Origin of the sequence: Pseudoalteromonas luteoviolacea (assembly GCF_021654285.1) — a bacterium.
GTDB classification, from domain to species: Bacteria; Pseudomonadota; Gammaproteobacteria; order Enterobacterales; family Alteromonadaceae; genus Pseudoalteromonas; species Pseudoalteromonas luteoviolacea_J.
Genome location: NZ_JAKFZS010000016.1, coordinates 1 through 115,343, shown reverse-complemented (window position 1 = coordinate 115,343; position 115,343 = coordinate 1). Strand labels below are relative to the sequence as shown.

The 115,343-nt window shown below is 43.9% G+C and carries 103 protein-coding genes, 2 tRNA genes and 1 pseudogene; 63 read left to right on the top strand and 43 right to left on the bottom strand.

Annotated features, from left to right (window positions below; translation table 11 throughout):
• Positions 1–10: 10 nt before the first annotated feature.
• The 3 genes from L1077_RS16180 to cyaY are packed head-to-tail and all read right to left on the bottom strand — an operon-like array spanning position 11 to position 1,843.
• Positions 11–853: a DUF2914 domain-containing protein gene (locus L1077_RS16180; protein WP_237137958.1), complete on the bottom strand. Its 843-nt coding sequence runs from the start codon at positions 851–853 to the stop codon at positions 11–13.
• Between the two features lie 16 nt (positions 854–869).
• Complete coding sequence (locus L1077_RS16175; RefSeq protein WP_237137957.1) at positions 870–1,523, bottom strand: alpha/beta hydrolase; 654 nt, start codon at positions 1,521–1,523, stop codon at positions 870–872.
• On the bottom strand, positions 1,523–1,843 hold the full coding sequence (gene cyaY, locus L1077_RS16170) for an iron donor protein CyaY (RefSeq protein ID WP_063360892.1): 321 nt from the start codon (positions 1,841–1,843) through the stop codon (positions 1,523–1,525). The genes L1077_RS16175 and cyaY overlap by 1 nt, the downstream gene beginning before the upstream one ends.
• Positions 1,844–1,975: 132 nt before the next feature.
• Here cyaY and lptM point away from each other — a divergent pair, with 132 nt between their 5' ends.
• The 9 genes from lptM (at position 1,976) to L1077_RS16125 (ending at position 10,482) form a co-directional block, all read left to right on the top strand.
• On the top strand, positions 1,976–2,155 hold the full coding sequence (lptM, locus tag L1077_RS16165; protein ID WP_063360891.1) for an LPS translocon maturation chaperone LptM: 180 nt from the start codon (positions 1,976–1,978) through the stop codon (positions 2,153–2,155).
• Positions 2,156–3,412: a diaminopimelate decarboxylase gene (gene lysA / locus L1077_RS16160; RefSeq protein ID WP_237137956.1), complete on the top strand. Its 1,257-nt coding sequence runs from the start codon at positions 2,156–2,158 to the stop codon at positions 3,410–3,412.
• 46 nt (positions 3,413–3,458) lie between these two features.
• Positions 3,459–4,289: a diaminopimelate epimerase gene (dapF, locus tag L1077_RS16155; protein ID WP_237137955.1), complete on the top strand. Its 831-nt coding sequence runs from the start codon at positions 3,459–3,461 to the stop codon at positions 4,287–4,289.
• Complete coding sequence (locus tag L1077_RS16150; RefSeq protein WP_063360888.1) at positions 4,286–4,912, top strand: DUF484 family protein; 627 nt, start codon at positions 4,286–4,288, stop codon at positions 4,910–4,912. The genes dapF and L1077_RS16150 overlap by 4 nt, the downstream gene beginning before the upstream one ends.
• Positions 4,909–5,829 (top strand): tyrosine recombinase XerC, encoded by a 921-nt coding sequence (locus L1077_RS16145; protein ID WP_237137954.1) that lies wholly within the window; start codon positions 4,909–4,911, stop codon positions 5,827–5,829. The genes L1077_RS16150 and L1077_RS16145 overlap by 4 nt, the downstream gene beginning before the upstream one ends.
• Before the next feature lie 81 nt (positions 5,830–5,910).
• Complete coding sequence (locus tag L1077_RS16140) at positions 5,911–6,612, top strand: HAD-IA family hydrolase (RefSeq protein WP_237137952.1); 702 nt, start codon at positions 5,911–5,913, stop codon at positions 6,610–6,612.
• Positions 6,613–6,769: 157 nt separating this feature from the next.
• Positions 6,770–8,293, top strand: coding sequence for a peptide MFS transporter (locus L1077_RS16135; RefSeq protein ID WP_063360885.1), 1,524 nt, complete (start codon positions 6,770–6,772; stop codon positions 8,291–8,293).
• A 141-nt stretch (positions 8,294–8,434) separates the two neighbouring features.
• Complete coding sequence (locus tag L1077_RS16130) at positions 8,435–9,313, top strand: dTDP-4-dehydrorhamnose reductase family protein (protein WP_237137951.1); 879 nt, start codon at positions 8,435–8,437, stop codon at positions 9,311–9,313.
• 23 nt (positions 9,314–9,336) lie between these two features.
• Positions 9,337–10,482 (top strand): retropepsin-like aspartic protease family protein, encoded by a 1,146-nt coding sequence (locus L1077_RS16125; protein WP_237137948.1) that lies wholly within the window; start codon positions 9,337–9,339, stop codon positions 10,480–10,482.
• 25 nt (positions 10,483–10,507) lie between these two features.
• Here the strand turns inward: L1077_RS16125 and L1077_RS16120 are convergent, their stop codons facing one another.
• A complete protein-coding gene (locus L1077_RS16120) occupies positions 10,508–11,287 on the bottom strand; it encodes a hypothetical protein (protein ID WP_063360882.1) in 780 nt (259 codons plus the stop codon).
• Positions 11,288–11,477: 190 nt separating this feature from the next.
• Complete coding sequence (locus L1077_RS16115; RefSeq protein ID WP_237137946.1) at positions 11,478–11,783, bottom strand: DUF6482 family protein; 306 nt, start codon at positions 11,781–11,783, stop codon at positions 11,478–11,480.
• A gap of 113 nt (positions 11,784–11,896) precedes the next feature.
• On the opposite strand from L1077_RS16115, the gene L1077_RS16110 reads away from it, so the two are divergent.
• Positions 11,897–12,613, top strand: a complete 717-nt coding sequence (locus L1077_RS16110; protein ID WP_063360880.1) for a pseudouridine synthase — start codon at positions 11,897–11,899, stop codon at positions 12,611–12,613.
• 3 nt (positions 12,614–12,616) lie between these two features.
• On the opposite strand, the gene L1077_RS16105 is transcribed toward L1077_RS16110, so the two are convergent.
• A complete protein-coding gene (locus L1077_RS16105) occupies positions 12,617–13,000 on the bottom strand; it encodes an MAPEG family protein (protein ID WP_063360879.1) in 384 nt (127 codons plus the stop codon).
• A 300-nt stretch (positions 13,001–13,300) separates the two neighbouring features.
• Here L1077_RS16105 and L1077_RS16100 point away from each other — a divergent pair, with 300 nt between their 5' ends.
• Entirely contained in the window at positions 13,301–14,182 is an 882-nt protein-coding gene (locus tag L1077_RS16100; protein ID WP_237137945.1) for a DMT family transporter, read from the top strand.
• 110 nt (positions 14,183–14,292) lie between these two features.
• Positions 14,293–15,351: a GGDEF domain-containing protein gene (locus tag L1077_RS27620; protein ID WP_063360877.1), complete on the top strand. Its 1,059-nt coding sequence runs from the start codon at positions 14,293–14,295 to the stop codon at positions 15,349–15,351.
• A 24-nt stretch (positions 15,352–15,375) separates the two neighbouring features.
• On the opposite strand, the gene L1077_RS16090 is transcribed toward L1077_RS27620, so the two are convergent.
• Positions 15,376–17,673, bottom strand: coding sequence for a penicillin acylase family protein (locus tag L1077_RS16090; RefSeq protein WP_237137943.1), 2,298 nt, complete (start codon positions 17,671–17,673; stop codon positions 15,376–15,378).
• 217 nt (positions 17,674–17,890) lie between these two features.
• Here L1077_RS16090 and L1077_RS16085 point away from each other — a divergent pair, with 217 nt between their 5' ends.
• From L1077_RS16085 to folX, 6 genes are all read left to right on the top strand, one after another.
• Positions 17,891–21,220, top strand: a complete 3,330-nt coding sequence (locus tag L1077_RS16085) for an ATP-binding protein (protein WP_237137941.1) — start codon at positions 17,891–17,893, stop codon at positions 21,218–21,220.
• A 99-nt stretch (positions 21,221–21,319) separates the two neighbouring features.
• Positions 21,320–21,937, top strand: a complete 618-nt coding sequence (locus tag L1077_RS16080; protein ID WP_237137939.1) for a YceH family protein — start codon at positions 21,320–21,322, stop codon at positions 21,935–21,937.
• A 78-nt stretch (positions 21,938–22,015) separates the two neighbouring features.
• On the top strand, positions 22,016–22,855 hold the full coding sequence (nadE, locus tag L1077_RS16075) for an ammonia-dependent NAD(+) synthetase (protein ID WP_237137937.1): 840 nt from the start codon (positions 22,016–22,018) through the stop codon (positions 22,853–22,855).
• Between the two features lie 253 nt (positions 22,856–23,108).
• Complete coding sequence (gene folM, locus L1077_RS16070) at positions 23,109–23,816, top strand: dihydromonapterin reductase (RefSeq protein ID WP_237137935.1); 708 nt, start codon at positions 23,109–23,111, stop codon at positions 23,814–23,816.
• Positions 23,817–23,875: 59 nt separating this feature from the next.
• Positions 23,876–24,433 (top strand): GTP cyclohydrolase I FolE, encoded by a 558-nt coding sequence (gene folE / locus L1077_RS16065; RefSeq protein WP_237137933.1) that lies wholly within the window; start codon positions 23,876–23,878, stop codon positions 24,431–24,433.
• 19 nt (positions 24,434–24,452) lie between these two features.
• Positions 24,453–24,827, top strand: coding sequence for a dihydroneopterin triphosphate 2'-epimerase (gene folX, locus L1077_RS16060; RefSeq protein WP_237137996.1), 375 nt, complete (start codon positions 24,453–24,455; stop codon positions 24,825–24,827).
• 45 nt (positions 24,828–24,872) lie between these two features.
• Here folX and L1077_RS16055 read toward each other — a convergent pair whose 3' ends face one another.
• Positions 24,873–25,298 (bottom strand): YqaA family protein, encoded by a 426-nt coding sequence (locus tag L1077_RS16055; protein WP_237137932.1) that lies wholly within the window; start codon positions 25,296–25,298, stop codon positions 24,873–24,875.
• 101 nt (positions 25,299–25,399) lie between these two features.
• On the opposite strand from L1077_RS16055, the gene L1077_RS16050 reads away from it, so the two are divergent.
• Entirely contained in the window at positions 25,400–25,906 is a 507-nt protein-coding gene (locus L1077_RS16050) for a TlpA family protein disulfide reductase (protein ID WP_237137930.1), read from the top strand.
• A gap of 26 nt (positions 25,907–25,932) precedes the next feature.
• The gene (locus L1077_RS16045) at positions 25,933–26,364 is read left to right on the top strand and encodes a DUF2721 domain-containing protein (protein ID WP_237137993.1); all 432 of its coding nucleotides are present in this window, start codon (positions 25,933–25,935) and stop codon (positions 26,362–26,364) included.
• Positions 26,365–26,525: 161 nt separating this feature from the next.
• On the opposite strand, the gene L1077_RS16040 is transcribed toward L1077_RS16045, so the two are convergent.
• Positions 26,526–30,620: a S8 family serine peptidase gene (locus tag L1077_RS16040; RefSeq protein WP_237137929.1), complete on the bottom strand. Its 4,095-nt coding sequence runs from the start codon at positions 30,618–30,620 to the stop codon at positions 26,526–26,528.
• Positions 30,621–30,982: 362 nt separating this feature from the next.
• Between L1077_RS16040 and L1077_RS16035 the strand changes: the two genes are divergently transcribed.
• Positions 30,983–31,432 (top strand): c-type cytochrome, encoded by a 450-nt coding sequence (locus tag L1077_RS16035; protein WP_237137927.1) that lies wholly within the window; start codon positions 30,983–30,985, stop codon positions 31,430–31,432.
• 60 nt (positions 31,433–31,492) lie between these two features.
• On the opposite strand, the gene L1077_RS16030 is transcribed toward L1077_RS16035, so the two are convergent.
• Complete coding sequence (locus tag L1077_RS16030) at positions 31,493–31,675, bottom strand: PA3496 family putative envelope integrity protein (RefSeq protein ID WP_237137925.1); 183 nt, start codon at positions 31,673–31,675, stop codon at positions 31,493–31,495.
• Between the two features lie 340 nt (positions 31,676–32,015).
• On the opposite strand from L1077_RS16030, the gene L1077_RS16025 reads away from it, so the two are divergent.
• Entirely contained in the window at positions 32,016–32,804 is a 789-nt protein-coding gene (locus L1077_RS16025) for a DUF2884 family protein (protein WP_237137923.1), read from the top strand.
• Between the two features lie 28 nt (positions 32,805–32,832).
• Here L1077_RS16025 and L1077_RS16020 read toward each other — a convergent pair whose 3' ends face one another.
• Positions 32,833–34,263: an aminotransferase-like domain-containing protein gene (locus L1077_RS16020; protein WP_237137921.1), complete on the bottom strand. Its 1,431-nt coding sequence runs from the start codon at positions 34,261–34,263 to the stop codon at positions 32,833–32,835.
• 118 nt (positions 34,264–34,381) lie between these two features.
• Between L1077_RS16020 and L1077_RS16015 the strand changes: the two genes are divergently transcribed.
• A complete protein-coding gene (locus tag L1077_RS16015) occupies positions 34,382–35,305 on the top strand; it encodes a DMT family transporter (protein WP_237137919.1) in 924 nt (307 codons plus the stop codon).
• Here L1077_RS16015 and L1077_RS16010 read toward each other — a convergent pair.
• Positions 35,283–36,158, bottom strand: coding sequence for a diacylglycerol/lipid kinase family protein (locus tag L1077_RS16010; protein ID WP_275424227.1), 876 nt, complete (start codon positions 36,156–36,158; stop codon positions 35,283–35,285). The genes L1077_RS16015 and L1077_RS16010 overlap by 23 nt on opposite strands.
• A 600-nt stretch (positions 36,159–36,758) precedes the next feature.
• On the opposite strand from L1077_RS16010, the gene L1077_RS16005 reads away from it, so the two are divergent.
• The 3 genes from L1077_RS16005 (at position 36,759) to L1077_RS15995 (ending at position 37,865) form a co-directional block, all read left to right on the top strand.
• Positions 36,759–36,849, top strand: a tRNA-Ser gene (locus L1077_RS16005).
• Positions 36,850–36,867: 18 nt separating this feature from the next.
• A tRNA-Ser gene (locus tag L1077_RS16000) sits at positions 36,868–36,960 on the top strand.
• Positions 36,961–37,115: 155 nt separating this feature from the next.
• Positions 37,116–37,865, top strand: a complete 750-nt coding sequence (locus L1077_RS15995; protein WP_237137915.1) for an MBL fold metallo-hydrolase — start codon at positions 37,116–37,118, stop codon at positions 37,863–37,865.
• Positions 37,866–37,872: 7 nt separating this feature from the next.
• On the opposite strand, the gene L1077_RS15990 is transcribed toward L1077_RS15995, so the two are convergent.
• Together L1077_RS15990 and L1077_RS15985 are read right to left on the bottom strand one after the other, a co-directional pair.
• Complete coding sequence (locus tag L1077_RS15990; protein WP_237137913.1) at positions 37,873–38,982, bottom strand: aminotransferase class V-fold PLP-dependent enzyme; 1,110 nt, start codon at positions 38,980–38,982, stop codon at positions 37,873–37,875.
• Complete coding sequence (locus tag L1077_RS15985; RefSeq protein ID WP_237137911.1) at positions 38,969–40,165, bottom strand: PrnB family protein; 1,197 nt, start codon at positions 40,163–40,165, stop codon at positions 38,969–38,971. The genes L1077_RS15990 and L1077_RS15985 overlap by 14 nt, the downstream gene beginning before the upstream one ends.
• Positions 40,166–40,302: 137 nt before the next feature.
• On the opposite strand from L1077_RS15985, the gene L1077_RS15980 reads away from it, so the two are divergent.
• From L1077_RS15980 to L1077_RS15965, 4 genes are read left to right on the top strand one after another with little or no spacing between them, the layout of a single operon-like run.
• Entirely contained in the window at positions 40,303–40,764 is a 462-nt protein-coding gene (locus tag L1077_RS15980; RefSeq protein WP_063363363.1) for an Lrp/AsnC family transcriptional regulator, read from the top strand.
• A gap of 20 nt (positions 40,765–40,784) precedes the next feature.
• Positions 40,785–43,535: an ATP-binding protein gene (locus L1077_RS15975; protein ID WP_237137909.1), complete on the top strand. Its 2,751-nt coding sequence runs from the start codon at positions 40,785–40,787 to the stop codon at positions 43,533–43,535.
• A complete protein-coding gene (locus L1077_RS15970) occupies positions 43,487–44,788 on the top strand; it encodes an alpha/beta hydrolase (protein WP_237137907.1) in 1,302 nt (433 codons plus the stop codon). Before L1077_RS15975 ends, L1077_RS15970 begins: the two co-directional genes overlap by 49 nt.
• Positions 44,778–45,938 (top strand): GNAT family N-acetyltransferase, encoded by a 1,161-nt coding sequence (locus L1077_RS15965; protein WP_239033021.1) that lies wholly within the window; start codon positions 44,778–44,780, stop codon positions 45,936–45,938. Before L1077_RS15970 ends, L1077_RS15965 begins: the two co-directional genes overlap by 11 nt.
• Here the strand turns inward: L1077_RS15965 and L1077_RS15960 are convergent.
• Positions 45,915–46,505, bottom strand: a complete 591-nt coding sequence (locus L1077_RS15960) for a DUF938 domain-containing protein (RefSeq protein WP_237137905.1) — start codon at positions 46,503–46,505, stop codon at positions 45,915–45,917. The genes L1077_RS15965 and L1077_RS15960 overlap by 24 nt on opposite strands.
• A 198-nt stretch (positions 46,506–46,703) precedes the next feature.
• Between L1077_RS15960 and L1077_RS15955 the strand changes: the two genes are divergently transcribed.
• From L1077_RS15955 to L1077_RS15935, 5 genes are all read left to right on the top strand, one after another.
• Positions 46,704–46,874, top strand: coding sequence for a hypothetical protein (locus L1077_RS15955; protein WP_155731883.1), 171 nt, complete (start codon positions 46,704–46,706; stop codon positions 46,872–46,874).
• A gap of 95 nt (positions 46,875–46,969) precedes the next feature.
• Positions 46,970–47,341, top strand: a complete 372-nt coding sequence (locus L1077_RS15950; RefSeq protein WP_063363359.1) for a hypothetical protein — start codon at positions 46,970–46,972, stop codon at positions 47,339–47,341.
• Positions 47,342–47,349: 8 nt separating this feature from the next.
• Positions 47,350–48,726 (top strand): class II fumarate hydratase, encoded by a 1,377-nt coding sequence (locus L1077_RS15945; RefSeq protein WP_237137902.1) that lies wholly within the window; start codon positions 47,350–47,352, stop codon positions 48,724–48,726.
• A gap of 190 nt (positions 48,727–48,916) precedes the next feature.
• The gene (locus L1077_RS15940; protein ID WP_237137900.1) at positions 48,917–49,513 is read left to right on the top strand and encodes a hypothetical protein; all 597 of its coding nucleotides are present in this window, start codon (positions 48,917–48,919) and stop codon (positions 49,511–49,513) included.
• The gene (locus L1077_RS15935) at positions 49,510–49,893 is read left to right on the top strand and encodes a hypothetical protein (protein ID WP_237137898.1); all 384 of its coding nucleotides are present in this window, start codon (positions 49,510–49,512) and stop codon (positions 49,891–49,893) included. Before L1077_RS15940 ends, L1077_RS15935 begins: the two co-directional genes overlap by 4 nt.
• A 28-nt stretch (positions 49,894–49,921) precedes the next feature.
• Here L1077_RS15935 and L1077_RS15930 read toward each other — a convergent pair whose 3' ends face one another.
• Complete coding sequence (locus L1077_RS15930; RefSeq protein ID WP_063363356.1) at positions 49,922–50,110, bottom strand: hypothetical protein; 189 nt, start codon at positions 50,108–50,110, stop codon at positions 49,922–49,924.
• 98 nt (positions 50,111–50,208) lie between these two features.
• Entirely contained in the window at positions 50,209–51,201 is a 993-nt protein-coding gene (locus L1077_RS15925; protein WP_237137896.1) for a zinc-dependent alcohol dehydrogenase family protein, read from the bottom strand.
• Positions 51,202–51,300: 99 nt separating this feature from the next.
• On the opposite strand from L1077_RS15925, the gene L1077_RS15920 reads away from it, so the two are divergent.
• The gene (locus tag L1077_RS15920; RefSeq protein ID WP_237137895.1) at positions 51,301–52,191 is read left to right on the top strand and encodes a LysR family transcriptional regulator; all 891 of its coding nucleotides are present in this window, start codon (positions 51,301–51,303) and stop codon (positions 52,189–52,191) included.
• Here the strand turns inward: L1077_RS15920 and L1077_RS15915 are convergent.
• Together L1077_RS15915 and L1077_RS15910 are read right to left on the bottom strand one after the other, a co-directional pair.
• Positions 52,188–53,000: an SDR family NAD(P)-dependent oxidoreductase gene (locus L1077_RS15915; protein ID WP_237137893.1), complete on the bottom strand. Its 813-nt coding sequence runs from the start codon at positions 52,998–53,000 to the stop codon at positions 52,188–52,190. The two genes, L1077_RS15920 and L1077_RS15915, sit on opposite strands and share 4 nt — an antisense overlap.
• A 161-nt stretch (positions 53,001–53,161) precedes the next feature.
• Positions 53,162–53,875, bottom strand: a complete 714-nt coding sequence (locus L1077_RS15910) for a DUF2306 domain-containing protein (RefSeq protein ID WP_237137891.1) — start codon at positions 53,873–53,875, stop codon at positions 53,162–53,164.
• Between the two features lie 190 nt (positions 53,876–54,065).
• Between L1077_RS15910 and L1077_RS15905 the strand changes: the two genes are divergently transcribed.
• Complete coding sequence (locus L1077_RS15905) at positions 54,066–55,274, top strand: helix-turn-helix transcriptional regulator (protein ID WP_237137889.1); 1,209 nt, start codon at positions 54,066–54,068, stop codon at positions 55,272–55,274.
• A gap of 7 nt (positions 55,275–55,281) precedes the next feature.
• Here the strand turns inward: L1077_RS15905 and L1077_RS15900 are convergent, their stop codons facing one another.
• The 3 genes from L1077_RS15900 to L1077_RS15890 form a co-directional block, all read right to left on the bottom strand.
• Complete coding sequence (locus L1077_RS15900) at positions 55,282–55,500, bottom strand: TIGR02450 family Trp-rich protein (RefSeq protein ID WP_237137886.1); 219 nt, start codon at positions 55,498–55,500, stop codon at positions 55,282–55,284.
• Positions 55,501–55,598: 98 nt separating this feature from the next.
• Positions 55,599–57,617, bottom strand: a complete 2,019-nt coding sequence (locus tag L1077_RS15895; protein ID WP_237137884.1) for a methyl-accepting chemotaxis protein — start codon at positions 57,615–57,617, stop codon at positions 55,599–55,601.
• 251 nt (positions 57,618–57,868) lie between these two features.
• A complete protein-coding gene (locus tag L1077_RS15890) occupies positions 57,869–59,056 on the bottom strand; it encodes a cellulase family glycosylhydrolase (RefSeq protein WP_237137883.1) in 1,188 nt (395 codons plus the stop codon).
• A gap of 308 nt (positions 59,057–59,364) precedes the next feature.
• Here L1077_RS15890 and L1077_RS15885 point away from each other — a divergent pair, with 308 nt between their 5' ends.
• The 3 genes from L1077_RS15885 to L1077_RS15875 all read left to right on the top strand — a co-directional run bounded on the left by L1077_RS15885 (position 59,365) and on the right by L1077_RS15875 (position 61,154).
• Positions 59,365–59,970, top strand: a complete 606-nt coding sequence (locus tag L1077_RS15885) for a biliverdin-producing heme oxygenase (RefSeq protein ID WP_237137881.1) — start codon at positions 59,365–59,367, stop codon at positions 59,968–59,970.
• Positions 59,939–60,454, top strand: coding sequence for a YbaN family protein (locus L1077_RS15880; RefSeq protein ID WP_237137879.1), 516 nt, complete (start codon positions 59,939–59,941; stop codon positions 60,452–60,454). The genes L1077_RS15885 and L1077_RS15880 overlap by 32 nt, the downstream gene beginning before the upstream one ends.
• Positions 60,455–60,623: 169 nt before the next feature.
• Positions 60,624–61,154, top strand: coding sequence for a TlpA disulfide reductase family protein (locus L1077_RS15875; protein WP_237137877.1), 531 nt, complete (start codon positions 60,624–60,626; stop codon positions 61,152–61,154).
• A 433-nt stretch (positions 61,155–61,587) separates the two neighbouring features.
• On the opposite strand, the gene L1077_RS15870 is transcribed toward L1077_RS15875, so the two are convergent.
• The gene (locus L1077_RS15870) at positions 61,588–61,872 is read right to left on the bottom strand and encodes a helix-turn-helix transcriptional regulator (protein WP_237137875.1); all 285 of its coding nucleotides are present in this window, start codon (positions 61,870–61,872) and stop codon (positions 61,588–61,590) included.
• 636 nt (positions 61,873–62,508) lie between these two features.
• Here L1077_RS15870 and L1077_RS15865 point away from each other — a divergent pair.
• The 12 genes from L1077_RS15865 to L1077_RS27615 all read left to right on the top strand — a co-directional run bounded on the left by L1077_RS15865 (position 62,509) and on the right by L1077_RS27615 (position 78,497).
• Positions 62,509–63,012 (top strand): sigma-70 family RNA polymerase sigma factor, encoded by a 504-nt coding sequence (locus tag L1077_RS15865; protein ID WP_237137873.1) that lies wholly within the window; start codon positions 62,509–62,511, stop codon positions 63,010–63,012.
• 16 nt (positions 63,013–63,028) lie between these two features.
• On the top strand, positions 63,029–63,997 hold the full coding sequence (locus L1077_RS15860; protein ID WP_237137871.1) for a FecR family protein: 969 nt from the start codon (positions 63,029–63,031) through the stop codon (positions 63,995–63,997).
• 112 nt (positions 63,998–64,109) lie between these two features.
• Complete coding sequence (locus tag L1077_RS15855; RefSeq protein ID WP_237137870.1) at positions 64,110–66,617, top strand: TonB-dependent receptor; 2,508 nt, start codon at positions 64,110–64,112, stop codon at positions 66,615–66,617.
• Between the two features lie 21 nt (positions 66,618–66,638).
• Positions 66,639–68,534: a choice-of-anchor tandem repeat GloVer-containing protein gene (locus tag L1077_RS15850; RefSeq protein ID WP_237137868.1), complete on the top strand. Its 1,896-nt coding sequence runs from the start codon at positions 66,639–66,641 to the stop codon at positions 68,532–68,534.
• Positions 68,535–68,663: 129 nt separating this feature from the next.
• Positions 68,664–69,272, top strand: coding sequence for a heme acquisition protein HasA (locus L1077_RS15845; protein ID WP_237137865.1), 609 nt, complete (start codon positions 68,664–68,666; stop codon positions 69,270–69,272).
• Between the two features lie 56 nt (positions 69,273–69,328).
• Positions 69,329–71,218, top strand: a complete 1,890-nt coding sequence (locus tag L1077_RS15840) for a hypothetical protein (RefSeq protein ID WP_237137864.1) — start codon at positions 69,329–69,331, stop codon at positions 71,216–71,218.
• Positions 71,215–72,921, top strand: a complete 1,707-nt coding sequence (locus L1077_RS15835) for a type I secretion system permease/ATPase (RefSeq protein ID WP_237137862.1) — start codon at positions 71,215–71,217, stop codon at positions 72,919–72,921. Before L1077_RS15840 ends, L1077_RS15835 begins: the two co-directional genes overlap by 4 nt.
• A 1-nt stretch (position 72,922) precedes the next feature.
• The gene (locus L1077_RS15830; RefSeq protein WP_237137860.1) at positions 72,923–74,206 is read left to right on the top strand and encodes an HlyD family type I secretion periplasmic adaptor subunit; all 1,284 of its coding nucleotides are present in this window, start codon (positions 72,923–72,925) and stop codon (positions 74,204–74,206) included.
• A gap of 219 nt (positions 74,207–74,425) precedes the next feature.
• Positions 74,426–76,306 (top strand): hypothetical protein, encoded by a 1,881-nt coding sequence (locus L1077_RS15825; RefSeq protein WP_237137858.1) that lies wholly within the window; start codon positions 74,426–74,428, stop codon positions 76,304–76,306.
• Positions 76,307–76,534: 228 nt separating this feature from the next.
• Positions 76,535–77,224, top strand: coding sequence for a tonB-system energizer ExbB (gene exbB, locus L1077_RS15820; protein WP_237137856.1), 690 nt, complete (start codon positions 76,535–76,537; stop codon positions 77,222–77,224).
• Between the two features lies 1 nt (position 77,225).
• A complete protein-coding gene (locus L1077_RS15815) occupies positions 77,226–77,645 on the top strand; it encodes a biopolymer transporter ExbD (RefSeq protein ID WP_237137854.1) in 420 nt (139 codons plus the stop codon).
• Positions 77,646–78,497 (top strand): energy transducer TonB, encoded by an 852-nt coding sequence (locus tag L1077_RS27615; protein WP_237137852.1) that lies wholly within the window; start codon positions 77,646–77,648, stop codon positions 78,495–78,497.
• Positions 78,498–78,753: 256 nt separating this feature from the next.
• Here the strand turns inward: L1077_RS27615 and L1077_RS15805 are convergent, their stop codons facing one another.
• Positions 78,754–79,032, bottom strand: coding sequence for a helix-turn-helix domain-containing protein (locus L1077_RS15805; protein ID WP_237137849.1), 279 nt, complete (start codon positions 79,030–79,032; stop codon positions 78,754–78,756).
• Between the two features lie 283 nt (positions 79,033–79,315).
• Here L1077_RS15805 and L1077_RS15800 point away from each other — a divergent pair, with 283 nt between their 5' ends.
• Both L1077_RS15800 and L1077_RS15795 read left to right on the top strand, forming a co-directional pair.
• Positions 79,316–79,564 (top strand): helix-turn-helix domain-containing protein, encoded by a 249-nt coding sequence (locus L1077_RS15800; RefSeq protein WP_063363335.1) that lies wholly within the window; start codon positions 79,316–79,318, stop codon positions 79,562–79,564.
• 201 nt (positions 79,565–79,765) lie between these two features.
• Positions 79,766–80,350, top strand: coding sequence for a hypothetical protein (locus L1077_RS15795; RefSeq protein ID WP_063363334.1), 585 nt, complete (start codon positions 79,766–79,768; stop codon positions 80,348–80,350).
• 944 nt (positions 80,351–81,294) lie between these two features.
• Here the strand turns inward: L1077_RS15795 and L1077_RS15790 are convergent.
• Positions 81,295–81,498: pseudogene (locus L1077_RS15790) on the bottom strand (helix-turn-helix transcriptional regulator); the annotation flags it as partial.
• A gap of 389 nt (positions 81,499–81,887) precedes the next feature.
• Here L1077_RS15790 and L1077_RS15780 point away from each other — a divergent pair.
• Entirely contained in the window at positions 81,888–82,292 is a 405-nt protein-coding gene (locus L1077_RS15780) for a hypothetical protein (RefSeq protein ID WP_237137848.1), read from the top strand.
• A 455-nt stretch (positions 82,293–82,747) separates the two neighbouring features.
• On the opposite strand, the gene glmS is transcribed toward L1077_RS15780, so the two are convergent.
• Entirely contained in the window at positions 82,748–84,568 is a 1,821-nt protein-coding gene (gene glmS / locus L1077_RS15775) for a glutamine--fructose-6-phosphate transaminase (isomerizing) (protein WP_063363317.1), read from the bottom strand.
• A 30-nt stretch (positions 84,569–84,598) separates the two neighbouring features.
• A complete protein-coding gene (locus L1077_RS15770; RefSeq protein WP_063363316.1) occupies positions 84,599–85,375 on the bottom strand; it encodes a DeoR/GlpR family DNA-binding transcription regulator in 777 nt (258 codons plus the stop codon).
• A gap of 157 nt (positions 85,376–85,532) precedes the next feature.
• Here L1077_RS15770 and L1077_RS15765 point away from each other — a divergent pair, with 157 nt between their 5' ends.
• A complete protein-coding gene (locus L1077_RS15765) occupies positions 85,533–86,537 on the top strand; it encodes a pepsin/retropepsin-like aspartic protease family protein (protein WP_237137846.1) in 1,005 nt (334 codons plus the stop codon).
• A 37-nt stretch (positions 86,538–86,574) separates the two neighbouring features.
• On the opposite strand, the gene L1077_RS15760 is transcribed toward L1077_RS15765, so the two are convergent.
• From L1077_RS15760 to L1077_RS15750, 3 genes are read right to left on the bottom strand one after another with little or no spacing between them, the layout of a single operon-like run.
• Positions 86,575–88,986, bottom strand: a complete 2,412-nt coding sequence (locus tag L1077_RS15760) for an ABC transporter permease (RefSeq protein ID WP_237137844.1) — start codon at positions 88,984–88,986, stop codon at positions 86,575–86,577.
• 9 nt (positions 88,987–88,995) lie between these two features.
• Complete coding sequence (locus L1077_RS15755; RefSeq protein ID WP_063363314.1) at positions 88,996–89,697, bottom strand: ABC transporter ATP-binding protein; 702 nt, start codon at positions 89,695–89,697, stop codon at positions 88,996–88,998.
• A gap of 22 nt (positions 89,698–89,719) precedes the next feature.
• Positions 89,720–90,979 (bottom strand): efflux RND transporter periplasmic adaptor subunit, encoded by a 1,260-nt coding sequence (locus L1077_RS15750; protein WP_063363313.1) that lies wholly within the window; start codon positions 90,977–90,979, stop codon positions 89,720–89,722.
• 208 nt (positions 90,980–91,187) lie between these two features.
• On the opposite strand from L1077_RS15750, the gene L1077_RS15745 reads away from it, so the two are divergent.
• The 4 genes from L1077_RS15745 (at position 91,188) to L1077_RS15730 (ending at position 96,866) form a co-directional block, all read left to right on the top strand.
• Complete coding sequence (locus L1077_RS15745) at positions 91,188–92,573, top strand: sigma-54-dependent transcriptional regulator (protein WP_237137842.1); 1,386 nt, start codon at positions 91,188–91,190, stop codon at positions 92,571–92,573.
• Between the two features lie 9 nt (positions 92,574–92,582).
• Positions 92,583–93,881, top strand: coding sequence for a sensor histidine kinase (locus L1077_RS15740; RefSeq protein WP_237137840.1), 1,299 nt, complete (start codon positions 92,583–92,585; stop codon positions 93,879–93,881).
• Positions 93,882–93,965: 84 nt separating this feature from the next.
• Complete coding sequence (locus tag L1077_RS15735) at positions 93,966–94,718, top strand: LytR/AlgR family response regulator transcription factor (RefSeq protein ID WP_081216561.1); 753 nt, start codon at positions 93,966–93,968, stop codon at positions 94,716–94,718.
• A 159-nt stretch (positions 94,719–94,877) separates the two neighbouring features.
• Positions 94,878–96,866: a TonB-dependent receptor gene (locus L1077_RS15730; RefSeq protein WP_237137838.1), complete on the top strand. Its 1,989-nt coding sequence runs from the start codon at positions 94,878–94,880 to the stop codon at positions 96,864–96,866.
• A 26-nt stretch (positions 96,867–96,892) separates the two neighbouring features.
• Here the strand turns inward: L1077_RS15730 and L1077_RS15725 are convergent, their stop codons facing one another.
• Positions 96,893–97,189, bottom strand: a complete 297-nt coding sequence (locus L1077_RS15725) for a DUF6482 family protein (protein WP_237137836.1) — start codon at positions 97,187–97,189, stop codon at positions 96,893–96,895.
• A 175-nt stretch (positions 97,190–97,364) separates the two neighbouring features.
• Here L1077_RS15725 and L1077_RS15720 point away from each other — a divergent pair, with 175 nt between their 5' ends.
• From L1077_RS15720 to L1077_RS15710, 3 genes are read left to right on the top strand one after another with little or no spacing between them, the layout of a single operon-like run.
• Positions 97,365–98,651: a LysM peptidoglycan-binding domain-containing protein gene (locus L1077_RS15720; RefSeq protein ID WP_237137834.1), complete on the top strand. Its 1,287-nt coding sequence runs from the start codon at positions 97,365–97,367 to the stop codon at positions 98,649–98,651.
• Positions 98,652–98,672: 21 nt separating this feature from the next.
• Positions 98,673–99,380: a hypothetical protein gene (locus tag L1077_RS15715; protein ID WP_237137832.1), complete on the top strand. Its 708-nt coding sequence runs from the start codon at positions 98,673–98,675 to the stop codon at positions 99,378–99,380.
• Positions 99,359–100,009 (top strand): glycoside hydrolase family protein, encoded by a 651-nt coding sequence (locus L1077_RS15710; RefSeq protein ID WP_237137830.1) that lies wholly within the window; start codon positions 99,359–99,361, stop codon positions 100,007–100,009. The genes L1077_RS15715 and L1077_RS15710 overlap by 22 nt, the downstream gene beginning before the upstream one ends.
• On the opposite strand, the gene thpR is transcribed toward L1077_RS15710, so the two are convergent.
• The 12 genes from thpR to L1077_RS15650 form a co-directional block, all read right to left on the bottom strand.
• Positions 99,999–100,523, bottom strand: a complete 525-nt coding sequence (thpR, locus tag L1077_RS15705; protein ID WP_237137828.1) for an RNA 2',3'-cyclic phosphodiesterase — start codon at positions 100,521–100,523, stop codon at positions 99,999–100,001. The two genes, L1077_RS15710 and thpR, sit on opposite strands and share 11 nt — an antisense overlap.
• Positions 100,523–101,041 (bottom strand): hypothetical protein, encoded by a 519-nt coding sequence (locus L1077_RS15700; RefSeq protein ID WP_237137987.1) that lies wholly within the window; start codon positions 101,039–101,041, stop codon positions 100,523–100,525. The genes thpR and L1077_RS15700 overlap by 1 nt, the downstream gene beginning before the upstream one ends.
• A gap of 113 nt (positions 101,042–101,154) precedes the next feature.
• Positions 101,155–104,301, bottom strand: a complete 3,147-nt coding sequence (locus L1077_RS15695; protein WP_237137826.1) for a lantibiotic dehydratase — start codon at positions 104,299–104,301, stop codon at positions 101,155–101,157.
• A 10-nt stretch (positions 104,302–104,311) separates the two neighbouring features.
• The gene (locus L1077_RS15690; RefSeq protein WP_237137825.1) at positions 104,312–105,535 is read right to left on the bottom strand and encodes a lanthionine synthetase C family protein; all 1,224 of its coding nucleotides are present in this window, start codon (positions 105,533–105,535) and stop codon (positions 104,312–104,314) included.
• A 195-nt stretch (positions 105,536–105,730) separates the two neighbouring features.
• Complete coding sequence (locus tag L1077_RS15685; protein ID WP_237137823.1) at positions 105,731–107,860, bottom strand: peptidase domain-containing ABC transporter; 2,130 nt, start codon at positions 107,858–107,860, stop codon at positions 105,731–105,733.
• Between the two features lie 30 nt (positions 107,861–107,890).
• The gene (locus L1077_RS15680) at positions 107,891–109,135 is read right to left on the bottom strand and encodes an HlyD family secretion protein (RefSeq protein ID WP_237137821.1); all 1,245 of its coding nucleotides are present in this window, start codon (positions 109,133–109,135) and stop codon (positions 107,891–107,893) included.
• 134 nt (positions 109,136–109,269) lie between these two features.
• Positions 109,270–110,631: a bifunctional UDP-N-acetylglucosamine diphosphorylase/glucosamine-1-phosphate N-acetyltransferase GlmU gene (gene glmU / locus L1077_RS15675; RefSeq protein ID WP_237137819.1), complete on the bottom strand. Its 1,362-nt coding sequence runs from the start codon at positions 110,629–110,631 to the stop codon at positions 109,270–109,272.
• Positions 110,632–111,450: 819 nt separating this feature from the next.
• Entirely contained in the window at positions 111,451–111,615 is a 165-nt protein-coding gene (locus L1077_RS15670; RefSeq protein WP_237137818.1) for a hypothetical protein, read from the bottom strand.
• A 103-nt stretch (positions 111,616–111,718) separates the two neighbouring features.
• The gene (locus tag L1077_RS15665; protein ID WP_237137816.1) at positions 111,719–111,949 is read right to left on the bottom strand and encodes a hypothetical protein; all 231 of its coding nucleotides are present in this window, start codon (positions 111,947–111,949) and stop codon (positions 111,719–111,721) included.
• Positions 111,950–112,407: 458 nt separating this feature from the next.
• On the bottom strand, positions 112,408–113,349 hold the full coding sequence (locus tag L1077_RS15660; protein WP_237137814.1) for an ATP-grasp domain-containing protein: 942 nt from the start codon (positions 113,347–113,349) through the stop codon (positions 112,408–112,410).
• Positions 113,350–113,366: 17 nt separating this feature from the next.
• Positions 113,367–113,531, bottom strand: coding sequence for a hypothetical protein (locus tag L1077_RS15655; RefSeq protein ID WP_237137812.1), 165 nt, complete (start codon positions 113,529–113,531; stop codon positions 113,367–113,369).
• Positions 113,532–114,133: 602 nt separating this feature from the next.
• Positions 114,134–114,280 carry a hypothetical protein gene (locus tag L1077_RS15650; RefSeq protein ID WP_237137810.1) on the bottom strand — a complete coding sequence of 49 codons (147 nt, stop codon included), beginning with the start codon at positions 114,278–114,280 and terminating at the stop codon, positions 114,134–114,136.
• Positions 114,281–115,343 lie beyond the last annotated feature (1,063 nt).

The window sequence follows — 115,343 nt, the reverse complement described above, 5'->3', positions numbered from 1 at the left end:
TTGTCGGCTCCTATGGAGCCTTCGCTAAAATTCGAAATGATTTTTGTGCCAACAGTTGCCCACCTTGGGTGATCACTTCAACGCGCCATTCTCCCGTTTGGCTCGGCATAATATTTTTGCTCGAATACGTTCGGTATCTCGGCGTGCTGACTGGCAACGTAATGTCCGCCATCAATTGGTCTTGATGAAACCACAAATGTTGCACCACTTCGCCTTGAAGCCCTTTGATCTCAGTAAAGAAAAATAACTTTTCTTGGAATCTATTCGGTTCAACTAGGTGTTTTAATACGTTAATTGGCTCGCGATTTTCGATACCTGACGTCAACACCGCACGGCTAATATGGCTCGTATCCACCTTGGCATTCAAGGCGACGCTCGCCACTTGCGCATCTGCCGAAAATTGCGTTTGAACATTATTTTGAGGTGGCTCAGTCACTGTCTCAACAGGCGCCTGTTGTGGTTTTTCAGGCTCCACTGGAAGCTCCTCAGGAGCAGGCTCTATCGTAATTTGAGCTATAACTGGCTCAGCGCTCACTACCACTTCAGGTTCATCAACAACCTTAGGCATTTGAGCCGCTTCAGGCACCTCAAGGTCTGACACGCTAGGCTGAGGAATAATCAATTCATCAGCTGGTACAGGGGCTGCGCTCACTGACATCGCGATTTGTGGCTCGGCTTCATCTGCATAAACGGAGGTAAACACACCATATGACAACGCAGTCACACCAAAACTTGCCACACATACCGCAGTAACAATACGCCGCCAATGATATTGATACCCGACGGTTTCAACACGGCGAGGCTGTGGATCAGCCCCAGTCATTTTAGTTTTGATCACTATTCGTTGAGTCATATGTATGTCCTATTCACTATGACAAGCGTGAGATTAGCCACGCTCGGATCGCTTTAAGCTCTTCGATGCACACTTGGTGCTCCATCGGATAATCCTGCCAGCTGACTTCGTAGCCTTGACTTACAAGGGCATCGTATGCAGTGCGCCCTGCTTGCATCGGTACAACTGGGTCGTGACTGCCATGCGCCATAAAAATATTCAGCGCAGCTTGTGTCGCCTCTGCACTGAGCTTTTGCGGTGCGCACATGTACGTAGACAATGCCATTACACCTGCAAGAGTATGCGATAAGCGAGGCGCCAAATGCAGGCTTATCACGCCGCCTTGTGAGAAACCTGCAAGAATAATTTTATCCGCAGGGATCCCTGCTGCAATTTCTTGCTCTATTAACTGTGTAACCGCTGCAGCAGACTCTCGAACACCCGTTTCATCTGCACGATTTTCAAGATCCATGCTTTTGATGTCATACCAAGCACGCATTTCCATGCCGCCGTTTACTGTCACTGGCTGTATTGGTGCATGAGGAAAAACAAACCGTATACCCAGTGAATCAGGTAAATCTAACTCTGGCGCTATCGGTAAAAAGCCATTGCCTGAATCGCCTAACCCATGTAACCAGATCACCGTTGCCTTGTGCTGCGCTTTGGCAGCGTATTCTACAAATTCTAACATCAGTCGTGTTGCCACTCTATTTTTTGACCCGCTTGGCGTGTTGCAGCGTCGGCCATAAATTGCCAAAACTCGGCGCCTGAGCGGTTATCTATCCATTTATCATCACGTAATTCAAAGTGATGGCCATTAAACTTAGTTGCTACCCAAACTTGATGCAGTGGTGCTTGTTTATTGATGATGATCTTAGAGCTATCAGCAAAGATGATTTCTAAAATACCGGAAGCAGATTCATAATCTAAATCAGCATCACAATCGTCGATCTGCTCTTCAATTGTTAACATTAACGCTTCGGCTAACTGATGATACTCGTTATCTGTCATGACTAACTCCTTAAATACGGCTAAGCGACAGCCAGCTTTCCCGATACAGGGAATAAATTTCAACCGCAAAAGCTGCTTTTTTCGCGAATTCTGTTACTCTGCGATTATAAAGGCACTGACATCATTAATCTAATGAAAGCGACATACACTCAATTTAGCTTACTTGCCCTAGCATTGACTAGCATCTTAACGTTAACAGCTTGCGGGCAACGTGGTCCACTGTATTTACCTGAAGACGCAGATAAAAACCGTGGCTCAACCACACAACAAACACCGCAGGAAAACAACAACGCTGACGAAAAGGATAAGTAAATGGACTTTTTCCAATATCAAGATAACGAACTGTACGCAGAGCAGGTTGCCGTTAAAGATATTGCCGCGCAATATGGTACGCCGTGCTACGTCTATTCACGCAAAACTTTAGAGCGTCACTATCGCGCATTCACAGATGCCGCAGCAAATCATAAACATCTCGTATGTTATGCAGTCAAAGCAAATAGTAATCTTGCGGTGCTCAATGTACTGGCAAAGATGGGCGCAGGCTTTGACATTGTCTCCCAAGGGGAATTAGCGCGTGTATTAAAGGCAGGCGGTGATACTAAAAAAGTGGTGTTTTCTGGGGTAGCAAAAACACCTCAAGAAATTACCTTTGCCCTTGAGCAAGGAATTAAGTGTTTTAATGTCGAGTCTCAAGCTGAACTTGAGCGCATCTCAGATATTGCCTCGCAAATGCAAGTGCAAGCGCCAGTCTCTATTCGTGTTAACCCAGATATCGATGCCAAAACCCATCCGTATATCTCTACCGGATTGAAAGAGAATAAGTTTGGTATTGATATCAAACAAGCATTTGACGTCTATCAATTGGCGTGTGCTTTACCGGGGATCAAGGTCGTTGGGGTAGATTTTCATATCGGCTCCCAACTCACCGAAGTAGAGCCGTTTTTAGCAGCATTAGATAAAGTATTAGACTTGGTTGATACCTTAAAGTCTGCGGGGATCACACTCCACCACTTAGATATTGGCGGTGGACTCGGTGTTCCTTATGATGGTGAAAAGCCACCTCACCCAAGTGCTTACGCCGCACAAGTCATCGCGCGATTAGCGTCGTACAGTGAGCTGGAACTGATTTTTGAACCAGGCCGTGCCATTGCAGCCAATGCAGGCCTTCTGGTGACTAAAGTTGAGTATTTAAAGCCAACAGCCGACAAGCACTTTGCAATTGTTGACGCTGGTATGAACGACATGTTGCGTCCATCTCTATACCAAGCGTGGCAAGAAATCATTGCCGTGAGTCCAAGAAATGATGGCACACCAGAGCATCTCTATGATGTCGTAGGCCCTGTGTGTGAAACCGGTGATTTCATTGGTAAAGATAGAAGATTAGCTATTTTACCGGGAGATTTACTTGCTCAGCGCAGCGCCGGTGCTTATGGTTTTACTATGAGCTCAAATTACAACTCACGCCCCAGAGTGGCAGAAATTATGGTCGATGGGGAGCGCACGCAAGTGGTGCGTGCAAGAGAGTCTCTGGAGTCGCTCTGGCAAGGCGAAGCGTTACTTTCAGAATAATAACAGCGATCCTGTATCGCACTCAGCGGCTAAATAGTTAGGTAATATGTTTGTAAATTTTTCAAAAATGCATGGCTTAGGAAACGATTTTGTGGTGATTGATAACGTCACGCAAAACGTTTTTTTGTCGCGCGATCAAATTAAAAAGCTCGCAGATAGACATTTTGGCATTGGCTTCGATCAATTATTGCTGGTCGAGCCACCTTATTCCCCAGATTTAGATTTCCATTATCGTATTTTTAATGCCGATGGCACAGAAGTCGAGCAATGTGGCAACGGTGCGCGCTGTTTTGCCCGCTTTATTAGAATGAAAGGTCTCACCAACAAACATAAGGTCAGTGTCTCCACTAAGGGTGGAGACATTACCTTATATACAGAAAAAGATGGTCAGGTCACCGTCAATATGGGGACACCGCAATTCGCGCCACAAGATATTCCATTCAAAGCACAACAAAGTGAGCTCACTTACGTACTAAGAGCCAATGAGCACACCATTTTTTGTGGCGCAGTCTCCATGGGTAACCCACACTGTATTATCGAAGTTGATGATATAAATAACGCTGATGTCGATACTTTAGGACCGCTGATAGAACACCATGAGCGCTTCCCAAAACGGACTAATGTCGGCTTTATGCAAATCATTAACCGAGAGCATATCAAGCTTCGAGTATGGGAGCGTGGTGCACAAGAGACTTTAGCATGCGGCAGCGGTGCATGTGGCGCAGTGGCTGTTGGCATTGCACAAGGCAAGTTAGCCGATACGGTACGTGTTGACTTACCTGGTGGCACGTTACAAGTGCGCTGGAGTGGCGGTAATAAGCCCGTCAAAATGACAGGCCCTGCGGAACATGTTTTTGATGGACAGGTAGCAATATGAGCAACAACCCAACAAATTTGTCAGCCCAAGATGTGATGACATTTTTACAGCAAAATCCGGACTTTTTGCTTGAGCACCCGTATTTATTGTTAGACATGAACCTGCATGTCCAGCACCAAGGTGCGCCAAATCTCGCCTTGATGCAACAACGCTTACTTCGCGAGGAAAATACCAAGCTCAAAAAACAAATTAGCACCATGATCGACTCAGCAAGAGAAAATGAACTCATTTTCAAATTGTTTAGCGATTGCCAACGTGCTCTATGGTACTGCAAGAACTTTCAAGAGTTGGCGGATATCCTCGCTGATACCTTATCGCAATCTCCGAAAATTTCCGTGTGTCAGCTGATCCCCTATGACACCACGTTAGAAGAGCTGGTGAGCAGGCGCTTTAACAAGTTATCTCGCTATTTGGGGCGGCTAGATTTAGAAGAGCAAAAATTGCTATTCAGTGGCTTTGCCTGTCAATCTGTTGCCCTTTACCTACTTGGTCCAAGTGATAAGCCCACCGCAATTTTGGCCTTTGCCAGTGACTGTGCAGACCACTTCTCACCTGACAACGGTAATTTGTTTGTCAATGAGCTGGTCTCTTCATTGCAAATACGGCTCAAGGAGCTCGCATGAGCGACATACCGCTCAATGCTCAGTGGCAAACCCCTATTGACGACTTTATGGCCTATTTGCGCTATGAAAAGCAATATTCAGCGCACACCCTAACGCAATATCAAACTCAGTTAACCTTAGCCGCACAGTTTTTCGCCCCCCATTGCCATGGCTGGTCGAGTGTCAGCAGCGAATTAATTCGACGCTTTTCAATGCAATTACGCGCACAACAGTACAACCCTCGCAGTATTAACCTCAAGCTCAGCTGTATTCGTAGCCTCTATAAGTTTCTAAAAACTAAGCACGCAGATTCAGACAGTGTGCACGACCCTGCGGCAGCACAAAAAGGCCCGAAGTTTCAAAAGCCACTGCCAAAGAACCTCGATGTTGATCAAATGATGCAGCTACTCGATATCGATGATGATGACGCATTAGCTGTTCGCGACAAAGCCATGATGGAACTCATGTATTCAAGTGGCCTGCGTATTAGTGAATTAGTGAATACCAACTTGTACGATATTCGTGACGGAGAGATCCGTGTATTGGGTAAAGGCAATAAAGAGCGTGTGGTGCCTGTCGGCAGTAAAGCCCGCGAAGCCATTGGCGCATGGTTAAAGCTGCGTCCTATGTTTGCCCATGAAGAAGAGCTTGCTTTGTTTGTGAGTAGTCGCAAAACCCGTATTTCTGTCCGGCATGTGCGCGCGCGTATGAAGGAATGGGGCATAAAACAAGGGATCAGTGCCAACGTGCACCCGCATAAGTTACGCCACTCCTTTGCTAGCCATTTATTGGAGTCCAGCGGTGACCTGCGCGGGATCCAGGAAATGCTCGGGCACAGCAGCTTGTCTGCAACGCAAGTGTACACGCATATCGATTTTCAGCATCTTGCCAAGGTGTACGATCAAGCCCACCCAAGAGCCAAGCAAAAAAAGCCTTAACCAAGCGATACGTGATTGGGTTCACTCAGGCACTGCTTTTCGCTTACAATAAAAATATTGTTGTCCAACTTAACGTGCACTATGCGATTTAATCGAGCCATCTCACCTATTAAAGTCTTGAGCTTTGACCTAGACGACACACTTTACAATAACCACCCTATTATTCTCGGTGCAATCAAAGCCATGCACAGTTATTTGCAAGCCATTCCTGAATGGGCAGCCAAAGGCAGTGACTATTGGCTTGAGTGCAGACACCATATTGGTGAAACACAGCCGCACTTACAAAGTGATGTCACACAATGGAGAAAAGTTGCACTCACACATGGTTTGTCACAATTAAACTTAACCGCGGAAGAGATCACACGACATACGCATGGTGCCTATCAGGCATTTGCTGACGCCCGAAGTCAAATCACGGTTGCTGATTCTGTACTCACTCTGTTGGATAACTTAGCCCAAAAATACACCTTAATTGCCATCACCAATGGTAATGTTGAGGTCGACAAGTTTAACTTAGCTGGCGTATTTTCAAAGGTATACTTAGCAGGGCCAGATGGTGAAGCAAAACCAAGCAATGCCCTTTTTCAGCGCGCCTGCCGTGATTTAAACATAGTGCCTACACAGATCTTACATATTGGCGATAGTTTAGATACCGATGTACAGGGCGCGAACCATGCTGGCTGTCAAAGCGTATGGTTAAATAATCAAGATACCACCTATGGCTACAAGGGCCTTGCGGATATTGAAATTTCAGATATCCACCAGCTTCAAGCGCTGTGTTAAGCATCAATCAGTGTGCTCAAATAACGATTACTCAACCAAAAGGTGCCTTTATTTGAGCACTGTCAATTCGCAATTAGTCTGCTAAATTTGCATTCACAGTATAGATAACGTACTAATATTGGCTTTCAAATATAAAAACACAGAATCGGAAGTCATTATGTCATCTCACGAAGCAGCTTCTGCTGAGTCACCGGACAACAAGTTAGACACGGGTTTTTTCGGTCATCCACAAGGCCTCTCAACCCTATTTTTCACTGAAATGTGGGAGCGTATGAGCTACTACGGCATGCGTGCCTTGCTGGTCTTATTTATGACCGCAAGCCTACAAGAAGAAGGTCTTGCCTTCACCGTTGCCACAGCAACCGCGATTTATGGTTTGTACACAGGCGCAGTGTATTTCCTCGGCCTACCCGGCGGTTGGATAGCTGACCGCCTGCTTGGTGGTCAACGAACCGTGTGGTATGGCGGTATTATCATCATGCTCGGGCATATCGTGCTCGCTATTCCAGCCCAAAGTACGTTTTTCATCGGCCTCATTTTAGTGGCCATGGGTACAGGCTTATTAAAGCCCAATATCAGTGCCATGGTCGGCCAACTATACAGCAGTGAAGATGTGCGCCGCGACAGTGGCTACGCCATTTACTACATGGGCATTAATATCGGCTCGGTAATTGGCTACATGGTGTGTGGTTACTTTATGGAAAATGTCGGTTGGCACTGGGCCTTTGGCGCGGCGGCCGTGGGTATGGCAATCGGTCTTGTTCAGTATCGCATGACGCTTGGCAACATTGAAGGTGTCGGTGACAAACCAAGTCACCCATTATCGCCCGCTGGCAGTAAAAATGCGTGGCTTGCAATCGGCGCTGTTCTAGCAGCAACCGCCGCGATTGTCGCACTGACTTATGCCGGTGTGATCGTCATCGAACCTGTGACGCTTGCACAATATGTTGCTGTTGCCTTTACTGTGATTTTCCTTGGCTATTATGGCTATATTTATTTTGCGGGCGACCTTGATGAGGGTGAAAAGAAAAAGCTATGGGCACTGTTTTTAGTCTGTGTGGCATCAGCGTGTTTTTGGTCCGGCTTCGAGCAAGCTGGTTCCTCTTTAAACCTATTTGCACAAGATTATACTGACCGAGTGATCGCTGGCTTTACCGTCCCGACTGCCTGGTTCCAATCTTCAAACTCATTCTTCATCATTATTTTATCGCCTTTCTTTGCCGCACTTTGGATTAACCTTGCCAAACGAATGATCACCCCTTCATACAGCCTTAAATGTGCAATTGGTCTGATCATTATGGCAACAGGATTTATTGTGATGTTTTTCGCTTCTCAATACGCGGCACAAGGCTTAAAAGTAGCGCCAATGTGGCTTATTACGACTTACTTCCTGCATACCGTCGGCGAGCTTTGCCTAAGCCCTGTGGCATTAAGTGCGGTCAGTAAATTATCACCAAAGCGCTTTGCAGGCCAAATGATGGGGATATTTGTACTGACTTACTCTATCGGTAACATCATTTCAGGATTACTGGCGGGTAACTTTGACCCAGAGCAAGTAGATCAAATTCCAAACCTTTACCTACAGATCAGCTTGTTTGGTATCGGTGTCGGTATCCTTATTTTGCTATTTAGTTTTAGAGCGAAAATTTGGGAAGGCCAAACGCAGCAACCTACCGCTTAACTTCATAAGCAGATACGGCACGAGAATGACGTGCCGTATCCTACCTTTCTTGGCTTTTATCTTTTATTTCACCGCATTTCCTCTTCTGTACGTGCCATGCTAGCGTTAAGATAAACAGGTGATAAAAAAGATGAGAAAACAATGAATAAAATTGTCGTTACAGGCGCTACTGGATTACTCGGACGCGCACTAGTTAAAATACTGTCCCAATCAAATAACGTTATTGGCACAGGGTTTAGTAGAGCTAAGCCTCCCATCGAGCAACTTGATTTACATGACCAAGCAGCCATAACCACATTTTTAGATACTCATCAGCCTAATGTTTTGGTGCATGCAGCCGCAGAGCGCAAACCCGACATTTGTGAAAACGATCATCAAGCTACGATAGCGTTAAACGTTCAAGCTGCAGAGTTTTTAGCACGCCAGTGTAAGGACCGAGACATTCAATTTGTGCTGATCAGCACTGATTATGTATTTAATGGACAATCAGCGCCGTATAATGAAAACGCTCAAAGATCGCCCGTGAATTTTTATGGCCAAAGTAAAGCACAGGCAGAGCAAGCTGTTTTGGCTGTTAGCCCACAACATACCATTGTAAGAGTACCTGTTTTATATGGTGATGTAGAATACTTAGCCGAGTCAGCGGTCACCGTCATTGCTGAGCAAGTACTGAAAAATCACAACAGTGCACATGACGACTGGGCGGTGCGTTTTCCGACACATGTAGAGGATATTGCCCTGACTCTGAACAATTTACTCGCTCAAACACGTGATAAGCACAGCGGGATTTTTCATATCTCAGGAAATCAATCAATGACCAAATACGATATGGCCATTCATATCGCCAAGGTATTAGATATTGATACGAACGGGTTAGAAGCACTGCCTGAGCCTTCACAAACGGCAGCAAGACCCTATAACTGCGCACTGCAAGATACACGGTTGAATACCATGGGCATTATACATCAACGTGATTTTGCCACGGCACTCGCCAAAGTGCTCAGTCAGCATATAAGTTAATTACTTCAAAGGAGCACATAGTTATGCGGTATTTACTTCAGCTTTTACTGATGTGCTCTATATCCCTCAATGTCTATTTGGAGTGGCAGCGCCCAGAGTCTGTTTTAAAGAGACTTTTACGTACTGATAATAAGCCGCCCCACACAATATTGGCCATGAATGACGCCTCGATGACCGCGCCTTCAACCAGTGCAGTATCAACAGCAATTAATCCATTAGCTTTAGCCAAACAACACTTTAATCGCGGTGACATATTGACCGCCATTGCACTTTGGGAAAACACGCCGAATCCACTCTCGCACATACAACAGGTGCATGTTTGGCTGAGGCGATTAGGAGAAGGGCTAGATCGTCAAAGTACTCAGCAGCGGTCTGATATCTTGTTATTTGTACAACGAATTTTAGCTTTAAAGCCCAACGACTTTATCGCTTTGCAGTTAGAAGCCGATGTTTATCTTGCTCTTGATGAGCACAACGAAGCCATATATCGATACCTCAAATTACTCCACCTTTACCCTGAATATACACAACTGCAAGATATTCTCACGCAATTAATTGCACAGCAGCTAAAGCAACTTAAAACACAAAGCAATTGGCATGAAATCATTGACCAAGGCCAGATATGGCTCAGTGAACAGCCCAACAATATGGTTATTGTTGCAGCCATCGTTGAAGCGCATCTGGCGCTTAACAATACCGTAGAAGCAGAACTATTACTCGCGCAACTGAGTACTCAGCAGTTACAGCACCAAGCCATTGCAAAGCTTAAATCTAGTCTTGATAACGCGACGCAACAAGTTGAGCGCATTCCACTCGCACGCCACGGTGAACATTATGTATTAAATGCTAAAATTGCAGGTCAAGATATTGCATTAATGATAGATACTGGTGCGAGTGTCACCGCCTTAACCGCAGCACAATTTGAACAGCTCGCCTATGATGTTGATTATATCAATTCAAGGCGTGTCAGCACTGCTAACGGCATTACAGAAGTCCCCTTTTACCAGAGCTCGGGTATCCAGATTGGCACCAAACAAAAAACCCCATTCGAATTTGGTGTGATGGAACAATCACATTATGGGCCTGGGTTATTAGGGATGAATTTTTTGCGCCATTTTGAGTTTGAGATAGATCAGCACAAAGCGGAGTTGATTTTAAAACCGAGGTAAGCGACTAAGAATAAAAACCGGAGAGCTAACTGGATAGCCGCTTATTCATAAAGGTCAGCTCAAGTGGTGCAGCTAAGCACGCCATCTCGGTAACCTGGTCCACTTCAACCCCATTGCTAGAGACATGTACAATATCAAAACAAGTCGACATGCGATCAATAAAGGCTTCAACTTGGCACGTACTATCAGGTAAAGGTGATAACTCAATCGTCACCACACTGAGCATATCTTGCAATGAAATAATATCCTCAAGCAAATGAGATTGCTCACAGCCCATCGTGATATTTAACATGGTCGCATTGTCATCTAGCGTGCCATAAACAGCAATCAAAGTTTCCAAACTAATGTCTAACTCATTGGTTTGATTGCTCACTCGGCGACGTACTAAACGGGTATGACTGCTGTAAAAGGTATAAAGCAATACTTGATTAAGTATCGTCTGCGCATGCAGTTTGCTTTGCTTTAATTTGCCCATCAAGGCGCTGTGCAATGACTTCAAGCCACTGCCGAATGCTTCACTCAGCACAGATGATAAGCTCAGCTTATGATCGACCGCCACCACTTTGCAGTCAGGGTTTAAGGCCTGAAACGCTCTATCGAAGCGCCAATTATCATTTACACCCAATGACAGTAACGTTTTCGTTTTTGAAATTGCACGAGCGGGGATCAGGTGACCACGTTCGTGTGGTTCACCTACTCGTACAAGATCACTACGCTGACTTAAATGCCGCTGTAATTTATTGATCTCCACAACAAGTAACACCAAGTTAACCCAAGTTACATTAAGTGTAACCCCAAAACGCATGATTGTTTTAATAAAGTGTGAAAAAAAATAAAAATGAAGTTATTTATAAAAATGAATGACGCGCACTTTAAAAATAAAAAACTTAATAGGCAATAACTTACAAAAAATAGATAAATATCAGTATTCAATATTATCGTATAGTTTTTATGTCGAAAATATGTAAAAAAGCACACATTGTTTCAACATTAACCTAATACAGCTTATTATCGCCGAAAGGGACTTCAAGCTGATTGCTGCCTTGTCTCAGCGGTTGACCAATCATTTCGTCATAGGCGCTTTGATGGCGTAATGTCATTGCCTTGTATGGTAAATGTTGAATTATCTTTTGCAGTGCTAACGGGTTGTGAGCCTTGATGGCTTGTCCTTTGGCATCCACCACTACATATTCTGTGTCTCCCAAACACACCGTTAGTTGATACAGTGCCTGCTCGAGCGAATTAGCAACAAATTTATCTATCATGGGTTTATCTGCAAGCGCAGCGAGCGTGATTTTCATTTTTAGCCTCCAAATTAACCTTATACGTAAGATTTCATCGTCAGGTTTAGTGCCAATACATATGCCAATAATTTTGCTATCATGCCAGCCAGCCTTGTTACTAAAAAATGCCTATGAGCGAACCAATTAATCACCCTCCCATGCGCTTAGCTAAGTACCTCAGCCACTGTGGTGTCTGCTCAAGGCGTCAAGCATCGAGACTCATCGAGCAAGGCGTAGTGCAAGTCAATGGCCGCCCAGCCAATCATATTGATCACGTCACTGAGCAAGACGAAATACACGTCGAAGGCAAAAAAATTACAGGACTGGCACCTAAACTCCTGTTTATGTATCACAAACCTGTAGGCGTAGACTGCAAACTAAATGAGCAAGACCCTGCAAGTTTAGTGCATCACCTACCAAAGGGCGCACGTGTTTATCCGATAGGTCGATTAGACAAAGATAGCCGTGGCTTACTGCTGCTGACCAATGATGGAGAATTGTGTCATGCACTGATCCATCCGGACCAACATCAAGAGAAAGAATATAGAGTGACCGTTGATAGAGAAATTGATGAGAGTTTTTGCCAAAAAATGTCGCAAGGAGTGCCTGTAGATGGGCAGCTGACGTTACCCTGCTCAGTCAAGAAAGTCGCCAGCAAGACCTTTATCATCATTTTAAAACAAGGCCTCAATAGACAAATAAGAAAAATGGCAAAATACTGCGAACGTCGTGTTGTCGACCTACATCGAACTCGTATCGCTAACCTAACGCTTGACGCACACGCATTACCCGAGGGGCAATATCGTCAAATCGCCATCAGTGATTTGACCTTGCAAGCATCTCAGTGACAGTTACAAGCACATCACTATCATGGCAATAGGGCAAAGTATGCCAACTGTCCAACTCAGAGAACGCAGTAGATCCAAATCCGTCCAATAAAACACACAGTACAAACAGCGCGCAATAATATGCGCGATAGCCAAACTTTGAATTGCACTGCCTGTAGCCCCTGTAGAGAGGGTAACAGCAACAGCGACTCCAAACACAATTAAAGACTCAAAACAGTTATAATGTGCCGCCACAGCACGGGCACCCAATCCAGATAACTGACCTTGCTGAGCTCTGGGCTGCTTGTTGTCATAGCCACCCGCTTTATTGGCCGCAATGATAATCGGTACCTTAGCTACATACGGCAAAATCACCGCAATTAACACACACATAATAATGACTGCCATAGTCACTCCTGAAGTTTGAACTAGGTGCTATTTATTCTCGTTTTATCATCAAGTTGAAATACACATTAGGTCAGATAATGTACAGACATTTAGGCGGGAAATAAAGCCACTCCAATACACGTCAGTGGCTTTATGAGTAACATCGAACACAGTATAGGCAATTTGTAAAAATAGCACACTGCGACAGATTGTCGCAGTGTGCTCGTCCCCTGGTGATATGTTCAACATCACGAAAATTCATTATGATTCAGTACTATAAAATAGTAGTTTAATAAAAAACTCATTTATTCAAGGTCTATTATGGGGTGGATTTTATTTACCTGTCTTGCCGCTATGAGCCAAGCTTGGCGCAATGCGCTGCAAAGTAAGCTGAGCCAACATGCAAGTGTGGGCATGGTGACGCTTGCCCGATTTATCTTTGCTACTCCAATTGCAGGTTTGTATTTATATGTCTTGTATTTATTTGAGCCTGCACCCTCACTGTCCCCTTCACAACCGCTTATCATCTTCATACTCGCCGCAAGCTTTATGCAAATCATTGCCACCGCATTAATGGTCGTATTATTCAAACAAAAAAACTTTGCAATTGGCGCAGGGCTGGCAAAAAGTGAAGCATTAATGGCCGCGATATTAGGCATGTTATTTTTTGGTTCGGCACTGACATGGTTAGGCTGGATAGGCGTGCTTATCGGCGGCGCTGCCGTATTGCTGCTCAGCGGGTTTAGTTTTAAACAGTTTAATCTCAAAACCGCCTGCCTCGGACTGTTATGTGGCACTTGCTTTGCGCTCACTTCATTGTGGGTGAGAGAGGCTTCTCTTGCATCCGGGTTGCCATTTCCACACAGCGCAAGCTGGGTTTTACTCTGTGTCCTTAGCTGCCAAACACTTATTTTGTCATTATATATCGGTATCACCGAACCCAAGGCGTGGCAGACGCTTAAATCACACCTATCCATGGTGTTATTAATTAGCATAAGCAGCTGCATCGGCTCTATTGGTTGGTTTAGCGCAATGAGTCTTCAACATGTCGCCTATGTCAAAACCCTGGGGCAAATTGAAGTCTTTTTTACCCTCTTGATTGCCGTATTTTGGCTCAAATCACCACCTAAAAAACGCGATACACTCGGTCTTTGCTTAATTGCTTTGGCAGCCATACTGGTGATGATGGGCGATATACTCTGAGAAAATAATACGACGACATAAGCCACTGTTGAGAGTCCACCAGCAACAATTGTCCAGCAGGTGATCCTTCTCCTATACTCAACTAATCATCAAAGATATATGAGCATGGTGTGGCAACACGTCAACATTATTTCAGTCAACCAGACAGCGTCGAACAAGTTAAAATTCGGCTCTTCAAACAGCTGGCTTACTATTGTTTAGGGCTACATTGCTTACTATTGGTGTTGTTCTGGTACTGTGACATTCTGATATTAGCCGTGGTCAATATCGGCAGTGTTATCGCTTGGTCACTCGGCATTAAACTACTACATCAAAATAAGAGTCATCTGGCCTTGCGGTTATTTTGCGTGGAAGTCACGCTGCACTCTATTTTTGTTTGCGCCACATTGGGCATGGACTATGGATTTCAGTATTACCTCTGGACAATCGCCAGTCTGATTTTACTCGATTACCAACTCAAGCTTAAAATCGCTTCAGCAATGGCTTTAATGCTTATTATCACCTTTGCACTTTTATTCGAGCTATTTGGTAAGGTGAATAGCCAATTTTTATTTAGCGAACTGGCGCCTTTTATTCACTTCATCAACGTGCTGATCTGTGCCATTCCTAGTATTTATACCATTGGCCATATTCGTGAAGTGACCTTCTCCAACCGTTATCAGCTTGCACAACTGGCCGCCAAAGACCCTTTAACGAGTTTATTTAACCGTCGCTATGCTAAAGAGCTGATAAACAACGCACAAGAAAATTGTGTCAACACGTCACAACAATTAACCATCATCATGGCGGATATTGATCATTTTAAAAACATCAATGATAAATTTGGCCACGATATTGGTGATGATGTTTTGATTGAAGTTGCGCTAAAAATTAATAAATATACACAAGAGTCTGATATTGCAGTGCGCTGGGGAGGCGAGGAGTTCTTGCTGGTATTAGTTAACTGCGATTTACACCATGCACAAGAACGCGTGGAATGCCTGCGACGTGATATTGCGCAACATATATTTCATGCTCATGATTTACAGGTGACCATGAGCTTCGGCATAGCGCAGTGGTCCCCAGCTCTGCCATTTCGTATCGCCGTCAAGTTAGCCGATGATGCGCTTTATATGAGCAAAGCGCAGGGGCGAAATCGTACTACAAGCGCCCCATTAAAAGCCGTATGACAGAGCGCTTGAATGGGGCTTTTCTTATTTAGACAAGGTTATCGTATGCCTTATTTCACTGGGCAGTAACGGCGTCAATTCACCTTGTGCATAGGCATCAAAACCACTGCGATAATAAGGCGAAAGCGGGTGACCACTTTGACCCCCAGCCACTGTCATCACGGCATTATTTAAAAATCCAGGCTGCGCAATAAAGCGCTGTGATGCCCCAAAACGCTTTCCTTGCACTGCTGGCATAAAGCTATCGCCAAAACCTGGGACTGCAGGCATGTCTAAAAACCGACTTAAAAAAGGCATCTGCTGACTAAATGGATGTTGCACTGTAAGCATATTAACGTTACCCCATGTCCAGTTCGCCATATTACTGCCAAAACGTGCTGTCAGCTTTTGCTGCGAATGAGAAAAAGCAGCCTCAAGTAAATGCTGCCAATCTGCATGCTGTGCCAACCAGCTTGTTGGTTTAGACGCCAATAGCTGCCAAAGTGCGGGCTCAAAATACCGAGATAAGTGACTGAGCGTCTCATCTTGCGCATTTAAAGAGGACTCAATGGGGCTAAATACGGTGTCAATCACGCCCTTTCTAAAATGCTTCACCAAGGTGTAGCCTACTGAGTCACTGCATGCACAAGCTTGCCAATCAGCCAAGTAATCTAGGATTTGTTGTTGATCTGCTAAAGGGGCCTGAGAGTTTGTTAGGGTTTCAACCAGCAGTTCATGCCACGGCAGTAGAAAACGCGCTTCATTGTCTAACTGTAACTGATTAAAGCTGGCTTCACTAAATTGGCTATCAGCCAATAATCTATCGCGGATCTGTACCGCACGTGCGCCCAGCGCATATCCACCGTCGCCAAAACGGCGATGTTCCAATGCCGACATAACGCGTGAGTTCGCGGTCCATAACTTACCACTATCTGGATTAATGACTTGTGGCCGAACAAGTTCATTCTGCTGCCATAAGGGTAACTCAGCGCGATTAGCCAAGACCGCCAAATCACTCGGAAACACCCGCGATGGCAAGGCACCAATAGGTCGCCACGCTGCATTGCCCTGCTTATCAACCACCATTAAATTCTGTACTGGAATGCCAACATGCGGGGCGATATTCAGTGCTTGCACCACAGACTCTGCGGTTTCCAGTTGCAACAAATTTAAATTAACCGCATAAGGCTGGTGTGCTACCCACTGCAGCGCATATTGCTTACCATTAAACGCCTTAACGGGACCAAATCTACTAAGCGATAATGTATAGGTATGTACTTGGCCATTTGATAATTTAATCTCTTCATTGATGCTTTGCAGAGGCTCTTGATCAGACAACTCTATCCAATCTGCGGTGTCTAGGTAACCATTAGTAAAACCCCAAGCAATTTTATCATTACTGCCCACCACAATTGCGGGTACCCCAGGTAAGCTTACCCCTGTCACAGTAACGGGCTCGGCAGATTCAGTTTGATAGTTCAATTGGGCACGGTACCAGATTGAGGGCACATTGAGGCCTAGGTGCATATCATCAGATACCATAGCTGCACCCGTTGAGGTCAAACTCCCCATCACGGCCCAGTTATTACTGCCAAATATAGGGGCTTCTGCAATGTGGGGGATCTGTTTTACTGACAGGTTTGGTTTATCTAAAGTTGGAATGGGCACAGCTGGCATGGCGAGTAAACTACCATCTAGTGCAGCCTGATATTGACTCGGCTGCAATATAAAATCGACCATCGGCTGGCCAAACTGCTCAACAATATGGATTAAGGTTTTATCTCGTTTAAACGTGGCTGCCTGCAAGTCTAAATACATACTAAAAATGACCAGTAATGAGTCAGCTGGCTGCCATGGACGCGGCTCAGTGCCCAGCAGTAAATACTCAAAACTCAACATACCGGCTTGCGCTCGACCTTCATTAACACCCTGAGCATATACCTCGAGCAATGCACGATCAGCCTTATTCATTGCTGCAATAATCTGCTCACTGCGCTGTCGAAACTGATGGAATCTCAACGATTTATCAAGCTCGAGTGCGCCTTCTCCAAATAACTCACTAAGCTCTCCAGCTGCATTACGTCGCAACAAGTCCATTTGAAAAAAGCGATCTTGACCATGGGCATACCCCAGAGTAAAAGCCGCATCTTGGCGGCTTTTTGCCGTGATCACGGCCTGCCCAATGCCATCTCGACTCAACGTGCTTTGCGCTGTTAGAGCCTGGCTTTTTGCATGCCCATCCAGCGCGGGTAAACTCAACGAGAGCACACCATAAATCATTGCAGTCACAGCGAGTACCCCTATCACCGCAATCGAAATACCTATCTTTAACCATTTCAGCATAAACTTTCCTTTATTTGGGTGAGCGAGTACCTGCGCCCCCTGCACCATAGAGCAACTTGCCCCTCAGTTATAGCAAGTCAATGAGGCAGATTCAAAAACATGTCAACACCAATGAACCTATCATGCTTTTTTTGCAATTCATTTAAAGTACTTTGGTTTGGCGACTTTTTAGCAAGCCAACTATAGTTATCATATTCATGGAACCGACAGACCAAACATGCAAACAGATAACGTTGTGCCGCCAAGGAAAGCTATCTTATCAAAGCTAGGAGTGCTCATACTGTTAACTGTGATCATTGCCACAGGGTGGTATGTCGATCGAGTAAATTATAAACACCTTATTGAAGTTCAAAAAAACCGCACTTATGAGCAAGTGAATGTATATCGGACGCGAATAGAAGGGCAGCTGGCTGCAAATATTCAATTAGTTCGGGGGCTTGCAATTGCATTGGGTAATGAGCAAACACTGACCCAAGATAAATTTGCCAAGATCGCCGCCCCTCTTTTTGAAAGCGATGAAATTTTACGCAACTTGGGCGCCGCCCCAGACATGATTTTAAAATTCATCTACCCGCTAGAAGGAAATGAGAAAGCCCTTGGATTAAACTATCGTACCCACCCCACCCAACGTATCGAGGCATTGCAAGCACAGACAACCGGTGAGATTGTATTGGCAGGTCCACTAACACTCTTGCAAGGTGGAGAAGCCCTCATTGCGCGCGTACCTGTTTATGATGCTGACCGTCAATTCTGGGGGCTACTCTCTGTGGTCATTGATATGCAAAAGCTATATCAAAATACGCAGCTCAATGAACTTGAAGACAACTATCAAATCGCCATACGCGGACAACATGCCCGCGGTACGCAGGGCGCATATTTTTATGGTACAAGTGATATTCAGCAGCTTAACCCATTAACCTTTGAAATTAATGTGCCATCGGGCTCTTGGGTACTCTATGCAGCACCTCGCTTTGGCTGGTCTGGAGAAGAGTCTGCCCTGTGGCCATTTCGTCTTGCATTACTCACGATTGTGATCATTTTTATGGTCGCATTTGTTTTCTTTACACGACTATTAAAGCAACTCGAAGATCAAGCGAATTCACTGACCAGCATGGGCTCTTTGGCAGAAGTCGGTGCTTGGTCAGTCGAGCTCAGCAGCCATCATATTAACTGGTCTACCGTCACACAGCAGATTTTTAATGTACCACCCCATTACCAACCAACTTGGATGGGCAGCACTGAATTTTTCAAAGAAGGGGCCCAAAGAAAGCGCTTTCAAGACGCCATGAGTTTAGCGATTAAAAACGGTAAAAATTTCCAAGGTGAGTTTTTAATCGTCCCAAAAGACAAACCCCCCTGCTGGGTTCTGATCAAAGCTCAAACGAAAACATCCAGTCGCAAAACCCTTGAAGTGTTTGGCTCTATCCAAAATATTCATCAACGTAAAACCATGGAAGTTGAACACGAAAAAGTTGCTAAAAATAATGAATTATTGGCACAACTCAGCACACATGAAGCCATTTTAAATAGTCATATAGATCGTGCTCAAGAGCTTTGTATAGACACCATATGCCAAGGCGTTGGGGCAACACGAGCCAGTATCTGGCTGTTTAATGACGAGCAAACCCATCTATATCCAGCTTGCTTTAGCAATACTAAAAAGGACAGCCTACAACACTATCCACCATGGCGCAGAACATCTCAGGCCGCTTTATTTAATGCTTTAATAAGTAGGCATACCATTGAAGCTTGGTCAGCCAAAAGTCATTCGGTCACACGTGCGATCAATGAACAATATTTATCCCCATTCGAGATCGATGCCATTGTATTTGTTCCTATTTTCTTTAAGGATACCTTGTACGGTGCATTAACCGCAGAGTTTAGTACCGCTTATCCACAGTGGACGCAAAGTGATAAGCGATTTTTAAAAGCCATCGCAGCCATGCTCGCGAGCCTGTTTAGCAGTCAACAGCAACAGCAAGCGCAACATCAAGCCGTAATGGAAAAAGAGCTGGCCGAGCAATCAGCCAAAGTCAAAGCGTCTTTTTTAGCCAGTATGAGTCATGAGATACGTACGCCGATGAACGGCATTTTAGGCATGCTTAATATTCTTAACAGCTCAAACTTAAATGACGGGCAAAAACGCCACCTCACGCTGGCACAGAGTTCTGCAGAGTCTTTATTGACCATCATTAACGATATTCTCGATTTCTCTAAGATCGAGGCTGGGAAAATGTCGATCGATACTGTGCAATGTGATCTCATTCAAATTATCAGTGATTGTTTTGCTGCCTTTGCGCCGAAGGCCATTGATCAGCATACCGAGCTGTTCCTCGATAGTCGTAATATGCAGTATCAATTTGCCAATACAGATCCCCACCGCTTAAAGCAAATATTGAATAATTTGATCAGTAATGCCATTAAATTCACTGAAAACGGCAAAATAACCCTGACTTGCTACACTGAGCAAAGCAATCAAAATACGCGCCTATGGTGCAGCATTGAAGATACCGGCATTGGGATTAGTAAAGCGCAGTTAGATAAAATATTTGATTCTTTCACACAAGCAGATCCCTCCACAACACGTAAGTTCGGTGGCACGGGGCTCGGACTCACCATTGCAAAACAGCTGTGCGAATTGCTCGGCGGCGCTTTGCATGCGTACAGCAAACTCTCCGTGGGGAGTACCTTTACTTTTTATATTGAATTACAAAACGCGCAACCCATAAAAGCGCTCGAAAGTACCAGTGATTACCTACTCATTATCGATCAACACCCACAAACTGAGTTAAGTGCCAGACATATGCTCAATGCATGGCGAGTGCCGACAGAGCATTTTTTAACTATCCCTGATGCGTTAGAATTCTGCGAATCACAAAGCAATACCCATCCAGCACTCATTGTCACAGCCACTGTCCTCACGCAGAGTTCTGAATTGGTCTCTCAAGCTTTATTCTCATTTATAAAAAAACATCAACTCCACTATGCTATTTTGTGCCACACCCCAGATGAATTAGCGACACTGCCAAAAGTGCATGAATGCAACACTGTGCTTGCCCCATTAACTCCTGCAACCGCGCTGGCACTGGTGCAAAAACAGCACACGGCACAAAAGGAAAGTCAAAACATTCAGCTAGATTGTTCGGTATTACTCGTTGAAGACAATAAAATAAATCAAACAGTGGCACTAAGCTTACTTTCGAAAATTGGGATCAAAGCAGACTGCGCAGCCAATGGTCGCTTAGCCGTTGAGCACTTACAAAAGACAGAGCAACCTTACGATATCATTTTGATGGATTGCCAAATGCCTGAAATGGATGGATACACAGCCACACAGGTTATTCGTCAGGGTAAAGGGGGCACACATCATAAAGATACCATCATCATTGCCCTCACTGCGAACGCGATGGAAGGTGATGAAGAGAAGTGCCTTGCTGCTGGCATGGATGCGTATTTAAGCAAACCCATCGATTTTGATTTACTGACAAAATCACTTCAAGAGTGGACCAGCACATCTAGGAAAATATCCTTAAATAGCATAGAGTAAAGCTAATTTAATGGTCTGAGCTTTATGTGCGTACACTCGGTTAGTCACAATTAAGCGCGGCCACGTTTCATATTACGATACGATTTGAAGAGGGAAACTATGAAGCTCACAACCATAGAACAGCGCTTAATTGGCTGCCTACTAGAAAAAGAAACAACTACACCTGATCAGTACCCGCTTTCATTGAATGCCCTCACCAATGCATGCAATCAAAAGTCCAATCGAGAGCCGGTACTTTCACTGACGGAATCAGATGTATTAGATGGCCTGGAGCAACTTAAAACACAACGCTTAGTAATGTGTGACGAGGCATTATCTGGACGTGTGACAAAATATACACACCGTTTTTGTAATACAGAATTCAGTAGCTTACAGCTAAACGAGCAACAGCGTGCAATTGTCTGCTTATTGTTACTTCGCGGTCCACAAACCCCAGGGGAATTACGAACCCGCAGCGGTCGCTTAGCTGAATTTAGCAATGTCAGTGAAGTTGAAACGGCACTAACTCAGCTACAAGAAAAAGAACTCGTGTTGAAACTAGAGCGTGAGCCCGGCAAACGCGAAAGTCGCTATCAACATTTATTTGGTGATACACCAGAGCCACAAACGTCAACACAGGCTGATATCAATAACCCAAATGAACTCAATGCTTTGTTAGAGGAAATAAATCAGTTAAAAGCCGAACTTAACGCCATCAAGCAACATCTTGGACTTTAACTAAAAACATCATTGCCCAGAGACTTGCGGATCAATTACACTATTTGTGAAGAAAATAATTAGGCCTGAGGATATTCAATGCGTGACGCAATAATTGCCGAAATGAAAGTTAAACCCAGCATCAACGTGACAGAAGAGATCACACGTCGTGTTCAGTTTATCAAGCAGCGTTTGCTATCTGCACACTGCACAAGCCTTGTTCTTGGGATCAGCGGTGGTGTTGATTCTTCAACCTGTGGCCGCCTTTGTCAATTAGCAGTTGATGAATTGAATCAAGCTCATCCTGATAAATCTTATCAGTTCATTGCAATGCGCCTGCCTTACGGTGTACAAGCCGACGAGGATGAAGCACAGCTGGCGATGGATTTTATAAAGCCCACCAAACGACTAACTGTCAATATCAAGCCGGCTGCAGATGCTATGCACGAGCAGGCTATGCAAGCGATGACAGACACGGATCTGTCGCTCCCTCAACAGACCCAAATTGATTTTGTCAAAGGTAATGTGAAAGCAAGACAACGTATGGTTGCACAATATGAGATTGCAGGTTTAAGCGCCGGACTCGTGGTTGGCACGGACCACAGCGCAGAAAATATCACCGGGTTTTATACTAAATTTGGTGATGGAGCCTGTGATTTGGCACCGTTATTTGGTTTGTCAAAACGCCAAGTTCGTGCACTTGCCGCACAATTGGGTGCACCTGCGCAACTAGTCGATAAAGTACCTACTGCTGATTTAGAATGTGACAGACCAGGCCTAGCTGATGAAGATGCACTCGGATTGAGCTATGACAACATTGATGACTTCTTAGAAGGCCAGCCCGTGACACAAGAAGTTGAAGATAAGCTTGTTGCTATTTATCTGCGCACGCAGCACAAACGACAGCCTATTCCGACAGTGTATGATGAACAAGCGTAAGCACAAAATTTGTCTATAGATAGGGTGCACTTTGCACCCTTTTTTATTTTTGTATGGCAGAACGCTTACTTTAACAAAAAAGTAACAAGATGCTATGCAGTCAATGAAAACCCATGCTAAGTTAGTGATCACAAAGGCAACTCGTCCCGTATTAATTTGGCAAATGTGTCAGTGATGGTGCCAAAAAGCACAGCATATTCTGATTTTTTCACCAGACTTATAATCACAAGACACCACTTTTTAAGGAAACATAATGGCAGCCCCAATTTTAATTACAGGTGGAGCACAACGTATCGGGCTTGCACTTGCAGAACACTTTATTTCTGCCGATCTACCGCTAATTGTGACTTACCGGACACGACATAAAAGCGTCGATGAGTTAGAGGCAAACGGTGTGACATGTATCCAAGTCGACTTCAATGAACCAGATGCAATAGCACAACTTGTAGAGAAAATAACAGAGCATACCAACACTTTACGTGCTGTCATTCACAATGCTTCAAGCTGGGACTGTGAAAAACTAAACCCTGATCATGATGCTTTGTTTGATAACATGATGCGTATTCACGCAAAAGTACCTTATTTGCTCAACATGGCCTTAGCACCTCTGCTGCAAGCTTCAAATGAGGTCAGCGATATTGTTCACATCACAGACTACGTAGCAGAGAAAGGCAGCCCCAAACATATAGCTTATGCTGCCAGCAAAGCCGCCTTAGACAACCTGAGCCGTTCATTTGCAGCAAAATATGCCCCCGATATTAAAGTCAACTCTGTCTCACCATCACTCATTATTTTTAATGAGCATGATGATGAAGCCTATAAAGCAAAAACACTACAAAAGTCTTTAATGGGTATTGAACCTGGATGCCAAGAAGTCATTGCGAGCATTGAGCTATTGCTCAATAGCAACTATATAACAGGTAGAACACTTGCCGTAGATGGTGGAAGACACCTTAAGTAAAGTTCAGCGACGCTGATTATTCGCTTGAACTCATCAGACAATGAATTGTGAGTCATATTATGCATGAAGATTTAAAAAACAGTTATAAAGAGATCATTAGCGCGGTAGGTGAAGATGTCGATCGCGAAGGCCTACTTGATACGCCAAAACGCGCTGCTAAAGCAATGGAGTATCTAACTCAAGGCTACCGACAAACACTGGATGAAATTACCAACAATGCCGTATTTTCATCTGATGCAGATGACATGGTCCTCATTCAAGATATCGAATTGTACTCAATGTGTGAACACCACCTACTGCCTTTTGTGGGGCGTTGCCACATCGCTTACATTCCAAGTGGTAAAGTGTTAGGCTTATCTAAATTTGCTCGAATTGTAGACATGTTTGCTCGTCGTTTTCAGATCCAAGAGCAACTCACTCACCAAATTGCTAAAGCGGTCGAGGAAGTAACAGGCGCAAGAGGCGTGGGAGTCATTGTTGAAGCAAAACATATGTGTATGATGATGCGCGGTGTTGAGAAACAAAACTCGAAGATGCGCACTTCAGTCATGCTAGGTAACTTTAGAGAAGATGCAAAAACGCGTAACGAGTTTTTACAACTCGTAAAACACGGCTAGCTTGCAAGGATAGGCCATGATGCACAATGCAATTATCAATATAACTAACCTGAGACTACGCACTTTTATCGGATTTAACGATGAAGAACGTGAAAAGAAACAAGATGTTGTCATCAATATTGAAATACATTACCCAGCCGATATTGAGTGTGTGCAATTAGATGAAGTAGAACATGCGTTAAATTATAAGACCATTACCAAATCAGTCATCAAGTTGGTAGAGAACGGGCACTTCTTATTATTAGAAAAACTCGTGGCCGATATCTTGGCACAATGCCATATTCACCCTGATGTTACTTTTGCACGCGTACGGGTCGATAAGCCTCATGCATTGAGGTTTGCAGATTCAGTATCGTTAACATTAGAGTGGCAAAAAAAACGCAATATTGACTGATATTGGTGAAGCCTTGTAGCGCCAGCTTTAAGGCTTCACTTTCATTCAAAATAGCTCCAGTGCTAACGCTATCACCAACGCATATCGCAATCCCTTTCCTAAACTTACCAGTAGCAAAAATAGACCGAACTTTATTCTAAATACCCCAGCAACCAGCGTTAAAGGATCACCAATAACGGGCAACCACGCGAACAATAAGCTCGCTGTGCCATATTTTTGAAAATGACCGCGCGCTTTTTCTAACGCACTTGGTGATACTGGAAACCAACGACGATGGCTTAATCTATCCACCTCAGTGCCTAAATAATAATTCACGCAACTACCAATCACATTGCCTGAAGTCGCACTTAACCATAATAACCACAGCAGGCCTGTTTGCTTAACAACCATGCCCGAAAGCAATAATTCAGATGACGCAGGTAGCAACGTAGCTGCAATAAAGGCGCTAAAAAAAAGACTGAAATAAACCATCTGTAAAGAACAACAACCCTGCAAAAAATGACCACCACAAAGCTTGCTATGTGATGAAAAATACGCGTAAATAACGCCAGCCTAACATAAGGAAATACACAATGATAAAAAGTCTATTCACAATCGGCACAGCCGCTGCTTTGTGTTTATCGATCAGTGCATGTGGTACCACAGAAGTGACACCAAACCCTGATTATGAAACCTATATAAGCCAAGGGGAAGTGTTTAAACACCTTTCACTGACAGACATCCATGGTCAAACGATTAATTTGCGTGATCAACCATCAAAAAAGTTAGTCATACTTTTTGCGACATGGTGCTCAGACTCCCAGCGCCTGTTTCAACAGCTCAATGCTTCTAAGCTCATTGAGGACAAAACACTGACTATTTTAGCTATTGGTCGAGAAGAGAACACCGACACTCTCACACAATTTGCTCAAGAATATAATGTGACCTTTCCACTTATCAGCGATGAAAAACGCACTATATACAGCCAATATGCGAATAAAGGCGTACCTCGTTTAATCTTACTTGATGAAAAGAATCGTGTAGTTAACACTTTAATAGGCGAAACGGACAATATTATAGAGCAGGTAATGTGGAATTAAATTCAGACGTGGTCAGCATTTTAACTATGGCCAAAGTAATCCAAACTGCGGTTGCACCAGTCTTTTTATTGACTGGTATTGCCGCTTTTCTTGGGGTTTTATCAAATCGTTTAGCACGGATCACTGACAGGGCAAGGCTACTGGATAGAAAGCTCAATGCCAGCGTGGAAGAGGCGTTGCACTTTACCCTCACACAAGAAATGCGCGCTTTATTAAAGCGCTCTCGATGTATCCATGTTGCGTTTAGTATGAGTGTACTGAGTGCACTCATGGTATGTGCCGTAGTCGTCTTATTATTTATTTCTCATTTATATACTTGGGCACTAGGCGTGACAATTTCAAGCTGCTTCATCGCTGCAATGCTCTTATTAATTGGCGCTTTTTTAGCATTATTAGCAGAAGTCATGTTAGCAACACGCAGTATGCGACGCGGTATGATTTTTAAAGACATTGAGTAGTTAAACCACAGTACTGGCTGATCACTTATGATTGGTAAAGTGTATAAACAAGAAAAGGAGCTCGTTACAACGCGTTCTTTCAGTTTTAACTCATAAAAAAACACCGGCTAGTGCCGGTGTTTTTTATTTTATTGTTATCAAGCTAACTTGATAACACCAAATTACTTTTGCTTACGGCGACGCAGCGCAGCAAATGGTGCAGCAAGTAATGTTAACCAAGCTAACGAACCAGAATCATCATCGTCACCATTGTCTTCGTCAACATCAATCAAGCGAATTTCAACACGAACCGTATCTGAATGCTTGCCTTGTGCATCTTTCGCTTTCACGTCAAAGCTGAAATGGCGGTCAAACTCAAAGTCAAGGTTACCAGCAACAAGTACTTGGCCTTGCTCATTCACAGAAACTAGTGCACTACCAGATACCATGAACTCAACAACATCATTGTCGAAATCAGAGAAAGTTAGCTGACCGATCACTGTACCAATTGGGCTGTTTTCTTCGATGTTAAAGCTCTGACCTTCTTCGATCATCGGCTTGCCTTCGTATTCATCTTCTTCAACATTGAATACCACAGTCATAGCTTCAGATTCTAAATCGTCAGCATCCACAGCAACCACGGTAGCTTCAATTGTTTCGCCTGCGTCAAAGTCTACCTCACCTACTACCGTGATTTTGCCATCAGCATCGATTTCGATAGCGTCAGTGCCTTCAACTTTGAACTCAACAACATTGTCATCTTGGTCCATAAACTCAAGCTGACCAATCACAGTACCCTCTTCCGCATTCTCTTGAACGTCGAATTCTTGGCCTTCAGCGATATACGGCGCTTTCTCTTCGTCAGTATCAATTTCGTTTGTGATATTAACAGCGATTTCAGCTTCATCTGAAATGTTACCTTTAACGTCAATTGCTACGACTACCAGTGTCGCCATGTAACCCGCTTCATAATCAAGTAAGTCGCCATCTGCAACAACTAATTCACCGGCTTTAGACACAGTCACACCTGCGTGGTTACTCGAACGCACTAGGAACTCAGAAATATCAACAGTTCCATCCTGCTCTACAAGTTCAATTTGTCCGAACACAGTGCCTGTTTCAGTGTTTTCAGCAACATCAAATGATGCTTCAACGATTTCAGGCGTTGTTGCTTCTGGTTCTGTTGGACCAGCTAAGTCTTGCGCTGTAACTGCTGAAATAATTCTAAAGTCGTGTGATAGTACAAATGGAGCGTCGGCGCTTACGTAAGCCGTTTCACCCTCTGCTAACGTCATAACAGGGTTGCCTTCAGCATCAACAAGTTGCGCGCTAGACGTGCCAAATGCAACCATACCCGTCAGCGTATCTGTCACTGTTGAAATACCCGTTTGATAATTGTCATAACCAACTGAAGTTTCGATACGAATATTGTTGCCTAAGTTACTCATATCTAAACCGATGATATCAGCACAACCACTAAACGTTATTGTATCTGAGCCAGACTGATGATACATCGCAGTTGCATATCGCCATTGATCTGCACCATCAACAATCGGACCACTTAAAGTACGACCACGACCAATCACGTCTGCACTTCGACCCACATCATTGTAGTTTTGCAAGAAGAAATCATCTATACCATCTTCATTAATGTCTAATGTCATACGGTAGCCCGCTTGACGATGCATTAATAGGTCATCTTGCAACTGGATTGACGCTGTAAACCATACACCTGAAGTCCATGGATCTGCAGCACACCCATCGCTGCCATACACGTTGAATGAAACACTTTCAATTGCAAATGGCTTGTCGTCATCGTTATCAGTGCCAGTTGCGACAATTTGATCTGTAGTTACGTTCAGGTCACTAAAACCAGTATTTGTAACCATTAAGCGATTTGAATCATCGTAACTAAATTCAACAGCTTCAGCAGCTCTCGGTAGCACATGATAAACTAGGTGAATATCATGATCGCCATCTGTCGACGTGTCGTCAAAAATAAGTGCACCATCGTACTCTGACAATGTTAACGCAGTCGGTCTTGCTTTTTGGTCTTCATAGCTTTGTGGATTAGGTAAATTCCAACCATGCAATTTACTTGGATCGATAGTCATTGTGACGTCAAATTCGATAGTTTGACCAGCCGGTACAGTTACCTCAGCAGGATAATCCCAGCTTAGTGCTGTTTTATCATCATCATCATCATTTGCGTAACGCGCTTCTTTACGTAAGTTATATGTTTTAGCTTCAGCAGAGAAGTTTTTAAGTGTCACAGTCTTAGTATATGACGTTGTCTCATCAAGTACATCAAAACCGAATGACAACGCACCTTGATTTGTATCAAATTCTTCTTGCGCAACCCAAGCAACCGCTTCTGAAGCAACTGCTTTCTCTACATCAACCAGACCCGCACCGATTAAGCTGATAGGCGCTAACACTGACTCAGCTGAGACTGTTGTAGGCTCCATGATCACATTAAGGTTTGCAGTGTTCATTAGAACTGCTTTGATTTCTTCAGCAGTCAATTCAGGCCTTGCTTCACGCACAAGTGCAACGGCACCCGCTGTAATCGGACCTGAGAAAGAGGTGCCTGTCGCGCCAGCTAATTGATCTTGCGTACCTGTTGCAGCAACCTGAATATTTACACCTGGTGCTGTAATTTCTGGCTTAAGTAAACCATCCATTGATGGGCCACGTGATGAGAAATCAGCAACGGTATCAATCGCAAGATGTGACTCAATACTAAAGTTAAACTCTGGCTGCTGATCTGCAGCAAGAATATCTTTGATTTGCGTACCTACCGCTTGCTGTACAGAAATAGTAGGAATTGTTACCGCTGGGTTCGAACCACCTAGACCAGGCGCTTCACCAGGGCCATTATTTGCGATTATAACGTAAGCTGCACCCTGCTCTTGCGCATTAAGTGCTTTCTCTGTGAATGCACATGAACCACGGTCAATCAGTACAGCTTTGCCAGTAAAGTCCATTCCCGCGAAAGGATTTAAAGTTTCGCCAGGATTGTTTTGATCTTCAACTAAACAACCTTCTGGCGCTGCTTCCGGATATACAAGTTCAACATCCTCGTTAGAAAACGCAAACTCACCTTGGAAACCAAAGCCGGCAGTACCTACTTCAACACGATTACCAGCAACTGTACCAACAGCAAACAGGTCATTAATAGTTGGGTGGCCCATTGCACCAACAGATAGTGCATTTGGCGTCGTACTTGGACCACCAATACGGAATGGGTTATTACCATCGTTACCTGCCGAGATAACAACGTTTGTGCCTAATTTAACAAACTTATGAATAAGGTATTGTGTGCCGTCCATTTCAGAGGTCACAGTTGAACCGAACTCACCGCCCAGTGACATGTTAATAACGTCAACACGGTCGCTGATATCGCCGTCACCATTTGGATCCATCGCAGCTTCTAATGCGCCTAACTGAGCTGCAAACGAACAGCCGCCACCACAAACTGAATAGGCGTATAATTCAACATCTGGTGCGATGCCTGTTACTGAGTGAGATACTGACGTACCGTGCGATGATGCATCATCATCAGGGCTTGTCGGATCAGGGAAGTTAGGATCATTCTCAATTGGATCAGGGTCATTACGAACAAAGTCATAACCGCCGATAACTTGGCCTTGTGGCCATGTTACTGCTCTTGGATCAGACTGCGCAGCTTCATATGCCTCTACAGTACCCGCACCGCCAAATACTTTATGGGTATAATCAAGACCAGTATCTAGTACAGCTACTTTTTGACCTTCACCTGTATAACCAGACAAGTTCACTGGTGCAGCTTTGATATACTCATTCGCTTCAGCAACGTGCAGTTCATAATCACGTAATGGTAGAACACGCTCTACATTTTTATTCTTTTTAATTTTCGCAAGCGCTTCTGCTGACGCTTCGACGATAAGCGTTGAAGCCAATACTTTAGTCGAGCCAATAATTTTTACATCAGCGATTTCATCAACTAACTGTTGTGTGACTTCTTGTTGCGCAGCGTCAATTGATACGTGTGTTGCACGTGCGTCACTTGCTGAGTAATTTCCACGTATCATTAAGTCTGCAGCTGTGTCTTGCTTTAGCACGACTAGAAAAGCATTTACTCTGTTTTCTTGCTTTTTAGAAACATCAACCTTTGCTACTTGAGTGTTAACTGAACGAGCGTTTTTCTCTAATGTTGCAGCATTAACTGACGCTGCAGATAATGCACCTGACACAGCAATAGCTACTGCTGTCGCTTTGAATGAATACTTGGCCATAGTTTCCCCTAGGACTTTTTGTTTAATTTGGTGTTTATTTATAATTAAGAGAGTAGAATCACTCATCAATATAATGTGACTACATGGTTAATTGCAATAATGAAAACTCAATTAAGTTACATTTTTTAAACTTTAATTTTATTCAAGTTCACAACTCATTGTTAAATAACAATAAAACCTCATGTAAACAAAAGTAAACAAGATGAAGATAAAGAATATGTAAACACACAAAAAACAAGTCCCCAAAAAAGCAACAATTTATTTTCACATCGTTTGGAGCGTCTAGTTATTAGCCTAATAATCTTGCTAAATATATTAGAAACCCTTAAAAAGGTAGGGACTATTTATTTAAGGGGCAACGCATGAAGAAGTCATTAACATTATTAGCGCTGCTTGCAGGAATAAGCATGCAAGTTAACGCCAACACACTCTTTGAAGAAAAAGAAGACGCAATTGAATATCGTAAAGCGGCATTTCAGCTCATCCGCTACCAAATCGGCGACATGGGCGACATGCTTAAGGGTAAAGTGCCTTTTGATGCCGAACGTTTCAAGCAACGCGCCCAAAATGCCGCACAGCTTTCGAGCATGCCATGGGAAGCATTTGTTGCAGGCTCTGATAAAGGCGATACTAGCGCATTACCTGCAATTTGGAGCGACAGAAAGACATTTGACGAAAAAGCATCTAAGTTTGCACAATATGCGCAAGAGTTGGCCACTGCTTCAGAATCTGGGGATAAAAAGGTGATTGCAAGTGCTTTTAGAAATTGGGCTAAAGGCTGTAAAGACTGTCATAAGTCGTTTAAAGATTAAGTCACTTACACATCATCGATAACAAGAGAGGCGCAATTGTTTGCGCCTTTTACTACACAATCACTCATCATAAAAATCAAAGTCATCATCTCCTAAATGCCGTCGCAATCTTTTTTGCTCAAGATAGTCATCTAGTTTTTTGCGCACTTTTTGCCGCTGCTGGTTTACATCTTTCTCATTCAATGCACCCAGTTCATCTTGATAGTCATCATCCAGTGGATCATAGGAATATGTTTTACCCATGATGTGCTCCTATTTACATAAATAGCTCAACCATTTAAACACGGATATCAGCTTACGCGTTGCCACGTCGGAGTCACAACCTAAGCATGCACACTCCGATTAATATCTTATTTAGCTCTAAACAGGTCACTTTTACAGTGAATGATTTTTATCGTCACAATGAAAAAAAACAATCAAGCTAAATAATAATGAAAACAACTAAAACTTGGCTAAAACATTAAATAAACATCTTGTTCCACCACCGAGAAAAAACATCAAATCATTGATTTACATGTAATTTAAAACATTGGCATTATCCTTGGTTAATATTTATCGTCATCAACAAAATAAGAGCTAAGCCATGAAAAACACAATTATTTCTCTCGCAATTTTATCTTCAACCTCCGCGTATGCACACAATGATCATGATTTTTCGATTACCAATGATAACTGCCAAGTTGAGTTTCATAACAATGTTAAAATAACGCCTCAAGAAGTATTTATTACGCAAAATGGCAGTCAGCAAATGATGATCACGGCAAACGGTACGCTATCTATCAATGGCCAAGACATCCAAGTCACACCAGAGCAGCAAAGTGCACTTGCGCTATATGCAGAAACTTTGCGCGCAGAGCTGCCAAAAGTCGCTGATGTAGCCACAGAAGCTGTCGGCATCGCCAGTGTCGCACTTGACGAAGTTGCAACGGCTTTTAACCTAAACAGTTTAGATGACTTATCAGGCCTATTAGACGAGCTCAACGATGAAGTCCATAATACCTTCTATCAAGAAGGAAGCTTTGTGATGGGTGAAGAAGTAATGTCAAACTTTGGGGAAAAGTTTGAGCATGAGTTTGAGTCTCGCGTCGAAAGTGCGGTGAAAAGTGCTATGTTTGAATCAATTGGTACTTTACTTGTGTCCATTGGCTCTGAAATGCAACAAGCCAACGGTGATTTCAATACCTTTGAGCAACGAATGGAAAAATTAGGTGAGAGCATTGAGCAACGTGTTACCGTGCAAGCGGAGCAGCTAGAGTCACGCGCAGAGTCACTTTGTCATCAATTTGAAAAAATTGCGATACAAGAGGCAAGGTTATCCCAATCCATACCTACCCTTTCTGGGTACGCACTAATGCGATATTCGGTACAATAGACCTCAGAGCAAAGCATTAAGTGAGCCTTTATTTTGGCTGACTTAATGCGGCTGAGACCATCTCTCCCAATTGCTTTAAACTCGATTCATGTTTAGTCTGCCAAGGTAAGCCAAAACTTAATCGAATACAGTTTTGAAATCGTTCTGATGCACTAAATAACTGCCCCGGGGTTAGGCTGATCCCCTGCGCTATCGCTAAGTTGAATAACACACCACCGTCCATACTTTTATCTAGCTCAACCCAGACAACGCAACCGCCCTTAGGATCACTAATTCTGGTATTTTCTGGAAAATAACGACGGATACAACACAGCATTTTTTGTTTGTTTTCTTGTAATCTCAAGCGCAACTTTTTGAGGTGTCTATCGTATGCGCCTGATCCTAAGTAATCTGCCAAAACCCATTGATTCATCAATGAAGAAGAGCAGCTTAATGCACGTTTAAAACGCCTTGCCCTTTGTGCATATCCTGGAGCTAACATCCACCCAACGCGATAACTCGGCGCGGCTGTTTTTGAAAATGAGTCACACGTGATAACTTGTCCAGACTGGGCGTAATACTGAATAGGCTTGGCACGGTATTGAGAGAAATGTAAATCACCATAAACATCATCCTCAATCAAGGTAACATTATTCTCTACTAACATTGTAAGTAAACTTTGGCGACGATGCTCAGGCATGACGCTGCCCACTGGATTATTAATACTGGTCGAGCAAATACATGCTTTAACATCGTGTTGAGTAAGCGCCTGCGCCAAATCTTCAAGCCATAATCCATCATCTGGACAAACAGGGATTTCTAATGCACGTAGCCCTAAGTTTTCGATAAGCTCGATGATGCCAAAATAGCCCGGCGATTCAATCGCAACTACATCACCAGGTTGCGTGACACATTGCAGTGCTATCGCTAACGCTTCTTGGGCGCCATTGGTAATAACAATATCGTCAACAGAAGCTGATAAACCCATACGTAAATACCGCTGTGCAATTTGCTGCTTCAGTTTTAACAATCCATCCATCGCGCCATATTGAAGCATTTGATCGCCCGCTTGTTTCAGTGCGCTGCGCATCATTTTTGCCAATACCGCTTCATCACTCATCGCCGTCACAGGGTTAGCAATGCCGAACTTAGCCTCATGTTGTCCGTGGATCCCCTCATACACCTGTTCGATTAAAGATTGTTTGTTCACTTCTGTTGGCACCATCGCAAGCTTACACCGGCGAGGTAGCGTCATGTGCTCATCTTCAGATAAAAAATACCCTGATTTTTCACGCGAATATATTCGACCTTGTCCCTCAAGATAGTAATAAGCTTGCTTCACTGTCGGGATACTCACAGACAATTGCCGCGCTAATTTTCGCAATGAAGGCAACTTATCACCCGGTTTAAGTATTTGCTGAGAAACCATGTCATTAATGACTTCAATCACATGCTGATAAAGAAACTGACCGTTTTGCATAGCCGCCCTGCCGTCAAATCTGTATAGGTAAAAATTGTATTTTTCTGTATCTATTATACACAGATTATCCGAGTAAACTGCTACCTGCTGCAATAATCAACTCACACAAGGACCAGCAATGAGAAATTGGCTGTTATACATCATGACTGTTCTTATTTGGGGCTCTACTTGGCTGGCCATTGAATTTCAACTGGGTCAGGTCAACGAAGTCGTCTCTCTATTTTACCGCTTTGCTATCTCTGCCATGTGCATGTGGGGCTTTGTCCTTTGGCGAAAATTACCAATGCGCTTCAATATTATCGACCACGGCTTTTTTATACTCTTAGCCATAGGTAATTTTGGCTTGAACTACTTATTTTTATATTGGGCGCAGGGCACTTTATCTTCCGCGATGGCCTCCATCGCCTTCTCGTTTATGCTGATCTTAAACATGATCAACACGCGCATCTTTTTTGCTAAGCCAATCGCCTTTAAGAGTTACATCGGCGCAGGCCTTGGCATTTTAGGGATTGTGAGCTTATTTTGGCATGAGCTTGGCGGCACCGATTTATCAACAGCCACATTAGCAGGGCTGGCATTGGCCTTACTCGGTACGTTTGCCGCATCACTCGGCAACATGGTCAGTATCCGTAACTCCAATCGTGAAATCGGTGTACTAGAAGGTAATGCGTGGGGCATGCTATACAGTAGTCTATTGCTTGGCGCGTATACTGCAATCAGTCCACTGTCTTTTGCAATTGATGCGGATACTAGTTATTGGGTGTCTCTTTTTTACCTTGCTGTTTTTGGTACAGTCATCGCTTTTGCTTGTTACTTTTCATTGCTAAAAAACATAGGACCAGAACGCGCCAGTTACATCATAGTGTTATTCCCGATCGTTGCGGTGGTGCTCAGTACCTTGTTTGAAGGGTTTACCTGGCAGGTGAATACATTTATCGGTTTTGGCTTGATCTGCGCAGGTAACTTATTGGTACTGTTGCCTAAGAAATTACTTGTTAAATACACACCATTTTCGACCGCTAAGCAATATCAAACGAATTAGGCACATTAAGTTTCAGTAACGCCGCATACGTGGTTACCCTCGCTGGCGTTACTGCAATTAATTCACCATCTGCTTCAATTTTCGCCCCCTGTGAGCTTATTTCAAAACATTGCCCACTGCTGACTTTCACCCAAGGCAGTCTAGTGTGCAGACCTACCAACATCAGCGCAAAGCTCAGTAATCGCTTCGGCAATGAGCACGCAGGCATCGTCAACATTTGCAATGCCCCACTGTCTAGTGTCGCGCTCGGGGTTGGTGTCAATCCAGCCGCAAAATGGCGTCCATTGGCAAAAAGGCACATCATGACTGATTGCTTAACACCATCAATGTTCACATCCATACCGCTGTAGGTCAGTAATTTTGCTATGCCAAAAAAGGTATAGCTCATTGCTCCAAAACGCTTTTCGCCAGCCATAGATTCAACAACTTCAGCATTAAACCCAATTCCCGCCATGTTAATAAAGTAGCGCTGATCCACGCTGCCTACATCAACTTGACGACTGCACTCAGAAAATACTGCACTACGCCACTGTGCTAATGAGTACCCAAATGACCTTGCAAAGTCATTGCCTGTACCACACGGTAATATCGCCATTCGCTTGTCTGATGCAGACTGAGATACTTGCTCCCCTTCAAATAACGCATTCACCACCATATTTAATGTGCCATCCCCGCCTAATACAGTAACTTGCTGATGATCCCTCAACAACAGCTTGACCTGCGCTACATCCTCATCAAAACAGCCACACGTTGCGTACCATTGCAGATTTAATTGTCGCTGCATAGCCATTTTTTTCAGCCATGCCCTGTGCGCCAACATTTTTTTTCCGCGATGCGGCCCATAAACAACCAACAATACAAAAACCCCAATATTTTTTATCTGAATAACTATTCAAACGATCAAAAAAGAAACCCCAACAACCAAATAAACCACAAAAAACCATTGAATAAATATTCACTAGCTCAATATTGAACCTTCAAGGATAATTTATTCATTAGTTTTTTTAATGCTTCGGAAGCAATTTTTATCGTTTTAAATTCAACCAAATCGCATGCAAAATGGCCAAGTAAATTATTAATCCGTCAACAACTTGGAGTAAAACTATGCTTAACTCAGCTGCTGCGTGCGGCCATACTCAGACCACTGAAGAATCAATAAGTCCAATTGCAACTAAGCCTCAGATCAAATGGATGGCTTGGTTTAGCAAAATCGGACGCACACTGAGCCTCAGTCATGTGGTCATACATAAGTAAATAGCAACTCCACTACCTTGATGACCAAACTATATCGGTCATCTAGGTAGAATGTGCGTCTATATTTTAGACACAGCCTACCAGAAAGTATAAATTTCAGGCAAACAATTCAATAACTTCGCTTTTTTGTCTATTTTTTCAGCAAACGATTAAAAAACTATTTACAGCGACTCATTCCATAAGTATTATCGTTGCCCATGGAGAGATGGCTGAGTGGTTGAAAGCACCGGTCTTGAAAACCGGCATACGTTAATAGCGTATCTAGGGTTCAAATCCCTATCTCTCCGCCATATTTAAAGTTTTGCGCCGGAGAGGTGGCCGAGTGGCTGAAGGCGCTCCCCTGCTAAGGGAGTATAGGGTTTGTAGCCCTATCGAGGGTTCGAATCCCTCCCCCTCCGCCATTATCTTGTAAAAGAACCGTCCAATGGACGGTTTTTTTATGTCTGAAATTTACTCCCCTATTTTCGGCCCCTTTTCCATTCATTGATATTTGCGCTTCACAAACTGGTCAGATGTGTTATGAATATAAATACCAGTCGCAAACTTGATAACCCACATGCAGATCCACTTTATCGAAGGTTATATTCAGCAAATTTACTTAGTTGAATATCCTGACAAATTACTCTTACTTGACGGCTGCACACGTGCAGATGTTGATCTTGTCTGTGACTTCATCAGTAATGTGCTGTTAAGATCATTGGGCGATCTTAAACTGATCGTCGTCACGCATATGCACCCGGATCATGCTGGCGGAGCCCATTTGCTCAAAAAGCGAACGAGCGCAAAAATTGCCACAGCGAAAGTCGATGGCCATTGGTACAGTGGGATTGATGGGATATTAATGCATTGGTCTGATATTTTTCTCGCACTGTGGGTTGCGGGACGTAAAAACAAAGCGCGCAAAAACTTATGGTATAACCGAAAGCTGAATGCTGATTACTACCTATCCGATAACGACTATCTACCTGAATTCCCTCAGTGGCAAGTGTTGCATACGCCAGGTCATACAGACAGGGATCTTTCCCTTTATCATCATGACACACAACGCCTATACGTTGCTGATCTCTTGGTTAAAGTCAAAGGCCAGCTCATTCCCCCGTACCCGGTTTTTTATCCAAACAGGTATCGTAGTTCCTTACAGAGGATCAGGGAGCTCAAACCAACTCACATTATTTTGGCGCATCAAGGTGAGCTCCCATTCAGTGGCATCAATTTTGATCTCCTTGATCAACTGGCACCCAAAGTACCAGTCACACACTGGCGATCAGTGAAAGCAAAGACCAAAAAAGCTCTGGGTTTTAAATAATTTTGATCTATGTCAGTGAGTTTATCACCTCAACGAATTGCTCAACTTCCGCAGCATTATTATATATATGCGGTGAAATACGCAGCCCATAACGCCGCGCATCAACAGCAATATTCTGCTCAGTTAAAGCATGCAAACAAGTCTCGAGCTTACTGCCTGTATTCATAATCAGGGTTCCTGAACATTGCTCTGCATTTTTTGGCGAAGTACACAGCTGTGGTAACGCCTGCCAGATCCGCGCTAATAATTGCAAATTGTGTGCTCGTATTCGCTCAATGCCAAACTCATTCAAAGCATCAATACTATTAGCGGCCATAATATAAGGAGCGACTGAAGGTGTTCCACCCCAAAAACGCAGCGCAGTGTCATGTGCAGCAAAATGATGAATATCAAACTCAAATGGATTTTGGTGAGAAAACCAACCGACATCTTTCGGCGCGCACATGGCTAAAGATTCGTTAGACACCCAGAGAAACCCGGCACCAGGGCCACCACATAACCATTTTACACACGACCCAAGAACACAATCAGCTTGCCATAAAGACAAATCCACATCCAAGATACCGGCGGATTGCGCAATATCTACAATCACTTTACAGCCAAGCTGTTTAGCCAAAGGGATAATGTCTAGCACAGGTGCTTGCTGACCGGTATTCGAATACACATGACTGACAAACACCAAATCATAATGCTGGTTTAAATGTGCCTGCCAAGTAGATAGCGCGCTCATATCTTCACCGGCAGGTATAAAACACAATTCAACATCATCAAGTGCCTGTTGTAATACAAACCCCATGCTCGGAAAATCATCTTCACTAAGCAAAACACGCACCCGCCTATTTTGCAGCGATGATTGACTCATGAGCCACTTTGTCAAGCCACTGGACAAATTTGCTTGAGGACAAAAGTTATCTGCATGGCCATTTAATAACTTTGCCAATGCCTGATTAAACTGCATCACACCTGCTAACCATTGCGCCCAAGGTTCACGATTTTGTTGCTGCCATGGTTCAAAAAATTGCTCTGTAAAATACGCTGGCGCTGTCTTTAACATACGCCCCACCGAGTGGCTCAATAAATAAGTGCCCTCTGGCATAAAAAAATCATTCGCTTGCATGGTGAACCTCAGATTTAATCAAAGACTGTCGCAATACCTTTAAGTCATCATAACGAGTATCCAGATCAGCGCGTTTTGCAGCCGCTCTTTTATCTCGCAGGGTTTCGAGCTGACTCAGTAACACCTGTAAAGGTGGGCCGCTGGCAGTCACTTTATCTAGATGTTGATTGGCTAGGTTTTTAGCTGGTCCGCAAATGTACTTTTCTACTAGTTGATTATGATGCTGTATTGCCGTATCACCATGTAATTTACACGCTTGCAGAAAGACTTTGAGCGCCTCTTGATACCAGCTTTCATGACGATGTGTTTGCGCAGCTAAAAATGCATCAAGTAAATTTGGTAAGCGCATGCACTCTTTTAACGTCGCCTGATCTTCGGGCATCATATACAGTAACTTTTCGACTAAGATTTGGGCGTAATCAACATCATTGGCTTGACACAAGCCCAGCATCATATCAATCACATTAATCCCTGCAAAATCACCGGCATTCGCACCACGATAGACCTCTTTCCCAACACGATATGGCTTGTAATATGGCCTGACGACATAAAAAAATGAGGCTGTATCTAACTGCTTAAATAAGGCCTGATTCGAATTAATCACGTCCACCAGCGCACGTTTTACCTCCTCCAGTAAAACCGGCGTCATGGGGTGTGAAATACCCAGCGGCAGCACTTTTAACAGCGCCTCTGCAGCACGTTTATACGCCAAAATGCCGCGTGTATTATAATCGATAAAAAGCTTTTCAGCCGGATCGCTGGTAAAGCGCTTGTATGTCCCATTAATAGAAGTATTATGCGTTGTTAAATGGGCTGTTGAAAATCTTGGCGTCACACCAATAGATGAACCAATATGCATAGCAAGTGCAGATGCCTCTTTTAATGGAGAGTGTCGCTCTATACTTGGCTCTGTCAGCTCATGCCTACGACATGCAGCCATATACAAACCAACATTACCCAGTAGATCAAATGCGTTATCAAATCCTTCATCGGTGTTCCCCTCTTTGAGCAGCGCTTCAATATATTTCTGCCCTTCTAACAGTAATTGCTGCTTTACCTCTTCACCCACACCAACCACATTCGCCGGATCTGCTTGCTCACGGTACATACCCTCTAACGTATCATTGAGCATAACAAACTCATTTCTTATCCAGTGATCAAACTCTTTTGTTTTTTTTGTCATTGTTAAAATCCTGAAAATTGCATTAGTAACAGGCTAACAAAACACCAGAAGCAATATTTGCCAATTATTTATTAATCGTTAAACTCTATTAGAGGAATACCAACTTTAAATACAAAAAAGTAGCAGAATTAACTAATATGGCCGACATTGATAACAAAGATAGGATTTTACTTAGCGCATTACAGCAAAATGCGCGACTGAGTAACGCGGCACTTGCCGAGCAAGCCAGCCTATCCGATACACCTTGCTTACGCCGAGTTAAAAAACTACAACAAGATGGTGTCATTTTGGGGTATCATGCCGATATATCACCTCCAGCTGTCGGCTACTCTGTTCTTGTTTATGCATTTATTCGTCTAACCAAAAACTCGGTCAAAGCGGCAGAAAGTTTCGAAAACCACGTTGATGCACTGCAACAAATCAGGAGTTGTTCTGTGGTATCTGGCAGTCATGACTACTTACTGGAGATCATTGCTGAGGACTTACCCAGTTATGAACACTTTGTTAAGCACAGCCTCGCATCTTTAGATTTTATTGCAGCTGTTGAATCAACCATTGTGTTGAAGCAGACCTTCAACAAACGCGGCGTTCCACTATGAGTTTTAAAGGCATTTAGTTTATGCACATTCAATTCCGCTCGTCATTGCATCATGTGCTTGCCTATATCGGGTTGGCACTCAGCTACTTTGGCTTTGGAAAACTCTTCACCCTCATCGCATTTGAAGATCAGGTGCTCCCGATTTGGCTGCCAGCAGGTATTGCCCTTGTTGGCTGTTTTTTATGGGGATGGCGCTTTGCACCTGCAATATTTTTCGCTTCTGTCCTATTTAATTGGACCACCTATTTTGGGCTGCAAACCCATATCAACCACTACAGCGATATTGTCCAAGTAACGGTTATTGCCTCAGGCGCTGTAATACAGGGCTTAGTGGGTGGATATTTAATGCGATTGTGGCTTGGCGACCCATTATTAATGCGCTCAAGAAAAAACATCGCTTACTATGTGTTGTTGGTTGGTATACTGGCCAATGTCACGTCAGCCAATATAGGCATGCTCGCTTTAAGCCTGTTTAACCCGCAATATGCCTTTTCACAGCACTGGCAAAATGTCATTGCTTGGTGGCTAGGGGACAGCCTTGGCATTTTGATTTTTACCCCTTTACTGCTCATGCTGCTGAATATAACGGTGTTTAAACCGCGTGGTTACCAACACAAGCGCATCATGTTGGCAACCTGCGCAATCTTGTTTCTGTCAGTCACAGCAACTACCTATCTATCTAATCAGGCTAACTTAAAAGCAGCGCAAAGAGAGGCACAGCGCGAAGTCGATATTATCGAAAATGTCGTACTCAGACATGTCAATCTCAGTATGCTTGCAGTACAAGGTGTCGCTGCTAAATTACAGTCTCAGCCGCAATTTAGCCAAGATAAGTTTATGCAAATTGCCCAACAGCAAAGAGAGCGCTACCCATTTTTATTTGCTGTTTCTTGGGGGCAACGCATTACACAGTCAGACGCACATACCTTACAAGCAGAGCTGGATGCATTGTACCGAAAGGAAGTGTTATTGCATGGTCCTCCTCTCAATAGTAGTGATCCCATGGTGGTGGTGAAATACGTCTCCCCGCAGGCAGAAAATTTTGCCTCGCTCGGTTTTAATATTTACTCTCGGGCCAATCGCAAAGCCGCTCTAGAAGACCCTGAAATTATTCTCCAGCCCAGAGCGACCAATGTGGTTAAGCTGGTACAAACACAGCCAGCCAAACCTGCCTATGTACTTTTTTCGCCAGTATTTCATCAAAACGACACAACGCAGCAAACTCTCAATGCAGATATTGTTGGTTATGCCATTGGCGTAGTACAAACGGATGTCTTGCTCACCTCAGTGCTCAAAATGACATTGGCGAATAATTATGATCTCGCCTTTTATGATGGCAACAGTGAAACACCTTTTTTCAGTAACTATGATACAGCCAAAAAACCCTATCATGCTGATACCCATTACAGTACTCAAATTCGCTTTGCGGGCCAAACATGGCGCTTAACTTTGGCAATTAAGGACAGTTATATAAGTCACTTAAACCATCAACAAACGATTTGGCTATTGACCCTGCAGCTGTGTATTTGTGCGCTCATCAGCTTTATCGTGTTGCTCTACAATTACCAAAATATCGCCCTCAACCACTTGGTCGCAGAGCGCACTGAATCGCTTAATGTTGCCCTGCTGGATGCTCAGCAAGCAAACCAAGCAAAGAGTCGCTTTCTTGCCAATATGAGCCATGAAATCCGCACGCCACTCAATGCGGTGATCGGCTTTGCCTCTTTGACACAAACCTCACACTCCATCGATGTCATTAAAAAATATATCGAGCACATCAACATGTCCGCCAAGACACTGCTGGGCCTTGTAAACGATATTCTCGATATCACCAAAATTGAATCGAATAAATTACACATAGAACAGCATGATTTTGACCTACAAAAGTTACTCGCCCATATGAATAACCTATTCTCTGCCAATGCCAAAGAAAAAGGCTTAAGTTGGCGATTGTACAGTAACGTTGACCATGCCGTTTGGCTTAAAGGTGATGAGCTGAGAATAGAGCAAGTGTTGATCAACTTGTGTAGTAACGCGATTAAATTTACCCAGCATGGTCAGGTAAGTTTGCACTGTGAAGTGATAGAAAGCGATGCAGATTATCGTGTCCAATTCAGCGTGTCAGACACTGGCATAGGCATCGATACCGGGCAAATCGAACATATATTCTCACCGTTTGTGCAGGCAGATGATTCCACCTCACGACGTTTTGGTGGCACGGGGCTGGGCTTAGCTATCAGCAAAGAGCTATCCGATAAAATGGGTGGCAGCTTATATGTCGAAAGCCAAGTAGATGTTGGCAGCCACTTTCACTTTGCTATCCGCTGTCCATTTGGTGAAGCAACCAGTGTCTCACGCCCGCAATTCGATGAAACACAGATTGCCAAACTCCACGTTTTAGTAGCAGAGGACAACCCTGTCAATCAAATCGTGATCAAATCCATGTTGGACTCTTTTGGCGTAACATATGAATTAGTAGCAAATGGTCAACAAGCCATTGCGACCGTCCAACAAGGCAAGTTTGACTTAGTGCTGATGGACTGCCAAATGCCGATATTAGACGGCTATCAGGCCACGTCGACACTGCGCCAGCAATACGATCAAAAAGCATTGCCCATTGTGGCGCTCACCGCAGATGTCATGCCTGAAGATAAAGCTTATGCCTTGGCCATTGGATTTAACAGCCATCTTGCAAAACCCCTTGATCGCGATAAGCTAGGAGCATGTCTGGCTCATTATGCTCAAATATGCTCAAAAAATTCATCGGCTTAATCTCAACACTGTGGGCAGTCAGTGCCTCTGCACACGACTGCACAACACTGCCCACAGATCATCAACAATACGTAAAAGGCATACAAACAGGCGAATACCGTAATGCGAATAACATAGGTCCCGCCACCATTACGCTAACAAAAAATATGGCTTACGCTGAGTATATCGATGCCACCAGAGCCCTGATATTAAAACGCAACAAACGGGCAACGCTTCCCTGTCCACTGCCGGCTGCAGTGCCTGTGCCCGTGCAAGAGAAGCAAACTCAAGTCATTGATCATCTCGCCCCTTATCAGCTTTTACATCACAACCAAGACAAAGGCATTTTACTGATCCACGGCTTAACCGACTCTCCTTATATTTTCAATGTCATTGCACAAGACTTATATCGCCAGGGCTTTAATGTCAGAACCTTACTGTTACCAGGCCATGGTACCGCAGCAGATGATTTAAGGCGTGTATCCAATCGCGATTGGCAGCGTCATGTCAGTTACGCCATTGAGCGTACCAGCAAAGATTTCAAGCACTTTGCTGTTATGGGCTTCTCGACCGGTGCGGCATTAGCGACCCTGGAGATTGAAAGGCGCACACCATCCAACCTCAAAGCCTTGGCATTGGTTGCGCCGGCCACAGAATCACATAACAAAAACAGCTGGATGGCACAGTGGGTTGATTGGCTACCGCTGATGAATTGGCTGGATGAAGATGCCGATCTCGATTTTGCCAAGTATGAGTCTTTTCCCCTTGCCGCTGCGGCCTTAGTACATAATGTCATGGTGGATATGATGCAAAGTGACGTACCAACAGATCTGCCCATCTTAACCATAATGAGCGATGTTGATGCGACTATAGACAGCCAAGCCACAGTGCAGTTGCTCACGCGATGGGCCACAACACACAGCGCCCCCTTGGCATTGCGACTCTATGCAAATAATCCCATAAAGCTTGACCAACGTATTGCACTCACACGCATTGATAAACTAGACAAGGTCATTGATATGTCGCACGTTGGTTTGCTGATACCACAACATCACCCCTACTATGGCGAGCAGGGCGCGTATCGCCACTGCGGCAGCTATTTTGCCGATGAAGCCGCCTACCAAGCATGTAAATCTGCACAGCAAATTACCTTTGGCGAACACCACAGCACCAATAAAGCGGCACACACGCCACTTGCCAGAGTTACCTTTAATCCTGACTACGCAGGTTTGGTTAAACAACTTAGTGAGTTCTTAAATCATCATGTCCATTAAGCCGTATCGTCATCAATTTGTGACCAGCATCAGTGCCGTAGAGCAATCGCATTGGCAGCGTTTAGCAAGTGATAGTTTATTTACCAGCTATGCGTGGTTATCAGCCCTTGAACTCAGTGGCAGTGTAAGACGCGAAACAGGCTGGCAGCCTTATCACTTGGTGATATACCAGCAAGACGCCGCGCACCCAGTCGCCATTTTGCCTGGATATATTAAAAGTCACTCATACGGGGAATATGTATTTGATTGGGCATGGGCAGAAGCCTATGAGCGACACAACCTAGATTACTACCCCAAGTGGTTATCTGGTGTGCCGTTTACACCGGTAGTCGGCGCGCGGCTTTTATGTGAAACCCCCACAGAGACGCTGTATCAATTCATTCAATCTGTTCTCGATGACGAAGCGGCACAACAAGCTTGGTCTGGCTGGCATGTCAATTTCCCGCGCCAAGAGGAAGCTTGGTCCAGTGCGCCGTTACTCGAACGCCATGGTGTGCAATTCCATTGGCATAATCAAGATTATGCGGATTTTGATGCCTTTTTAGCGACAATGAAAGCGCGTAAGCGTAAAATGATAAACAAAGAGCGTGACAAGGTTAAAAGCTCAGAGCTATCCATTGTCTGGCTTGATGCATCGCACATTGATAAAAATATGATAGATCTTTTTTATCAATGTTACTGTCAAACCTATCGTAAACGTTCCGGACACAATGGCTATTTAACTCGCGCATTTTTTGAGCTGCTATTTAATGCCATTCCAGAGCAAGTAAAGCTCTGCTGTGCCTATCGAAAACACGACCAATCCAATACACAGGAATTGATTGCTGCCAGCTTATACCTTCAAGATAAAGACACATTATATGGCAGGTACTGGGGAGCATTAGAGAATAGTGAACATTTACACTTTGAGCTTTGCTACTATCAAGGGATCGACTATGCCATTACGCATAAATTAGCGCGTTTTGACGCTGGCGCACAAGGGGAGCACAAACTGCTAAGGGGGTTTGAGCCGGTGTTTACGCGCTCGTATCACACCATCTGCCATCCTTTATTTAGCCAAGCGATAGGCGATTTTATCAATACCGAGCGCAGCCAAATTACCCATTATGCACGCCAGTGCACAACATTACTGCCGTTTAAAACACAGTAGTCGGTTATTGGCTGGCATAGCATGATCAGCCACTAGCTTAAGGCCTGCTGCTGTCGCAAGGGCCATGACCCATTCAATGTCACGGATCCCACTGTCTGGGTCTCGAGACTGTAAAAAAGCATCAAACTGGGCATTACTTTGCGACGTAAATGCGCCTTGATAATTAAAAGGGCCATAAATTATCACTTTACCATCAGTATCGAGGTGACGCTCAACACCGGTAAAAAAGCGCTCGACCAACGCTTTAGAAACGATGTGCAAAGTATTGGCCGTATAAATCACAGGCACCTGTGCCACAGGCCATTGCAGGTTTAAATCCAACGCTAATGGAAGGCGTAAATTATCCAGCGCAGCCTCTTCACACCAACTGATAATCCCTTCATGGTTGCAAGGCAAGTCAGCGGTTTGCCAGATCACATGAGGGAGTGCTTTGGCAAAGTGCACCGCATGCTGGCCAGTCCCAGAGCCCACTTCTAATACACTCTGCGCCGCACCGATGAAGGGCGCTAAATGGGCTAAAATTGGCCCCTTATTATTTTCACATGCTTGAGAGTATGGCTTTGTCATTTTGCACCTAAATAGACCACTTACGCGCCGAGTTGGCGCAATGTGATTCCCATTTTGCAACGAGTTATTCGCAATGTCTATTTACTGTACTGATAAATATAGATAAAAAAATTTTGGTATATGGTATGCAAAAAACATAGGTATTGACTATAAGTACCTAGTGTACCCGTTCAAAAACCCTGTATGGAGATACCAAAAATGAAGTACTCAAAAGTGACACATATGCCCAATCAAAGCTTAGGCCATATCCCAGAGCAAGAGGCCGCTGAGTCTAAGCAAACCTATCAACAAGAAGTCGCTGATCTGCTCAGCAGTAAAGAGCAAGAAAAAGATCAAACCACAGAACAATTTATCTTGGGTTATAACTGACAATAACACCATCATTTACAATCCGCATAAGGGTTGCCAATCTCCTATTTTAGTGTAATGATAATAATTATCGTTACACTAAAATATAATACGTCATGGTTACACCGCAAGTTCTATGTCAGTTTCAACCCCGCTTAGATACACAATGTGAACGCCCTTACTTAGAGGCCCCTGTACATGTGGCCAATTTTATCGAAGATGGATTTAAGCTGGCTAAGTGGTATGAAAAAAAACCCTGCGTATTGTTACAAGAACTCTATTTACGTCGTGTCTTTTTTGAATTACTCAATCACATTGCCGATCCACTCGTTCACCAGAGCTTTCGCCAACAATGTTTCGAGCAGCTTCATAAACCGCTTCTAGCACTAAAACGTTTTTATAAAAAACAACACCGTTCTATGGCGCCTTTTTACCGCCTTGAGCGCGAAGCTAGGATCATCAGTCACGAATTTAATCCTTTTAACTAGGAGTCAGTATGACCACTTACCGCACCGCATCTGATAGCATGGGCACTTTAGAAGTACCAGAAACAGCACTGTATCAAGCACAAACACAGCGTGCTGTGAACAACTTCCCAGTCAGTGACTTAACCATGCCAACCAGCTTTATTCGTGCCCTTGCTTATATCAAGCAAGCTGCAGCAGAAGCCAATGCACAGTTAGGTCACCTTGATCAAGATAAAGCCAAAGCCATTGCAACAGCCTGTCAGCAAATCATTGATGGCGCTCACCTAGACCAATTCCCTGTTGATGTATTTCAAACTGGTTCTGGCACCAGCTCAAACATGAATGCCAATGAAGTGATTGCGACACTTGCTAGCCAGCAAAGTGGCTTAAACATCCATCCCAATGACGATGTCAACATGGGGCAAAGCTCGAATGATGTGATCCCAACGGCAATCCACGTCAGTAGCGCAACGTCGGCGGTCTATGAACTGCTTCCAGCGCTTAAGCATTTATCACAAACCATTGAAAGAAAAAGTAAAGAAGTGGGTCACCATGTAAAAACAGGTCGTACACACTTAATGGATGCGATGCCTGTAACGTTTGCTCAAACACTCAGCAGTTGGCAGCAGCAAATTGACTCAGCATATGAAGGCATTTTGTCTTCTCTAGAAAAAGTGTATCAGCTAGGCCAAGGTGGTACCGCTGTGGGAACAGGCGTTAACGCTGATAAGCAATTTGCAGCATCATTTAATACGTATTTAAGCAGCAACGTGGGCATTCGTTTTAACCCAAGTCCAAATTTCTTCTACAACATTGGCTCACAAGATGCCATCGTTGCGCTTTCTGGCCAGTTGAAAACTTTGGCTGTCGCAAACATGAAAATTGCCAACGACCTACGCTGGATGAACTCAGGCCCGTTGGCAGGCTTAGCTGAGATTGAACTACAAGCACTACAACCTGGCTCTTCAATTATGCCGGGCAAAGTCAACCCAGTGATCCCAGAAGCAGCGGCCATGGTCAGTGCGCAGGTGATCGGCAACGACGCCACAATCACAGTCGGTGGTCAGTCAGGTAATTTTGAGCTTAACGTCATGCTGCCTGTGATTGCCTACAACATCTTACAAAGCATTGAGTTGTTGGCAAACATCTCTCGTCTAATCGCAGATAAAGCCATCGCAACGTTTAAAGTCAACGAAGAAAACATTCAGCGTGCACTATCGCGTAACCCAATTTTAGTGACTGCACTGAATCCGGTGATCGGCTACGAAAAAGCAGCTGCCATTGCAAAACTAGCCTATAAAGAAGGGCGCCCCATTATTGAAGTTGCCGCAGAGCATACGGATCTGAGTGAAGATGAGCTTAAAACACTGCTTGATCCACAAAAACTCACTGAGGGTGGTCTGTAAGCAAAAAGCGCTCTAATCTTATATTGGGTTTATGCACGCTCGCCTGAGACTATTCAGCTATGATACAGGCGAGCTATGGCTCACTGAATTGGGACAGTTTTCACCCATTAAGTTGCTCAACCCATAGCGTGCCGGCTCTTGTATCTCATCACAAAGCACGGCACACTGTTAAAAAAAAACAGGATAGATTATGAACGCATTTAAGCTAACGCTCGCTAGCCTATTGGTTATTTCAGGGTGTTCCAGTACAAAAGCAGGCTCTGAAACAACCCACTCACAACAAACGCAATCACAAGTCGCTGAGCAACCGGTTAAGCAAAATAAAAAACAACTGGCACCAGCACAACTACAAACTAAGTCAGCAGTGCGTCACGATACTGGCCTTGGTAAGCCAGCACCGGCGAAAATGATCACCAAAGCTGAGCCCATTGCTCACTACAACGAAGATGAAATCTCACAAGCTGGGATCCAAAATCAGCATAAGTATTTAAACTTCATTACCAAAGACAAAAGCTGTGACAGTAATAGCCAATGTCTTGCCATTCCTGTGGGTAGCCGCGCATGCGGTGGGCCTTCAAGTTACTTGGTATTCTCTACCAAAACCGCAGATCAAAACAAAGTTTACGAGCTAGCTAAAAAACTCACTGACAGTGAAGCACAATATAATGCCAAACATGGCATGATCAGCATCTGTGAGCATTTACGTCAGCCAACAACTCAATGTGTTGAAAATACTTGTGTTACACTAGGTGGTACGAACAAATCACCAACTAGGGACTATCGATGAAGTGTAAACTCGGCATTGTTTTTGGTCTATCAATGATACTTTTGACGGGCTGTGCAACCACCGAAACAGGCGCACAACTTACTCAGAACCATTCCAACAGTTCGCTTGAACAGGTCATTGCAGATAAAGGCTGTGATGCCAGCTTTCAATGCAAAGTCATTGCAGTTGGCGAGCGACTAACCTGTGGTGGGCCAAGCCGATACCTAGTGTACTCGTCACGTAATGTGAATGAAGACGATGTCGAACGCGCGGCTAAAGCAGTCACCCTAGCTGAGCAAGCCGATAATAAAGATAAGATCGCTAGCGAAATTTGCGAACCAGTGCTACCCATTCAAGCACTGTGTATCAGCAGTACTTGCAAATCAATCGTATTGAAATAAGTTTATAGGCAGTGAGCCCTATCACTGCCTATCCTGCTAAGAAGTGGTTCAGCAGTAACAATGGCACCACCAAGACAACACACAAACCCGCAGACCCCAAATAAGACAGCACCAAGCGCTTTTTGAACCAGTAACAATACATAAAGCGCAACAAATAAGTCGATGCCACACCGAATAACGCAAACATCAACAATAGCGATAATAAATAAAAAGACACTGACAACTCATACGCTTAGACACATAATTTTATCATAGCGGTACATTATCAAATCTGCACCTATTTTAATTGCTGCAACAGCCAGTGCCGATTTCTTTTTACCAAAGGTTACTCACCACAACCTTGCCCATCGCTTGGCCACTGGCTAATCGTGCATGGGCATCACCAACCTGTGCAAAGCTCAAATCCGCAGCATCAAGCACAGGTTTAAGCTTACCAGCATCGACAATGTCAGCCATACTGGCCAAAATATGGTGATGCTCAGCGCGCTTCACATTATGCAGCATTGGAATAAGCATAAAGACCACATGCAATGACAACCCTTTAAAATGCGCCACAGATAAATCAATTTCAGCCAACGACACCGTCGTCGCAATCTGGCCGTTCAGTGCTGCCGCTTCAAATGAGTTCAATAAGTTTGCTCCACCTACCGAGTCGTACACCAAGTCAAAACCTGCCCCTTGTGTATGCGTTGTGACATAATCCGCCACCGATTCCGATTGATAGTTAATGGGAGTCGCACCTAAACGCGTGATTAAATCCAATTGGTCTGGCTTAGAACCCGTTGCAAACACCTCTGCACCAAAATGTGCCGCTAACTGCACCGCCACATGACCTACACCACCTGCACCACCATGTACAAGTACGCGCTGACCATCTGCAACGCCTGCACGAATCAAGCCTTCATATGCGGTGATCCCGACCAATGGCAGGGCTGCGGCTTCACGCATACTTAATGAGGTCGGCTTGTGTGCAATTAAATTGGCGTCGGCAATCATGTATTCAGCCAGTGCGCCTGGCAGATCAGCTAAGCCTCCTGCACAACCATAGACCTCATCACCAACGCGATAACCGTCTACGCCCTCACCGATTGACTCAATCACACCAGCAAAGTCCATACCTAAAATAGCAGGCAGTGCGGGCGAGAGTGGCAGCGCCGGCCCCATTTCACGGATCATCATATCCACCGTGTTGATACTGCTCGCCATCACCTTCACGCGAACCTGTCCCGTGCCGACTTCCGGCTTTGTCACTTCTGTTTGTGTAAATACATCTGTACCGCCAAATTCATTGATGACCATTGCTTTCATGATTAAATTCCTCGTTCAGTGAATACAAACAGTATATTTTTTAACTATACTTTTGATAATATCGATATAAATACAATCAGTTTTTAGATTTTATTGATAATGAACATTGCGCATTTAAAGTTATTCACCCGTATCGCCGCCACACATAACATTAGCCTAGCAGGTAAAGAGCTGGGGCTCTCTGCAGCGGTTGCCAGCGCCCACATCAATAAATTAGAAGAGACGCTGGAAACACAACTGCTCTATCGCACCACCCGAAAAGTGGCCTTAACAGAAGAAGGGTTAGCTTTTTTACCCCATGCAGAGTCTGTACTCGAGAGCGTTGAAGTCGCTAAAGCCGCCATCGGCGCAGGCAGCCACACACCGCAAGGGACATTGCGGATCACCGCCCCGGCCTCATTTGGGCGCATGCACATCGTGCCCGCGTTAGTGGAATTCACACAGCGCTACCCAGAGCTGAAAATAGATCTTCGTTTGAGCGACAGTATTGTTGATATGGTTGAAGGGGGTTTCGATGTGGCTATTCGCAATGCGGCACTGAGTGACTCTTCCTTGATAGCCAGTAAGCTTGCCAGCGATACCCGTATTTTATGTGCATCCCCTGAGTATATCGCCAAGCACGGTATGCCCAACTCAGTTGAACAGTTAAGCGCTTATCCCCTGATTAATCTAACCGGCATAGATCACTGGGTCTTTGAAGGTGCAACAGAGCACATCAAGTTTAAGCCCATCAGTGGACTGCAAATAGACAATGGCGAAGCCATTCGGGATGCGTGCATACGCGGTATGGGGATCACACTGTGCTCAATGTGGTGTGCCTATCAAGCACTGCAAGAAGGCAAGTTGGTGCAAGTGTTAAAAGAGGCGCCCCTTGTCAATGACACCGCACTGTGGGCCGTTTATCCAAGTTCTCGCATGCTGGCCCCCAAAGTGCGTGTATTTATTGACTATCTCAAAGCCTATATCGGAGATGTGCCCTACTGGGATTAAGCTGGCTTCGCTTGTTGCTGTAACTGCGCCAAAGTCTCCATTAAGTCGGCCATCAAGCTTTGATCCATGGCGCTTTGATGAGGTGGGCTAAATTGATTAATGTCATTGTCAAAATACAGCCCGCCAGCGTCAGCAAAACGCTCACCCAGAGCCGCTTCAACTAAAATATCCGCGCCCAACTGCACACTACTGCCTTGCATGCCATAAGCTTCTTGGACCATTTTACTGCCTAAAAAAGACTTGGGGTTCACTGCCACCATACACGGTCCACTCGCTTTTAATTGTGCGCCTAAACACATCGACCACATGGTCAGTGCTAATTTACTTTTTGCATACACAGCCCCCGACGATAGGTTGCTGGGAGTCAATAACTCGCTCGCCTCAAACGGCGACTGAGCAGCAGATGATAAGTTAATAATACGCCCTTGTTTTGGCACAATGGCGAGCAACGCTTTAGTCAAAATATAAGGGGCGATGGTATTGACCATAAAGCGCACATCATAGCCATCACTGGTCAACGTTTGTGTGGTTTTAAACACGCCTGCATTGTTGATCAATACATCTAACTGGGCATTATCTTCAGTGACGGCCTTTGCCAGCGAAGTGACTTCAGCCATCACAGACAGATCCGCACAATAACCTGCCACACGTTCACAACCAAAGCGCGTTGATAGCTCCTCACACAATGCATCTAACTTGTCTTGATTACGACCATGTAATAACACACGATGCCCTTGCATCAGCAAGGTAATTGCACTGGCTTTGCCAATACCATCTGTCGATCCGGTAATTAAAATGGTTTTGCTCATTGTGCTCCTCTTTGCCCTTTAACTGTGTCAATCATGTCTGCGGTTCACTTTAATACACCCAACAAATATTGATAATAGTGCATATTTTTAAATCAGTTTCAAAAATAAATTGATAATGAATATCAAACCACGCGCAAACGCTTTTTTCAAACACAGCCCCTTTATTTTTCACACAATGGCGCTGACATGGCAGATCTGTTTGGCTCGCCCGCTTTTAGAGGCTTTTTACTTAACCACTCAACCACGACTAGGTTAATCAACATGGCGACCAATCTGTCATAATCATGGTAAAGCGTGAGTAGAGGCGCAAATGTCCCTTGCCAATGACCCAACACCAAATGCACTATCATGCCAATAAATAGCGGTGTAATGGCTGCTAAACTTATCGCCACCGCACGCATCATCCACTTTTTATGCTCTGTCACGTGACCGCGCACTATCTGCCAAACTGCCACTGAAAACGCCCCTACAATTGCGATACTCATCACAACCAACGAGATAAAGCGCCCGCCTAACTCATTTGGAGACAACACGAGATGTAGCCAAATTCCAGATAACGCCATAGTGCAACCAGCTATCACCGCGATGCATCCAGCAATCTTGTGCCAGCGCGGGTAGCGAATACGAAGACGAGGCGAAAACTGCCAAGGCATGGTTAAAAAGAATGTTATGCCCGCCATCGCATGGGTTAATATCGCTGCAGGCGCAGTTAAGTACTGAGGGTTTATGACATCAGCCATACCTAAAACATCAGTTTGACCTAACAGCACTAACGCAATAATGATGATGGCGGGTATACCGGGGATCGCCATGATTAAAAGCAGGCCACTTACCACTTGCCAATTAAATGCGACGGGTTGATTGTTGCTAGTCATTATTTACTCACTTAATTCATCTGGTGAAGGATGTGATGATTATGTAAGATGATTAAAAAGAGGTCGTCCTAGCTGATTGGGGAGGACAAAATCAGCAAAACAACTTGGCGCTCATTATGGTTTGAAACTTATTTAGCATTCTGTTTTGTATACTTATTTTTATTTTTACAATAAGGTCTCGGTCAGACAGATGATTGTAGAACAACCCAGTCTATTTGCCCTCAATGTGGCCACATTATGTGTCATTATCTTTAGTGCACACCAACTGATTTTGCGGGTGCGTACTTATCAAATTTATTGGCCTTTGGCAGTCTGTTTGCTCGCCATTGGACTGATTGCCATGCTGCCCATCAGCAAAATATTACTGCCAATCGAGTGGCAAATTATCAACCTCATTACGTCCTTACCCGCCTTGTTACTGATCGCGCCAAGTTTATGGCTATACGCGCAAGCATTGACCAGTAGTACCCCTTGGCAACTCTCACATCATGATATGAGGCATTTGATCCCCGCATGTGTTGGCAGCATCATTGCCCTCATTGCCCTGTGTTTGCCTGCACGCTATCAACATGGGATTTTAGTGAATGATGAGCTCACCGTCATTGCACACGCCCCCAACCTGCTTCAAATAATCATCTATGGCTTACTGATCATGACGTTTGTCTGCGTGCTCGGTTGGGTGATGCAATCAGCTTGGTACTTTTACAAAATCCTCAGTCTGCTGCGTGATTACCATATCAGGCTCAAAGATGTGTTTGCATCTACCGAGCAAAAAGAGCTGCACTGGCTGGTCTGGTTATTAGCTTCTGTCGGCGGCGTGTGGCTATTCATCGCAACGAACTTAGTACTCGATAACCTGCTAAGTCCAATTCAGCTTAGCCCTTATCTACATGCCACTTTACTATTACTGCTTGTATATAGCTTGTCTCTGTGGGGATTAAGACAAAAGCCTGGTTTTGCCGAGTGCTATCACCTTGAGAGCACCTCTGTGCCCAATCAAACGCCGACGGACGAGCCGTCATTAAGCAGTGAAGAAAAGTATCAGCGCTCTGCTTTAGACACCCAGCAAGCGCAAAGAATTGCCACAAAACTACAGCATGCAATGCACAGTGATAAGCTCTATCTAGACGCTGCTTTATCACTGCCAAAGCTCGCAGCGCACATTCATGCACCGAGTCACTACATTTCTCAAACCTTGAATGAAACGCTAGATATCCGCTTTTTCGATTTTGTAAATCAGCACCGTGTCGATGCAGCAAAACAGAGCCTCATACACAGTGATAAAACCATATTGGATGTGGCCATGTCGGTCGGTTTTAATTCTAAGTCTGCTTTTTATACCGCCTTTAAAAAACACACCAGCATGACACCCAGTGCCTACCGAAAAAAGGAAACTTAGCTTAGGCCTACTTCCAGCCCATTTTCCAAACTTTAGGGTCTTTGAGCACGCGCCAATTAATGGCAATTTCACGTTTCGTCATCAAGGCTTCAATAATACACTCTATCACTTTGCCATCTTCATCAATCTCGACTGACGTGACCATAAAGTGCTTTTCTTTGAGCGCTGGACTCACTGACGTCCACTTACTGTGGAGCAACTTTTTTGGAGTTAGTGTGTGCTGCATAAATAAAGTTTTAAATTAGTTTGCTGTTTGATACGCCAAATTTGTCATCCCAGATCAACATGACAACAGGCATACCTAGCTAGCATGCCTGCATAAGATTAGCGCACTGACTGACTCACCGTGTATTCAGCTATTAATTTATCCATCATTTGTGCGGCTCTGGCAATGTCTGTGGCGGCAACATTAATTTGCTCAGCGCCACTGACATTTTCCGTGGCTTTTTGGAATATGCCATTAATATTTTTGCTCACTTCATCAATGGCGTTGCTTTGCTGCTGAGTATTACTCGATACAGACTCGGTCACCAATTCAACTTGTTGAGCCTGTTCAACTATTTGCTCAAGCGCCCGTTTAATTTCTTCAGCGCGCCGCGCTGCTTCCAACGCATTTTCTTTACCTTGAGTGATCACATCAGACGCCTCCGAGGAGCTGGTTTGTAACTCGCTCACCAAGGCTGAAATTTCTTCTGTTGATTTTTGTGTGCGACTGGCAAGGCTTCGCACTTCATCAGCCACCACGGCAAAACCACGCCCTTGCTCACCCGCACGGGCTGCTTCAATGGCGGCATTCAATGCCAGTAAATTGGTCTGTTCCGCAATGCTTTTGATCATTTCAACCATGGAAGAAATGCTACCTACACGCTCATTGAGTGCATCCACCGACTGTGCAGAGCGCGCCATATCATCTGAGGCTTGCTGGATCACTTGCACTGCATCAGCCACCACTTGCTGACCTTGCAATGACTCTTGGGTTACCGTTTTTGCAGCCGCCGCATTTTCGTTCATAGAATTGGCAATCACTTGAATATTGGCGCTCATCTGCTCAGAAGCAGACGCAATCGTTTGAATACCAGATTGCTGACTCACTAAATTTTCTTGGCTTTGCTGGATCGCCGTTGCCGTTTCTTGAGAGGCATTTGCAATGCTGGAAGACACCCGAGCAAACTCAATCAAATCATCTTCAAATTGGCGGGTTAATTTATTGATATTATTAGCAGACTTACCCAGCTCATCTTTAGAAATGACGCCAATCTCATGCCCAAGGTTTTTATTTAGCATGGCAATGTTTATGCCTTCGGCAATTTTTGCTGACTGGCGGCGGCGCAGCCGTATCGCAAAAAATAGTGCCGCCGTGATCGCCAAGCCGACAACTAAAATTATTAGCTCTATAACCAGCACCCACACCGCGTGCTGCTGAATTTCGATGGCCGTTTCATCCACCAAGCTGAGCGCTTGTTCTTCAGCTTCTTTCAGGGCGTTAATATGATCTGTAGCCGCTTTAAACCAACTCTCCGCATCCAGTCCAAAATTATCATTTTTACTTTCAACTCCACTGCGATAACGGGCCACTTCTCGAAAGGCATTGCCACTGAGTGCCTGCTCTAAGATGCGTTTCATTTCTGCCGGCGAGGCCTCTAGCGCTTCTTCAAGGTACACGTCTTGCTTAGTCATCAGTGCAACATGTTTGGTTTTCAGTGCTGGCGTAAAACCGTCTCGGCTCAATACATTAGATAATACGGCGCGCTCAATCCCCGCGGACTCTTTAGCACTAGAAAAGTTGTAGATGGCCACCAATTCAGTGGCGATGGTGTGATCGTTACTCAGCCGCGATGCGGTGATCACCATATGCAATGCTTTAAGATTGATATCAGTGTAAAATTTCAGTGCTTCAGGAAGTGAAATAGACAGAGCATCTACACGACTGCGAATTTGCGACAAATTGCCAAACATGCGTTCAAACTCAGCCAGCTCTTTGGCCATGTCAGGGATCAGGCCCCACTGCTGTTTTTCCTGTTTAAGCGTAGCAATCAATCTATCTGTTTGAGTACGCTGCTGGCGCAAATTATCTTTAAACTTAGCACCTTTAGAGCCGATAAAGCCCGCTGAGGCTCCGCGCTCTTTTTGCGTCTCATGGATAACACTTAATACCATATGGCTCAAAAACGCATTGTACTCTGCATCATAGGCGTCGTTCATCCGTTTAGCCGACATGGATACATCGTAAAAAATCACTGCGCCTAAGAGTAAACATGGTAGTAATACAACGGTTGTCATATGGCTAGAAACCAATCGAGCAATTGCTTGTAACATCACTGCACCACTATTTTTCTTAAACATTTTTTTTACGAAGTAAACTATAGTACAGCTCACTCAATTGCAAAATTATTTATTTCTCACGCTTATCTAAATGAAAATAAATGGGTTAATTATGAAACCCCCAAATACCGATAAAAGGTATAAAAGTGCATATATAGCAATAATTTGAATGCGATACTCTAGGATTTAACCGCGTGAACAGTTACCAAAAAAAAGTCGTAAAAGAGCGTATTCACACTCTTTTACTACTGCTCAACCATCTTTCTCGACAATTAACGTCCTTCTAATATTTTTGTTTTGATCCATGCACCCGCTTCTTTAAGTTCAGAGTCAGCAAAGTTTTGCGACGCACAACTCCCTACCTTAAACGCCGCACCACTGAGTGGGTCGTCTGAGTAATTCCAGTTTGTCCAACTGATCTTTTTTCTCGCCATCAAATCAATGTATTTCTGTGAACTCACAAAGTCATTTGCACCACCCCCAGTGTAATGCTGAGTACCAAACTCACTGACAAACACAGGGAAAATATCTGACGCTCTATCCAGCATATTACGGTGATAATCCGTGTGTGCGGCAGCATAAAAGTGGAAGGTATACATGATGTTATCAAACGGGACCGGATCATCGATTACATCCTGCAAATCGCCATCTGACATAGAGGCCCCAAACGTTGACCAACCATGTGTACCAACCATGATTAAAGCATTAGGTTGGATATTACGGATCACAGGGATAACTTGCTCGGCGTAGTGACGCACTGCAGACCAAGGCACGCCATTGGGCTCGTTGGCAATATCATAAATGAGGTTATTGCGATGCTTGTGTTTTGTCACTATATCAGTGAAAAATGTTTTGGCGGCTTCAACATTATAATTAGGGTCACCGGGGTCGAGTTGATGCCAATCCACCAAGACATAAAGCCCGCGCGCACTCGCCATCTCAATAAGCGTATGCATTTGATTGGTAAAACCAACTGGATCAGTCTCATACCCGCCCTCTTGCACATATAAACTCAATCGCAGTACATCAGCCTGCCAATCATAACTCAGCACATCTAAGCTTTTGTCAGTCAGACATTTGCCCAAGCCATGCCACTGTAACCCGTGGCTGCTCATGCCACGCAATTGTATGCGCTGGTTGGTTTCACTGCACAAACCCGTGCCACATACTTGCAAGCGGCCGTATTTTTCAACCGGCGTAATATGGACGCCAGTGTCACAGCGACCCAAATATTGCCACGCGGACCCCGTACCTGGCTCAGAGCTAGTCCACCATTTAGCTTGATAAAGCGTATTATTGTGAACCAGTTTATCCCCGGTATTGGCATGGCTTGGTTGCCCTTGCCAGTTCTTTTGTGGCCAATCTGGATAGGTATTTACGGCGCTGCAATCAGCAGCATAAGCCTGACTGGATATCAATCCAACAGCTAACGAGATAGCGCTCAAATACTTTTTTTTCATATTTCAACCTTTACATGTTGTTTACATTGTTGTTCCTGATTGAGATATAGAGGTTGCCAAACTAAATGGCTATTATTTTTCGGCAAATTGATCGTAAAGTATTGAAATTTGATTGAAATGTGCTGAAAATCGCCGTAATACATAAAACTCATTCGTAAGTTTTCACAGCCGTTTTGACTTGTCTTCCCAATTATCTATTAAATAGCTAGGTCATAAAAATCATATAGTTACAATTTTTTTATACATCTCTTTATGGGTTTCAACGACTCATGCGTTCTTATTTATATGATGAATTCAATTGAAAGAAAATGAGTAACTTACGATCTACTAACTACCCAAGAATGAGCAAACTGAGAGCATCCACATCCAGTGTCCATGATCAACTAGATAAAAAAATCATGGCGCAATCACCATTCCAAAGCAAAGCAAATTACGGCCTGTTTTTGCGCTATCAGTATTACTTAATGAATTACGTTACTGTGCTATATAACAATCCGCAGATTGCCCAAATAATCCCAGATCTACAAGACAGAGATCGGTGCAAACAACTGATACAAGACTTTCAAGATTTAGGCATGACACAGCCTCAACCTTTAACAACACTCTCTCAACTTGATGCACCTCTATTCGAGAGTTTAGGTTGGCTATACGTGATTGAAGGCTCAAAGCTTGGTGCTGCCCTATTAGCCAAAGAAGCTGAAAAGCTCGGCTTAAATGGTGAGTTTGGTGCTCGGTTTTTAGCGGGTTCAAACCGAGGCTCACATTGGCGTCAATTTATGCAAGGCATTGAAGATGCGCCACTGAGCGAATCACAAGAACATGCCATGCTTGAAGGCGCGCAAGCCGCATTTAAATTTGCCAATGAGCTGGTAGAGCTAAGTTATGCGCAATCAGAAAATGCGCATGTCGCGTAACATACATCACAACGTAGTGAAATATGCCTACCTGTTCGGTGGCATTATTTCACTTGGACTCGCATTGATTGGCGCGATTTTACCTATTATGCCCACCACGGTTTTTTTGATCATTGCGCTTTGGTGTTTTTCAAAATCATCTGCTCGACTGGAGCACTGGCTTTTAACGCACCCCAAATTCGGCCATATATTAAGTAACTGGCAAAAACATCAAATTGTGCCAAAACCCGCCAAGTTCTTTGCAGCAGCAGGGATGAGTGCCAGCCTGATAATATCTGGCCTGCTGTTTTCTTTTGGTTGGTTACAAGTCGCTTTGTTTTTGCTATTTGCTTTTATCTGCAACTATTTATTTGCCAAACCCAGCAATCCAAACTCACAAGGCAATTCTCAGCAAGAAAAGCGCTTTAATATCGCGCTCAGCGCAGCTTCTTGTGTATTACTTTGCTACTGGTTTATCGTTGAATATTCACCCACCACCTATTAATAAATTGACCACCTTAGCTATTCGGCTGCGCCCCACAGCCTTCTTAGCGCTGAGATAAACTAACAAAACACAGTCAACATGTTATCTTGTCATAAAAATATCGTTCTACTTCTATAACGCGTTACAATTCATGGCCATAACATAGGTTCAATATGACAAGGAGCGAATTATGCTAAAGCGTAGCCTGATTTTATTCATTTTGTTTTTCACAGCGACAGCAAAGGCAAATATAGAGCATATAAGTGCAGATCAAGTACTTGGGTTAAATCAGCATGCAGCGCCAGTTTACAGAAGCAATACCACGCCAACCATTGTTACCTTTTGGGCTTCATGGTGCCCATACTGTAAACAGTTACTACCATTACTAGAGGGATTACAACGCAAATTAGGTCACGATAAAGTGAGCGTGATTGTTGTTAATACCAGAGAGGAAGGCAACCTAAGTCAAACAAAAAGAACGTACAAAAGTTTATTGAAACAATTTGAAAAGCGTGGATTGCAAGTCACTTTTGTTTTTGACAAAAGGCATACTTTTTATAAGACGTTAAAAAAGCCCGGATTACCTTTCACCCTCGTTATAGATCAGCAAGGCCAAGTTACGTACGCCCAAGCGGGCTATAGTGAACGAACAGCCCAACCCATGCTTAAAGCAATTGAGAAAGTATTGACGGGTAATACCTCGCTCGAAGATAAAGGGTAACAATGCTCTCTTGGGTTTTAGACTAATCCAAATAGTTTCTGAAAACCCAGTCACTTATCTCGACATAAAGCCATCCTTATATTGTAAAAAATTAAATAATTAATGTTGTAAGAGGGATGAATTGGCGACAAAGTCGCTTGGTGTTAACAGCAGAAAAGAATTTAGCTCAAATCTAAGCTGGCAGTCACCGATTGAAAAACAGGTAACTGTCAGATCAAGTCTGAGCTAGTACACATTAGATAATTATGACTGCCTAATGTATAAACATATCAAAGTCCATTTCCCATCAAGATGAACACGCTTTTAAATAGCCATTTTCTTAGCTGTTATATACTTTTAGTATCAAATCAACACAGATACAATCTATATTCAAAGGTCAATCCAGATATCAAAATCAACCGTCTTTACTTCAATACCAATCAAGACAGGCGCACTACCTCACCATAGAGTCGTTTATTTGGCTATCCTGTCCGGTGTAATTAATATGAGGACAATGAAACTCCTCACCAAAGATCAGATACATTTCATACAACTGCGCCATCGTCATCACTGTTCTGCCAGTTTCAAAATTACTGATCGTTGCCTGGTCAACATTCAATTTTGCACCCAGCTGACTTTGCGTAAGCTGATTCTTTTTACGAACACGACGTAAATTGCATTGCACCTCTTCCATCAGGCTATTTATTTTTACTTTTCTTGTTACTGTGTTGTTTTTCATCGACTTCCTCGTCAAACACTACTTTTTATTTTTAAATTAATGTATTAACCCTTACCTAATCGTTACTATAATTTTGACCGTGCGGAAAAATCTTCGAACTACAAAACATGTCATTAAATTCATGATTAGTATTTGATATACACACCAACACCTGACCAACGCACCCAGTGTTAATTCACCCACATTGGCAGGTCTCACGAGCAAAACCGCATAGCATTGAAAAAAATTAAATAATTAATACCTATTTCAATGGGGTTTTTTCCCTAAAAATCGACAACAAATCAGCTTACACATCCAGTTTTGACTTCATTCAAACCCAATTTTAAAAGTGCTGTTTATAAAATAATTGTGGTTTTCAAATAGGATCTAAATAAGTCTGATTATCTCTATTTATCAGCATTACTAAACACGTTCGACAATATTAATGGCACGATAGCACTCACAATAAAAAACAAGCCATGCTCAATATTTACACTACTCCAATTGACCATATAGATAACATCATCGGGTTAAGATTTTGCCAAACAATGTACCTACTAATTTTTATCTTATGAACAAGATGCTTGCTCCAATACTTTATTAATGATACCGTTAATGATAATTATTTACATTTATGCACTATGGAAAGGAACAACGGTGTCAAATTCCGCTGGTATGGACCTGTTTATTCGCGACAATCAATTTTGGTTAGTAAGGTTTTTACAAAACAAACTCAAATTGCATTCTCACCATGATGCACAGGATTTATCTCAGGACACCTTTATTAGGGCCCTGACGTCATCAACCAACCCGCTTGAAGTGAAAGAACCTCGTGCTTATTTGGCGACAATTGCAAATCGCTTAATCATAGATAAAGCGCGTCGTAGACGCATTGAGCAAGCTTACATTGACGCCCAAAAAGAACTACAGCAAGAGCAGGCTCCCTCATGTGAGTCTGTACTAGAGACCATGCAAAGACTAGAAGCGTTGTCTCGATTACTAGAGGGGTTAGCTGATAAGCCGCGACGCGCTTTTTTAATGGCGCGTTTAGATGGAATGAAATACAAAGAAATTGCGGCGACACTCAATGTCTCGGAAAGTATGGTTCAAAAGTACATTGCGCAAACACTGCTGCATTGCCACAGTCAATTAATGGATTAATAGTTCAGAGATATTTATGTCAGCAAAAAGCAGTAGCTATCAGCATAAATTAAAGCAAGCAGCAGATTGGTGCGCACTACTGCATTCAGATGCCCCCGCAGATGAAGATATTCAGGCTTTTCACCAATGGTTAAACTTGCACCCAGATAATCAAAAAGCCTATGACGAATTAACAGCACTATGGACAGAGTTTGAAACACCTGAAGACACAGGCTTAAACACGCAAGTTTTAAATCGCGTCTTAGAACAAGATCAGCCTCAACGACGCCATGGCACAACCAAAGCCTTCCTCAGCATCGTACTGTTTTCTGGACTTGGAATCCTTTTTAATCACTTAGGTGTCAGTGGAATTACAGCAGATCACTACACCCTAAAAGGGCAGACTCAGACGATACAATTGCAAGACGGCAGTCAACTGACCCTAAATGCACAAACGCAAATCGATATCAAATTTGATGATAAACAACGCCTAATTAAGCTCATTAAAGGTGAAATACACATTGATGCTACCACCAACCCTGCATGGCCTTTAGTGGTTCAAACACAGAGCACCAGAGCAACAGCATTGGGCACTAGCTTCTCAGTAAAATCCCGTGAACAAGATACTTATGTGGTCGTCACAGAATCCAAAGTTAAACTTTGCTATCTAAAACAAAATAGCTGTGTGATTGGCCAGCAAGGTGAAGCCATGGAAGTGGCAAATGGGCGACTAATCGGCCCTTACGATACCAACCCAAGTGTTAGATTGGCGTGGTTAAGCCACAGATTAGTCGCCAATGATATTAGCCTATCCGTATTATTAGAATCCCTTGAAGCACACTATCCTGGCTTGTTGATGTATCAGCATTCAGAGCTTAGCAAAATTCGTGTCTCTGGTGTCTACCCCACCAATAATATTGAGTTGGCAATGAAAATGCTGGCTTCAGATCCAGTTATTAAACACCAGTCAATTGCCAATTACATCCACCATATATCATTGAAATAAATAAACTTATCCAAAAAACAAAAAAATAATCTGATTTTTTTTGTTTTTTGGGTACTGTTTTTTTTAATTGCCCCGTCCTATATGTAGCTCTAAATAAAAATGAGAACCATTTATGATAGGCGACAGGACTCCTCGCTCACTTTTGACCGCATTGTTATGCACTGGACTTGCTTTACCAACTGTGACCTTGGCACAGCAAGCGCACCAAATCGATATTCCAAAAGGCAGTTTAGCTGACGCACTCAACACATTAGCACTGCAAACGGGCGTACTATTGCAATTCGACCCCAAGCAGATTGGCAGTGCACAAACATCTGGGCTCAAAGGCGAATTTGTGCTGAGTGACGGGTTTGAACAATTACTCGCAGGGACGGGCCTGTATGCCGAAAAAACAGCAAATGGTAGCTATATCATTCGGGTAATTTCCGCAGATCAGGCTGTTATGCTCGATACACTCGAGGTATATGCCAGTAATAATGCCCACACTGAAATTTACCAATCAGCATCTTCTGACACTAAACTGGGTCAGCAGCAGTTAACTCGGGTTGCGCCAAGAGATACATCAGATATTTTTTACAATGTACCCGGTGTTGCAACATCGCAATCGCGACAAGAACCGGGTGTGGCAGTCAATGTAAGAGGCATACAAGATTTTGGCCGTGTGAATGTCATGATAGATGGTGCCAGACAAAACTTTCAACGCAGTGGCCACGGTGCTAACGGTACTGTCTATCTAGACCCACAGTTATTATCGAGTGTCGACATCTCCAAAGGTCCTGTTGGCGATGCAGGTGGTGCAGGTGCTATTGGTGGCGTTGTTAATTTTAAAACCCTTGAATTTGATGACCTTGCCTTAGAAGGTCAGGACCACGGCACTAAGTTATCACTCGCCACAGGCAGTAATGCTTATCACATGCAAGGGTTATTAGCCTCTGGTGTGCGTGTGGGAAACGATTTGGAGCTGGTTGCTGCCGCTGGCAGAAAACACGTCGGTAGATTTGAACCAGGGCAAAGTGGCGGTAATGCCGGTAAAAGCAAGTACTTCGACGCACTAAGCGCATTTACGGAGCAAGATCAATGGTCTTCGCTACTTAAAGCCAGTTACAAAATTAATGAACAGCAAACCATTAAATTGAGCTATGTCGGCTTTTACGCCAATTTTGAAGAGGGCTCGACCACAGATCAATCTGACCCAGATAATAAGCCAAGTGCCACCAGCAAACTAAATAACGATACGATAAAGTTAGATTACACTTGGAACCCAAATTCTGACTATCTCGATTTAAGTGCCAGTGTTTACTATAACCGTACACAAATGCGTCAACACCAATTTGAATCGGGTGACACAGTCAATCCCTATGGTGAATTTGAACTAGAGTTCGAAACTAATACCTTTGGTATGGTGATTGAAAACTTCGCATTCTTTAGCCTCGACCATAGCTGGCTACCAGAGACAGACTCTTTATTAATGCTTAATACAGGCACGGAATATTTTAGAGACTGGACTCAGCCTCAAGCCATTCAACAAACGCCTGGCTCTGGCGATCCCACTTGGTTTACTGGCGCAACACCGGGCGGAGAACGTGCTGTTACCAGTATTTTTACCCAAGCTGAGTGGCAATATGGTGAGCATATCTCTTTAGAAGCTGGGGCACGTTATGAGCACTTTTCTATCGAAGGAACAGGAGAGATCAACTCAGGCTCTATCCTTAATCCACCAGGAGTCAGACCAGCTAGAACGCTTATCTTTACTAACTTCGAAGTAGCACGTCATGACGAATACGTCTCGCCTAACCTGCGCTTTGCATATCGCTTCACTGACGAAGTACAAGCATATGTAAGCTCGTCAAAAGGAGTCCGGCACCCAGCGATAACAGAAACCCTGTTATTTGGCATGCATGTAGGTAACAGCTTCCCGTTTTACCCAAACCCGGGCTTAAAAGCGGAAAAATCTCACAACAATGAAGTCGGCGTTAATTTCGAATTCACCCAGCTGGCGAATGCGCACGACCTATTTATCAAAGCTGGCTGGTTCGATAATACAGTTGATAACTTCATCGTTCAGGGCACGGTAATGAGCCCAACTTCTGTAGGGGACAAAAGCGGTATACGTAGCTATGTCAACTTATTCGATGAAGTCCGTTTTGAAGGCATCGAACTGCAAGCAGATTACGAGTCCAACCTTGTCTTTGCCGAACTGAACTATACCAAGATGAATTTTTACCCAGGGCAAGGGGACTATGATCCATTCCCACTTGGCAGCCAAGTCGGTTTCCCAGAAACAAACCTAGGAAAAACAAAATCAGGCGGCCTGCTCTACATACAGCCGGCGAAACACAGTGGCGCGCTAACTTTGGGTGTCAAACTGCTCGATGACAAGTTGAAATTTGGTGCGCGAGTACGGGTAGAAGATAACGATGGCCGTGGTGGCACCGCGTATGAAGATGTGGTGGATTGGGAGATATATGACCTATGGCTGGATTATCAGTATTCACCTCACCTCCAACTGCGTTTGTCTGTCGATAACTTAAAAGACCTCAATTATGCAGAAGCCAATGGCACCTCATATTGGATCGCACCAGGACGCAGTGTGATCGGAAGAATCAACATAAAATTCTAATTAAAGACAAGGGTAAAAATCATGCAAAAAGCTTTTAAGCTAGCACTTATCAGTAGCGCTTTAATGAGCGCAAACTTGGCCAGTGCCGCTGAAATCAACCTGCAACAGTTACATCTCTTTGGCACGCCAATGACCATTATGTCTGGTGGTGACAAAGGTATCTTCCCTGCAAAACCGCCGGTATTACACCCTCAAAGCGGAAAGCTTATCGGCACAGTGATGTCTGGTGCTGGTAATACCCCTGCAACATTAGGCCAGTCAGGCTTATATTATTTTACACCTCAGTTAACGCAAGGGAAGCTGACCGACTTTAACACGCAAATCAATACGGTAACCAATGCTATAGGTGCGTTTGTGACCAATGTTGTTGTTGACAGTCAAGGGGTGGCTTATGGTGGTGCTAAATCAAGCCTGTTTAAATGGACAGAAACAGACGGTATGCAGGATGCGCTAGCCGGTCTTGATCTCTCGGCGTTAAATAACGGTAATTTTGAAATCAGTGGCCTCATCACAGTAGATAATCAAGACAATGTTTACTTCGGCGCGTTGCATCGCGGTGATGAGTTTTTTGCCCTGGTACGCTTGAATCACTCGGGCGAAGTCGAACTACTCGTTGATTTTGGGCGCGACGAATATAAAACGCCAAGTAATGGCGCATTCATATACGCCAAAGGAGAATCACCTGCTTCTGTGATCTACAGTGCTAATGACAATGCAATTTATGGTCTTGCTCATAAGACGGAAGACTCAGCTGGCGCGGGCAGTAAAGAAAGACTAGACAGTGATGACTTTGCGAGCGGTACCTTGTTTAAAGTGGATCTCACGAATATCGCCACAGATGGGAGTTCAGATGTTGCCATACTCAATAGCTTCTCGAATAAACATCACGGCGTAATTGATGATCATTCTCTGGCAACAAACGCCCTTATTGAGCATGGTGAATGGTTATATGGTACTTCCAAAAAAACAGTATGGCGCATACACAAACATAATCAGAATAGTTTTACCTTACTTCACACTTTTGGTAGTGAAAACAATGGTATTGCATTAGCCCAAGATGGTCATACCCCTTCAGGTTCATTAGTACTCGCTGCAGATGGAAACATTTACGGCACAACCCGCTCTAATGGCAGTGATGAAAATGGCGCAGGTGTGTTATATCGCATCAACTTAAGCGAAGATGATACTGATTTAAATAGAGCTAATGACAGCTTTGAAATTGTGAAGCAATTTGATGGCCAAGCTTCGATTCAACCTGTTGGCCTCGCTGCAGGCTCGCTAGTTGACCAACAACATACCATCTATGGTGCAACCAATGGTCACACATCTGACACTGGCGGCGTGTTTGAATTCACAGTCAACCAACACACTTTGAGTTTTAGTACAGAAACTGAAACGCTCCCTTTAGGCGAGAGCCTTGAGCTAAGCTGGCAGTCTATCAATATCAGCGACTGTACAGCGAGTGGTGACTGGGAAGGTACCAAAGAAGCCAATGGCCAGGAGTCGATCACGCCCGATACAGAAGGTGAAAAGTCTTATGTATTGACCTGTAAAGATACCGAACAAAAAACCTATACCCGCACACTTGAATTACTCGTTGGCGCTGAGCCAGAGCCAGAGCCAGAACCAGAGCCAGAGCCAGAGCCTGAGCCAGAACCAGAACCAGAGCCAGAACCAGAGCCTGAGCCTGAGCCTGAACCAGAGCCAGAACCAGAACCAGAACCAGAGCCTGAACCAGAGCCAGAACCAGAGCCAGAGCCGGAACCTGAGCCAGATACAAGCACAGATCCGGAACCAACCCCTGAGCCAACGCCAGAGCCAGAGGAGGACAAAGGCAGCAGTGGTTCATTTGGTGGCTGGATCTTGGCACTCGGTGCATTGGTAATGGGTCGTCGTTTTTATAAAAAAACCAAGTAAACCAATTTCAAATTGCACGGGGAAACCCGTGCTAAAAACAAAGAATTATCAGCATGGCGCGCAGCTGATAATTCTCCTAACGACCTTTAGGTCAATATTATTAAATAATCAAAAAATTAAGGATTTACCATGTCTATACAAGTAACATACAGTGCTAGCTACTCTTTCTCAAACCTAGATTCATTCTTTGGTCACGCGTCTCAATTTTTCACTAACACAGACTATAACGAGAACATCGGTAGCTTCGCGGGTGCTGAGAATCCAAACCCAACTGTTGATCTTGGCTTCTGGGGTCTATTCGGTACTTTCTCTGGTACTCAATACGCGCAAGAAGGCCAAGTAGGTACTGAAAACCTAGGCTTCATTATTCAAGCAGCTGATGGCTCTTACATCGATTACACCTTCTTCGCAGGTCCTTCGCACACTATGTATGGTGAAATTGCATCAATTTCATTCGGCCGCGGTCTAACACAAGGTGCAAACGGTGAGTACAGCTTCACGGAAGATCTAGTGAGCTTCGACGGCTTAGATACAATCAATCTTAACGCTGGCTTTGATGCAAATGGCGGCGTAATTGGTCGTCATGAAGGGACTAACACAACCCACAACATTGTTGATGGCATGAAAGATTCTGACTTCGGTTACTTAATGACTGTGCTTTCAAGCAACGGTATCGAGCTGACAGCAAACGATACGGTTGGTGTTTCAAGTCTAGCTGAATTCGACCTAGTCGCTTAACCCCCTATGCACTGCAGCTTTGCTGCAGTGCAATTTGCCATTTACTGAGTTCTACTATGAAAAAACTTTGCATCTGCTTGCTATCTTTGTCTTTCTCTAGCCTTGCAACCACAGCTGTAGAAGGGATAAGTGTTAATCACCTGACGTCTTTACACTATACAGGTCCAGTTGGCTGGCCGACCGCTGGTAGACCATTTGCCCCACCCATTTATAACGCAGAGCGTGATCAGCTCATCGGATTATCTACCTTTGGATATAAAGGTGAGACTGCTCCAAGTATGTGGGGACTAGCACCAGTGCAAGGCCATTATTTTGCACTCGAAAAAGACATAGAGGGCTTTGTCGGTTTCGCAGAGCACCCAACAGAAGACAAACTCTATAGTATCGATCTCAAGGGCAATATATTTTCTGTGCACTCAGATGGCAGTAACAAAGTCATTTTATTTGACAACACAGAGCAAGAACTCAACAACACACCAAATGTACAGCCTATTTTCGATAATCAAGAACGACTCCTATTTATCGATACCGATCATAAAACTTACTCTCGATTAATGCGTTTAGAAAAAGACAACACGTTGACGGAGCTATACAGATTTAACAACAACCCCCATGGCGACTTCACCGCTGCTGGCGGCATGCTATTGAGTGGTAATACTCTTTATGGCTACTTAGGTTACCCCCGCGGCATACCTCATCTCAATACACTCTCAATCGATGATGACTTTATCGTTGGTGCACTCTATGCTGTAGAGCTCGGTGAAAACCCCATTGCAGCCTTGCCCTTGATCCATGAGTTTACCCTCAGCCAAGGTGAAGTACCCTGGCACACCAGTAGCGGTGGTGAAAGTCGTATCGCCACCTACCTAGTTGAAGATGAAGCAGGCTACCTTTATGGTTCGACGACTGTGGGGAGCTGCAAAACCAAAGGGATTATTAGTTATAGCGGCAAAGCCGTTGATTTTGCCAACGGCCTTTGTGGTGGAAATTACCTACTTTACTCAGGCATTGACAAAAACGAGCGCTTGATCCACACAGAGTATCCACATTATGAAGGCAGTAACCCCCATGGGTCACTCTTTAGAATTAAAAAAGATGGCTCTGAGTTTAATTTGCTGCATACATTCAATGGCGAAAACGGCAGCCAACCCCGCGGTCCTATGGTGATAACAGATACGGGCTTTTTGTATGGCACCACCATGGGCGGTGGCGTACATAAGAGTGAAAATATACAAGTACTTGAAGGCAATGAGTATCCAAACCACCCAGGAAATATGTCACCCGATGGAACCATTTACAGGCTTAATTTAGCAGACATAACAATTGAAAACGGCCAAGTCATTGAAAGTGGGTTTGAACATGTGCATTCTTTCAAAGCTGGGATTGCAGAAGACTCAGATGGCAAGGTACCAACCGGACTCATGTTAGCTGAAAACGGTAAGCTGTATGGTACCACCCTGTATGGCGGCAGGGGTTACTCTGACTATCTTGGCAGGACCTTTCTTGCTGACTATTTAGGCACTGTTTTTGAGGTAGATTTAAGTGGTATAACACCAACAGGTTCTGTGTCTATCAGTATCACGCCTGGCAATGCCCAACTTGGTGAAGAAGTAGAAGTCACTTGGAGTAGCCACAATGCCGCTGACTGTGTTGCGATTGGTGGCGCGGCTGTCGGTGACTGGGTGCCAGATGGACAAATCGAGCCGCAAGGCAGCATTAAAATTTCACCTGAGTCAGGTATTTATACCTTTACAATAAACTGCAGAGATGCCGATGTTGGTTCACGATTAGGTGCGCTATCGACGCTTTACGTCAATGCAGAAGCAAAAATAAAACAAGAAGAAACTTTAAGCTATGGCAATGGTGGCGCACTTAGTTTTGCAGCTTTGACATTCTTAAGTGCAATGGGTGTGGGACGACTTCGCCGCCGTAGGAGCCAATCATGAAACCCACGATGGTGCCAAGTGAAGCCTTAAAGCGTGCCTTACAAAAACAAAAGCGCAGCCTGCTGCATGTTGCTGGGTTCAGCGCCATTATCAACTTGCTCATGTTGATCCCCGCGATTTACATGTTGCAAGTGTACGACCGCGTTTTAAGCTCTGCGAATATAGATACTTTACTGTTGATTTCCATCATAGTTGCAGGCTTCTTTTTATTAATGGGCGCACTAGAGTGGGTCCGAAGCCGCGTCCTGATTGGCATAAGCGAGCATTTTGATAACGACCTACATACTCAGGTATTTGACGCCGTTTATCAACATCAAATCAAGGTTGGTAATGCTAACCCAGGCCAGTTGATTAACGACCTCAACCAAGTGCGTCAATTTATGACAGGGACGGGCATATTTGCGTTTTTTGATGCCCCTTGGGCCCCGCTTTTCCTCATTGTATTGTTTTTCTTTCACCCATTACTGGGCACACTTGCCCTCGTCGGTACGGTGATCTTACTTGTACTGGCACTGCTCAACGAAGTCTGGGCGAAAAAGCCCTTACAAGCATCTTCACAAGCCACAGCCAATGCCACGCAACTTGCCAGTGGCATCATTAACAATGCTGAAGTTGCGCAAGCGATGGGCATGCAACACAGCTTGCAAAGTCGCTGGCAGGCACAGCATCAAGCAGGTATTCGCCATCAAAGTGAAGCCAGTAATCTCAGCTCAGTGCTCACCGCAACCAGTAAAATATTGCGCCTTGCGCTGCAATCGGTTGTTTTAGGTGCTGGTGCTTGGCTTGCCGTTGACGGCCAGATCACCGCTGGCATGATGATCGCAGGTTCCATTATCGCAGGACGCATGTTATCTCCAGTTGAACAACTCGTCGGGGCATTTAAGCAGTGGCAAAGCGTGAAACTCTCTCGTCAACGTCTCGATGCCCTGCTGCATCAGTACCCAGAACCTCAAACTGGACTAGATTTACCAACGCCGACGGGCAAACTCAGTGTAGAAAATGCCACTTTGATCCCACCGATGGCGCAAACTCCTTCTCTGAGTAACATCAACTTTGCGATTAACCCCGGCGAAATATTGGCGATCATTGGCCCCTCTGGCGCTGGTAAATCCTCAATTGCGCGCCTTATCACAGGTATTTGGGCGCCAAGAATGGGCAAAGTGCGCTTAGATGGTGCCGACATTTTTCAATGGAACAAGCAGAGCCTAGGCCCACACTTGGGGTACTTGCCTCAAGATGTGGGCTTATTTGCTGGTAGTATCAGTGAGAATATTGCCCGATTTGGCGACATTAACGACGCCGCTGTCATCAAAGCGGCAAAATTGGCAGGCGTGCATGAGATGATTTTAACATTACCCGATGGATACAATACCGTGCTTGGTGACGGGGGCATGGGCTTATCCGGCGGTGAAAAGCAACGTATCGGCCTAGCCAGAGCAGTGTATGGTGACCCCAAACTGGTCATTTTAGATGAAGCCAATTCTAACCTAGATGATGCCGGTGAAGCCGCATTGGCTAGCACCCTTAAAACGCTCAAGCAATCTGGTTCTAGTGTTATCTTTATCACCCACAGAGCCAATATTTTAAATCTAAGCGATAAGATCTTGTTACTTAACAAGGGCCATGTGCAAGCCTTTGGCCCTAAACAACAAGTACTTGGAGCGATGCAGCAAGCCAAGCAAGGTCAAAGAGGAGCAGCGTAACGTGACAACACAGCACACTATCGCAGGAAGCAAACATATTCGACTTGGCTGGACGATTATTGCACTTAGCTTGGGCGTATTTTTACTCTGGGGTGCATTTGCCCCACTCGACAAAGGCGTGGTCGTTGAGGGCCAAGTCATCGTTTCTGGCCACAAAAAGCAGATCCAAGCACCGCAACACGGCGTACTTGACCAATTATTGGTTCAAAATGGACAGTGGGTAGAGCAAGGTGAGGCGCTGCTGATCCTCGATAGCAAGGTGGCAAAAAGCCAACTAGCTGCTGCCACTACGCAGTACTACTTGGCACTGGCTGAAAAAGAACGCCTTGATGCAGAGTTACGCGATGCGCAGCAGCTCATTTACTCGGATACTTTGACAAGTGTGAACTTACCGCAAGCTGTTCAAGCGATGGCGCTAAATCAGCAATTGTTCGAGCAACGTCGCGCAGCCCTGCACGCTCAGCTTAAATTAATGCTCGACAACAAACACACTACGCAATCTCGCATTTCAGGTCTTACCCATGTTGTTGATAGTCATAAGCAAAGAGCAGAGGTATACGACAATTGGGTGAATGATACCCAAGCTCTGGTTAAAAAAGGCTTTCAATCTCAAGAGCAACTGTATCAGCTAAAAGCACAAGCCGCCGAAATTCGCGCTGATTTAGCCAATGCGCAATCCGAGCTCTTGTCTCAACAAGCCAGACTATTAGAGCTGGATACTCAACACCAGCAAACGCTCAAAGGCTATCGTCAAGAAGTCAGTCAGCAAAGAGCGAAAAACCAATCTAGCATTAGTGACTTCAAGCAAAGAATGACAGCAGCACAATTTAGCTTGGACAACAGTGAAATTCGTGCGCCAGTTGCAGGTCAAGTTGTTGGCTTGGACGCATTTGGTGATGTGGTGTCTCAATCTCAATTATTGATGGAAATTGTCCCTAAAGGGCAAAGATTGATAGTGAATGCCAAAATCCCAAGTAACTTGATAGACAGTGTTGCCCTTGGTCAAGATGTCGATCTGTTATTCAGCGCATTCAATACCAGCACAACCCCGAAAGTAAAAGGACAGGTTGAACGCTTGGCACAAGACACCATCAATGATGAGCGCACTGGGCAGCCTTATTACCAAGTGGCGATCCGCGTTAATCAGGATGCACTAAGTGATAGTTTGGTGTTGCAACCGGGTATGCCAGTGCAAGCGTTTGTTAAAAATGGTGAGCGCCCCATGCTCAGCTATCTACTCAAACCACTGACTGACCGAATTCCCAATGCCATGGCGGATATTTAAAACCCGCTGCCAACATGACTTGGCCATAGTGCCCGCCGTTTCCCTAATGGCATTAGACATTACAGGCGGGCCTATTTTTAAATAATAGGCTCCGGAGCAAATAGTTGAATATCTCTTCCTATTCAATGCACATAGTCCATAGACATTGTCAGCGGTGTATCAACAACCAACTTTTCTCATAACTCTAGGGTCAACTATCTTCTCAATGACAGGCATACAATGAAAAAACTCAGTGCTTTATTACTCGCATTCGCTTTCCCAAGCCTTGCAACCACAGCTGTAGAAGGGATCAGTGTTAATCACCTGACGTCTTTGCACTCTACAGGTCCTGTTGGTTGGCCAACCGCAGGTAAGCCATTTGCGCCGCCAATTTATAACGCAGAGCGTGATCAACTCCTCGGATTATCTTACTTTGGATATAAAGGTGAAACTGCTCCAAGCATGTGGGGACTAACGCCGGTACGAGGACATTACTTCGCACTTGCAAAAGAGGTTGCAGGCGTTGTTGGTTTCGCAGAGCACCCGACAGAAGACAAGCTCTATAGTATCGATCTCAAGGGCAATATATTGTCTGTGCACTCAGATGGCAGTAACAAAGTCATTTTATTTGACAATACAGAAGAAGAGCTCAACAACAGGCCAAATGTACAGCCTATTTTCGATAATCAAGAACGACTCCTATTTATCGATACCGATCATAAAACTTACTCTCGATTAATGCGTTTAGAAAAAGACAACACGTTAACGGAGCTATACAGATTTAACAACAACCCCCATGGCGACTTCACCGCTGCTGGCGGCATGCTATTGAGTGGTAATATACTTTATGGCTACTTAGGTTACCCCCGTGGCATACCTCATCTCAATACACTCTCAATCGATGATGACTTTATCGTCGGTGCACTCTATGCAGTAGAGCTCGGTGAAAACCCCATTGCAGCCTTGCCCTTGATCCATGAATTTACCCTCAGCCAAGGTGAAGTACCCTGGCACACCCGCAGCGGTGATGAAGGCCGTATTGCCACCTATTTAGTTGAAGATGAAGCGGGCTATCTATATGGTTCGACGACCGTGGGGAGCTGCAGGACCAAAGGAATTATTAGTTATAGCGGCAAAGCTATCGGTTTTGCCAGCGGTCTCTGTGGTGGAGATTCCCAAGTTCACAATGTCATTGAAAAAAATGAGCGCTTGATCCACACAGAGTATCCACATTATGAAGGCAGTAACCCCCATGGCTCACTCTTTAGAATTAAAAAAGATGGCTCTGAGTTTAATTTGCTGCATACATTCGATGGCGAAAACGGCAGCCAACCCCGTGGTCCTATGGTGATAACCGATACAGGCTTTTTGTATGGCACAACCATGAGCGGTGGCATACATAAGAGTGAAAATACACAAGTACTTGAAGGCAATGAGTATCCAACCCACCCAGGAAATACGACATTCGATGGGACTATTTATCGACTTAATTTAGCGGATATACAGATTGAAAATGGCCAAATCATTGAAAGTGGGTTTGAACATGTGCATTCGTTTAAAGCTGGAATTGCCGAAGACTCAGATGGCAAGGTACCAACCGGACTCATGTTAGCTGAAAACGGTAAGCTGTATGGTACCACCCTGTATGGTGGTAGAGGCTACTCAGATCAATATGGGGGAACTTTTCTCGCCGACAACCGAGGCACGGTTTTTGAGGTCGATTTAAGTGGTATAACACCAACAGGTTCTGTGTCTATCAGTATCACGCCTGGCAATGCCCAACTTGGTGAAGAAGTAGAAGTCACTTGGAGTAGCCACAATGCAGCTGACTGTGTTGCGATTGGCGGCGCGGATGTCGGTGATTGGGTGCCAGATGGACAAATCGAGCCGCAAGGCAGTATTAAAATCTCACCTGAGTCAGGCATTTACACCTTTACAATTAACTGCCGAGATGCCGATGTGGGTGCGCGATTAGGTGCGCTATCGACGCTTTACGTCAATGCAGAAGCAAAAATAAAACAAGAGGAAACCTTAAGCTATGGCAATGGGGGTGCGCTAGGTTGGGTGTGGCTAATCGTGTTGGCTGCTTTAACTAGATTACGTACTCGCGCTAAGCACTAAGTCCGCCTCTGTTTCGGTATACTCCACACACATTTATGCCAATGCGCAAAATGCGCCATTGGCATAAATGTCAGAATCCTAATACTGACTTCACATCACGTTTCCTCATAAAAATAAAAAAAGTTAAAAAAGCATTACTGTTTTTTTAATCTCATGCGTTCTTTAACTATAGGGGTTCGTTTTTAGTGAAGTCAGAGGTTTATAACAATGAAAAAAGCTTTCGCCTTTTTGGCGCTCGCGTCCACTTTTAGTGCATCAGCGGCTGGCACAGGTTCGCTCACGGCCTATGCCATGTTTATGCAGGCAGACTGGGTGGTCAAAAGCGTGATGTTGATGTTGGTTGCCGCCTCTGTTGCTTGCTGGGCCATATTTATTACCAAGCAGAAGCAAATTAACCTCGCTCGTAAGCGCCTCTCACTGTTAATAGCACAAAGCCGCAACCAAGATGATCTGATAAAGCTAAACAATACCGATGTATTAGAAGCGCAACTCGTCGAAGAGGTTTTAATCGAAATGGACTGGGGCGCTAAAAATAATGCCACAGCTGACGGGGTCAAGGAAAGATCTCTGCAGCGCATGAAAACCCGTGCCGACGAATTCACGGATGGCCTCACTCAAGGCACGGGTTCTTTAGCTTCTATTGGCTCCACCGCACCTTTTATCGGCTTATTCGGCACCGTTTGGGGCATTATGAACAGCTTTATCGGTATTGCCGCAACCAATAGCACCAATTTAGCCGTGGTTGCACCGGGCATCGCAGAGGCCCTGCTGGCCACGGCTTTAGGCTTAGTCGCGGCTATTCCCGCGGTACTCATGTATAACCACTTTACCCGCAATATCGCACTATATCGCAAGCAACTTAATGCATTTTCTAGCCAACTGTTAGTATTGGCTGGCCGCCAACTGGAGCTGCGTTGATATGGCAATGATGAATGACGGCGACCAAGATGAGTTTGCACTCAATAATGAGATCAACATGACACCGTTTATCGATGTCATGTTGGTATTATTGATCATCTTCATGGTGGCAGCGCCTCTGTCGACCGTTTCTGTGCCGCTTGAGCTCCCTGGCGCCGATGCACAGGCGCAAACCTTAGAACAAAACCAGCTTATCTTATCATTAGACAAAGAGTTACAGCTATTTTTAGGCGATCAAGCGGTATCCAAAGACGGGCTTGAAGCCGCACTCAATATGGCGAGCCACAATAACCCTGAGCAAATCGTATTTATCCGAGCCGACGAAAAAGTAGATTATGGCAATGTGATCAGCGTACTCAATACATTGCGCAGTATCGGCTACCTCAATGTGTCGCTCATTGGTGAAGAGGATTTAAATTAAGTGCTCACTCGCCATGATTGGTTATTAGGGTTCTTTTGGGCTGTTTGCTTGCACCTTGTCATACTTGGTGCGGCGCTTTGGCACTGGCAACCCCATACGCCTGCAAAACCCGCCATATCAAAAGCGCCGTTTGTGGTAAAATTAGCGCCCTTAGCAAAAGCAAAAAGCCAATCTCAAGAACTGCAAAGCGCACAGGCTCAATCGACCAACACACCGCCACCAAAAGCGCTTCCAGCCCCCTCATCGAGCGACATCGCTTTAGCCCACGATGGGAAATTAGCCATCGCAAAAAAGCCGGAGAAAACCCAAGAGCCAGAGCCAAAACCGGAGCCTAAGAGCCTGTCTGACGCTAAGCCAAAGCAGCCCATGATACCCACACAGAGCAAAATGGCCGAGTTAAAACCGCAAGCGCCTCAGCCTGAAAAATCGAGTGAGCCGCCTAAACAAGAAGCCGAAAAACCTGCACAGCAAGAAAGCATCGCCAGTCGCGCAAGAGAAATTAAAGCAGAAGACATTGCGCAGCAAAATCAGGCGCTACAACAAGGACAAGATACCCAGCTTGCATTGGTCGCTAAGCAAACTTGGCAGGCGGAGCTCATCGCCCACCTTGCGAAGAAAAAGCGCTACCCCACGATGGCCCGTAAAAGAGGTCAAGAAGCAACGATAATGGTTAGTTTTGCCATCGACGATAAAGGTCAAGCGCGCAATATCGAAATAGTGAAAGCATCTCGCTACCCACTGCTCAATAAAGAAGCCAAAAGCGTTGTTAAACGCGCACAACCCCTACCGTTGCCACCACAGACAATGCGCGAGCACACCGTGATGGTACCCGTACGATTTTATTTAATGTAAAACCTCGCAGGTTTAATCAATGCCGCTTTACCCAAATATGAGCAACCACCATATATATGTCGGTCACTATAATTAATATTTAAAACCTACATCAGACAATTTAACGTTTATATACTCCAAGACCAGCATTGCACACCAATAAATAAAGCCTTTATACATGGCTGCAAAAACACCATTAAAAATAACTTTCGTTGCATTTGATACAAATGTAATTAAACACTTAAAAATCCGACAACATATAGCTAAACCTTGTGTTCTATAATCTAACAGCTATGCTATTTTCCTTTCCTGTATATTGAATAAATGGGCAGTCAAATTCATCACCAAAAATCAAATACATTTCGTAAAGCTGAGCCACCGTCATCACAGTTCTTCCAGTTTCGAAATTACTGATAGTTGCTTGATCTACACAGAGCTTTGCTCCCAATTGGGTTTGCGTCAGATTATTCTTTTTTCTTAACCTGCGTAAATTGTGCTGAACCTCAGACATTAAGTCGTTCACTGTTACTTTTCTTCTTATGACATTATTTTTCATCGTTTCCCTCGAAAATTCACCAACATACTACTCTAAAATCAGTTTCCATATTTACTTATGAAAATGCATTGTTAATAATATAAAATGGTTAATGTGGAAAAATCTTCGAATTTTATGAAAAGGAATATTTATGAGAAATTTTCTTACCTTCAGCATTTTTGTAAAAATTCAAAGCTTGATGTAGCAAGTCTCATCACACTGTTTAAGACATAATGTAAGACATAATGCCTTATACAGTTACATGAGATAAAACCTTTGATATTTATCCAAAAGGAAATCAAATGTGATAAGCGGTGACGACCTCAAAGCCATGCGCAAAAAAGCAGGCTTCACTCAAAAGCAAATGGCCGATAAGCTCAATATCACCAGAGAAACGGTGAGTAATTATGAGCTTGGGGTCGGTGAGCCACGGATGAGTCATTTTTTCAAATGGCTAGCTTATTGTAAAATTGACATTAACCCACTGATGATACAAATTAGCAATGTATCGAACAAATTAAACGATCCAAAAGACATTAACGATAAGGAATAATTATGAAATCACTCAACCAAGAATCTCTAAAAAAAGTCATTGGAGGCTCATTATTTATGCCAAAGCAACCTCATGAGATTCAAGTTATAACTCCACAAGGTTAAAACTATTTATTGGCGTATTTTATCAAGCTCAGAATTTATATAATCTCAGCTTTAGAATACATTACTGAATAAAGCTCAAATATAAGTAATTAACTCTATGAAAATGGTACATTTGATACTTGTTTCAGTCATTGCACTTATCGCTTTTTATCTGCAAATAGATGACCCTCAGGTAGTCTTTCACGTTTACCTTCCAGTACTAGCTTTCTGCTTTATATTTGGCTTACTGCAAAAAGAGCCTAATATTTGCCATATCTCTATTATGCTCGCCGTTGTTGCATTAACTGAATATAGTTTATTTAGTACCGGTCTCATAGATTTAGGTTCACCAGACGATGACTACCTCATTGTGGGTACCAAAATATTTGGCATACAACTGTTAATCAACCTATTTGCTATTGCGCTTTTTATTTTTAGAGTGCAAATTTCACGGTTTTTCTCAAGCTCAAGCAAGATTGTACTTACTGACTTTGATGGTCTTTTTCATTGGCTATTTATAGTAGCAGGTATTATGAATGTATTAGCCTTGATTGAAAATGCGTTAAGAAATGGCCTTGGTTGGCTATCTTTGACATTGATTTATGACATCTATACATTTGTTGGTTCAGCTATTATGGCTCTGACGTGTGGGTTATTACTCACCATGTTGATCTTACAAGCAAAAAATAAGCAACTTACTTAAGGTTGCCACTATTTTTTGCCTATATAAATGAAAATTTACATACCGTTTATGTCACTAAAATGTGGTGTAAAGTAAATATGAGAGAGCAACAGCGGCGTATGTACAGCAGTCGCTTTTGGTATTAAGGTCAGCTGCTTAACCATAACTTAGCGATGCACTATCGTGCCATTCGCTGCAAAAACATTGATGTACAGCGATTCAATTTACAAATAAGCGCCTGTTACACTGGCGCTTATTTTATTTGGAGCACACTTAGTTTCCCCTACATGCCTTAAACAACACTGTCGACTTAAGAGCTATAAAACAGCTAGTTAGAACAAGTAGACTGTTTGCACTATAGGTTGTATAGACAAGTATAGCATAATGAAGTTTAACTCTTATTGCTTCAATAGTGCTGCTTAGTCCGTTGACCTATGTGTTGCGACCTCACTCTCTCGCTCTTCTGCTTTTAATGCATAACTAAATTCGCACAACAAACACCGACATGGACCAATATCATTGCATTGTTGCGAACGTATAGTTTGAAATAAGGTACATCAATCCAATAATACTTATAGGCTAAAATTTCCAGCCAAGACACTAAGTTAATAAATGCGCCAAATAACATGAGTAAAATAATGCCACATTCTTGTAAAGTGAATACCTGCCTATTAAACACAAGTAGAAAGTAATTTATATGGGTCTTTTCATACAAGAATAGAGCCAGTGATCTTCGATAAACTATCGGTAAGACTAAAGCAATGCACATGAAAAGATCTGCCAGATAATAATGTGTCCTCCACTGCATTATGGTAGGGTTTAATAAAATAATCACGATATCCAATACTGCATAACATATTAAAAACCACCTAGCCGTAGGTACTTTCCATGTTAAGAGTAGCGATATAGTGATCACAGTCAAAGGCAAGAACTCAACAAGCGAATAAAACTCTTTCATAATCTTGTCACTCCTTTTTTTGCTTTATATCAGCCGAAGATGTATGAGTCGTCACGTTAAACAGATCAAAAACCGCTGAAAAATCCTTACCAAAAATTAAAAATAGCTCAAAGAGATGGATGTAGGTCATGTCGGTTTTACCCGACTCATAATTAGAAATGGTCGCCTGGTCAACGCCAAGTTTCTTGCCAAGCTGCTCTTGAGTCCATTTTTTTTCCTTTCTTCAACGCCGCATTGAGCGCTGTACATAAGCCCTAAAGTTTTCAGTTTTTATCTGCCGTGAATTGGGTGTCACACTGATTTCTCCTCCTTAACAGGTGATGTCAACTTATCAGCACCTTTTTTGCAAACCAACAAAGCTATAACAAAAAACTATATTTATATTAGTAATTTATAAATGCATTTATAAAGTAGGAAAAATGTATTATTTCATATCTAGCGCTCAATTAGCTTTAAGAAAATAGCAAGTAATTCACTATTTAAAATGGACACAAAATACATGCTAACAAGCTCGGGGAAATAAAGAGAAACTAGGTCATTCCTGAAAAAAAAGGCGTGATTTTTGCTCGCATATTTAGGTGAAAACGAAAGGAGTTCTCTATGAATATAGCAAATACTAAAGCTGTGTATAGCAATTATAACGCCATTCAAACTGCAAAAAAGCAAGATACTACCAGTCAACAGCCACTTGCTTCAGACCCTAACACTAGGGAATCGAATAGCAATGGCCTCGATATGCGAAACGTGTCTCAAGAAGACATCAGAACATTAGCGAAAATCACCGGAGATGATCGCATATGGCAGTACATCCCGTTTGAAGAATTTGAGTTTAAAGGGAATACACTTGTTGGAGTCGAAAACAAAGATTATTTGGGCACTTTAGAGCGCAGAATTGAATATAATCGCAGTATCGGCCAACCAACCACAGGTTATGAAGAAACCTTGGCCGCCCTCAAAAATTATCAAGGCTATATTTTACCTAAAAACATCAATGAGCGCGCTTAACTTATTAATATACTTGCTAAAAACTCAGAAAGGCACACTTTGTCAACTCGTTATAAGCTCTCTTCGGTCATCAAATTGACACCCTACTCTAATAGAACAGGATATGTTAATAATGAAACATAATTCAGCTATTAGAATGTCACAGAACAAAAAGTGCGAATAGCAGTGAGTCTAGAACAGCCCAAGTTTAAATAAGAAAGCGGTAATGCGGATAAATGCTATGACAATTCAGAAAGTCATGGTGATTGTTCACTAATGAACAATGCTCTTCTTGGGAAGTATCCAGATTTGGTTTTACAGCACGCTCTTAACTTAATGACTGTGTGAACATAAAAAAATTGCCCAGTAGTCAATAGAAACTGGGCAATTGCCGATATACAGTCAGTATGAGACCTTATTGTTACGGGTGAAACTTTATTGTTCACCCACACCATCTATCACATACTCAGCCTGAATTACTCAACCGTTACCGATTTTGCTAGGTTACGCGGTTGGTCAACGTCAGTGCCTTTAATGACAGCCACATAGTATGACAACAGCTGTAGCGGGATTGTATAGACAACTGGCGCGATGATGTCTTCAACGTGGTTTACATTCATGACACGCATCGTATCATCTGATGCAAATGCAGAGTCTTTGTCAGCGAATACATAGATGATGCCGCCGCGCGCACGTACTTCTTCGACGTTAGACTTCAGCTTTTCGAGTAGCTCATTGTTTGGCGCCACAACAATGATTGGCATATCCGCGTCAATCAGTGCCAATGGACCGTGCTTTAATTCACCTGCTGCGTAAGCTTCTGCGTGAATATAAGAGATCTCTTTAAGCTTCAATGCGCCTTCCATTGCAATTGGGTATTGTGAACCACGGCCAAGGAAAAGAGAGTGATGTTTGTCTGCAAACTCTTCTGCTAATGCTTCAATACCTTCAGCCATGCTTAGTGCTTCTTCTAACTTGTTAGGTAAGGTCTTAATGGCATTAACAATCACGCTCTGATCGCGACCTTTTTCTTGCGCGATAGAAGCCGTTAGCATCAATAAGCCAACAAGTTGCGTGGTAAAGGCTTTGGTTGAAGCAACGCCGATCTCAGCGCCCGCTTTGGTCATAAACGCCAAATCAGATTCACGTACCAGTGATGAGCCAGGTACGTTACAAATGGTCATAGATGCCATGTAACCTTGCTCTTTTGCTAGGCGTAATGCTGCTAACGTATCCGCTGTTTCACCAGATTGAGAGATCGTTACTAATAGGCTATTTTCGTGCACAAACGACTCACGATAGCGAAATTCTGAGGCAATTTCGACATTACAGCTTACCCCTGCAAACTGCTCAAGCCAGTAACGCGCCACCATACCAGAGTGATAAGATGTACCACAGGCAATGATCTGCACGTGCTTCACATCTTTAAAGATTTGGTTTGCACTGTCACCAAACGCATCCACTGTCACACGGTCGTTCTCAAGGCGGCCTTCAAGGGTATTACGCACAGCTAACGGCTGCTCATAAATCTCTTTTAGCATGTAGTGACGATATTCGCCCTTGCCTGATGCATCTTGCGTGATATTCGACTCAACGACTTCACGCTCTACCGGATTGCCGTCCACATCAAAAATCTCAACCGTATCGCGAGTAATACGTGCAACATCACCTTCTTCTAAGAAGATAAAACTACGTGTCACAGGCAATAACGCCAGCTGATCAGAGGCAATGAAGTTTTCACCCAGGCCTAGACCAATCACCAACGGGCTGCCTGAGCGTGCCACAATGATTTCATTGTCGTTTTCTTTGTCAAAAACAACCGTACCGTACGCACCTTCAAGCTGCTTAGTCGCTGCTTGTACTGACTCAAGCAAGCTACCATGCTGCTGGCGCAATTGGTGAATAAGGTGCACCATCACTTCTGTATCTGTATCCGATAAGAACGTGTAGCCATCTTCTTTTAACGCATGACGCAATGCTTCATGGTTTTCAATGATGCCATTATGTACCAGTGCAATTTGCTCATTTGATAAATGTGGGTGAGCGTTCGCTTCGGTTACACCACCATGTGTAGCCCAACGAGTGTGCGCAATACCCGTTGTGCCTTTGACTTCTGCACGTTCAAGTGCACTGGCCAAATTAGCCACTTTACCTACTGCTTTAACCGTGTTTAATGTGCCCGCACTGCTCAGTGCTACACCTGCTGAATCATAGCCACGGTATTCTAGACGTTTTAAACCTTCAATTAGAATTCGGTTAACCGGGCGCTCTGCCACAGCTCCTACGATGCCACACATAATCTCTCCATTCGTTGCACGTTTGTGTGTTTACTCTTGTGTGATCTCTGCACAGATCACGTTTACGCCATGTGCCTCGATCGCTTGGCGCATCTCTGGTGCCAAGGTGTTGTCGGTGATCAAGGTGGTGACTTGCTGCCATGGCAGCTCTAAATTTGGGATTTTTCGACCAATTTTTTCAGACTCAACCAGCACAATCACTTCTCTTGCGGCTTCCGCCATCACCTTACTCAACCCGATCAACTCATTGAATGTGGTGGTTCCCCTCGCCACATCAATGCCATCAGCACCGATAAACAGTTGATCAAAGTCATATGAGCGTAGCACTTGTTCGGCAACTTGGCCTTGGAAGGACTCAGAATGCGGGTCCCAAGTACCACCGGTCATCAATAAGGTGGGTTCATTTTCGAGTGATAATAAGCGGTTAGCAATGTTGATGGCATTGGTCATAACGACAAGGCCACGCTTGGTCGCAAGCTCTGGGATCATAGCAGCAGTTGTTCTGCCACTGTCGATAATGATGCGGTTATGGTCACGGATCAAAGCCGCTGCAGCGCTGGCAATCGCCACTTTACGCAGCGGATCTTGCTTATCGACCCCCGTTGCCACAATCTCTTTGGGCAGCGCCACAGCGCCACCGTAACGACGCAGTAATAGGCCGCTTTTTTCCAGCGCGGTTAAGTCCTTCCGAATCGTAACTTCTGATGTTTCGAACTCAGCAGCCAAAGCCTCTACACTGACTTCACCTTCGCTGTTTACACGGCTGACAATGGTATGGCGGCGCTGTTGAGTGTTGCGTTTGGTCATTTATCTTTCACATAAGTTTCGGTTCGAAATTTAAGGGTATTCTAGTCGAAACCTTGAAGATTATTCAAGTGTAAATTTGTATAAATAATTAACACCTTAAGCAAAGCTTTCTTACGATCTAATTATTACAAACCATTTAAAAAGGAATTAAATGAAAATGACACAGTTACAAATTGATTACAATAAAGTCTGGCACCAAGCTTTAATCATGTTTAAAGTAGCGTTCCAAGAAATACACACCTTAAAAATAAAAGCCAATCTTATGAAATACACCTTGTTACTAGTGGGACTGCTCTTCAACGCCTTCACCCATGCTGCAGTGACACCATGGCAAGACTTTACTTATCAAAATGGTCTTATCACCATCCCAGTGAAGGTCTCTGATATAAATAGTTACGCGGTATTGGATACCGGCGCAAATATGAATGCCATCAATGAAAACTTTGTGACCAAACACAAACTCAGCTACACCCATAGCGGTAATATAGACGTTGAAGGTGCTTTTGATGTTAAGCGCAACAAAATTTATCAAAAAGTGCCCGTGTCATTTTTTGGCATAGACACACACCTTGAGCGACTGCCTGCTCTGAATCTCAGTATGCCCGATAACGCAGTGCTGTTTGGCCAAGGTTTTTTTAAACTATTTAATACCCAAATTGATTACCCGAATAAGCGTATCCGCTTACTTACGCACGACCATCTTAACATTAAAGAATTTGAGAATATTGAGTTCAAACTCCAAAAAGGCTTTGAGCAACCCATCGTTAAAATCATTCTTGAAGGCGAGCCGGTATGGATGTTGCTCGATACTGGCTTTACCGGAGGCGTATTGATTGAACGCCGCTTCGCGAAAAAATTTGGTTGGTTAGGCACCCAGAACCCAATGGCCTATTTTACAGGAGCAAATACTCAGGAAAAAATGGAAAACGTGCTCGCCAAAGAAGTTCAATTTGGCCCTTTCACCCTTTCTAATGTCAAAATAGCCTTTCCCGCCGAGGGCAGTAAAGTGAATGTCACAAGCCAGTACAGCCATTCTAGCAGCCACGTTAAAGGCGTGAAGGTCAGAGGCATTGTCGGCTACGACGTATTCAAACACTTTGTGATGACCATGGACCTCAAAAACGGAAATTTACACGTTGGTGTACCAAAAGAGCAACTTTAAGCCAAACAGCCAGCGCTTATCGCGCTGGCTATGTTTGTTACTCGTAGCGTAAAATCTGCGATGGCCTGATTGTTGCCGCTCTAAAGGCTAAAATAGCAACCGTAAGCCAAGTACTTAGCGCCACAAACCCAGCACTCAGTACATACACCCAGAGCGCCTGTGAGATACGCTCGTTAAAATGGTTTAGCCATCCATCAAGTATCCAATAACTGAGTGGGAAAGACAGCAATACCGCCGCACCAATCAACACCACATACTCCTTTGCTAATAAGTTTACAATGCTGACTCGTGATGCACCCAAGACCTTGCGTACAGCCACTTCTTTTTGCCTGCGCAGCACTGAGAAAGAAGCGAGGCCCAATACACCCAAGCACGTCAGTGCAACCGCTAATGCGCTGAAAAATAAAACCAACTGCTGTATGCGTCGCTCGCTCATGTGCGCACGTTCATATTCATCTTCAATACGAGAAATCGAGACTTCTTGTAACTTCAATTGACTCGACACCAAATCGCGGATCTGGGCAGATACACTTTGTGCAGACACGGTACCATCGAGTTTGACGACGATATCTGCAAATGGGCGACTAACCACACCTGCGCGAAATGAAATCGGTAACGCTTGCTGTTTAGCTGAACCAATCTTTACATCTGCCACCACACCCACAATCGTGACTTGCGTGCGACCATTATGCGATGTAGCTTGCTTACCTATCACTTCTTCTGGATTGCTGTAACCCGCCATTTTCATATAGCTTTCAGAGACTAATACGGCATAACGGTGAATATCTTGCCCATCACGACGAAACCAATCACTGCCAAATTGAGGAGAAAAATCACGCCCTGCGAGCAAAGTTAAGCCCAGTGTTTCAACAGCATAGTAACCCGTTGAAACCGTAGGTTGAGTGCCTTGCAAGCGCTCCCCATTCGGCCAAGTTAAATGTAATCCCGCATTCATGTCTACGGTTAGGTTGGTATTGCTGACCGTGACAGATGACACACCCGCAACATCACCAATATTGTCAAATAAACGGTTATTTTCAGCCTTATAGATAAGCTCAGCTGGCAAGTCTTTCACCAATAGCCTGTCCGTTTTTGCATAACCAACATCCAGTGTATTCACCAACGCCATTTGCTTGTAAATCACCACAGCCGCAATGATCAAGGCAATAGACAACACACTTTGAAAATACAAAGTCAGCTTACGTACCCAAATCGCGGTTTGTCCGCGTTGTAAATCACCACTGAGTACACGCTTAGCACTGAAAGAAGAAATAAACAGTGCAGGATATAACCCCGATAAGATGCCAACAAGAACAATCACACCGGCAACAGCCGCTAAAAACCACATAGAGAAGTCTAAACTTAACGATCTATCTAGTACTTGGTTTACCATAGGCAAAGACAGCTCAACAATGGCTAATGCAATTAACCCCGCAAAGCTCACAACCAATAATGCTTCAGTTAAAAACTGTTGGATCAACTGAAAACGAGTCGCGCCGAGCGCTTTTCGTACGCCAACCTCTTTTGCGCGCTTGGCCGCGGCTGCTATATTTAAATTAATGAAATTGGTACTCGCCACCAGTAATAATATTAAAGCCAAAGCAACACTCACCAGCATCACCTGCTTTGAACCGCCTTGCTTCATTTCAAATGGACCACGGCTATTAAAGTGGACATCTAATAGTGGGATTAAATGCAAAGATAAAGTCTTTTCACGACCTGTCGCTTGCTCAGTAAACAGCGCATTTAAATCGGCTTGTATGTTATTAACATTGGCGCCGGGCACCAAGCGCATGTATACATAACCACTGACATTATTTTGCGCATTCGCAGGAATTGCGGTCAGTGTATGAAAATAAAAATGGGTATTGTCTGGCAGATCTGCAAATACAGCAGCAATCGTATAGGTGCCTGCGTCATGAATTAATCGCTCGCCCACGACATTGTCGCGCCCGAATAAACGGATCGCAGTGCTTTGACTCAACGCCAGTTGATTCGGCGACGTGACCGCTGTCTGTACTGAGCCCGAAAGGACATTAAGCGACACAAAATCCAGTAAATTGCCACTTGCCGCATAGAAGTGCGGCAATTGCACTTGTCTATCGGATATTTTGACTGTCAGCGGTAAAGACCCGCCGTTATATTCAATACTTTCAGCATCTGCGAGCATCAGTACATCTTCAACCTGACTCTGTTGCTTCATTTGCATCGGGTGCTGAGATCTTGCGTTACCAATGAGCTGTAACCCCCAACTGCGGTAATCTGTATGCACACGATAAACGCGCTCAGCATTAGGATGTTGATGATCAAAAGAAAATTCATAAGCCGCAAACAAAGCAACAACAATCGCCGCCGCTAATCCGATACTCAGGCCAATCACATTCAATGCAAAATGTTGCTTGTGTTTGGCAAACGCGCGCATTGCTGTGGTGATATAACTCGAAAACATAATATCTCCTTAAGCCACATGACTTGATTGGGTAACTTGACTTGCCTTATCCACTAAGATTCGGCCATCCAGCAAGCGGATCACTCTGTCAGCATATTCGCCTTCGGTTTCTGAGTGCGTCACCATGATCACCGTGGTGCCTTCACGGTTAAGCTCGCGTAACATGGTCATCACTTCTTGAGAGTTCTTGGAATCAAGGTTTCCCGTTGGTTCATCCGCTAAAATCAATTTTGGATTAATAACCAATGCTCGTGCCACAGCAACACGCTGTTGTTGACCGCCCGAGAGCTGTTGCGGTAAATGATCCGCCCGATGATCGATGCCGACACGCTTAAGAATGGCGTCCACACGTTGCTTACGCTCTGCTTTAGAGACATTTTGATATTGTAGAGGTAGCGCGACATTTTCAAACACAGTTAGCTCATCAATAAGGTTAAAACTCTGAAATACAAAGCCAATAGATGCTTTTCGTAACGTCGCCATTTGCTGTTCACTGAATCCAGCGACTTCTGTACCATCAAATAAATAACTGCCGCTTGAGGGGCCATCTAACAGGCCTAATATCGACAGTAGGGTTGACTTGCCGCACCCAGAAGGGCCCATAATCGCCACGAATTCACCGCTATTGACGGTTAAATTGATATCGTCCAGCGCCGTTGTTTCCACATCGTGAGTTCTAAATACTCGGTGTAATTGAGAGAGCTTAATCATTGTTCTGTCCTTTATATTTTTATTAGTTACTTAGATTTAAAACATCGGCTTTATCAAAGTTGCCGTAATGGGAAGTGATCACTTTATCCCCCGGCGCCAGCCCCGATAACACTTCGTAGAAATGTTGGTTTTTCTTGCCCAGCCGAATCGCCTTGCGCTCGGCCTGCGTGCCATCATTGCTCAATACAAATACCCAGTGTCCGCCGCTGGCGCTAAAGAATGCCCCGCGCGGCAATAACGTTGCCTGTGTTTGCTCATCGCTGAACATCAATTGTGCATCCAACCCTTGGCCACGTTTAATGTCTTGTGTACCAGCAGGTAACTCAGCTTCTATTTGAAATTGTGCGTTACTCACTCGGCTATCAATTTTGGTCACCTTTGCCTGCAAGGTTTGACCACCATGATTGATCTCCATAGTCATACCCAAGGTAACTTGACTTAAGTAAAACTCATCCAAGCTCACTGATAATTTATATTCATCTGGTATATCAATTTGGCCAAGGCGAGCACCTGCTTGCTTTGACTCACCCACTTGCACATCTAGCTCACTCAAATACCCAGATACTGGGGCCGTCACTTGCAAGCTCTCCAAGTTTTTACGGGCAAACTCTAAATTACTTTGCAGCATTTTGGCACTGTCTTCTAACTGCGCCAGCTGGACTTTACGAATACTGTTTTCTTGTGCTTGGCGTTCGATGGTCAAGGTATGAATATCGCGGTTGTACTGTAAGTTTTCACGAATTTCGTCCACTTCCTCTTGGCTCACCAACCCTTTTGTCAGCAATGACTCAGTCTGCGTCAATTTACGCTCTAAATGGCTTATATTTAGCTCAATATCTAATAAATCACGTTTTAAATTCAGTGCATTGGTTGTCATCGTCATTTGCGTGTTACGCAAGAAGTTAAGTTGCTCAGTCACCTGTGCCTCGCGACTCATCACATCTAGCTGTAAATTGGTATTGGACAGTTGCACCAGTGGCTGGCCTTTTTCAACATAAGTGCCCTGCTCAATCAGTCTGGCTTCAACACGGCCGCCGGATACGGTATCTAAAAATATGGTGGTTTTAGGCACCACTTGACCACGCACGCTTAACGCATTTTTGAACTCACCACTCACCACTGAACTGACAGTAAGCCCAGCAAGGTTGACCGTTTGAGATTGTCCCTGTTCAGCGGAGTAGTTCATGCTATACGCACCGAATCCAATTGACACTGCAACCGCAGCTACAAGTGCAGGTTTTAAAAAGCGACGGTGTGTTGTGTTAGTAATTTTTTTGTCCATGGCATCAGCTCCTTTGGCTTAGATACAGTTACTAAATCAAGATTGATGCCAAAACTAAAAAACAATAAAATCAACAACTTAAATATAACATAAAAATAGAGTCAATATAAGGTGTCCGATAATGGTACAACCCCGTGTCCATATGTGGACAGTTTCAGACGTTTTACGTTAAGCTGTGTCGGTCAAATAATAATAACGAGCTCAGCGTATGGAAAAGCAAGGCACGATCCTCATCGTCGATGACAATACCGACGTTTTACTGGCAGCCAAGCTGCTTTTAAAGAAGCACCATAAAAAAATCCTCACTACAGACAATCCGTTTAACGTTGAATCTCTGATCAATGACCATCCTATAGATGTCATTTTGCTTGATATGAATTTTGACCGTGATGCCATCAGTGGCCAAGAAGGACTCTATTGGCTGAAGAAAGTCCATCATCAAGCGCCCAGCATCGCGGTGATCCTCATGACTGCCTACAGTGATGTGCAACTGGCCGTTGAGGCAATTAAAAACGGCGCAACTGATTTTGTTGCCAAACCTTGGCAAAACGATCAGCTACTCACCGTGATTGCCACAGCCTTAGCCCATGCTGAAGACAAAAAAGCCCTCAACAAGCTATCAAGGCAAACTCAAGGCTTAAGCCAAGCGCTCAGTACGCCGCAAAGTGAATTTTTAGGGCAAAGTGATGCTATGTTGCAGGTCTTTGACACTCTTGAAAAAGCAGCGAAAACAGACGCCAATATTTTAATAACCGGTGAAAGTGGCACAGGTAAAGAGCTCACAGCGCATGCCATCCATGCACAAAGCCCACGCGCTCAGATGCCTTTTATCAGCTTAGATATGGGGGCCGTGTCGGGTAATTTATTTGAAAGTGAGTTATTCGGTCACAAAAAAGGGGCGTTTACCGATGCCAAATCAGATCGTGTCGGACGCTTTGAGTTGGCCCATGGCGGCAGCTTATTTTTAGATGAAGTGGGTAATATGCCTTTAGCACAGCAAGTGAAACTCTTGGCCGCCATTCAAAATCGTCAGATCACCCCGATAGGTAGCAATCAAGTGATTGACACAGATATACGGCTCATCTGTGCAACCAATGAAGCTCTACCTGAAGCTGTTGCCCAAGGGCAATTTAGACAAGATCTCTTGTATCGTATCAATACCATTGAAATTCGTCTCCCGCCACTGAGAGAGCGGGCAGCGGATATTCCACTGTTAGTCCAGCACTATTTAGATATTTATCAGCAAAAATACCGTCGCGAGCTATCACTTCCCGCTAGTGCACTACGTACTTTATGCGAATATCACTGGCCGGGTAATGTCCGAGAATTAGCCCACACCATTGAGCGTGCAGTTATTTTATCCGAGGGCAATGAGCTCGCGATTCATTCAGTCTTAGTCGCCCCAAGCCAAATGCAAACGCCTGAAAACGCATCGCCCGTGCACACGCCAGATACCTTCGACTTAGACATCATTGAGCAACGTACCATTCGCGCAGCACTGAAACACCATCAAGGCAATGTCAGTCACGCTGCCAAAGCATTAGGGCTAACCCGTGGCGCGATGTATCGTCGCCTAGAAAAGTATGGGCTGTAAGTGATGAACATGCGCTTCAAAGCCACACTATGTGGAGTAAGCTTACTCCTCAGTGGCATGCTACTCTTTGTCGCGGCCATGCACTATCAATTAAGTGCCATCACTGCGTTAATCATCCTGTTAATCATCGCTCAAATAATGTGGCTCTCTCGCTTGTTTCAACAGGCTCAACAATTTCCAGAGCAACTGTTTCGTGCACTGGCCAATGGCGACCATACTCTAGGCCTGCCTACAACCCATCCACTGCGTAAAGACTACGAGCAAGCTCGCAGCAAAATGCAAGCCACCCAACTGGATGCACAAAGGCAAGTGCAAATCATCAATGCGTTATTCAACCATATCAATCTACCCATGTTGATCTGCGATGAACACGGTCAAGTGATTGAGCAAAGCACCGCTGTAAATAAGCAACTGGGTACTAAGATGAATAACTTAGAGGCACTTAAACAGGGTAACCTAGACATTTTTGAGTTTGTCAGTGCGGCCACCACCAACCAACATGGCACCTTTCATTGGCATAAAAATGAGCAGCCAGAGACCTTGTATGTACAAGTAAGCACACTACATGTGCAATACCGTCAGTATAAAGTCATCACACTGCAATCCATCACCGAGCAACTCAATGCCAAAGAGCAACAAGCCTATAAAAAGCTTACAAAAGTCCTTACCCATGAAGTTGCAAACTCCATCACGCCATTGGCGTCGATGGCGCACACCTGTTTAGCACTGATACCGGATACGCTGCAATTTGATGATCAGGAAGACAAAGACGACTTAACACTCGCTCTATCCACATTGGCATCCAGAAGTAGCCATCTAAGCGACTTTATCCGCGAATTTAGACAGTTAAGTAACCTACCTGTGCCGCAGCTGCACGCGACACAACTTTGCGAACTGCTCGATACAACCAAACACCTGTTCGCCAGCCAACATCCAGATGTTGATATTGAGGTCAGTGGTATAACACATATCATGTGTACGCTTGACGTAAAGCAAATTGAGCAGGTACTTATCAATCTATGCAAAAATGCCATTGAAGCGGTTGCCACCATGCCCAATACCGCACCAAAAGTTCGCCTTATTGCACTGCACAATGAACATGGCCAACTCTGTGTGGATGTGTGTGACAACGGCCCTGGAATAACGGAGCAAGCCTGTAAAATGATGTTTGTGCCTTTTTTTACTACCAAGCAACAAGGTTCAGGTATCGGTTTGAGCTTATCAAAACAGATCATGGTGCAACATGGAGGCGAACTGCTCTACCTTCACCGTTCTGAAGGGGCTTGCTTTCGCTGCGTATTTGGATAGTGAACAGGTTAAAATACCACCACTTTATATAGGCAAATTAAATTATTCGCGTACACTATCACTGCGTTTCTGATTCAGGGTTATATGATGACAGCACAACTTAAAAAGGAATGGCTCATCTCCTTTGCTGGGTGGAGTGCCTTTATCTTCTTCATGTCTGCCACTTATGTGCTTTATGATTGGGCCATGCCACCGGCTGAAGAGATTAATAATCGCCCTTGGTGGGCTTTACAAGAGTGGGGGCTCTGGTATTTGTTAACGCCCGTGGTTTTTCGTCTCCTCACACAGCACCATCAAGCAAACCGCCTGACTAAGCAAAAATTTATCTGCATCCTTGCCTTGATGTTATGTATTTCCATGACCTATCAAGCCATATTTGACTTCTGGGTGTTGTGTGATGCCATCCCTTACACCATGCTTTACTTTGCGCCTTCTCACCCGCTGGTGTTGTTTGTTTTAAGCTATCTTTGGCATACGTTTTTGCGCACCGAGCAACCCCTTCATCACAATACATTAGAAGTGGAAACTGGCAGTACCACGGCGCGGTTACGCTTTAGTGATATCACCCATATCAACTCAGCCAGTAATTATGTTGAGTTACATACTGAGCAACACCATTATTTAAAGCGGATCACGTTAAAGCAAATCGAGCAACAGCTCCCAGATACACAATTTATACGTACGCACCGCTCACACTTAGTCAATTTAGATTACGTTGAACGCATACATATAAAACCGTCCGGTAGCGGTTTAGTGCTACTAAAAAGTGGTCAATCGGTGGCGCTGAGCAAAGCATTCAAACCGGTATTAAAAGCCAAGTTAAAACACGTCGCTTAGCCCTCAACATTACACTCGTCCCAAGCCCATAGGGACGAGTGAACAATCCCAGTCCATTCGTCCCAAAAACCCACCAGCTATCCCTAGGTTATTGATAATAATAGATTGATTTATTTAAATAGACTCAGCAAGTCAGTTAAAAATGGACGTCAACTCTCGATGAAAGCCTATTGTTCAACCATGGTATTACTTGGTTTTTGTGCCAATACATTCAGTATCACTGCCGCAGCAAGCAATACAAAAACAACACACCAACAACAGTTTGCTGCAACACACTATGACAATGACAACCTGCATACATTGCACGGGCAAAACGCATTGGAAAAAGTGAACCAATTACCCGGCTTTACGCTAGTGCAAAGTAACCAGCAGCGCGGACTGAGTGCCGCAGGCGGAAACGTGCTCATCAATGGCGCAAATGCGGTTTCTAAATCTGAGTCTCTGTCTGATATTTTAAGGCAATTGCCCAGTGACCAAATCGCAGCCATTCACCTTTACAGCGCAGGCCACCCCTTCAGTACGGCAAGCCAATTTAATCAATTAGTTAATATCATCACGCATTCACCCAAACTTGGCGCACACTGGCAAGCCAGAAGCAAGTTAACCTCCGCTTATCACGCCTATCGCCCTAGTGAGTTGGCTGCGCAAATCGCCCTCCCAAGTGCAGGTTGGCAGCATCAGTTTAATCTGCATTATCAAGATGATCGCAGCCAATCGACCTCAAATTTTCAAGAGATAGACGCATTTGGCAGCATGTTAGAGCAAGGTCATGAAGCATTTTTTGAAAAACGCAATGGCCGGCTATTGTCGCTGACCAGTCAACCTGAACTCACCGACAGCCGCCTTGTTTTTTCATCCAAAGCCGTTCTGGATGATTTTCAAATAGAGCAAGCCAGAGACAACAGCAGCCCTTTTTTATGGCAATTGGATAAATCAGAATCTCGTTCTGAATATGAAATGACTGTGGACTGGCAAAAAGAAAGTCGTCACAAAAACCAATGGCAGGTCATCGCACTACACAACCGAAAATTAGAGCGTATTCACAGTGCCACTTTTGATCACGCTGCCGTCGCAGCGCCCTATCAACAGCACAAGACACAACAAGAACAGGTTGTTCAACTCAATATCACTTTGCCAAACACCGCTTATTCACCTGAATTTGGTATTGAGATCAGTCGCAACCAACTGGATGCCACGACGAACAATGATGGGGACTTTGAACAAGCGCAAGTGAGTGAAGTCAGATATCAGCCATATGCCGCTATCTCCAGTGAAATAAATCAACAGTGGCAGCTGTATACCCGCCTAAATACAGAGCGAACCGTCCTTAAGAGCCGCGCCAAGCAAAACCATAAAGCCCAATTGGGATTTATTAAGCCACTTATTAGGCTCAGCTATGACCCTCAGTCCAATTGGGATATGACAATAACGGCACAATATCAGGTTGATCAGCTCGATTTCGATGATTTTGTGCAAAGCCAAGATGCAGAGTTTAATCGTGCTCAATCAGGCAACCTCACCCTCAGGCCAAGTCAATTCACAGAGCTGGCAACCCAGCTCAACGTACAATTGTTTGATAGCTTATTTTTCAATTTAAACCTCTATCATCAGTGGCAAAAAGACATTCATGAATTTATACAACTGCCCAATGGCGATACCATGATAGGTAATGCCGGTGCAGCGCAAAAGCTGGGCGGCGCACTTAGCGCGACATGGGATACCTCAAAGTGGCTAACAGGAAGTCAATTTAACTTAAGCTATGATTTTGCACATGCCCGATTTGACGACCCATTGACCGGGTCACGGCCCACTGACGGGATCACCCCACATGATGCCTCCGTTGAATTTCGCCAAGATGGCAGCACCTATAACTGGGGGCTCGAACTCTATCTTCCTCTGACTGAAACCAATTATTACATTGACGAAATATACACTGAGAAAGACCAAATTGAACTCAGTGCTTTCGCGGAGTATCAACTGTCTAAACGGCTGCGAGTACGTGGTGCTGTCGCAACCCTAAATACGGCGAAGTATAGTTATGTACAGCATTATTTTGATGTCAATAGACTTGGCAGATACACAGGGACTCGTCGTATTGATGAACGAGTCGACCCCGTTGTTACCCTATCTCTGTTAGGGCAGCTGTAAATGGGGCATAACGCCCCACCTTTCTCTTAGTGAACGAGCGGCAGTTTAAATCGGCAATGTCCGTCACTGACGCTGCCCACCATCTCATCGTACGCGGTTTCCATATCAAGCGTGGCTTCTGTCGCGCCAAGCTCTACCAACTCAACTTCGGCCTCTCGCAACGAGTTGTAAGTAACGATTTTACCTTTTTTATCGGTTATCAAATGATAGTTACCCAACACATCTAAACCACCCGCAAGATAATGGTTTGAGTCTGCATAACTGAGTATGACCGGGTCCATATAGCTATGTTCAAATTGTTCTTTCAATTCTGTGCGGTCCATAAAACACCTCTCAACAGTGGAACTACTTACTTAAACGCACTCAACTCCAGTTTAGTTCAAAAAACAAACAGAAACTATCTCACTGGCTCACTATGTCCCAATTATTTTAACTTGTGTATTTATTTCACTAACTTATAAAATAGCGTAATAAGAATAATAATAACTCGGTGCCGCTATGCTAAAACGACCGCTTCTCATTGCCTGCTTTTTATCTCTTACGGCCTGTCAGACGACACAAGATGCTGCACAAGCTGATGCTTCTACTCAGCAAATGCAAGAAGCCCATATTAAGCCAACCCAAATTCAAACTCCGACAGACGTGACCAAGGCAAAGCCTTTCCCGATAGCCCCAATCCATCAAGAGGATGTCTGGCAGCGGATCCGCCAGCAAATTAGCTTTGCCCCCTCAAGCCACCCTAGGGTACTACGACGCGTCAATTGGTATCTTCAACACCCTAATTATATGGATACCATCAGCCAACGTGCAGGCCCTTTGCTGTATTACATTGTGACTGAAATTGAAAAGCGCGGTTTACCCATTGAACTGGCACTCATGCCTTTGATTGAAACTGATTTTGATATGCAAGCTTATTCACATAAACATGCCTCGGGACTGTGGCAATTGACGCCTTTGATCGCCAAACATTATGGCATTGAGATCAACCCTTGGTACGATGGTCGCCAAGATCTGATTGACTCAACCCGTGTCGCGCTTGATTTTTTAACCTACTTGCACAAGCGCTTTGACGGCAACTGGTACCACGCGGTTGCGGCGTATAATACGGGGGAGGGCAGAGTCTTAAGAGCCATAGAAAATAACCGTAAAGCAGGTAAATCAACGGATTTTTTTGCGCTACAGCTACCGCGCCAAACACGTCACTATGTCCCTAAACTTATCGCTGCCACGCAATTACTCAAACAGCAATTAATGCCCTTTCCGGCCATTGCCAACACCCCAGCCATCACCACAGTTTCTTTACCCGCTGCCACTATTTTAGATAGAGATCCACAATGGTCTATGTTAGCCGAACTCAATACTGGGTACGCACGCTTTCCCGCTTTGCTTGGCGGCCCCAACCGCCTCATTATGCCAATCGACAAAGCACAGCAATGGTCAGACTATGCCAAAAACCTCCCAACCATGCCAAGTGACCAGTGGCAAACCTACACAGTACGTCGTGGCGATAGCCTGAGTGTGATTGCTGCCAATTACGAACTCAGTGTTAGGCAGCTCAAGTCATTTAACCAACTGCGCACCGATACCATACGTATTGGTCAGCAGTTGGTGTTACCCGTACTGGCCGATAAACACTACACCTATACCGTCAAATCTGGCGATAGCTTATGGCGCATTGCCAAGCAATTTAATGTTTCCGTGAATAAGTTAAAGCAATGGAACGCGCTATCCAGCTCAACACTGCAAATTGGTAAAGAGCTCACTTTATTTTTAACGGCGCCATAAGTACATAAAAAGGAATTTACCATGTCATCTGAACACGACCAAAAGATAGAAGAACAACATCAGCCAACAGAAGCGCTGCGACCTAGAGCACCGAGACTCAAGCTAAAATTATCACGCTCTAAAATGAACAGCATTTTAGCCCTGTGTGCGATTTTAATTTCCGCAGCCTCCTTTTATGCCACTTACATGCAAGCCAAAGCAGCCCAAGAGCAAGTGACCGCCGCAGAGCGACAACTTTACGCTGAAACTTGGCCTTGGTTACAAGTCAGTTATAGCGACTATGACATCGAGGCTGAGCGCGCCCATATGACTGTCAAAGTGAAAAACTCAGGTACAGGCCCTGCACTTATCAAATCCATGCACTTTGCATATCAAGGCGAGCAATACAACACCCTCGTTGAACTCCTAAACGATTGCTGCAGCCTCAATGCCTATCGAGATGCACTAAAAGAAGTTCAATCCGATAATGGAGATATTAACTACCTCAAGCAGTTTGGCTGGTATGTCACGAGTAATCCAAACAACTCTCTATTAGCGGATGGCAATGATTTAGTCTTATTTTCTATGGTGCGCAGCAAGTTTAATAATAATTTGTGGGAAAAAATTGGTGAGATAGCGCATGATATTGAAGTAAATACTTGCTATTGCTCTTTGCTCAAGCAATGCTACACAGTTAATAAAGCGTCGGAAGTAAAAAAGGTTGCGAATTGTTCCAACTTAACTCAGTAAACCGCCAAAAAGCGGCTAAACATATTTGCTTATACGAAGGGGTCATTGCCCATTTATATGTCGACACCCGCGGCAATGTCACCTTGGGAGCGGGTTTTCACATTACCAGTGCCAAAGCGCTCAGTAAGCTCCCTCTGCGTGAAAAGTCGACACAAAAAGCGGCAAGTCGCGCAGCGAAAATTCAAGAGTTTGAACGCATAGCCAAATTACCATCAGGACGCTTAGCAAGCTGGTATGAACCCCACTGCAAACTGTATTTACCGCAACAAGCATGCGTTAAGTTACTGGAAAAAAAGATCGCCGAATTCGAAACTGAACTGAGCACCCTATTTAGCGCGAAAAACGGCTATGTGCCATTTCGCCGTATGCCGTCGAATGTGCAATTAGCTTTACTCGATATGGCCTATAACTTAGGTACCCCAAACTTAAGTAGAACTTGGCCAAATCTATTGCAAGCCATTCGCCATGAAAACTGGCAGCTTGCCGCCACAGAGTGCCAACGCAAGCATGTCAGCGCTGCGCGCAATCAAGCCACCGCACGTTTATTCACACAAAGCGGCTCTGTGGGTTTGCTCAAGCGACTTGGCCACTTTCTTTTGACCAAAGCCCTTGCACGTTTTAAGCGCTAAGCGCAAAAGAGTGGATTGGCGTATAGTGCAAACCATCTTCAAGCCTGTGTGAGTGATAAAGATGAAACTCAGTAACGTCTAAGGTAAATGGCACTAAGGGTGCACATACTGACGGCTCAGCTTTAAGCCCGCGAAACAAAGTGATATGAGGAGCAAATGGATAGGAGTTACGATACAAGCCCAGTGCTTCCCCACAGCTGCGCAAAGGCTCTGCAATACCGCACAACGCCTCATTAATGTGATCGGGCCGCAAATAAAATAGTCCGTTGTGCGACCAATATCCCGTGCTATCAAAACGCAATTGAAAAGGTGGCTGCACCAAACTGTGGGCAAATTCGATCACCTTTTCTTCAGCGCTCGCATCTGTCTGAGCCAAAAATGCCAAGGTCAGATGCCAATTACGCGGCAGTGTCGATGCTTTAGTGGCAATAACAGAGGTATCTAGCCAGTGTTGAATATGTGCCGTGTGCTCAAGTGCTAAGCCAATACCAAAAAACAGTCGCTTCTCTATCATTATTTAAATACCACTGCCTTTTTGCTCGGCGTATAAATACGTGTTTGCGGCACTGTCCACTTACCTTGCTTAAAGTACTGAGTCGCAACACTGAACTGGCCATCTTTAAAGCGGCTTGTTGACTTCACTTGGGTAATGCCGTTTTGGTCGCCCACAACTTGCTCATAAGCAGCAAATTCATAATCACTGATCACCTCAATTCGCCCTGAGGTATAAAAGCCTGCTGTCGTAAAATAATAAAATACCAAGGACTGCTTTTGCCTATCCCAAAAAATCAACGACTCGCCACCATACTCCCCCTGATTGATAGAATGTAAGGTCCGAATAGCCGTACCATTCAGCGCCCGCTCCCAATGGCTGATATCTTCCACTGCAGGCGTATCTGCCGCCATGCTAAAACGGGCTTGCCAAGTCCCCAAGTAGGGGGAGAACACGCTCAACTCTTTGACGAGCTCAGCCGTCCAAGCAAGCGGATTGTAGAAACAGATTGCACACACAAGGCATTTTAGCGCTCGCATCATATCACTCCTTACTAAACTGAAATGAGTTTGCTTGCATTAAACTCTAGTGCGCCCTGCAGCAAAGCACAAAAAAAGCGCTCAGTTGAGCGCTTTTTTAATCATCAATGATTTTACGATTTTTTATCTGCTGAGAAGTACTTACGACGCATCAAATCGTGTATGACTAACTCTTGCTCACGGCCATAAGCTTTAAACATACGGTTATTATGCATATGCAAAACAGAGTTCAGCAACGAGTCTTTTGTACAATTTAATTGCTCTTCAGCGATCAAACGATTTAGCACCTCTATCACAGGCGCAGCACTGGCTTGCCACTGCTCTAAAATCGCCAATATTGCTGACTGTACTTCATCGCAATCGGCCGCGTTTTCCGGCACTAATTTAACAAAGTCATCATCGAGCTTCTGCTGATAATCACGATAGCGATTACCCAGCTGCTTACGTAACAGACTGGTTTCATTAAACTCTCGACCAAACCCTTCGCGCAGCTGGCTCACTAAGGCAAATCGGGCTTCATCTGAGTACTCAAAGAGGTTAAACAATCTATGTGTACACGCCAAAGCCACACGCCAGCGCACATCTTCACCATACTCATCAATTAAGCCACAAGTTTGTGCAATTAAACGGCTATCGAGCATAAATAAAGATTCCACCAAACTCATTGACTCAGGCCCACCATAGCGCTCAACTTCGCGCTCGTAAGTCATTAGCTCAACTTTGTGAAGCTCTCCAGATTCAATTTTAGGGTCCAATAGTGCATTTAAACGCGGTAGTAATTGACCGCATAACAAGCTCGGATCACCATGGAAACGTAAACGAATATGCCAATCAGGATCGCCATAACGAATAAAGAACCACTTGTCGTACAATTCGCTATTTTCTTCAATCAGAGGTAAAAGTTCTTCTGTCAGTAATTGCTCAACCAATGAGTTACCTGAGTATATCTTCAAGCTTAACCACTCTGAACCCGCGCTAAAGCGACGTTTAATCGGCGTGGCCGTGATATTGGCATAGGGGTCGTCAGAGTAATGGGCATGTACCGCTGCATGTTCATTGAAAAGTGGCACAATGACTTCGTTGTTGTAATGGCGACCTTCACTATCGACAACACGGGAGCGATAGCTGCTCGTTAACACTTCTTTGAGCTCAACCGTAGTTTGGCCTTTGGTCTCACCCAATAAAATCGCGAACATATCAGGATTGCGTATATCAAGCTGTAATACATTGTCTGACATCGCAAAACTTACCTGTGCATCGAGTTGATACTTTTGCATCAAGCTATCTAGCTGTTCACGATTAAATTGACCTTTTTTACTCACCGCTTCTAGCTCGCTGCGCTCTATACGCCACACCTTTTCGCTCAAAATCAAATTATCTAGCATGACACGTGGCACAAATGCAGCGCGCTCAGTGCTCGATGGCATACTGAAATGAGGCGCACGACCTTCTTGGTGCTGTAGCATGCATAAGAATTTATATGCACTTAAACTGCGTGCGGAGTAATTGTGCGCACTGGATAAGCGCGGCACGACTTGCTTGTTTAAACGCTTGCTCCATAGCTTCACCTTTTGGCCTTCAACCCAAACGTGTAAGTCACTGAGCGGGATCTGGTATTCATCACTCAATGCGCTGTCAGCCATAAACACAATTTCATACTGACGCAAGTGTGGACGTGCAATCACGTTACCTGGGCGACCTTCAGGCATGTGTACCACTTCAGCAAAAATAACGTCTTCGTTGTGTGCTTGCTCTTGTGCTAAATGCTCAGTCACCGATGTTTTTAACTGTGCGTCAAGGTGACAGAAACGGCCAAGTAAATTAGCTGCAGAAGGGCCATAACAGCCATTGAATTTGTATATTGGATTGCCTCTATCATCCTGATATAAGCTCATCATGGTCGCAAATGAATACGGGAAGCTCTTCACAGCATCTTTGTTGTTGATCTTGCCTTTGAGCTCTTTGCTCTTTAGCACAATACAATCTTTACCGCGATTTTCAGGCAAGCTTAGGGCACGCTCAACAATGCTATCAATCATGCTGATCTCAGGCGCCGTATTTTGATTTGACCCACTGCGCGCAAGGTTTAATCCCGCCACCAGCGGCGCCTCGTAACCTGTCTCTGTCGAAATACCAATGCCTGACTCATCATCCAAAATGACATCTAAAGGGACAAACTGCCCTTCAAAACGGCTATTAAACTGCGTCATAAATTGGCTCAAAGCAGATTTCGAACTGGTTATCGTGAGTCCTGCAATCACTTCAAGTTGCTTTTGCACACGCTTAATTTCCATTTCGGAAATTTGGCACTGTTCAAATGCACGGTATATGTCACTTTGGAATAATTTGTTTTCTTGGGCCTTAACTGGCAAGCTTTCTAAGTGAGACAGTAGCTGCTTATAAGGGGTGATCTCACCACTGCGGTTAGTATCTAACTGCTCAATTTGGCTCAACGCCGTTGCTAATTTGTCTGCAGCATCGAGCTCTTGAATGCCTTCGATCGATTTAAGCAAAGCCAGATCAGGAGAGTCTCCAGTCAATGGCAGTGGAATATCTGCCAGCAACACGCCCTCATCAATCAAATCTTGAATGTAGTTTTCAACCTCTTCTTGTTCAGCCTCGTCGTAATGCGCTAAAAAACGCGCAACTAATTCATTAAAACTCAAGCCAGGCTTTGCAAGCTCTAAGGCGAACTTGAAGTACTCATCACTTTCAACCGCACTTAAACGATATTGCATGGTGTCATCAGACAGGTAAGTTTCAATGTAACGACATTGCTCAGCGATAAAATAATGAGATGAGTTGGGTTTATAAGTAAGGTGCTCTGAGCGTGAAGCATGTTTGATAAAGTGCTCTTTGAGCGCTGATAAATAAAACATATCAAGACGTGTTTTACGAGTATCTTTCACATGCTGCGCAGGTGTTAGCGTCGTTTGGCTATCGATTTGACCTTGATGGATGCCCGAAAATAACCCAAACGGCGTTGGTCGAGAACACATTCGCACCATGTATTTAATCAACGCATGTGCGACTTTTTTGCCTTGCTTAGAGTCCGGTTTAGTACGCCACTGATCGATGCGCTCTAGTAGTGACGGGCTCGCTAAATAAATCGCTTCTTCAACACCTGGCGTGGCTAACCAAGCGCTCAATAAAGTATTGGTATCTTGATTGTCATCACCAAATGCCACCAGCTCTTCAAGTGCTAAGCGCGGCGTTCTAATTACAAAAAAGTTATCATTTTTTAGTTGCTTGCTAGACATTCTTGTACTCCTATACCATCAACAAACAGTCAGTCCAGCTCACATCATCATCTAATAAGCCTATCAAACCACAGCCGACACCGGCATACCCCATTAAAAAACCAAAATCAGCTTCATGCTCTTTAGTCAGGCCATTGTATGAATACATTCCCTTTATTCCATGCTCTTTATAAGCGTTCAAACTATAGTCAAGCCAAAATTGAGCCGCTTCAACTAACTTGGGATCCGGTATGAATTTATTAACAATTTGGAAGATCACAGCCAAACCAACAAAACCATGACATAAACCGGCATCATTGATATAACCGCTCTTATCATCTCGCTTCGCGGCATGCAGTGCGATATGACGGGCTTTATCGACATAGCTTGGGCGATCTAGTGCCTGACCCGCTCGAGCTAAAATCAACGCGATGGTGATATCACCATAACACCACCCAAGACGAGAAGTCGGGTCACTTTCTCCAGCACATGAGCCGTAACAAGAGTGATGGGTATGCTCATGTCCTGTTTGGTTCTCAAGCAACCAATCACAAGCACCAGACACCAACTTTGCAGCACGCTCTTTTAAAGCGGGTACTTCCATCGCCGGTATTAACGCCGCGATCATGCCCGGTACACCATGTGCAAGCCCAAGGTTAAATTCAGGTTTTTCTCTGTCGTCAGTATCAAAACGATACACTGAATTACTTGGCTGTGACCAAGCGATGTGACCATTATCAAAGTGCGTAGCGGTACTTTCTAGTCCCCTAACAATAATCTCGAACAATTTTGATTGGTCTGAAAACTTGTTGCGTCTGGATGCATAAGGCGCATAGCCCGACAAGCCTAGCACCATTTCGATTTCTCCCGGCCAAGGGTTGTAATCAAGCGCCTGTATGAAAAGATCATCAACATCTTCCAGTAACTCTGGATCATAGTCTTCTTGATCCGCTTGATTTAAGTACTCCAAAACCCAAGCTTGGCCAGCCAAACCATTGCTAAGCTCAAAGCTTTGCTCCCCCAACTGCTCTTGCAAAAACTCCAACTTTTCTGAAAAAAGCGCCTCATCAACCGAACTTGGATCCAGTTGATACGCTTTAAATAAAAACAAAAGCTGTCCTGCAAGGCCACTCAGTAGACCGTTTTTTAACTCCGCATCGGTTTGAATATTACGACTGACTTCTTGAGCAAGAACGGTGATAATTTCACCCATTTCTTGACGTTGATTATCTGTGATTGATAGTTGCTCTGACATTGTCTTCCTTAATAAATAAAGCTTTATTTTTTTTCTTTTATCAATAAAAGCTAACGCAATTCATCTTGTAGCTCAAGAGGGTTGTCCCTGTTACCTACAATTGAATGCTGATATTGTTTGTAACTGCATTTTTCAAATAAGCGCAAATCATCTACACCTAAACACCTGATATGAAGATGATTTGCCTTTAGAGAATTAATCGTTTTGAGGCTCCAGTTCCTCAGCAAGTACTTTTTGCAGCCTAATTTCTCTGTCTGCTGAAGCGATGGTTTCCTTTCTGTGGGCAATGATCACTCGGGTCATATCCAAACGGCTGACTGCTTCGTTGATATCAGACTCCAACGTTGTATCCAAATGACTCGTTGCTTCATCCATAAATAGAATCTTCGGCTGTTTGTACAGCGCACGCGCTAAAATAATACGTTGTTTTTGACCACCAGAAAGTGAAGACCCCATGTCACCTATCAGGCTTTCATAGCCCATTGGCATTTGACTGATATCATCATGGATCGAGGCAAGCTGTGCACAATAGACGACGCGCTCCATATCAATTGGGGTATCAAAAAACGCAATATTATCTGCAACAGAGCCCGATAATAGCTCATCGTCTTGCATCACTGCTGCAATTTGCTGACGATACTGGCGCGCACCAATTTGATCGATAGGCACATCATCAATCAGTACATCACCACTTTTCGCGTCATTGAGGCCAAGCATAATTTTAAGTAAGGTTGACTTACCGCACCCTGATGGACCAGTAATCGCCACTGACTCACCAGGTTCAATGTTTAAATTCAAATTATGCAGTACATTTGGTGTCGCATCTGAATAGGAGAAACAGATATTTTTCAGCTCAATTTTACCTTTAACATCATGTTTCTTAAGTTGCTCAGGTTGAAGTGTTTCCTTATCTGTTAACGCGATATCGGCAATACGGTCAAAATGCAGACCGACCATTTTAAACTCAATGAGCTTTTCAATCAGGTTGGCCGTCTTATCCATAAACTGGCGCTTGTACGACATGAAAGCAAATAGCATTCCGGTACTAAATCCGCCCTCAAGCACCAAGTGCGCAGCAAGGTAAACGACAAGAATGTTCTCTATTCCAAACAAAGCGCGGTTAATCGCATCGTAGCCAATTTGAAAATTACCCAAACGAATACTTTGGTTAATTGCATTGGCATAACGGTTTTGCCATTGCCCCTCACGCTTAACCTCAGAACCAAATAACTTAATCGTTTGTATACCGCGTACGGTCTCCATAAAGTTAGAGTTTTCTTCTGCACGGGCCATGATCTCTTGCTCACTAATGTTCCTAAATGGCTTGTACATGGCAATACGAACTAATGCGTAAGCAATGACAGCAGCGAGCACAACCACAGACAAAGTTGGACTGTAAAAGAAAATCATCGCAAGGGTAATAATGGCCATTAAACCATCTATGATTGCTTCGATTACCCCTGTTGTTAAGATCTGTTTCACCTGTTGCAGTGAGCCAAATCGAGATACCACATCCCCCATATGTCGCTTTTCAAAATAAGAGATAGGTAAACGCACTAAATGATGAAATAAGTTAGCTCCCAACTGAATATTCATTTGGTTACCAAAGTGCAGCAACGTAAACCCTCGCAGTGCGTTGGTGGCGATTTCAAAGACAAGTACGAGGAAAAAGCCGGTCGCCAACACGGTCAAAAGGTTGGTATCTCCGGTGAGCACAACATCATCTATCACTAACTGAATATAATAAGGTGCCGCAAGCGTGAAAACCTGCAATAGGATTGAGAGTAAAAATATCAGGAGCAATGAGCGCTTCAGACCCGTTATACGACTCCAAAAGTCCGCAAAGCGTAAAGTCGGCTTTTTCTCTTTCTTTTCAAAGCTTTTTGTAGGTGTTAATTCAAGAGCGACACCCGTGAAGTGTTTAGACGCTTCCTCAATGGTATAGGTTTTTTCACCATAAGCGGGGTCATGGATGACAATGCGTTTTTCATTGGCTTTTTTGAGTACCACAAAGTGGTTCATATCCCAATGCAGAATACACGGTGTTTGCAGCGCGTCGAGATCCTCAAGCTCTATTCGAAGCGGCCTCGAACTCAGCTCCAACTGCTCTGCAAAATGCATGATGTCGAGCAGGGTAGCGCCTTCAATAGAAATACTAAACTTTTGTCGCAGTGTCGTGAGGTCACTGTGATAGCCATGATAAGCCGCGACCATTGCGAGGCTTGCTAAACCACATTCTGCTGCTTCAGATTGCAAAATAACCGGCAGCGAATTCCTTGACCAAAACTGTAATTTTTGTACCGGTGAGTTATCTTCCTGGTGCATATAAAGCCTTTTTTATTATCGTTATTGCAGCTACAGCTGTCCTTTAATACTAAATACTGGATCAAACAACCAACGAAGTAGTGATCGCTCCTCGATAATGATATCTGCATCTAACATCATACCTGCACGCAATGGTGTCGATTTACCGTACGCCTGAATATGCTGCTCAGATAAAGAGACAACGACGCGATAAGCTGGCTCAGTGATCATTCCAGGAATAATCGCCTCTTCAGGTAAAATCAAAGAGCTACTTATCTGCTTGATCTCGCCGCTATAAATACCAAACTTCTCATAGGGGAAAGCGTGATAACGCAACTTCGTCGCTTGCCCTGATTCGATAAAACCAAATGCGGATGTAGGCACATAGATCACCGCCTGCATTTGACTATTTTCAGGGATCACACTGAGTAATCGCTCACCAGTGACCACGTTTTTGCCCACTTTTGCGAGTAGACCGGTCACAACACCTGCTTTAGGCGCTCTTAGTTCACCTAAACGCTGCTGCTCAACAGAAGATAATTGAATCTCCATGTCAGCACGCTGAGAATTTAACTGATTAATACGCTCATCATGCTGTAAAGGCAACTTTTCCAATTGCATATCATATTGTTCAATTTGCGCTTGAAGTCCCAGCTTTTCTGAACGGATACTAGAGGACTGCTGCTGCAATGACAAAAGTGTATCCTTTTGCCTTTGTAGCTCTAATTCAGAGATATAACCAGTCCCTTTTAGGGTGCTGATTTGGCCGACCATTTGCTCATTTAACTCAAGACGCTTGGCAAATGTTTGCGATTGATTGTCTAATTCCACCAAGCGCTTTTGAGCCGTTTCTTTTTGTTGTTGAAGCTCAGCCAAGTCTAGTCGATACTGTTTCTCTTGCTGTGTAATTAATCGTTCAAGATTTTGTAATTGAAATGAATATTGATTAAGCAAAGCTTGGTTAAGCTCAAGCGCTTGGGTACTGTGCTTGGCAGATGCAATCCGTAAGATGGGTTGATTGGCTTCAACCAACTCACCTTCTTCGACTAATACCTGTGAAATGATCCCCTCTTGTGATGCAACCATGCTCAATACACCAGTATTAGGCTCAAGCACACCCGTTACTCGCTCTTTGCGCGCATAACTGCCCAAAGTTAAGTAAATAATACTGATAACCACCACAAATAGGATCAGAAAGGTGAGTGTTTTAAACACAGGTGGCTGAACTAAACTCACAGCTCCTTCTAATCGGTGTCGCTTATTCTCAAGTACTTCTTTGCGAAAGAGATTTTCCATAATGACTTGTACACCCGAATTAATTGTTTTTATTGTTAAATTTTAATTAACCTCGAAGTTAATGTATCACTTTAGAATCCAGAAAGGAATCAGGTACAAAAAAAGGGAAACGTATTTCCCTTTTTATTTTCTTATTAAGACTTTTTCACCGGTCTTTGCCATCCGGCAATATTTCGCTGCTTACCTCTGGCCACTGCCAGCTGCTCATCTTGGACAGTGCTGGTGATCACCGAGCCGGCTGCAATGGTTGCTTGAGCACCTATTTTTACCGGCGCAACGAGCGAGGAATTAGAACCTATGAATGCACCATCTCCAATCACAGTTTGCGACTTATTCACGCCATCATAATTACATGTGATGGTACCTGCGCCAATATTCACTTTCTCTCCGACTTGCGTATCGCCCAGATAAGTAAAGTGGTTGGCTTTTGACCCAGAGCCGAGTCGAGACTTTTTCATCTCCACAAAATTCCCAACATGGGCATTTTCTTCCATCACGGCACCTGGACGAAGTCGTGCAAATGGCCCTAATGTGCAGTTTGCTTTCACTTGTGCTTCTTCAACAACCGAGTTTGCTTTAATGACAACTCCGTCACCAATCGTGCAGTCTTTCAATACACAGTTCGGTCCAATACGCACATTATCGCCAATGGTCACTGTGCCTTCAAAAATAACATTAACGTCAATTTCTACATCTTGGCCTGTCGTTACTTCACCGCGTACATCAATACGGGCTGGATCTGCTAAACTGGCACCATTAAGCATCAACTCCGTTGCTTGACGTGCTTGATATGCGCGCTCTAATGCAGCCAATTGAACGCGGTTATTGGCCCCTTCAACTTCCATCTTGTCATCAGGTTGTGCCGAGGTGATCTCAACCCCTTCAGCATGCGCCATCGCCACAATATCCGTCAGGTAGTATTCACCCTGTGCATTGTTATTAGAGAGCTGACCCAACCATTTTTTTAGCAGCTCACCGTTTGCAGCCATAATGCCTGTATTGATCTCTTGAATTTTAAGTTGCTCTTCTGATGCATCTTTTTGCTCAACAATGCCAACAAGCTTGCCATTTTCGCGCACCATACGTCCATAACCCATTGGATTATCAAGCGTCACAGTCAATACTGACAAACCTTTTTCAGGTGTCACCGCCAATAACTTCTCTAGCGTAGACTGCTTAGTTAACGGGACATCCCCATACAAAACCAGTACAGTGTCTTTATCATCAATGTAATCTTTGGCGACAGCCACTGCATGACCAGTGCCCAGCTGCTCTTCTTGTAAGACCCAATTTACATCATTATGAGATAAGTGTGTTTTTAATTGCTCAGCGCCATGACCATACACAAGGTTTGTAGCTCTTGCACCCAGTGCATTTGAATTGTCGATTACGTGCTGAACCATAGGTTTACCGGCAATCGAATGTAGAACTTTGGGTAATTTAGAGCGCATTCGGGTGCCTTTACCCGCCGCAAGAATAACTGTATTTAATGCCATCAGTGAGGGATCCTTTTTTTAACTTTCGATTTCTCTGTACTATTGGTTACTTTAAGATTGCCACTCCATGTACCCAATCAAACTGAGGCGCAGCGCACAATATCACATAGAAATTATTGCCGATATTTTAACTAGATTTATCGAAATTGATAGTCATAAGGCACCTTACACTGGGTAATTCAGACAAAATATTGAGCTAGGTTCAATTGTTATAGCCAAGTCATCAGCTTACCCCGCGGTGTTGAACTCTTTCCTATCCCATCATTATTTTTCTTTTTATAACCAAGCCATCGACAACCCTCTCAGCGCATGGCAAATACCTACCTGTAATAACTGACGGCTTTTTAAGTCCAAAAATATAAGTAACATACTTGACCACCAATCCTAGTCACCACCCAGCGATTAAGACATAACAAAACTATTTAAAACAACAATAAAAACAAACACAAGGAATGAACTTACCGCGTGTATATAGTTCAAGGTAGAACTAAACAAGGAAGTCCTTTAATCATATTGGATGTCCATATTGAAAACTTAAGACCCGAGTGTCCTAAAGGCTTTGCAAGGAAGCAAAGCCTATTTATTCGAATAATGTATTAAGCGCTTTGACCATTATCCGCAGTTTGTCACGTCGTTCCATTCATAAAAAAGAACATCCCTGTCCTTTTACTCACTCAAAACAATAAATAACGCAATGACGTATCTCTCATGAAGCTAGCGATAAAATACCCGCTCACCTTCATTCGAGCACACTCAATACTCTTTTGACATCAAGCACTGTCCGCCAACGTGCTTCTATCGCAGCGCTTAATGAATCGCTTATTTAATTGGGTTAACAATCACGATGTCAAAAATAGGGTCAAACCCGTTTTCAGGGATCGCCATGGTAATACGTTCGCCAAATCCTTTGAAATGGCCAGATACTAGGCTATTACCACCAGTTACAACTTCGCTTTGTGCTTGATTTAATGAAAATGGGTGCATATTTAGTTTCCTTATTACAATAATTGTACTTAAATTGGGGACCTTAATTAGCGCAATCACGAACCTTTAAGGTCAAAAGTTTTAACTTAATTTAGGCAATCACTTATGGCCAGTGCGTTATTAAATTGCACTTTGATGTTATTGGCCTTGGGCATCCGGTTGTCACATACATGATGCAACCGTTATGCGGCGCGGATCCTACACCCGGATAAGCATCCTTTATCATTTGGTTTATATCAACGCCGCCAGCAATAGCGGGCGTTTTTGCATAGTCAATTGTGTTGCCACTATCTGACAAAGATTTAATCGCTTTCTTCTTTAGATTCAACTTCATAAGTTTCCCTCATCTATTTTTATCTACCTAATACAATTCCACTCTTGATCGAGTCATCAATTTTTGAGCGCAATTGCCTATTATAAAATCGCTTGGATACAGAGCGTTCAATTGTTCATTTACTATCGAATCTGCACTCAAATTGCTCGTTAAGCTAACGTGACACGCTTTTTCAAAAATAGAACATCCATGTCCTATCGACTCTTCACAAAATACACTCTAACCAAATGATTTAACTGACATAAAACCTATGGCTACTCACCTTTACTAAGCTCTTATTTTTGACTCTTAAACGAGACTTAATCGCCTTTACTTTTCATTCTCAGCTGTGCAGCCCAACTCTGTGCTGAAACAAAATTGTTGCTCACTTTCGTGAAAGGGCATTTTTTGGCCTTATTTTCTGTATATAGAGAACATCCATGTTCCTCTGAACACTCACAAAATTGTAAAATACGGGTTTATGGCTGCCTCACTTCACCATGAATCATCAGATCAACAATCCATTCTGACAACGCGATGCCGGATCGATTTTCAAAACCGATAAACATAGGTGAAGGATTCGCTTCTAAAAAATAATATTTACCCTGCTCATCTCGCCGCCAATCAATCGCAGTCCATTTCAGATACAGTGCATCACAGATGGCCAATGATTGTTGGCTAATCTCTTTTGGCGTCGGGATAACGGACAATTTCACATCGTTGTCCTCGCGAAAGTCCGTCATCTCACTTTCAAGTTCAACGGATAACACCTTTTTCCCGATAACATAGGTCCTAATATTGGTGCCTTTAATCAGCTCCTGCACTGTAATGGGTGATTTGGATAAAGCTTGCTCGAAGCGCTCTGGTACCATATGAGCAGGTGTTAAAAGCTCGGTATGTGCACCACCAAAAACAGGTTTAAAAATGCTATGTGCCAATTCACCATAAAATGCTCGAATAGCGTCTCCATCATTCCCGATATATGTCTTGGGAATATTAACCCCGAGATCTCGCACTTTTTTTAACTGCAAAGGTTTTTCTTGGTGATGTTGAAAAGCTTGCCATCCATTCACCCATCGAGTGCTCCCCCCCAGTAAAAACCAAGTTCGCAAACATGCCATACTGTCTTTCGCTGCGATACCATCAGGCTTCATATAATTAGCCCGAGTATCCTCGTCTGTAACACCAGAAAACCCTCGCCAGAACACAGCCTTAATCTCGCTTAAAATTAGCTTGTCGCCTCCAGGTAACGATAACTCACCATCACCTAAGTTAGGGGAAAAGCCAAATGTCATTGCACTTGGGAAATCATTACTTTGCATCAAATAGGCATTTTCTCCACGAGCGTTTAATACCTCCAAAATACGCCGAGCATGGCTATCTTTTGCTTGACCAAGTACCAAATAAGCCACTTTATTCACTCCAGTTCGTTATAAAATTAGTGCTCATATGGCACATTCAAAACGGTATCTAGCTCAGCATCGATATCGCATTGAATCGATATTGCGTAGTCTTGCTCAAAACAGTTTGTCATTACATCAATTGCAATTTGTTCTTGTAAATAAGTCGCCATTTCATTATCTGTACTAAACCTTTTCGTCATCCTTATTACCTCTTAATTCTCTAACACAGCCTATTTTTATCGGCGTTAAATGCACGCCCTTAATTATTTGTAATTAGATTCAATTTAAGTACGAACCATGTCTGCGTTGAGATGAATAGTGACGCTTTCATTGCTGTATTGCAAACTCCCAAAAAAACAACAATTAACAATATAATCATACACTTAAGTTTAAATATAATATGCAAATAATGGTCTTTTATGGTCTAAATATGAAACAGTCATCACTTGATGTAAGCCGCAACTACCAATTACTCATAAAGTGAAATGAACATCAATTTACTGTCTGCCGAACTGAGTATTCGTGCATCAAATTATTCTAGATATGCCAACCCTCAGCCTCACTCTGACAATGAATGAGTGCAATCAAAATCTCGCAAATAATAAAAGCCAACTAGGTAGGTCAGTGCCTACAGAAGTCATGTTGTGTGGAGTGAAAAAGCGTTTGAGGGTATAGAAGTAACCGATATGTGAAGTTTTATTTAGGGGCAATCAGCAATAAAATGGCATAAAAAAGCGTTGCTCAGCTTTCACAGCTTGACAACGCTCTCGTCAATATGAAGTGTGTAAGAGCATACGAGTGTTTACACTGGACTCGCATAAAAGGTGTTATCGTGAGACGTACAGCCTCGATTGCTTGGGTCTATCTTAGCTCCCCCAACTGCCACATGAGCATGGGTAAATTCTTTACCCGCTAGACTTTTTATTACTTTCTTTTTAATGCTTAGCATACATAATATCCTGTCATAATTTTAAAACACGCTTTTTAACAGCTGCTTAAAACGGCAACTATAACACTGCTCGATATGGTTATATTAGCGACGTGGGTCTACGCAAGTTCTTACATCCACAGTCCCGTCATCATTAACAATGATCTGTGCTCTATAACCACCAGTTACTTTTAAAAGATTTACACCGTGTATTGTTTGCATATTAATTCACCTTATTACTTCTAATTTCTCAGTACGTAGACAACATTGTCTACTGCTAGATTTGATGAGCTCAAATAGCTTCATCAGTTAGTTAAATTCAAATATCTAAAGCCAGTTTAACGTGGTCTATTAGGGGTCTCATTAATCGTCCCATCTTTATTGATAGGGTTTTTAGGGTAATAGACACCACCCACCACTAAATTAAGCTTTTCGGCCATCAACTGTTTCATATTTACTCCATCTATACTTTTATACGGCTCTGAAACCCATTTGTAGGCTTCTATCTCCTGAGTCAGTGTAAATACTCACTGAATAAGCACTATCGCGTTGCAAACATTCAATCCCAAAATCACATAGAACGATTTGTGTTAACTTTTATATTTAACAAGTCGAGTTAATAATGGTTGATGTAATGCAACTAACGCTCATAATCCACAAGTTATTGAAGTGTGTCAAAATGACAAAAAGTGAACTATAACCATATATATCATGAGGTTATAAAAGAAAAGAATGGTAAGATAATAGTTTTAAAAGCCACTCATATGGATCATGGATACGCCTTTAGACTAAATTAAGACAGCGAATGAAATATCCATAAAATGGGGAGCTTGCTAGTTTGAAATATGAGTTTAAAGGTGCCTATAACATTCAAATTAATTCACTAGCGATCGCCTCTGCTGCCACAAAGTAAACTGACATGCAAAACAGGCACAAAAAAAGGAGTGAACTCACTCCTTATTAACTTCTCAACTCTCGCTTTAAAATATCCCCGCCAGGATTAGTCGCGAGCTGCAAGTGATGCCATAGCATACGTCGCTGCGATCTTTACGCCTGCTAGGCCATAGTAAGCAACTAAAAATGG

Excerpts from the sequence above, each read along its gene's own strand:
- L1077_RS16045 (WP_237137993.1), top strand. The coding sequence starts at position 25,933 with ATGGCCAAAGTAATCCAAACTGCGGTTGCACCAGTCTTTTTATTGACT.
- L1077_RS16175 (WP_237137957.1), bottom strand. The coding sequence starts at position 1,523 with ATGTTAGAATTTGTAGAATACGCTGCCAAAGCGCAGCACAAGGCAACG.
- L1077_RS15890 (WP_237137883.1), bottom strand. The coding sequence starts at position 59,056 with ATGAAAAAAAAGTATTTGAGCGCTATCTCGTTAGCTGTTGGATTGATA.
- L1077_RS16140 (WP_237137952.1), top strand. The coding sequence starts at position 5,911 with ATGCGATTTAATCGAGCCATCTCACCTATTAAAGTCTTGAGCTTTGAC.
- L1077_RS15905 (WP_237137889.1), top strand. The coding sequence starts at position 54,066 with ATGATTGTAGAACAACCCAGTCTATTTGCCCTCAATGTGGCCACATTA.
- L1077_RS16145 (WP_237137954.1), top strand. The coding sequence starts at position 4,909 with ATGAGCGACATACCGCTCAATGCTCAGTGGCAAACCCCTATTGACGAC.
- dapF (WP_237137955.1), top strand. The coding sequence starts at position 3,459 with ATGTTTGTAAATTTTTCAAAAATGCATGGCTTAGGAAACGATTTTGTG.
- L1077_RS16015 (WP_237137919.1), top strand. The coding sequence starts at position 34,382 with ATGAGAAATTGGCTGTTATACATCATGACTGTTCTTATTTGGGGCTCT.
- L1077_RS15995 (WP_237137915.1), top strand. The coding sequence starts at position 37,116 with ATGCAGATCCACTTTATCGAAGGTTATATTCAGCAAATTTACTTAGTT.
- L1077_RS16105 (WP_063360879.1), bottom strand. The coding sequence starts at position 13,000 with ATGGCAGTCATTATTATGTGTGTGTTAATTGCGGTGATTTTGCCGTAT.
- L1077_RS15655 (WP_237137812.1), bottom strand. The coding sequence starts at position 113,531 with ATGACGAAAAGGTTTAGTACAGATAATGAAATGGCGACTTATTTACAA.
- L1077_RS16050 (WP_237137930.1), top strand. The coding sequence starts at position 25,400 with ATGATAAAAAGTCTATTCACAATCGGCACAGCCGCTGCTTTGTGTTTA.
- L1077_RS15910 (WP_237137891.1), bottom strand. The coding sequence starts at position 53,875 with ATGACTAGCAACAATCAACCCGTCGCATTTAATTGGCAAGTGGTAAGT.
- L1077_RS15735 (WP_081216561.1), top strand. The coding sequence starts at position 93,966 with ATGATGACAGCACAACTTAAAAAGGAATGGCTCATCTCCTTTGCTGGG.
- L1077_RS16100 (WP_237137945.1), top strand. The coding sequence starts at position 13,301 with ATGGGGTGGATTTTATTTACCTGTCTTGCCGCTATGAGCCAAGCTTGG.
- L1077_RS15670 (WP_237137818.1), bottom strand. The coding sequence starts at position 111,615 with ATGCACCCATTTTCATTAAATCAAGCACAAAGCGAAGTTGTAACTGGT.
- L1077_RS15990 (WP_237137913.1), bottom strand. The coding sequence starts at position 38,982 with ATGCAAGCGAATGATTTTTTTATGCCAGAGGGCACTTATTTATTGAGC.
- L1077_RS16020 (WP_237137921.1), bottom strand. The coding sequence starts at position 34,263 with ATGCAAAACGGTCAGTTTCTTTATCAGCATGTGATTGAAGTCATTAAT.
- cyaY (WP_063360892.1), bottom strand. The coding sequence starts at position 1,843 with ATGACAGATAACGAGTATCATCAGTTAGCCGAAGCGTTAATGTTAACA.
- L1077_RS15750 (WP_063363313.1), bottom strand. The coding sequence starts at position 90,979 with ATGGACAAAAAAATTACTAACACAACACACCGTCGCTTTTTAAAACCT.
- L1077_RS15760 (WP_237137844.1), bottom strand. The coding sequence starts at position 88,986 with ATGTTTTCGAGTTATATCACCACAGCAATGCGCGCGTTTGCCAAACAC.
- L1077_RS15920 (WP_237137895.1), top strand. The coding sequence starts at position 51,301 with ATGAACATTGCGCATTTAAAGTTATTCACCCGTATCGCCGCCACACAT.
- L1077_RS16120 (WP_063360882.1), bottom strand. The coding sequence starts at position 11,287 with ATGCGTTTTGGGGTTACACTTAATGTAACTTGGGTTAACTTGGTGTTA.
- L1077_RS15755 (WP_063363314.1), bottom strand. The coding sequence starts at position 89,697 with ATGATTAAGCTCTCTCAATTACACCGAGTATTTAGAACTCACGATGTG.
- L1077_RS15805 (WP_237137849.1), bottom strand. The coding sequence starts at position 79,032 with ATGAAAAATAATGTCATAAGAAGAAAAGTAACAGTGAACGACTTAATG.
- L1077_RS15765 (WP_237137846.1), top strand. The coding sequence starts at position 85,533 with ATGACACAGTTACAAATTGATTACAATAAAGTCTGGCACCAAGCTTTA.
- folX (WP_237137996.1), top strand. The coding sequence starts at position 24,453 with ATGCACAATGCAATTATCAATATAACTAACCTGAGACTACGCACTTTT.
- L1077_RS15860 (WP_237137871.1), top strand. The coding sequence starts at position 63,029 with ATGTCAGCAAAAAGCAGTAGCTATCAGCATAAATTAAAGCAAGCAGCA.
- L1077_RS15970 (WP_237137907.1), top strand. The coding sequence starts at position 43,487 with ATGTCTGGCTCATTATGCTCAAATATGCTCAAAAAATTCATCGGCTTA.
- thpR (WP_237137828.1), bottom strand. The coding sequence starts at position 100,523 with ATGATAGAGAAGCGACTGTTTTTTGGTATTGGCTTAGCACTTGAGCAC.
- L1077_RS15850 (WP_237137868.1), top strand. The coding sequence starts at position 66,639 with ATGCAAAAAGCTTTTAAGCTAGCACTTATCAGTAGCGCTTTAATGAGC.
- L1077_RS15700 (WP_237137987.1), bottom strand. The coding sequence starts at position 101,041 with ATGCGAGCGCTAAAATGCCTTGTGTGTGCAATCTGTTTCTACAATCCG.
- glmU (WP_237137819.1), bottom strand. The coding sequence starts at position 110,631 with ATGGCATTAAATACAGTTATTCTTGCGGCGGGTAAAGGCACCCGAATG.
- L1077_RS15955 (WP_155731883.1), top strand. The coding sequence starts at position 46,704 with ATGAAGTACTCAAAAGTGACACATATGCCCAATCAAAGCTTAGGCCAT.
- L1077_RS15960 (WP_237137905.1), bottom strand. The coding sequence starts at position 46,505 with ATGACAAAGCCATACTCTCAAGCATGTGAAAATAATAAGGGGCCAATT.
- L1077_RS15780 (WP_237137848.1), top strand. The coding sequence starts at position 81,888 with ATGAATATAGCAAATACTAAAGCTGTGTATAGCAATTATAACGCCATT.
- L1077_RS15720 (WP_237137834.1), top strand. The coding sequence starts at position 97,365 with ATGCTAAAACGACCGCTTCTCATTGCCTGCTTTTTATCTCTTACGGCC.
- L1077_RS16130 (WP_237137951.1), top strand. The coding sequence starts at position 8,435 with ATGAATAAAATTGTCGTTACAGGCGCTACTGGATTACTCGGACGCGCA.
- L1077_RS15855 (WP_237137870.1), top strand. The coding sequence starts at position 64,110 with ATGATAGGCGACAGGACTCCTCGCTCACTTTTGACCGCATTGTTATGC.
- L1077_RS15840 (WP_237137864.1), top strand. The coding sequence starts at position 69,329 with ATGAAAAAACTTTGCATCTGCTTGCTATCTTTGTCTTTCTCTAGCCTT.
- L1077_RS15650 (WP_237137810.1), bottom strand. The coding sequence starts at position 114,280 with ATGCTAAGCATTAAAAAGAAAGTAATAAAAAGTCTAGCGGGTAAAGAA.
- L1077_RS15825 (WP_237137858.1), top strand. The coding sequence starts at position 74,426 with ATGAAAAAACTCAGTGCTTTATTACTCGCATTCGCTTTCCCAAGCCTT.
- L1077_RS15880 (WP_237137879.1), top strand. The coding sequence starts at position 59,939 with ATGCGCAATCAGAAAATGCGCATGTCGCGTAACATACATCACAACGTA.
- folE (WP_237137933.1), top strand. The coding sequence starts at position 23,876 with ATGCATGAAGATTTAAAAAACAGTTATAAAGAGATCATTAGCGCGGTA.
- L1077_RS15940 (WP_237137900.1), top strand. The coding sequence starts at position 48,917 with ATGAACGCATTTAAGCTAACGCTCGCTAGCCTATTGGTTATTTCAGGG.
- L1077_RS16025 (WP_237137923.1), top strand. The coding sequence starts at position 32,016 with ATGAAAAACACAATTATTTCTCTCGCAATTTTATCTTCAACCTCCGCG.
- L1077_RS15980 (WP_063363363.1), top strand. The coding sequence starts at position 40,303 with ATGGCCGACATTGATAACAAAGATAGGATTTTACTTAGCGCATTACAG.
- L1077_RS15870 (WP_237137875.1), bottom strand. The coding sequence starts at position 61,872 with ATGAAAAACAACACAGTAACAAGAAAAGTAAAAATAAATAGCCTGATG.
- L1077_RS16125 (WP_237137948.1), top strand. The coding sequence starts at position 9,337 with ATGCGGTATTTACTTCAGCTTTTACTGATGTGCTCTATATCCCTCAAT.
- L1077_RS15725 (WP_237137836.1), bottom strand. The coding sequence starts at position 97,189 with ATGGACCGCACAGAATTGAAAGAACAATTTGAACATAGCTATATGGAC.
- L1077_RS15685 (WP_237137823.1), bottom strand. The coding sequence starts at position 107,860 with ATGCACCAGGAAGATAACTCACCGGTACAAAAATTACAGTTTTGGTCA.
- L1077_RS16135 (WP_063360885.1), top strand. The coding sequence starts at position 6,770 with ATGTCATCTCACGAAGCAGCTTCTGCTGAGTCACCGGACAACAAGTTA.
- L1077_RS16085 (WP_237137941.1), top strand. The coding sequence starts at position 17,891 with ATGCAAACAGATAACGTTGTGCCGCCAAGGAAAGCTATCTTATCAAAG.
- L1077_RS16115 (WP_237137946.1), bottom strand. The coding sequence starts at position 11,783 with ATGAAAATCACGCTCGCTGCGCTTGCAGATAAACCCATGATAGATAAA.
- L1077_RS15885 (WP_237137881.1), top strand. The coding sequence starts at position 59,365 with ATGAGTAACTTACGATCTACTAACTACCCAAGAATGAGCAAACTGAGA.
- L1077_RS15835 (WP_237137862.1), top strand. The coding sequence starts at position 71,215 with ATGAAACCCACGATGGTGCCAAGTGAAGCCTTAAAGCGTGCCTTACAA.
- L1077_RS16080 (WP_237137939.1), top strand. The coding sequence starts at position 21,320 with ATGAAGCTCACAACCATAGAACAGCGCTTAATTGGCTGCCTACTAGAA.
- L1077_RS15845 (WP_237137865.1), top strand. The coding sequence starts at position 68,664 with ATGTCTATACAAGTAACATACAGTGCTAGCTACTCTTTCTCAAACCTA.
- L1077_RS15985 (WP_237137911.1), bottom strand. The coding sequence starts at position 40,165 with ATGACAAAAAAAACAAAAGAGTTTGATCACTGGATAAGAAATGAGTTT.
- L1077_RS15730 (WP_237137838.1), top strand. The coding sequence starts at position 94,878 with ATGAAAGCCTATTGTTCAACCATGGTATTACTTGGTTTTTGTGCCAAT.
- L1077_RS15795 (WP_063363334.1), top strand. The coding sequence starts at position 79,766 with ATGAAAATGGTACATTTGATACTTGTTTCAGTCATTGCACTTATCGCT.
- folM (WP_237137935.1), top strand. The coding sequence starts at position 23,109 with ATGGCAGCCCCAATTTTAATTACAGGTGGAGCACAACGTATCGGGCTT.
- lysA (WP_237137956.1), top strand. The coding sequence starts at position 2,156 with ATGGACTTTTTCCAATATCAAGATAACGAACTGTACGCAGAGCAGGTT.
- L1077_RS16090 (WP_237137943.1), bottom strand. The coding sequence starts at position 17,673 with ATGCTGAAATGGTTAAAGATAGGTATTTCGATTGCGGTGATAGGGGTA.
- L1077_RS15665 (WP_237137816.1), bottom strand. The coding sequence starts at position 111,949 with ATGAAGTTGAATCTAAAGAAGAAAGCGATTAAATCTTTGTCAGATAGT.
- L1077_RS16040 (WP_237137929.1), bottom strand. The coding sequence starts at position 30,620 with ATGGCCAAGTATTCATTCAAAGCGACAGCAGTAGCTATTGCTGTGTCA.
- L1077_RS15925 (WP_237137896.1), bottom strand. The coding sequence starts at position 51,201 with ATGAAAGCAATGGTCATCAATGAATTTGGCGGTACAGATGTATTTACA.
- L1077_RS15690 (WP_237137825.1), bottom strand. The coding sequence starts at position 105,535 with ATGTCAGAGCAACTATCAATCACAGATAATCAACGTCAAGAAATGGGT.
- lptM (WP_063360891.1), top strand. The coding sequence starts at position 1,976 with ATGAAAGCGACATACACTCAATTTAGCTTACTTGCCCTAGCATTGACT.
- L1077_RS15975 (WP_237137909.1), top strand. The coding sequence starts at position 40,785 with ATGCACATTCAATTCCGCTCGTCATTGCATCATGTGCTTGCCTATATC.
- L1077_RS15715 (WP_237137832.1), top strand. The coding sequence starts at position 98,673 with ATGTCATCTGAACACGACCAAAAGATAGAAGAACAACATCAGCCAACA.
- nadE (WP_237137937.1), top strand. The coding sequence starts at position 22,016 with ATGCGTGACGCAATAATTGCCGAAATGAAAGTTAAACCCAGCATCAAC.
- L1077_RS15740 (WP_237137840.1), top strand. The coding sequence starts at position 92,583 with ATGCGCTTCAAAGCCACACTATGTGGAGTAAGCTTACTCCTCAGTGGC.
- L1077_RS15770 (WP_063363316.1), bottom strand. The coding sequence starts at position 85,375 with ATGACCAAACGCAACACTCAACAGCGCCGCCATACCATTGTCAGCCGT.
- L1077_RS16150 (WP_063360888.1), top strand. The coding sequence starts at position 4,286 with ATGAGCAACAACCCAACAAATTTGTCAGCCCAAGATGTGATGACATTT.
- L1077_RS16110 (WP_063360880.1), top strand. The coding sequence starts at position 11,897 with ATGAGCGAACCAATTAATCACCCTCCCATGCGCTTAGCTAAGTACCTC.
- L1077_RS15950 (WP_063363359.1), top strand. The coding sequence starts at position 46,970 with ATGGTTACACCGCAAGTTCTATGTCAGTTTCAACCCCGCTTAGATACA.
- glmS (WP_063363317.1), bottom strand. The coding sequence starts at position 84,568 with ATGTGTGGCATCGTAGGAGCTGTGGCAGAGCGCCCGGTTAACCGAATT.
- L1077_RS16180 (WP_237137958.1), bottom strand. The coding sequence starts at position 853 with ATGACTCAACGAATAGTGATCAAAACTAAAATGACTGGGGCTGATCCA.
- L1077_RS15915 (WP_237137893.1), bottom strand. The coding sequence starts at position 53,000 with ATGAGCAAAACCATTTTAATTACCGGATCGACAGATGGTATTGGCAAA.
- L1077_RS15695 (WP_237137826.1), bottom strand. The coding sequence starts at position 104,301 with ATGTCTAGCAAGCAACTAAAAAATGATAACTTTTTTGTAATTAGAACG.
- L1077_RS15935 (WP_237137898.1), top strand. The coding sequence starts at position 49,510 with ATGAAGTGTAAACTCGGCATTGTTTTTGGTCTATCAATGATACTTTTG.
- L1077_RS15680 (WP_237137821.1), bottom strand. The coding sequence starts at position 109,135 with ATGGAAAATCTCTTTCGCAAAGAAGTACTTGAGAATAAGCGACACCGA.
- L1077_RS15945 (WP_237137902.1), top strand. The coding sequence starts at position 47,350 with ATGACCACTTACCGCACCGCATCTGATAGCATGGGCACTTTAGAAGTA.
- L1077_RS16055 (WP_237137932.1), bottom strand. The coding sequence starts at position 25,298 with ATGGTTTATTTCAGTCTTTTTTTTAGCGCCTTTATTGCAGCTACGTTG.
- L1077_RS16030 (WP_237137925.1), bottom strand. The coding sequence starts at position 31,675 with ATGGGTAAAACATATTCCTATGATCCACTGGATGATGACTATCAAGAT.
- L1077_RS16035 (WP_237137927.1), top strand. The coding sequence starts at position 30,983 with ATGAAGAAGTCATTAACATTATTAGCGCTGCTTGCAGGAATAAGCATG.
- L1077_RS15965 (WP_239033021.1), top strand. The coding sequence starts at position 44,778 with ATGTCCATTAAGCCGTATCGTCATCAATTTGTGACCAGCATCAGTGCC.
- L1077_RS15875 (WP_237137877.1), top strand. The coding sequence starts at position 60,624 with ATGCTAAAGCGTAGCCTGATTTTATTCATTTTGTTTTTCACAGCGACA.
- L1077_RS15815 (WP_237137854.1), top strand. The coding sequence starts at position 77,226 with ATGGCAATGATGAATGACGGCGACCAAGATGAGTTTGCACTCAATAAT.
- L1077_RS15745 (WP_237137842.1), top strand. The coding sequence starts at position 91,188 with ATGGAAAAGCAAGGCACGATCCTCATCGTCGATGACAATACCGACGTT.
- L1077_RS15895 (WP_237137884.1), bottom strand. The coding sequence starts at position 57,617 with ATGTTTAAGAAAAATAGTGGTGCAGTGATGTTACAAGCAATTGCTCGA.
- L1077_RS15900 (WP_237137886.1), bottom strand. The coding sequence starts at position 55,500 with ATGCAGCACACACTAACTCCAAAAAAGTTGCTCCACAGTAAGTGGACG.